We start from the raw sequence: 114,991 nt of genomic DNA, 5'->3' as shown, positions 1-114,991 counted from the left end.
CTGGGCGATTTGTTCTCTGACTTCATCGGCGATGCGTCGCGCCCGTGATTCCGGGCAGTTTTCGATAAACAGGGCAAAAGTGTCTCCGCCCAAGCGTGCGAGTGCGTCACGCTTTCGTACTCGTAGATTCAATGTGCTGGCCAATTCGCGCAGGTAACGGTCGCAGGTGCCCGTGTCGGCGAGCTTGCTAAAGCCGTCAAAATCGTCAATGTCGAGAAACAGCAGGCTGTCGATCAGCTGGCGTTTGTGACGATGGCTGATGGCACGCTCAAGATGAACGCTGAAAGCACGGCGGTTCATAAGCCCCGTGATCGGATCATGCCGCATGCGATGATCGCCGCCGCTGTTTTGCAGAACCCGACTGCTGATGTCTTTGCCGATACGTACGGCACCGAAAACTTCGCCGTTGTCGTTGCGGATTCGTTGAAAATGGAGTTCGAATAAAGATGACGATGCCCCGTCACTGAACAGGGGCATCTCGGCGACGAAGTGATCGCGTTCGAACGCTTTCTGCCACAAGCTTTCCATCAAGCGACGTTCATTGGGAAAATCCTTGAGCAAAGATTTCAAGTTGTCCCCTAACTGCGGCTCCAGGTCGAAGGCGGTTCTGAATTGTTGTTCCCAAGCGGAATTGAAGTGCAGCAAGTTAAAGTTCGTGTCGATCGCCACCACCAAATCAGGAGTAGCGGTTGCTATGGCTTCGAGCAGGCGCTGAGCCTGTTGTTTTTGCTCGTCGTGATGCATGGCAGAGCTATGGTTGACGAGTACCCCGCCTATTCGGTGCACACGCCCGCCACTTTTTAGTGCGCGGCCGGTTAATGTGGCTCGCACCAGCCGTTGCTTATCGGTCATGATGGGCAGCTCAATGCTGAAGGCTTGGCCGGAGCGCATGCACCGGCGAATTAACGCACGTACCCGGTTCTGATGGGACTGGCAGTAAAATAGCGCTTGTTCTGGAGAAAGGTTGGCGCTTACGCGCAGTTCAAGTAACCGGTACATGGCCTCAGACCAAAACACGTCATTGGAAGCCACGTCGAGTTCCCAAAAGCCGAAGTTTGCGCTGCGCTCAGCCAGCGAGAGCAAGCGGCTGTCCACTTTTTTGCTGTCTATCTGCGAAATGGCGGCGCGGGTTTCAGGATTGCTTGGCAGCGTTTCGAGCCTCAAGCCAAGTGATGCCGTGAAGAAGAAGCCCTCTTTGTGCTTGAAGGTGACCAATACCGTCTGACCATCGGCCAAGCGATGGCGGTGGGCCGGAGCGAAAGGGTCATCCTGGCGGGAGGCCAGAATGTGTTGCACGGACAGGCGCGAGAGTTCACTGGCATCGTATCCGAACATGGCTTCTGCATGTCTGTCTGCATGAGTAATGCGACCGTCAACGGCCACTCGGAGCAGCGTCGGGTGGATAGCGGGCCCGGAAGGGTCGGGGCGATAGCGTTGGATCAGGAACTCTTTCAAAGCGCAGATGCCTCGTGATGATCTGGCGGTGCCGGAATCCGCCCGGAACCGAGTGTTCTTATGATAGTTCGGCTGAGTTACGACAAACGTCTCATCATACTGGCTATCCCGATGAAAAAAACCTCTTGCTCAAAGCATTGTTTTGATAAGGCTGTGACCTCGCGGTACGGGACGGGACTCGGGTATACTTCGTCTATTATTCACGCAAGGGTAGATGTATGCAGACGATGAAAGCGCTTCGGTTGGGCTATGCGGCATTGTGGCTGCTAGCCATATTCGCCGTGAGTGGCTGCGGACAGAAAGGCCCGCTGTACCGGGAAACACCGGTGGCGGTGGACGTTTCTGACACCGCCTCGAAAGAGCCGGCAATAGACTCGGATGCCCGCGACACTCAGCAAAAGTCGCGCTGACATTTACCTCACCTAACGAGTTCAGGAAAAGAATGGATTATTTTAATTACCGCGATGGCGAACTCCACGCCGAAGATCTTCCGGTTGCTCGGATTGCCGAGCAGTTCGGTACTCCGGCTTACGTGTATTCACGTGCAACTCTGGAACGGCACTACCGCGCCTACGACGACGCGTTGAGCAATCGCCCGCATCTGGTGTGCTATGCCGTAAAAGCCAATAGCAATCTGGCCGTGCTGAACGTATTGGCTCGGCTTGGTGCCGGTTTTGACATTGTCTCGGCCGGTGAGTTGGAACGAGTGCTCCGGGCCGGTGGCGATGCCAGCAAAGTGGTGTTCTCGGGTGTGGGTAAACAAGAGTGGGAAATGAAGCGGGCGCTGGAAGCCGGTGTTCGTTGCTTTAACGTAGAGTCTGATACCGAACTGGATCGCTTGAATGCGGTGGCCGGTGAACTGGGCGTGAAAGCGCCGGTTTCCTTGCGGGTGAACCCGGATGTGGATGCTGGAACCCACCCCTACATTTCCACCGGATTGAAAGAAAACAAGTTCGGCATTGATATCGCCGAAGCTCCGAAGGTCTACGCTCGTGCGGCGACTTTGCCGAACCTGGATATCAAAGGGGTGGATTGTCACATTGGATCACAGCTGACCACCGTCGCTCCGTTTCTGGATGCACTGGACCGGGTGTTGGCGTTGGTGGATGCCCTGGCGGAGCAAGGCATCAACATTCGTCACCTCGACATGGGTGGTGGGCTGGGCGTGACCTACGATCAGGAAACACCGCCTGAGCCCTCCGAATACGTGAAAGCCTTGTCTGAGCGTATGGGTGACCGTGAACTGGAACTGATTCTGGAGCCCGGTCGTTCGATTGCGGCGAATGCCGGTATTCTGGTGACCAAAGTGGAATTCCTTAAGTGCACCGAACATCGCAACTTTGCGATTATCGATGCGGCTATGAACGATCTGATTCGTCCGGCACTCTACAGCGCCTGGCAGGCCATCGTTCCGGTGAAGCCCCACAACGACGGCGAAGAAAAGATTTGGGATCTGGTGGGACCGGTTTGCGAAACCGGCGATTTCCTTGGAAAAGATCGCCCGTTGACCCTAAAGGCGAACGATTTGCTGGCGGTTCGGTCAGCCGGTGCCTACGGATTTGTGATGGCTTCTAACTACAACACGCGCAACCGTCCGCCAGAGTTGATGGTTGATGGTGATCAGGTGCACGTGGTGCGTCGCCGGGAAACGCTGGATGACCAGTTGGCCCCGGAAAGTTGCTTGCCAGAATGAGTGGGGAGGCCGAGATGACGCAGCAAAGGCGGGGCCAAGGCCCGTTGCTTCGGTTCACCAAAATGCACGGGTTGGGTAATGACTTCATGGTGGTGGATGCCATCAGTCAGCAGTTTCGCCTGAATCCGGAGATGATTCGCGAACTGGCTAACCGGAATTTCGGCATTGGTTTCGATCAGTTGTTGGTGGTTGAGCCACCGGGGCTGCCGGACGTTGATTTCCGTTATCGTATTTTTAACGCGGACGGCTCGGAAGTCGAACAGTGTGGCAATGGAGCGCGGTGTTTTGCCCGCTTCGTCCGGGATCAACGGCTGACCAACAAACGCGTGATTCGGGTACAGACCGCGAAGGGCATCATTGAGCTACGAATCAGCAAAGACGGCCAGGTGCTGGTGAATATGGGCGTGCCGGAGTTGAATCCGCCGGCTATTCCTTTTGCGGCCAATTCTGAGAAGACAGTGTATACCGTTGATGTTGAGGCGCAGACGGTGGAGCTTTCAGCAGTGTCCATGGGCAACCCCCATGGGGTTCTGGTGGTCGAAGATGTCGATACCGCGCCAGTATCAACCTTGGGACCCTTGCTGGAAAAACACCCGCGCTTCCCGGCCAGGGCCAACATTGGTTTCCTGCAGATTATTGATCGCGGTCATGCCCGTTTGAGGGTGTTTGAACGTGGTTCAGGTGAAACTCTGGCCTGTGGCAGCGGCGCCTGCGCCGCCGTGGTAGCCGGCCGATTGCGCGGTTTGCTTGATGAGCGGGTGACAGTGGAGCTGAGAGGTGGCCCTCTGGTGATTGAATGGCAGGGTGAAGGGAGCCCTGTTATGATGGAAGGCCCTGCCACAACAGTCTTTGACGGCCAGTTGCGGCTGCCGGGCGACACCCCGCCCCGCCGACGGAAAAGCTCAAGAACGTATAAAAACAGGGCCTGACGGTTCAGGAGAACGTGATGACAGAACAAACGGCCCGCCAGAAGGCCGGCGAACTTACCTCGGAGCAGGTTGCGGAGTACCTTCGCGCCAACCCTGATTTCTTTCTCGATCAGGATGAACTGCTGCGCAGTTTAACCTTGCCCCACGACAGTGGTCGCGCGATTTCGTTGGTTGAGCGTCAGGTTCACCTGTTCCGGGAACAGCGAGATACCTTGCGCAGCGAAATGATGGAGTTGGTATCCATCGCTCGCCACAACGACCGATTGTTCGAAAAGAGCAAGAGGTTGCTGATGCAGGTAATAGAGGCCAAGAACCTGCAAGACATGGCTTCGGCCATCGATGACAGCATTCGAGGTGATTTCGGCTTAGATGCGGCATCAATTCTCTTGTTCGGTGATGTAAATAAACTGGGCCAGTCCCATGGCGCGCTGCACATTGTGGGTAAAAGTCAGGCGGAACAAAGGTTGGGCGCATTGTTGGATGGTGACCGGGCGGTGTGCGGCCAGTTCCGGGAGACTGAGCGGGCTTTCCTGTTTCCGGATCGTGATGAGCCCATCGCTTCAGTGGCTTTGGTGCCGCTCCGTTACGAAGGGTTGGTGGGTGTTTTTGCGGTCGGTAGCTGTGAATCCGGGTATTTTGACCAGAACATGGGCTCGCTGTTTTTGAGCTACATCAGCGACACGCTCAGCCGTTTGCTGCCGCCGGTATTGAAACGCCACGGTTCCGATGCGGCAAAAGTGGCCGAGCTGACAGTGGAAAGTGGCCAAGGGTGACCAGCACCGGGTCCGAAGATCGAATGCCAGAGGCGCTTTCTGTGCCGCTGGCAGATTTTGCAACTCATTTATCCTCCGAAAAACGCCATTCCCCGCGCACCTGCGAACATTATCTCCGGGACTTACACCGGTTTTGTGCCTGGTTGACCTCGGTCGATATTGACCAATGGGCGGCGGTGACAAGTCACGATGTGCGCCGGTACGTCGCCAACCTGAGCAAAGAAGGACTGGGTGGGCGAAGCATTGCCCGACACCTCTCTTCTATTCGCCGTTTTTACCAGTTTTTGCTTCGGGAAGGGCTGGCAAAAGACAATCCCGCGCTGGACATCCGTGCTCCCAAAAGCGGTCGCCGTTTGCCCAAGGTGGCCGATGTGGATCAACTGAACCGGTTGCTTGAGGTTAATCCGGATGACCCACTCGAAGTGCGAGATTTGGCCATGTTTGAGTTGATGTATTCCTCCGGTTTGCGGCTATCCGAATTGGCCGGCCTCAATTTGGGGGCTTTGGACTTGGCCGGTGGAGAGGTCAAGGTCTTGGGTAAGGGCAGTAAAGAAAGGGTATTGCCGGTGGGCGCGAAAGCCGCCGCTGCCGTCCGCCGGTGGCTTAAATGCCGTGCAGAGTTCGTTGCAGGTAGCGAGCCCGCCATGTTTGTCAGCCAGCGGGGCGGGCGTTTAAGTCAGCGCAGTATTCAGGCGCGGTTGGCACGTTGGGGACGGCTACAAGGGGCTGATCAGCGTATGCATCCCCATATGCTACGCCATTCTTTTGCCAGTCATATGCTCGAGTCCAGTGGCGATTTGCGAGCGGTGCAAGAATTGTTGGGGCATGCGGACATAGCCACGACTCAGGTCTATACTCACTTGGACTTTCAACATCTTGCCCGGGTTTATGACCAAAGCCACCCCCGGGCACGTCGGCGTTCGGGTGCCAGTACGCCCGACTCTGCCGGCAGCGATTCAGCTAGCCAATAATGGAGCACGGCATGGCATCGGAGCAATCCTGGAAGAACAAATACCAACAGGTTTTGAAAGAAGCAGAACAGCAAGAGCAGCGATGCAAGGAACAGCGTGACCTGCTAGAACGTATGCTGGTACGAACCAGTGTCGCCTCCGAGGGCCAGCGGCCTGAATTAGATCGACTGTTAAATCAACTGAGAGCCGATCTTCGCCGAAAAACGCTGAATACCGAGAAGTGGCTCCACTTGCAGGACCAGATCGATCGCCAGATCGCTTTGTTGGATGAACAGGCACCGGCACCTTTTGAAAAGGCGCCGGTTGAGCCGTGTCCAGCTGCTGAAACTGATGATGGTATTGATATTGCGGATCAGGATCACCGCCTATTGATTGCCCGCCGGGTGGGGCAACTGCTCAGCCAAGTGTTGGCGCAGGTCACTCTCGAGCCAGAGGCGGAAACTAAAGCTAAAGAGCTGCAGCAAACGTTGCTTTCCAGTATTGATTGGAGCACGTTACGTGAAAGCCTTGAATCCGTTTCAGAGTTGCTGATTCTGGCAATTACCCGAAACCAACGGGAACTCGAGGCTTTTTTAACGCGCCTCAATGATCGTCTTGAAACCCTGCGAGAGCATTTTTCGTATCAGACGGAGTCTAATTCGTCACGTAAAGATGATACCGAGGTTCTCGACCAGGAAATCCGCCACGAGATTGATTTGGTTAGTGACGACATCAGAAGCAGCGACGATCTGGATAGTTTGAAACGTTCTGTAGGGCAGCGATTGGATCAGATTGGCAGTGCTTTGGGGCGTTTCAAAGCAAAAGAAAGTCAACGGGAACGAATGATGGCGGAGCAACTTGAGTCCATGCAGCAGAAAATGGCGGCGATGGAGGCAAGTTCCGCACGCATGCAGGAGCAAATCCGGCGAGAACGAGCCCGAGCTATGACCGACCTGCTAACTCAACTGCCAAACCGTGAGGCGTGGCAAGAACGGCTGCATTTCGAATACAGCCGTTGGCAGCGTTATGGCCATCCCTTAACCGTATCGGTTGTCGATATCGATTTGTTTAAACGGATTAACGATACCTACGGTCACAAAGCGGGTGATCGTGTGCTGCAATTGGTTGCCCGTGAGCTTCAGGGGCGCTTGCGCGCCACAGATTTCATTGCCCGTATTGGTGGTGAAGAGTTCGCGCTTCTGTTACCGGAAACCAGCATGAACGAAGCAGTTTCGGTGTTGAATAAACTGAGAGGCTATGTCGAGAAACTGCCATTTCATTTTGGCGGCAATCCGGTCAGCATTACGTTTTCTTCCGGACTGGCGCAGTTTGGCCAGGGTGATAGCGAGGAACAAGCCTTTGACCGTGCTGACCGGGCGTTATACCGAGCCAAAGCGACGGGGCGGAATCGGGTCGTAGCAAATTAATGAGCCGCAAGGGTGGCTCCATGAGGGTGTGCAGTGACGTTTTTTCTCCAGTTTGTGTTGTTCCTGTTGGTAAGCTTCTCGACCGCAGCGGCGCAAGCTGACCCACCACAAGAGTCCCCCGCGCCCGTATTGGGCCTTGAAGACTTGATGTGGCTCGGGGAGCTCGACACCCTTCGAGTCGGCGTCCGGCAAACGCAGATGCCGCTGATTTTCGAAAGCGGGGACGGTCAGCTAGTCGGTTTGTTGGCGGATTATCTGGATCTTCTTTCCCGAAAACTGGACCTTCCGGTTGAACCCTTTCTGCTGGATGGGCAGGAACAGCCTGCCGATCTGATGCTTACCACGCGTGTGCCGGGCGCACCCGTAATACCAGGGTTGCGGCACACCACACCGATCATGAGCCTCACTTACGGCGTGTTTGTGAATGCGGGCGATGCGGGTTTCCGGACATTGACGGATCTGGAATCGGCTAATGTTGCGATCATCGGGGATGATCCCAATCAGTTTCCTTTGCTTGATCCCGTTGATAATTTTACCCCTGTTCCGGTGGATAATCTGGGCGAAGCCATCAGTCAGGTGCTGGCGGGTAACGCGGATGCTTTTTTGGCACCGGTGCCGGTTGTATCCGACTACCTTGAATCAACAATGGTCAATGGAATCGGGCTGGCTGTTCTGCTGGACAATCGGCCGGTGGAAGTGGTGCTTCAAGTGCCGACCGATGAGCATCAGTTATTTCGAGTCGCCGATAGAGCGGTCTTATCGATTAGCCATACAGAGCATCGCGAAATCCGGCAGGCCTGGTTGCAAAGCGATTTGCCGATGCTGGAAGGCCGGGGTGTGGCCTTGACCGCGGCGGAAAAAAGTTGGCTGGAGAAAAATCAGGGTCTGGAAGTGGGGTTGCGCCGGGATTGGCCGCCGTTTGAGTTTCAACAAGATGGCCGGCCGGCGGGCCTGGTTGCCGACTTGATCGGGCGGCTGGAAGAAAATTTAGGCGTTCGGTTCAACAAGAAAATCATGGATACCCGGGCGTCTGCAGAAGACGAATTGAAGGCGGGTACCGTGGATATTCTGCCCGGGTTGTCCCGAACACCCCGCACGGAGCAGGAATATCTGTTTACCCGTGCCTACGTAACCGTACCCATTGCCCTGGCCATTCGTGACAGCGGGCGTTTTATCGGCGATCTGCGTGAACTGCGTGACGAAAAAGTGGGTGTTGTTAACCGGCAGGCCAGCCATGATTATTTACTGATTAACCACCCGGACCTTGATCTGTACCCACAGGCCACCGTGGCCGATGGGTTGTTGGCGTTATCCAATGGTGATCTTGATGTGATGGTGACACACATCCCCGCGGTCAGTTATACGGTTGCACGGTTAGGGTTGTCGAACCTCAGGATCACCAGTATCACGCCGTATCAGTACGATTTGCGTTTAGCGGTACGCAAGGACAGCCCGGAGCTGCATCGAATTTTGAATAAGGCGTTAGGCAGTTTGCCGGAGTCTGAGGGTGAGGCCGTCTACAACCGCTGGATTCATTTGGATATCGAGCAGGAAACCGATTACACGGTTGTCCGGCGGATCATTCTGATAGCGATCGTGGTTGTGCTGATCTTCTTGTACTGGAACCGCAAGCTGTCGCTGGAAGTGGATGAACGTATCCGCTCGGAAAACGCGCTGCGGCGGAGTGAAGACGAACTGCGGGCCGCCAAGCTGGAAGCCGAACGATTGGCCAGAGAAGCCGAGATGGCGAACCGGGCGAAAAGCGAGTTTCTTGCCAACATGTCCCACGAGATCCGAACACCGATGAATGCGGTGATCGGCTACAGTGACCTCCTGTATAACTCTGTGACCGACCCGCAGCAGCGAAATTATCTTAATGCCATTCGTGCCGGCAGTCGCAGCCTGCTTATGCTAATCAATGACATACTGGATTTGTCCAGGATAGAGGCCGGCAAAATGCGATTGGATTTTGCGCCCGTTTCTGTACGCCGCTTGTTGAGCGATGTTCGTCATATTTTCGACCTTAGGGCAACCGAGCAGGGCATAGCTCTGGAGGTTAGTGTCGGCGCGGGCTTGCCATCGGCGATGATGCTCGATGAAACGCGGCTGCGACAGGTGCTGTTCAATTTGGTGGGCAATGCCATCAAATTTACCCACGAAGGCGAAGTCACCGTGCGTGTGGTGGCCGAACTGCTGGAAGACCATGACGAGAGCGATGGCGATGCCCGGTATTACCGAATGGTTGTGACCGTAAAGGATACCGGCATCGGCATTGCCCCTGATCAGCAGAGTCGCATCTTTGATGCCTTCGAACAGCACGAAGGTCAAAGTTCCAGACGATACGGCGGAACGGGCTTAGGGCTTGCGATCAGTCGCAAATTGGTGGAAATGATGGGTGGCGAGTTAACGCTCGAGAGCGAGGCCGGTGTTGGTTCAACGTTTACCATTGTGTTGCCGCGGGTTGAAGCCACCGGGGAAGAAGCGGAAGACGAAGGTACACCGGAAGAATCGGAGCGTTTGCTGGCTCAGACCATGAGTATGCAAGAACGAGGTTGGTTACGGGAAAGCCTCGCAAGAGATTTTGGCAACGAATGGCAAGACGTTCGGGAGAGCGGCGACCCGGAGCAAATGAAGGACTTTGCCCTGAGAATTATTGATTGGGGACAACGCCATCGCTCACTCTCCGTTACCCGTTACGGAGAAAAACTGTTGGCAGATGTGGAAGCCTTCAATCTGGATGCAGTGAACACTGCGTTGGAGGCATTTCCCCGTATACTGGGGCAAAACTAGAGTTGTTACAGACAATCGAACTGAGATTGCCGATCAAAAGCCACAGACACCATGTCGTATCCGGAATCTGACAGCGATCGCATCAGTTGCTGGTCCTTGAACATGGTCATGCATACTTGGTGTACTTTAGCTTGTAGCTTCTCTGTCGACGGAAGGCTGCCTTTAAAGCGAAAGTCCACGACCAGGTATTTTCGGTCGACATCTGCGCTCGCGGGAATGTCCTCGCGCTCTATGCTTTCATAGCCGATGTAGGTGACTTCCGTGCTCGGGAAGACCTGTTGCATGAGAACGTCCAGATTTCCGGCTTGTGCATAGGAGCTTGTCGCACCGGATAGGAGTGCCCAAGACAAGGTGAGGGTTCGAATTCGCATAGGCGTATCTCAAAGGACGTTTAAAACGACACCGTAACCAAGTGTAAACTTTAGTTACAATTAATTATTGCAGAGAGCGCCGGTTTTTTCTGCTTAAAGCGGTGGTATTTTTCAATTGTTTGCAATGCTGACACAATTTGAGCTTGCAGGCCGTGTGCAATGCATTGAGCGTGTCTCCTGCAGCAGTGTTTTCAGCTATGATGAAACCGAGCACCCTGAAAAGAAAAATGAGGTAACGTCATGTTCCAGCTCGTATTCAAGGGCGAATGCACGTCAGGTACAGATGTGCAGACCGCCCGTGCCAACGCCAAAGCGTTGTTCAAGGCCAGTGTTGAGCAGCTGGACCGCATGTTCAGTGGTCAGGCGGTGGTGATCCGGAACAAGCTGGATCAGGAGCAAGCCGAGAAATACCAAGCGGTACTCAAGAAGCATGGCATGGTAGTGCACGTTCAGCCGATGGCAGTGGCCGGCCGACCGGCATCGGCCCCGTCCGGCCAAGTTGCGGCAGCAAACAAGGCTGAAAGCGCAGGTTCAGCGCCACAAGGTAAAGCTCCGGCGCCAAAAACCAAGTCAGGGAAGGCTCCAGACGTCGAGCCGGGTGACCGTCTGCCCGTCGCTGGCGAAAAAGTGGATGACATTCTGGCTGGCTCGGACCTGAGCCTCGATCCGGTCGGGGTGACGCTGGTTGAGCATCAGGAAGTTGAAGCACCGATGTTTGAGCATTTGGATGAGTGGAGTATAGCGCCGCCGGGCTCTGATCTTGGCGTGAAACGCGAAACACCGCCCCCCATCGTTCCGGATACCTCCCACATATCGTTGGCCGACGATGACAAATCCAGCTAATGCGAACTGACCTATTTTGAACCTATCATCAAGAACGCTCGTTCTGTTTGCTTCCGTGCTGGTGTTTTCTGCGCTGCCAGTGCTGGGTGCTGTCCAGGAGGAACCCCGCCCGAAAGTGGGATTGGTGTTGAGTGGTGGCGGAGCCAAAGGCATGGCCCATGTGGGTGTGCTCAGGGTTCTGGAAGAAATGAAGGTGCCGGTGGATATGGTTGTTGGTACCAGCGCAGGCTCCGCGGTTGCAGCTTTGTATGCGTCTGGCATGTCGGTGGATGAAATCGAACAGCGCTTCATTGACCTGGACTGGTTGTCCAGTTTCAGGGATGACCCGGGTCGTGCTTACAAGCCGGTTCGTCGCAAACAATCGGATTGGCGCTTACCCATTTCGCCAGGAATCGGAGTCGACACAGAGGGTGTCCACGTCGGTGGGGGGTTGGTCACCGGTCAAAATCTCGGTCTGATTCTGAACGAACTCACCAGGGATGCTGCGTTGGTGGACGATTTTGATCAACTCCCCATTCCGTTCCGAGCGATAGCGACGGATCTGGAAACCGGCGTCGAAGTGATCATTGGTAGCGGCAATCTGGCGGAAGCCATTCGTGCCAGCATGAGCATTCCAGGCGTATACGCGCCGGTTGAGCGTGGCGGCCGTTTATTGGTGGATGGTGGTGTGGCCAATAATTTGCCCGTTAGTGTAGCCCGAGATATGGGGGCCGACATTATTATCGCGGTGGACATCACCGACCCGTTGCTGAAGACCGATGAATTAAAAGAAGCATTTTCCGTCGTTGGCCAGCTAACAACACTGCTGACCCGCCGGAATACGGAAGATCAGCTCGCCTTGATAACAGATAACGACGTACTGATTCGGCCCGCGCTGGAAGGGTATGGCTCGGCGGATTTTTATGATGGCCCGGTGCTTTTTGAGCTGGGGGCTACCGCAGCCCGGGAACATGCCGTGGAGCTTAATCGCTTAACTGTCTCGGCGGAGGAGTGGCAGGCTTTTCGAGATGGTTTGGAGCAACCTGCGGAGTCTGTCGGGCAGAAGGTGGCGCGAATCCAGTTCAAAGCGGGTCGCAGATTGTCGACCGAGTTTCTCAAGGAACGGATACGTCAGAAAGAGGGCGAGGTACTGGACATCGAGCAACTCGAGTCTGACCTGAAACGAATCTATGGGTTGGGGTATTACGAAACCGTGTCCTGGTCTTTGCGGCCCTCGGAAGATGGGGCAATTCTGGACATTCAGGCCCGCGAGAAACGCTGGGGCCCGAACTACCTCTCTTTTGGCTTGAACTACGAAGACAATTTCAACGGCGGCACGCAGTTTAACCTCGCGTCAGGGCTCCGCATGACGGAACTTAATCGTCTGGGGGCGGAGTGGCATACCGGTGTGCAGCTAGGCACAGAGCCGTGGGTGCGCACCCAGTGGTATCAGCCTCTGGACTTTGGTTACGAGCGCTTTGCGGTGATCGGTTTAGAACACAACAGGGACGAGTACAGTGTCTACGAGAACGGTACCCGTATTTCTGAAATTGATGTCACCCGGACACAGGTAGATGCCGCAATAGGCATGGAGCTGGGCGGCGATGGCGAAATCCGTGTCGGTTATGTTCGAGGCTCTGCGAGAGTGGAGGATTCGGTGGGTGAAAAAGTGGCACCATCGGGCCGGATTAACCAGGGCTACGCTAAAGTGCAGTTGGTGCACGACTCGCTCAGTGATTCCTTTTACCCGAAATCGGGTGCTTTTGCGGGAATCCGCGCCCGTTTCGAGCGGCCTGGATTAGGTTCAGATCGGGATTTTGACTCCGTGACCAGCATGTTGCTGGGAACCACCAGCTGGCAGCGTTTCAATATCACCGGGTTGTTGTTCACGGAGCAAGTCGTGAGTGGTGAGTCGGGTATTGAGAACGCAGCTCGTTTAGGCGGTTTCAGGAGATTGTCGGCCTATGCGGCAGGCGAGCTGAGTGGCAATGATGCGGCATTGGCCGCGGCCTATGCTCGACGGGAGTTTGGTGGCCCGTTTATGCCCTGGTTTGCAGGCGTTGGGTTTGAAACGGGTAATGCATGGGACAGCATCGACGATGCGCGTTGGAATAATTTAGTGCGTTCGTGGAGCCTGTTTGCAGGCGTCGATACCTTTGTTGGACCGGTCCAGTTCTCTGTTGCCTACAACAACGAAGATGACTGGACCGCCTACATGAACATTGGCTTCTCGTTCACCCAGTTGTTCTACTGAGTCAACGCCGTCAGCACCTGCTGGCACTGTTGCAGAGCATAGCGGTGAAGAATCTCCACCAGAGCTTCTTCGTCCCGGGCTTTGATCGCTTGTATGGATTGATCCATATGGGCCAAGTTATCTTCAATTACTTGCCTGCCACCGTGGCGGAAGGCCACAAACGCACATCGCTTTGCGGAAGGCCATAAATCGTCGATGGCAGAAACGATGAAGTAGTTGTCTGCGTAAACCAGCGATGCCTGGGTGTATTCGATACCTAGTTCCAGAAACGCCAACAAGTCGTTTTGCTCGTAGCACCGTTGCATCTTTTCGCGCAGTGATTCCAGCCGTTCCATGTCCTCGGGCTGCCACTGCCGAACTAGTTTCCGGCCGGTATGGGTGAGGTAAAGCTCCAGCGTTTCATACAAACTGTGCACGAAATGCTCATCCAGGGTGGTTACGAAGGCACCTTTGCGCGGAACGTTTTTCACCAGATGCCGCTTTTCCAGCAACAACAGACCTTCCCTTACGGAGCCCAGACTGACGTTAAGCTCCTTGGCCATAGCGCTTTCGTAAATGCGTTCGCCGGAGCGCAGCTGCCCGAAGGCAATCAGGTTCTCAACGTGGCGCGCGACTTGTTCGGTCAGGGTTTCTTTCGGCTTGAATGCGTTCATGGGCGTTATGTGGCTACTTCGACAGTTGTCAGGAACGCCATATTCGCACAAGCCCAAACTGAGAACCAGTTCAAAGCAAGGGTGCGAGCAGGCGAACGGTGCGACACCATAATCGGAACAGCAGTGAACGATCTTCGTAATCACTTTCGGTCATCAATCGGCAGTGTTTCAGATCGTCTTCCAGCATCTCTGTCACTTCCTGAATGAAATGAGGGCTGGTATTGATGGCCATAATTTCAAAGTTCAGGCGCATGGAACGGTTATCGAGATTCGCGGTGCCAATCGACGCATAGCGGTCGTCTACCAAAACGACTTTCTGATGCATGAAGCCGGGTTGGTAGCGGTAGATTCCGATACCGGCCTGACGTGCCTGAATGAGATAAGAGTACGCCGCGACTCGGATCAGCAGACTGTCAGACTTTTCGGGAATCAGTATGCGGACATCAACCCCGCGCAGAGCTGCCAGCTGAAGGGCGTTGATGATCTGCACGTCCGGCACAAAATAAGGGGAGGCAATCCAGACACGGGTTCGGGCGTTATTGATGCTGTTGAGGAAAAACAGCGCACAGGTTTCCCAGGTATCCGCCGGGCCGGTCGGCAACACCAGAACTTTGTCCTCCCCGGGCGAGGTAAAGCTCGGCGACCAATCCAGCTCAGGTTTGGTGTCACTGGCCCAGTTCCAGTCCTCCAGCCAGGCCAGTTGCAAACCGGTGACAGCCGGCCCCTCGATTCGGCAATGAGTGTCGCGCCAAGGTTCTTGATCCATGGCGGTGCCCAGGTACTCATCGCCGAGATTAATGCCCCCCACGAAGCCAGTCTTGCCATCACAGACCAGCAGTTTTCGATGATTTCGGAAGTTGATCTGAAAGCGGCGGCGGCGAATGTTGCCTTTGCCAAAGGAAGCGACTTTGGCGCCGGCCTCTTCCAACTCCTTGAGCCAACGGCGTGACAGCGAAAGACTACCGATATCATCGTAAAGCAGCCACACCGCGACGCCTTCGGCCAGTTTGCGTTCCAGAATCGCTTTGATGCGTTGGCCAACGCGGTCGGAGCGGACAATGTAGAACTCAAGCAGGATGTAGTGTTCAGCGTCTTCCATAGCCTGAAAGAGCGCATCGAAGGTGGCTTCGCCATCTTTTAGCAGGGCCACGTTATTGCCGTTGGTAAAGGGCTGGCGGCTTAATTTACACAAAACCTGCAGCTCATCGCCGAATTCTTCCTGATTCGGCTCCGGTATTGAGGTGGTCTGGCATTCAAACTCTTCGAGAAGACCGCTGAGAGCTTTGTTACCCGAGCGCCGGGCCTTCATGTAGCCGCCAAAACGATAGCGGCCGAAGAGGATAAATAATGGCACGGTTACATAGGGCAAGGCGATCAGCGTAGTGATCCAGGCAATTGCGCCTTGCGTGGTACGGTAGGTCAGCAGAATGCGATAAATGCAGGCCAGCGCGGCCAGGTAGAGCAGCCCAAATGGTATTGCCAGTAGGGTGAATGTGTCCTCGGTCATGATGGGCTGTCCTTGTGTTCGGCGCGAAATTGGGCCGGTGCAACGCCAGTCCAGCGCTTGAATGCGCGGCTGAAAGCACTAAGTTCCGAAAAACCAAGCAGAAAAGCAATCTCGCCCAGTGCGTACTGATCGTTGGCGACGTACCGGAGTGCTTTGTCCCGGCGAACCTTCTCAACCAAATCCTGAAAGCTTAACCCCTCTTTCTTCAAACGGCGATAAAGGGTTTGCCGGCTCATGTGACATTGACGGGCCAAGGTATCGGCGTCGATTTTGTCAGTCGCCATCTGTCGGGATATGAGCCTACGGACCTTGCGGCTGAACGAGCGCCGGGTCTGGAGTTTGGCCAGCACGGCATTCACTTGCTTCAATACTGCGGAATACACATAAGGATTTCGGTTTGGAATGGGATGATCCAAATGCTCACTGGAAAAGGCGAGGCGGGTAATGCCACAGCCGAAGACAACGGGGCTGCCAGATAGTTTTTGATATTCCTTCGCATAGGACGGTTCCGGGTGCGCGATTTCGAGCCAATCTGCCGTGATGCCTTTGTGAATGAAGTGTCGGGTTCGGCAAATAGCCGCTGCCAGCGTGCGATCCATATCCAGGCGAGAGTAATAATCCGGGTTGTCAGGCTGCCAGGTCAGGATTGCTTGAGTGGGTGTTTGCTCGAAACTGAGAGTGACCGACTCATTAATCAAGCGGTACAAGCGAACATACTGGATGACAGCCTCGCCTAAGGTGTCGCAATTAAAAAACACATGCCCGACCAGCCCCATCCGCTCGGGATCGATAATCCGGCCAGTATCAAGACCGATAGCCGGGTTTCCGGTTAACTTTTCGGCCCGCTCCCAAAGCCGGTAGTGGATGGTGGCGGGAATGCGAAGGTCGGGGTCTTTCAGCTTATCGAGTTCCAGACCGGTTTCACGCTCGAATTCGGCACGGTCGAGTAGCCCTCGAGTATCCAGATAGTGCACCAGCGCGAGCGTGCTGGAAGCGGCAACTTGCGGAATATCGGCATTGTCTGGGCGGACATCAGTCATGCGAGTGCCTGAAATGTGTGGGTTCAGTAAAGAATGTTACAAAATGTCAAGTGAATGGCACGGCGCGTCAACGGCCAATCACTGTTAAGACGATAGCATGTGTGGCATCAGGTTGAAGTAACCGAAAGGTCATATTGGAGGTATCGCATGGAACAGGAAATCTTTGTACCGCACAGTCAGAGTGAACGCGAAAACGTTATGGCTCTTGCAGAGTACCTTGGTGGTATTTACTACTGCTAAGCAATCAGGCGTACGGACGACATGGTTAGAGCCGGGCTACATGCCCGGCTTTTTTGTGGCCGCTAACCTGCTGAAATTTGTTCTTGCTCCGATATCTGGCGATGGTAGTGTAGTTGGCTACATTCTATGAGCCGGAGACTGCCCCACTATGAGTGTTGAACTGAATCACCGGATATCCGGGCAAGGCGAACCGTTAATCCTGCTGCACGGGTTGTTTGGTTCTCTGGAAAATCTGGGTGGTGTTGCCCGACGACTGGAAGACGGATGGCATATCCATGGCCTGGACCAGCGCAATCATGGCAGCTCTCCCCACACGGATGAAATGACTTATCCTGCTATGGCTTCCGACGTGGTGGCTTACATGGATGCCCAAGGCATCGATAAAGCGCATCTGCTTGGCCACTCCATGGGAGGTAAAGTTGCGATGCAGGTGGCGTTAAGTTACCCGGAGAGGGTGCTAGGGATCATCGTTGCGGATATTTCCCCCGTTAGCTACCAGCCACGTCACGACGCCATTCTTGAAGGTATGAAGAATTTGGACCTTCGGGGCGTAAAATCGCGAACGGAAGCGGATTCCCGCCTGGCCGAGTATGTTGAGACGCCCGGTGTACGTCAGTTTCTGCTGAAAAATCTTGAGCGCATTCCCAAAGACGAAATCGAGCAGGACGACCTTCTGTTTCGGTGGCGCTTGAACCTGCCTGTGATCGATGCCAGTTATTCGAACCTTTCAGCTGCACCCGAAGGTGACGGCCCATACGATGGAGCGGTTCTGTTTATCAAAGGGGCAGACTCCGCTTATATCCAGACAAAGCACCAAGACACGATTCAAACCTTGTTCCCTAACGCCGAACTCAAAATAATCGAGGGCACCGGGCATTGGTTGCATGCGGAAAAAGCGGATACTTTTGCGACCTTGTGTCGGCAATTTCTGGAGCAGTAACCGCTCACCGTCCCGAGACCTTCTTGAGGTTTGCTAAGGTTAGGGAGTCCTGATCCGTATTAGCGACGCTTAAGGAAGAACAATGACAAGAATAAAGAGTTGTGCACCATGAAGTGGTTGTTGATTGCCTTGCTGGCATTGTTTCTGTTGTTTGGCGGCTTTTTATTGACCCCGTCTCCTGTGGATAGCAAAGCCTGGCAGGCGCCCAAACCACCGCCAATGACCGGTGCTTACGTCCCGAACGGGTACTTGCGCCAAGCCGAGTTGTTGGCGAAAGGGCAAGTGTATGGCCCCGAAGATACCACAGTGGGAACTGACGGAGTGCTGTACGCCGGAACCCAGGATGGCAAGATCATTCGCGTGTTCCCGGACGGCAGGGTGGATGACTGGCTTGAAACCGGTGGCCGACCATTGGGTATGGTGATGGATCAACAGGGCAACCTGCTGGTGGCAGACTCCGGCAAGGGATTGTTGTCGATTACACCGGAAGGCGAAATCAATGTACTGAGTCGGGAAGCAGCAGGCACGCCGTTCCGGTTTACCGATGACGTGATCATTGCACCCGATGGGCGGGTCTACTTCACCGATGCCAGCTCCCGTTTTGGCCAGCACGACTACCTGTTGGATTTGTTAGAAATGCGCCCGCATGGCCGCTTGCTTCGGTACAACCCGAGAACCCGAAAAACCGAAGTGCTGCTGGCTAATTTGTATTTCCCAAACGGTGTCGCCGTTTCCCCTGAAGGCGATTACGTTCTGGTTAACGAAACCTGGAAATACCGAATTCTGAAATATTGGATTGCAGGCCCGAAAGCAGGTCGAACCGAAGTGTTTGCCGATAACCTGCCGGGGTTCCCGGACAATCTGGCCATCGACCATGAGGGCCGATACTGGGTCGCTTTTCCTACGCTGCGCAACGCCCAAATTGATGCCATGCACACCAAGCCTTGGTTGAAGGATCTGGTGGCAAAACTGCCGGACAGTTTAAAGCCCAAGCCTCAAGAATACGGTCTTGTGGTTGCCTTTGATGCAACCGGCAAGGCACTGCTCAGCCTACATGACACCAAGGGCACGCACTTACAGGAAATTACCTCGGTGAATCCTCACAATGGCTATTTATATTTTGGCTCGTTGCACAACGACCGAATCGGCAAACTGTCGTTACAGGCCATTCCCGGTATTGGTGGCAACCATGACTGATCTGAAAACGCGCCGGGTAGAAATTCTGCTAGGCTGAACTTGAACCCGAGCGCCTTTGTAGGCATCTGATGCGAACCCGTCTGGAGAAACCGATGGCCCCCACTGAATTAACGGAAGTCGAAACGATGCGCCAAGTGGTTTACGACCGATTTGGCGACAGCGGTGTGCTGCAGGTGGTTAATGCCCCGATTCCGGAGCCCGGAGAGGGCGAAGTGTTGATTCGTGTTCACGGTGCCGGGCTCAACCCGATTGATTGGAAAACCCGTCTAGGCATGGGCTTTGTCGCTACCCAAATTGAAAACGATCTGCCGTGGGTGCCGGGTTACGATGCCGCTGGAGAAGTGGTAGCGGTGGCCGACGATGTCACCACCCTTGCCAAAGGCGACCGGGTGATGGGCATGATTGGCTTCCCTGTGGCGGGCGGTGCCTATGCGCAGTTTGCCGTTGCACGCGCCGATGAGTTGGCCATCGTGCCAGAAGAACTGGATTTGGTAACGGCGGCAGGCGTGCCTTTGGCGGCGCTTACAGCCTGGCAGGGTTTGTTTGAGTTTGCCCGTTTAGAGCCGAATCAAAAGGTGCTGATACATGCGGGTGCTGGTGGGGTTGGTCACTTTGCAGTGCAGTTTGCATTGGCTCGGGATGCCCACGTCATTGCCACCGCGTCTGCTGGTAATCGGGACTTCTTGGCGGAATTTGGCGTTCACGAAGTGATTGATTACCAAACTATGGATGTTGCCGATCAGTGTTTCGGGCTGGATGTGGTTTTGGATCTGGTCGGGGGCGAGGCAGGTAAGCGCTCACTGCACACGCTAGGCACGTCCGGTGTTTTGGTCACCATCCCGACGGTGACCGCTGATGAGGTTGTCAGTGCGGCAGAAGCGATGGGCGTTCGGGCCCACGGAATGCGTGTGCGCCCTGATGTGTTTCATCTTGAAGAAATTGCCGAGCTTATTGAAGATGGAGACGTGCGGGTGCACATTGATAAAGTGTTCGCCATGGAGCAGGTGCGTGAAGCCCATGACCTTCTGGCAGAAGGTCATGTTCGCGGTAAGCTCGTGCTCGATTGTCGCTAATCTCCGCCTGCCTGCGGTATTAATCGTCAGGCTGCTCGTCCGGGTTCTGGTTGCCGTTGTTGTCCCGCTCCTTTTGGGGCTGCGGGGGAACAAGGCTGATCAAAACCCAATCATCCTCGGGTTCCAGTGATTCCATGTCTTTCACCGGATGAATGTGCTCTTTGCTGTCGATGATAAACAGTACCAGAGCCTGCTGCTGATATTGCTCCAGGAACTGCTGGTAGCTGAATTCTTCGCTGAGCTGGGTGGTTTTAACGTTGTATCCCTGGCTGACCAGGCTGGCGAGCTTGGCGTAGCTCACTCCGTCAAAAATCCCTCGGGTACGTTGTACCTTACCAGCCGTTTGCAGCCGGGCTTTCTGATCTTGGTCGCCCTCGGTTAAACCGAACACCGAGGTGTCGCCGAACCAATCCATGAAGTGGTAAGTGGCCAGGCTGTTCATCTGTTTGTAGGGTGAAAGAATCAGCAGATTACCGATACCGGTCAGGTCCATATGGGTTGCGGCGTGCTCCGAAGCCGGGTTGCCAAAGTAAACCGGCAAATTTTCCATTCTGGACTGGCGCACGTTCTCCCAGTTGGTGTCTGACAGCATCACCGGAATCTCGTGTTTCTTCAGCGATTGTGCAATCAGCCGGGCAATGGGGTTGGCACCAAGAATCAGGAAACCGTGCGCCGGCGGTTCTTTTACACCGAGAAGCTTGGCGATCGGGCGGGCTGTCAGGCTTTGCAGGGTGACGGTGGTGATGATCAGCATGAACACCAGTGGCACCAGAGTTTCCGCACCGTCATAGCCGAGCCGTTCGAGTTGGAAGGCGAACAGGGCAGAGACAGCAGCCGCAACAATACCTCGGGGAGCAATCCAGCTCAGGTACAGCTTTTCACGTAAGTTCAGTGACGTGCCGATAGACGAAAGGAAAATACTGATCGGGCGTGCGATGAACATCAGGCAGGCGAGAACCGCTACCAGTCCCCAGCCCAGATTCAAAATGGCAGAAAACTCGACCCGAGCAGCCAGAATGATAAACAGCGCCGAGATCAGCAGGACGCTCAGGGATTCTTTGAACTCCAGAATGCTGTCGATTGGCACCCGCTTCATGTTCGCCATCCAGATGCCCATCACGGTCACCGTCAGCAGGCCGGATTCATGAGCCATTTCATTGGAAATGGCGTAAACACCCAGCATAAACGTGAGTGTGCCGGCATTGTGCAGGTACTGCGGCAACCAGTGCTTTCTCAAGGCCTGACCGTTCAGATAGCCGGCGATGGCACCAATGATGAAGCCGACAACCAGGGTTTTGCCGAAGATATAGAGAGAATGGCCGAATACATTGCCCTGGCCCCAGGACACAATACCCTCAAACACCAGAACCGCCAGTAGTGCGCCTACCGGATCAATAATGATGCCTTCCCAGCGCAGAATGTTGGAGAGCTTGGCGGTGGGGCGCACGGCCCGCAGTAACGGTGCAATCACGGTGGGGCCCGTGACCACGGAAATAGCGCCGAACAAAAGCGAAACTTCCCACGACACGTCCAGAATCCAGCGTGCCGCCAGTGTACCGATGGCGCAGGTCACAATGGAGCCCACGGGCACAAGGTTGCGTACCATCTTGCCGTGACCTTTGATCTCGTCGTAGCGGAGCGTCAGGCTGCCTTCAAACAGAATGATGGCGACCGCAAGCGAAATCACAGGGAACAGAAGATCGCCGAAGACTTCTTCGGGTTGGAGGAACCCCAGTACCGGCCCGGCAATAATACCGCCAGCTAAGAGAAAAAGAATGGCGGGCATGCGAACCCGCCAGGCAAACCATTGGCAAAGCAGAGAGCTGATACCGATACCGGCAAGAATCAGAGCAGTACTAGCGGCCATAAGGGGTTCCGGTTGAAAAGTTTATTGGTTGGCTCGGCGAGCAATCCGGTTCAGGAGTCTGGAGGCTGCAAAAAAACCGAAGCTCGCGGTGACCGGGCTGGCGGCACCAAAACCTGAGGCACAATCCAGTCGGACCGGGCCTTCCGTTGCGGGCTTCTGGTGACAGACTTCGCCATCGGGAGCCGGATACGTCAGCTGTTCCAGTGAGTATACGGCCTCTACGCCAAAACGGCGCTTTGGGTTGCGAGAAAAATTATATTCACGGCGCAGCAGATTGCGAACTTTTGCCAATAAGGGGTCTTGGGTGGTTTTGCTGAGGTCCGCGACCTGAATTTGAGTCGGGTCCATTTGCCCCCCGGCCCCACCGGCAACGACCACGGGTATCTTCCTCCGATGGCAATGAGCAATCAGGCTGGCCTTGGATTTTACGCTGTCGATGGCATCCACCACGCCGGTGATGTCGTCGGTGATCAGCTCTTGCACGTTTTTTGTGGTCAAAAAGCCAAAATGCACCCGAATATCCGCCATAGGGTTAATCGCCCGCAGGCGTTCTGCCATAGCCTCGGTTTTAGTTTGGCCGTACTGGCCTTGCAGGGCATGTAACTGGCGATTGGTGTTGGACACGCAAATGTCGTCCATATCAATCAGCGTAAGCGTGCCAATACCGCTGCGAGCCAATGATTCGGCAGCCCAGGAGCCCACGCCGCCCAGACCAACAACAACGATGTGGGCTTGCCTGAACGCACTCAGGGCTTGTCGACCATAGAGTCGTTCAATGCCGCCAAAGCGAAAGTTGTAGTCGTCAGGCAGGGAAGATGAAGAGTTCATTAGGGGCCTGTGGTTTTTGGTTGAGCGTGTGGTGCGTTTATGAGGGGCAGATTGTAACGCAGGGGTTGTGGCAGGGGCTATTCGGTGTGAGTAACGAAAACGGCGAACCTAAACAAGATTCGCCGTTTTGTTTTCTCGCAGTGAGGAGGTGGCTATTTAGGAGTTACATCCACCAACACTGCCAACCCAAGTTCGTTGTAGTCTACGGCATCCTTTTCGAGGTAGCCGGTTGTGAAGACTCCGAAACTGGCGTCAGCGTTGAAGAAACCTTCGAATTTGGTTGCGCCTTCGTCAGTGTCGGGAATGGTTATGGTTGTACCTCCACTGCTGCCAATTTCGATGTTGAAAGCAAGATCGGACTCTTGATGAACTGTTGCTTCAATGTTGTCGCCAAGGCCCTGTTCTTTGCGGATCTCAGAGAAGTTACCGCTTACTTTACCGGCGCTATTGCTGTCCATAGTCAGGAATGTGTTGAATTGGCTGGCGAACATGGCAATGGATGAAGATGCGCCGCCCTCAAGATGTGAACTGACCATCATGAGTCGGTATTTCTTTCCACTGACGCTTGGAGCAGAGTCACCTAACTTAACGAGCATGGTCTTGTCGAACTCTGCGAAACCAGCCGTATTGTCTCCGGCACTTTCGGAGAAATCGACATACCCGGCATCTTCGCTGACAAAGCCAATCGCACCCCCATCAGGGCCTTCCGTGATTGTGCCATCAGCCATGACGGTCAATGTGAATGATTCTGAGGGCGTGGACTGGTCGCCGTAGGAGGCGGCGCCACTGCTATCTACGATGATTTCACGCTCAATGCCTGCGCTAACGGTGCCATTGAAGCCAGATGAAAAGGTTACCGTGTTGTTGGCGCTGAGTAGCTCGATACGCCCGGAACTGAGTCTAGAGCCGAAGTACACCCGTCCGTATTCGCCCGTCATCGCGGTGTCCGATAGATTAGCAGGTTTTCGAGCGAATACTTCAAGTGTTCGGAACACCTCATCGCCGTGTTTGTCGTTAGGATCGATAGCATCGTAAGTGCCATCGTTATCAGAATCGATAGTGCCGTAACGAACACCGGCTTCGTGGGTGAGGCCGAAGAAGAGGCCTGTATCCGCGACTTGCTGGAAAGCATAGGTCATGGCAGGAAAACGCCAGCCGTAAGGCTCATTCCCGTCAATATCTTCTTCAAATTCACCTTGTACAGCCAGAATCCCCCGGGTATTGAGTGAGCCATCAAATGTTTCCTGGCTGCCGCCGTCATCTAGCTCGGCGCTATAGTAAACCGAGCTGTTTTCGATAGCTGCTCCTGACAGGTTGGCCCAAGCGCTGTCTTCAGATAGAAAGGTGATGTTGACGGTGCCTGTGCCGCCGTCAGCGAACGTAAAATCGCTTAGCCACATGTCATGGGCAAAGGTACCGTTGCTCCTGTCGTCGTTATCGTGCAGAGAGAAAGCAAAGGCCGCATTGTTGTAGTCACCAACGATGTTGCTGACATCGGCACCGTTCGCGGAAACCGAAGCGACTTCTGTTTCAACAAACGCACCGACTTCTTGTTCAAGCACATCAAACATTTGTTCGAGATTTGCGCCCGCCGTGAGGTCGAACTCTTCAACTTTGCCGTTCAATTTGACCACGTCAGTCACAACAAGTTGGTCCAAATCTGCCCCGGATTCGATGAATTTGCGCAGAACGAATTCGGAAACCGGCGAAATATCGACATTTTTCTCGACGACCTGGGCCCTAAGCTGATGATTCGCGCCGGTTATGCGGACAATCAGGTTGCCGGCCAAACTGACACCGGTAGGCAGCGTCAGTGTGTAGTCTCCGGTTATAGAAGTGCTGGTTGTGGCCAGCACGTCGCCTACTTGGTTGCCGTCGTCATCGACGCGAATGAGCTCCACGTCAGCGCCCTTGATCGGTTCCAGTCCAGTTATTGCTGCTGCAACTTCAGGGACAACAAAAGAAAGTGCGATTTCAATTACGCTGGGCTGATTAAGTTTGGCTACTGTTCCGCTCGGGGCGGATGCGTTTCCTGAAACTGTCTCTCCAGAAGCGCTGTCACCACCGCTACTGCCGCTGTTACTGCAGCCTGTGACAGCGAATATGCTGGCGATTGCAGAGGCTAGTGCCAGTTTTTTCACGTTGTGCATAAAGATCTCTCCAAGAAAATAGTCGTCCGTAGTTCTGGAATAGGCCAGAGCGCCGTAAACATGCGGCATACAAGGTATAGGCGATGATTTGGATGCAAACCCCACCCATTCGGGGGGGGATAGAGAGTGATTTGTATGGGAAGTGTAATTGTGAGGTTTTGAATAAGTTCAGAGTGTGAGCTAATTTGTGTAGCCAAGGGTGACGTAAATTCGAGGGAGTCGGGTGGGTAGGAGTCGTTGCAGTTCAGGTAATGATTTGTCTGAGTTGATTGGTTTGATTTACGAGTCAATCTCCAGCGATGCTGGTTTTCAGCCATTTCTAGACGCTTTGGTACAAGTACTGGACTGCCGTGGGGCTTTTATCGCGATGAAGCCGATGGAAGAACCGGTGCTGGCCGCATCTTGGGTTTCCAACATCTCCATGTCGGTCGTTGGTTACTACAGCGATACGTTGAACGTTTCGGGCAGTGAGGGGACGCAATTGCAAACCAGTCCAGGGGTTAGCGAGATCGTTGTTGCTGCTTCAGAGGTAGAGCCACGCCATGCCTGTTTCTTCGGCGTTCAATGTAGAAGAGGCCAAGAGAGTTTTCAGAGCCGTGAACTCGCAGTTATAGAGGTGCTGCTTTCGCACGTTGAACGCGCGGTTGCGATACACGTTAAACTGAGTGAGCATGTTTCCCGAGGTGAAAACGGCCTTAAGCGGTTAACGGAAAAGTTTGGGTTTACTTCTGCGGAAGCTCAGATTGCCTCGCAGCTAATGGCAGGGAAAAGCCTCTCGGATATTGCCAGCATGTCTCGCCGGTCGAGAGAGACCGTCAAATATCATCTCAGAAACATGTTTAGAAAAACGGATACATGCCGCCAAGTAGAGTTGGTCTCTTTGCTCGCTCGGCACTGATTTCCTTCTAGCTTTTCCTCCGTGTGAACGGCAAAAAAAAACCACGCAAAAGCGTGGTTAAAAGAAGATACCTAACTCGTGTGAAGTCAGGCTGGACTAGTTTAGAGACACTAATCAACCTGGCTAGTATTGACTGTCTGACGATCCCATTGAAGGTCAGAAATTGCCAATGATCGGTCATTTTCGGACATAAGCTTTGGCTAGATCGGTAATCTGCCGTTTTATCCCATCCAGTGTTCGTCGTTAAAGGCCATCAGGCTGTCTTTACCTGACACGATATCCGCCAGAAGCCAGTCGATCTCAGGCATCAGTTTTTCGAAGTAGTAGCGGGCGGAGACTTGCTTGCTTTCCAGTAACGACCGATTGCCTTCTCCGGCCTGCAAGTGACTGTTCGCGACGCCCGCCATACGTGACCAGAGATAGCCAATTACCGTGAGAGCCATCACGCGCAGATACGGAGTTGCCGCTGCGCCCGCTTGTTCTGGATCTTTGGGCGCGTTTTGGGCCAGCCACAGGGTCGCTTCTTCCAGCTTTTTGATTCCGTGAGCGAGCTCTTTCCGGTATGGCGCTTCTGGATTGTCTTTCAGGTAGCCCGAAAGCTCTGCGAACAAGCTACGAATCAGTTGGCCGCCCTTGAGTGACAATTTTCGCCCCACCAGATCCATTGCCTGTATGCCGTTGGTGCCTTCGTAAATCCGGGCGATTCGGCCATCGCGTACCAGCTGCTCGAGTGGCCAGTCTTGGGTGAAGCCCGAGCCGCCCAACACTTGTTGGCCCCAGTTGGCGTTGTTGTAGCCTTCATCGGTCAGGAAGGCTTTCACCACCGGCGTTAGCAATTGTACGAGGTCATCGGCATTCTCCCGGATTTGGGCATCGCTGTGAGCAACCGACAAGTCCAGTTGATGTCCGGTAAACAGTGCCAAAGCGCGCATGCCTTCATTCAAGACTTTTTGGCGCATCAACATGCGGCGTACATCGGGATGCACAATGATCGGGTCTGCCGCGCCTTCGGGATTTTTTGCGCCGCTTAGCGATCGGCTTTGCAGACGTTCTTTGGCAAAGGCCAGGCTTTCCTGATAAGCCATTTCAGCCAGACCTAACCCTTGCATACCGACCATCAGCCGCGCTTCGTTCATCATGGTGAACATGGCGCTCATGCCCTTGTTTGGCTCGCCCACCAACCAGCCCTTCGCACCCTCAAAGTTCATCACGCAGGTGGCAGAACCCTTGATGCCCATTTTGTGTTCCAGGCCGCCGCAGAAGGCCGGGTTGCGCTCGCCGGAATCCGGCAGCACTTTTGGCACCACGAACAGAGAAATGCCCTTGGTGGTGTCGGGCGCGCCGGGTAATTTCGCTAATACCAGATGCACTATGTTATCGACCAGATCGTGCTCACCGCCGGTGATCCAGATTTTCGTGCCTTCGATGACGTAGCTGCCGTCGTCATTGGGGGTGGCTTTGGTGCGGATCAGGCCTAGGTCTGTGCCGCACTGGGGTTCGGTCAGGCACATGGTGCCGGTCCATTCGCCGGAGATCAGCTTTTCCAGATAGGTTTGCTTCAGTGCCTCGGAGCCGTGGGCGTAGAGTGCGCTGATGGCACCGTGAGTCAGGCCCGGATACATACCGAGCGATAAATTCGTGGAACATACCATTTCATCCACCACGAATTTCAGGGTGTGCGGCAGGCCCTGACCGCCATATTCAATGGGTGCATCGAGCGCGGTCCAGCCACCCTGCACGAAGGCGGTGTAGGCCTGCTTGAAGCCCTCCGGAGTTTTGACGGTTTTTGTGTTCGGGTCGTAGCTGCAGCCTTGTCGGTCGCCGATCTGATTGGTGGGCTGGATGACCTCGCTCGCCAGTTTGCCGGCCTCTTCGATGACCGCTGAAATCAGGTCGGGGGTGGCATCGGCGTACTTCTCGAGTTCGTGTAGTTTGTCTGCTCCTAAAACATCAAACAGTAAGAAGCGAAGATCATTCGCAGGCGCCTGATATTGCATGGACACTCTCCTGTTGTTACGAAATCGGCACAGTTTGCCGTGGGTATTGCGCTTTACTGACAGCAAGCGCGAAACATAGGTGTCTGGGTTCATACGTGCGTTTGAATAAACTGGCTCACCAGAAATCAACCTGATGTGAGTCTGCGTGCGTATTAGCCATAGACACGACCATGATTTATTCAGGAGGCAGCACCATGACCGTTGTTATTGCCGGAATTTCGGGTGCCATTGGCAGCGCGCTCGCAGAGCGGTTTCTTGCCGAGCGGCCAAGCGAGCCACTGATCGGCCTGGCCAGGCATATTAATGCAGTGAATACGGGCCTTCGGGAGCATCCAGCCGTGCATCTGATCGAATGGCAGGCAGGGCGCCCTCTGGACTTGCCTCGACACTCCGAAGCCCGGGAGGTGCTGGAATCCGCGAAGGGTGGGGTGTCGCTGATCTATGCCGCAGGGTTGTTGCACGATGACGGGGTCGCGCCCGAAAAACGGGTAGACGATATTAACGAAGCCAGCATGATCCGGACGTTTCAAGTGAATTGTGTAGGTTTTGGTGTGTTGGTCCAGGAGCTTGCCCCTTGGTTTCGGGGTAAACAGCTGGCCCGTATTGCAGCCGTTTCGGCGAAGGTGGGCTCAATCGAGGATAACCGGCTCGGTGGGTGGTATGCCTACCGGTGTTCGAAAGCGGCGTTGAACATGATGGTAAAGAACCTTTCGGTGGAATTGCCTCGGAGGTATTCACCTATCGCTTGCGTGGCTCTTCACCCCGGCACCACTCGCTCCAATCTGAGCGCTCCGTTCAGCCAGTCGCTGGCAAAGTTGACGGTCCATGAGCCTGGTGCGACCGCAGAGAATGTATTTCGAATTTTAGCGGGATTGTCAGAGCAGGATAATGGCCGTTTTATCAGCTGGGACGGTCAGGATTTGCCCTGGTGAATGCCCCGCAGGCTTCCAGCCGCCTGCGGGAGTAGGGGAGTCGTATTAGCGGATAAACGGATTCAGAAGCCGGCCAAATGGGCCTGTCAACTTCAGCGGTGCACTGAGAATTGACAGCGTGATGCAGTCTTCATGGCCGATGGCGACGGGTTTGTGCACATCCTTATCGGTCAGTACAACAAAGTCCCATTGGTTAAAGACTCCCTTGGCATCCGAGAAAGCACCTTGAAGCACGATGGTTGTTTCCGTGCCGCGGTGGGTGTGTGCCGGGGCTTTACCACCTGCTGCCAGCTTCTGGAGAATGACGCGTTCGGTCTGCCCCGGAAATTTATCACTGATATCGACCACACTGACATCTGGCAATTGCCGTTTCCAGGGCAGGTTGTTCATGTCATCACCGAGCAGCTTCTGAAGAGGGCTCAGTCGCGGTAAATCCGGTTCTGGGGAGGCGTCTGGTAGTTCTTCAATGCGCATCAGTAATTGTTCAAAACTGGTATCAGATACGGACACGTCAGGTTGCTGTTCCATCATGACCGCCCCGAGGCTGTTCAATGTATCAACCCGGCTGCGGCAATGACTGCATTGGTCCAGATGCAAACGGATGCAAAGTGCATGGGGTTCACTCAGGTTGCCTGCGCTGTATTCCATCAGGCTCAGACTGTCTGGATGATGTCGTGTCATACGTTCTGGTCCTGCAAAATCACTTTCAGTTTGTTCAGTGCCAAGCGAACCCGGCTTTTAACCGTGCCCAGTGGCAAGTCCAGCTCATCGGCCACCGTCTGATGTGATTTATGCTCCATATACACTTTAGAAATGACCGTCACTTGCTCTAAAGGCAGCTGGCTCAGTGAGTCGCGAATTCTGCGTTCTGAGGTCAGTCTGTGCAATGAAGTCACGGGGTCATCGTCGTTTTCGCCCGGAATTTGCCAGAGATCTTCTGTCTCTATGGCCATCTCTGCGCTTCGACGCTGCATCTTGCGCAGCATGTCAATGCGCTGGTTTCGGGCAATGGTAAATATCCAGGTAGACGCGGCGGCCTTGCGCCAATCATAAAGGCTGGAGCGTCGCCATATTGCGACAAAAACCTCTTGGACGAGCTCCTCGGCATGACTGGCGATGCCATTCGAGATGGCGTAATACTTGATTTGTGGTGCGAAGTGTTCGAACAGCGCGTGATAGGCGGCTTTGTCTTGATGCCGACCCACTTTCTCCAAAAGAGCGCCCCAAGGGTCTTTTCGGCCCTCGCTTTTCGCTGGTTGCTGCCCCAGTGTCGTCACTGGACGCTCCTTGACTGTCGCTTGATTTATTTTGGCTACGGTCATGATTCTATGCACTCACCACGTGTTTGTCAGTGACTCATTTACGCTCAAAGCGGCTAACTGGATCGTTGGAGTGCAAAGATTTTCAAGACTGGCTGGCCGGAGTCGCAGGCCCGGTGTCAGGAAAGTAATTGTTGGTTGCCCGCGATGGGGCTAGGCTTTCAGCAAATAACCCGTTACGGACGTCACAAAAACAAACGAAAATCATGCCATGAACCTCACATTTAACCCGAGTGCAGTGCCGGTTATACGAGCGCATTACGTTGATATTTAGTGTGATTTGGCTGAAGAGAAGGGTGTTCGGCGCACTGATTTGCTTGCCGCATCGGGCATTCGCAACGCTCAGTTGAGTCACCCGGAGAATCTCGTTACGGGGGATCAGTTTGCCGAGTTGTGCCGGCAGGCACTGTCTCGTACCGGGGATCCGGGCTTGGGGCTTGAGTTCGGGTTGCGGCTGAAATTTACCACGCACGGTGCCATGTCCCAGGCCGCCGTCAGTTGTGACACCTTGGGCCAGGCGATCCAGGTGTTGATGAAGTACCTGCACATTCGTTTCGCTTTTTTGTCCATGGAATTGTCCATAGAGGATGACGAAGCCGTCGTTGACTTGGATATCTTGCACGATATGCCGGAGCTGTATCGCTTTAACCTGGAAGTGTTTCTGGCGGCGTTACTGGATGTCAGTAATCTGTTAGTCGGGCCCCGTCTTTTCGAGGGTTCAAGCTGTCGAGTGAAGTATTCCAGACCGGAGGGCGTGGCGTTATACACCACGCTCTTTGGCGAAGATATTTTCTTTAATTCGGGAGTGAACCAGCTGCGATTCCACAAAAGTTGTCTGGAGTTGCCCATGCTGCTGGCGAATCCGGTTGCCCGGAGGGTAGCCGAGGCCGAATGTGAGGAACAATCACGCAAGTTGCGCGCCTCGTCGTCGGTGGCTCAGCAGGTGCTGCAGTTGCTGGAATCGATCCGCGATGGCCGTTTGATGGGGCTGGAAGAGGTGGCAGCGAAACTGCGTGTATCTTCACGAACCCTGCGTCGCCAGCTGGCGACAGAGGGCGCACGATTTCAGGATTTGCAAGACAAGGTACGCCATCACCGCGCTTTGGACCTGATGCGCGATAATGGCCAAATGAGTATCGACGAAATCGCGGAGCGATTGGGCTACAGCGACCCATCGAATTTCAGCCGCGCGTTTAAAAAATGGGAGGGTGTTTCACCGTCGGCTTGGCGCAACCTACATGTAGACCCTCCCGTTTAAACCTACTCTTCCAGATAGGTGTAACCGTCGAGCCCTGCCTCCAGCTCGGCCAATAGCATTTTCTGCAATTTCGGCTCAAGATGGCTTTCCTTAAACTTGCGTTGATAGGTTTGCAGTATGCTGCCTGGCTCGAAGTTAACGTACCTCAGCACCTTAGCCACGCTGTCCCCGGTGATGGGCTCGCTGATGACATAATCACCTTGTTCGTTCAGGCGCACATCCACGGAATGTGTGTCGCCAAACAGGTTGTGCATGTCGCCCAAAATTTCCTGGTAGGCGCCGGTCATAAAAAAGCCGATCAACAAAGGTTCTTCCGGGTTGTGCTCGGGTAACGGCAACGTCGTCTCGATGCCTTGGCCATCAACGTATTGGTCGATTCGGCCGTCTGAGTCACAGGTAATATCCTGGACCACTGCGCGGCGGTTCAATGGTCGGTTTAAACCGTTGATGGGCATAACCGGGAAAATCTGATCAATGCCCCAAACATCCGGCAGCGACTGGAACAGGGAGAAGTTCACGAACAGTTTTTCAGCCAGCTTTTCGTTCAGCTCGTCGATGATTTCCCGGTGTGCCCGGTTGGCGCTATCAAGCTGACCCCGGATCAAGCGGCAGCAGCGGGTGTACAACGTTTCGGCCTGTGCGCGTTCGGTCAAAGACAGCAGGCCGTGAGCGAACTGGGCGTGAACATCGGTCATGGCATGCAGCACGTCGTGGTAAATTTCAGCCAAGGAGCGAGGGCATTGATCGTCTTGCAGGCTGCGCAGATCACGCCACAGGTCCTGTAACGGAGCCGGCGCGGTGATCGCGGGCTCCGATACTTCACGATGAATGGGGGTTTCCCGGTCAATCACGTTGGTGATCAGCACCGAATGGTGCGCCGTCAGGGCCCGGCCGGATTCGCTGATCAGATCCGGGTGAGGTAGGCCCAAACGATCGCACTCAGCTTGTAGCACGTGCACCACATTGTAAGCGTACTCGAAGACGGAGTAATTCATTGAGCAACTGCTACGGGAACGGGTGCCTTCGTAATCCACACCCAAACCGCCCCCGATATCGACCGTGCCGATAGGTGCGCCGAGGTGACGCAACTCGCTGTAAAATCGAGCGCATTCTTTAAGACCGGTTTGAATGTCCCGGATGTTGGCAATCTGAGAGCCCAAGTGGAAATGCAGCAGCTGCAAGGTGTCCAGCGCGCCTGCTTGTTTCAGGGTTTCGATCACTTCCAGTATCTGGCTGGCGGACAGTCCGAACTTCGATTTCTCACCGCCGGTGTTTTGCCAGTTACCTTTGCCAATGGTGGCCAGGCGGGCTCGCACGCCAATCAAGGGCGAAACCTCGAGCTTTTTGGCTTCGTCCAGAATCAGCGGCAATTCTGACTGCTTTTCTACAACAATAAACACCCGGTGGCCCAGTTTTTGGCCAATCAGCGCAAGCCGGATGTATTCGCGGTCTTTGTAGCCATTGCAGACAATTACCGAACCGGTCTTACGGGCGAGGGACAGCACGGCGAGGAGTTCCGGCTTGCTGCCGGCTTCCAGGCCAATTTGGTTGTTTGAAGCTGCAGGTTCAGCCGCCACCAGCTCTTCGACAACCCGCCGCTGCTGGTTTACCTTGATCGGGTAAACCGCCGTGTACCGGCCTTGGTAGCTTTGTTCTTGGGTGACCTTGTTGAACGCGCCGCAGAGTTTGTTAACCCGGTCGTGCAGGATATCGGTGAATCGGACCAGCACTGGCAACGCCAGGCCGGCTTCGGTCAGCGACTGCGTCAGCTTGGGCAAGTTAATGTGAGCTGCGCTACGACCGCGATCCGGGCAGATCTCCACTTCGCCTTCGGTATTGACGGAAATATAGCCGTCACTCCAGTGGGCTATGTTGTAAACCTTGTGTGCCGGTGATGAGCTAGATTCTGCCATTGTTGCTATCCTGTCAGGAAACCCGAGTCGGCGGAAAACCGTTGAAGGCTGCATTGTAGGAGCTGACTGCTGCGCCTACAATACGCCACTTTCGAGATGCCCGGGCGCGGTGCGGCGGCATACAGTTGGAGAATGATATGACAGCATTGAATGAAGGCTGGTTTACCGAGATATTTCAGGATCAGGGCACGGCTTTTTCCTTACAGGTGAAGAACAAACTGCACGAGGAGCAGACACCGTTCCAGAAGCTGGAGATCTATGAAACCGAGACCTTCGGCAATCTGATGGTGCTGGACGGCTGCGTGATGCTGACCACTCGCGACAACTTTCTGTACCACGAGATGATGACGCACCCCGCCCTGTTTACCCACAAAGACCCGAAGAAGGTGGTGATTGTCGGGGGCGGCGACTGCGGCACGCTGAAAGAAGTATTGAAGCACCCGGGCGTGGAAGAGGCCTGGCAGGTGGAAATTGACGAGCGGGTAACCCGCATGTCAGAAAAATATTTCCCGGAATTGTGCGAAGCTAATGGCGACCCACGGGCCAATTTCTTTTTTGGTGACGGCGTGAAGTGGATGCGCGAGGTAGAGCCGAACAGCATCGACCTGCTGATTATCGACAGCACCGATCCCGTTGGCCCGGCTGAGGGTTTGTTTGCACTGGATTTCTATCGCGATGCGATGGTGGCGCTGAAGGATGGTGGCATTGTGGTTCAGCAAAGCGAATCGCCGTTGCTGCATACCGAATCGATCATTAAAGATATTCACACCGACATGCGTAAGGCTGGCTTCAGCCATGTGCAAACCTTGCCATTCCCGCAGCCGGTATACCCCACAGGCTGGTGGAGCTGCACCATGGGTAGCAAAGACAACCCGTTGAAGTATTTCCGTGAAGCCGACGTGAACGATCGTCCGTTCGTCACCCGTTATTACAACGCGGGTATCCACCACGGAGCGTTGGCCATGCCGCAATTCATGATTGATGCTTTGGAAGATCAGGTGCGGCCGGAAGAGGGCTGACGACCGGGTCGAGATTAGTCGGCCATACAGACAAAAAGGGCGCCTGAGGGCGCCCTTTTTGGTTTGATTGACAGCGTTACTGCTTGTTGCTGCCGAACTCGGGGTAGGCTTCCAGGCCACATTCGGCAATGTCGACACCTTCATATTCTTCTTCGGCGCTGACACGAATGCCCATGACCGCTTTCAGAATGCTCCAGACAATCAGGCTGGCGATGAACACCCAAACGAAGATGGTCAGGGCGCCGATCAACTGGCCGCTGAAGGTCACGTCACCGTTCGTGAAAGGCACCAGCATCAGGCCAAGGAAACCACACACACCGTGAGCAGAGATGGCACCAACCGGGTCATCAATGCGCAGCTTATCGAGCGCAACGATGCTCAGCACTACCAGGCCACCGCCCAACGCGCCCCAAAAGGTAGCGGTCAGAGCGCTAGGTGTTGACGGTTCGGCGGTAATTACCACAAGACCGGCAATGGCACCGTTCAACAGCATGGTCAGATCGGCTTTACCGAACATCAACCGCGCAACGGCCAAGGCGGTGATCGCACCACCGGCTGCGGCGGCATTGGTGTTCAGGAAGACCATGGCAACCGAGTTTGCGCTAGCGATGTCGCCGAGTTTCAATACGGAACCGCCGTTAAAGCCGAACCAGCCCATCCACAAAATCAAGGTGCCCAAAGCTGCCAGAGGCATGTTGGCACCGGGAATGGCGCGGATTTCTCCGTTCGGGCCGTACTTGCCTTTACGGGCGCCCAACAAGAGTACGCCGGCTAGCGCAGCGGCAGCACCCGCCATGTGTACGATGCCGGAGCCGGCAAAGTCGCTGAAGCCCAAGTCGCCCAGGTTATACAGGCCGAACACGTCTTTGCCGCCCCAGGTCCAGGCACCTTCCAGCGGATAGATGACGCCGGTCATGACCGCTGCAAAGGCCAGGAAGGCCCAAAGCTTCATGCGCTCAGCAACGGCGCCAGAGACGATCGACATGGCGGTGGCTACGAACACCACCTGGAAGAAGAAGTCAGAGGCGCCAGAGTAGATCGAGCCGCCCTCAAAACCATCTTCACGGCTGGCAAATTCGCCAAGTACCGCGTCCACATCGACATCGGCGATGCCGGAGAGGAACAGATTGCCGCCATACATGATGGCGTAGCCGCACACCATATACATGGTGCTGGCAATCGCGAACAAAGCCACGTTTTTAGTGAGAATTTCAGTGGTGTTCTTGGAGCGCACCAAGCCGGCTTCTAGCATGGCAAAGCCAGCGGCCATCCACATAACTAATGCGCCGCAAATTACAAAATAAAAGGTATCTATAGCATACTGCAGGTGAAAGATATTGCTTTCCATAGGAAGCCCTCCGCACAAGGCCCGTCAGGTATTTAGTTTTTTTGCGTTGGCTGAATCCGGGGTCAGGCCGGTATCAGACCGCCTCTTCGCCCGTCTCGCCGGTCCGGATTCGGATCGCTTGCTGCAGTTCGGTCACGAAAATCTTACCGTCACCGATCTTGCCGGTATTGGCCGCCTTGGTAATGGACTCGATCACCTGATCCAGCAGGTTGTCGCCAATAGCGATCTCAACTTTTACTTTTGGCAGGAAATCCACGACGTATTCTGCGCCGCGGTAGAGTTCGGTATGGCCCTTCTGGCGACCGAAACCTTTCACTTCCGTTACGGTTACGCCTTGCACGCCTATTTCGGATAGTGCCTCTCGGACATCATCCAATTTGAAAGGCTTAATGATCGCTGTCACAAGTTTCATTGCTTTCTCCTTGGTAAAGCCATCTCAACTGTCTTTGTGGTTGAGTTCGTTATGCTGCCACCTCGCACATCAATTGTGCGGATCGTGTACAAGGTTTAGCATCAGGTATGCCAACGCAAAAATTTATAATAAAAACAATGCTTTGTATATTTTGTGGTCCGAGATGAGGCAGATGTGTGCACCAAATCGGGGCGTCGCGCCCCACTCTGATTCAGGGTTGAACCACCAGTGGGCAAGACTTGGCTCCATTATACTTCGCAGCGTGTACAGTATGGCAGGGGTAGCGGTGTGATACACTCTCGACTAGATGAGTATTCGACGGGTAATTGGCCTGATCGAGCATAAAGATTGAATTCACGAGGTATCACATGAAAGGCCCCCAAGATTTCTTTGCCCAGCTTCAAGGCCAGTTTGGCCAGTTTGTTCCGGATATGGCGCGGGCCGCCCGGGAAGATTTTGAAACTCAGGCCAGAGCCACGGTGATGTCTGTGCTGTCCAAGCTGGAACTGGTTACTCGCGAAGAATTTGAAGGCCAGCAAGCCGTATTGATGAAAACCCGTGAGAAAGTGGAAGCCTTGGAAAAGCGGGTTGCCGAACTGGAGCAGAAAGCTCAGTCGTGATTTGCTTTTGATGCGGGCGCAGGACGCGCCCGGTAAATACCCGTCCACCATGGAAGGTGATCATGTTAGCCATTGTCCACTCGCGCGCCAGCATTGGTGTGTCTGCCCCTGAAGTAACGGTCGAAGTACACTTGTCGGGCGGTTTACCGGCTCTCTCTATCGTCGGTTTGCCTGAAACCGGTGTACGCGAAAGTAAGGACCGTGTTCGTAGCGCCTTGCTTAATGCAGGCTTCGAATTCCCCGCTCGCCGGATAACGATCAATCTTGCCCCTGCGGATTTACCGAAAGAAGGCGGTCGCTTCGACCTGCCCATCGCGCTTGGAATTTTGGCGGCTTCGGGGCAGATTCCGCCCGACAGCCTCAAAACCTTAGAGTTCATGGGCGAGCTATCTCTCGACGGTGCCTTGCGGCCACTAAAAGGTATATTGCCTGCGGTGCTGGCGGCCAGAGAGGCAGGGCGTTCTCTGCTGATTCCTCAAGCCAATGCCGAAGAAGCCGCGCTTGCAAGCCAGGGCGATGTGTTGGCGGCAAGCCACATACTGACGGTGTGTGAGCATTTGACGCACAGAGCGAAATTGGTGCCCGTGCCAAAGCCGGACGTCGATGCTGCCCAAGCCGCTGGCGCGGAGGGGGCAGCCGATCTTGCTGATGTTCGGGGCCAGCAAGTGCCTCGCCGGGCTTTGGAGGTGGCGGCAGCGGGTGGTCACAATTTACTGTTTTTTGGTCCTCCGGGGACGGGGAAAAGTATGTTGGCCAGTCGTCTGCCGGGCATTCTGCCCGCGTTAGACGATGCCTCTGCTATGGAAGTGGCCAGTGTCCACTCCGTAGCGGGCCACCCGCTTCAACCCGGTGGGTGGCGCCAACCGCCCTTTCGGTCGCCTCATCACACGGCTTCCGCGGTGGCCTTGGTTGGTGGTGGTAGCAGCCCGAGGCCGGGCGAAATCTCATTGGCGCACCGCGGCGTGCTGTTCTTGGATGAGCTGCCCGAGTTCGAACGGCGGGTGTTAGAAGTGCTTCGTGAGCCTATGGAAACCGGAGAGATTTCGATCAGCCGTGCCGCTCGGCAAGTCACCTTTCCCGCAAAGTTCCAGGTTGTTGCTGCAATGAATCCGTGCCCATGCGGTTACAGCGGTCATCCGAACATTGAATGCCAGTGTACGCCGAGTCAGGTAATGCGTTATCGATCCAAAATATCCGGCCCCTTATTGGACCGGTTCGATCTGCACGTTGAAGTGCCGGTGCAGGCTGGGGATGTGTTGCTGCGACACGGCGAAGCCGGCGAGAGCAGCGCCAGTGTGAAACAGAGAGTGCTGCAAGCCAGAAACCTTCAACGTGAGCGCGGCAGTTTGAACGCGTCACTTGCAGGCAGGGCTCTGGATCAGGCGTGCCGGATAGATGCCAGCAGCGAAAAGCTTTTGGCCCAGGCCATGGAACGATTGGGATTGTCAGCCCGGGCGCTGCATCGGATTCTGCGAGTGGCGAGAACTTTGGCCGATCTGGATGGGCAGGAAAATTTGTCAAAACAGCATTTGATCGAGGCGCTGGGGTACCGGCAATTAGACCGCCAACAAGGGCAAAGTGCTTTGGTTTCCGCTTGAAGCCTCTGACTCTGTTAAACTGTCGGGTAAATTTCAGCAATCAGATCCGCAGTGGCGGTTGAGGACAGCAAATGGCCGACCAGAACGACTCGCAAGATTCCAAAGGTGAAAACCCGATTACCACTCGCCGTGGTGTTCGCAGCTTTGTATTACGCCAAGGCCGGATGACCGAAGGTCAGAAAAAAGCCTTCGAGCGGAACTGGCCGAAGTACGGACTGGCGCGGGAAGACGGCGTGATCGATCCCCGGGAAGTGTTTGGCCGTGACAGCATGCTGAATCTGGAAATCGGTTTCGGCATGGGCCGGTCACTGGCGGATATGGCAGAAGCCGCGCCAGAGCAGGATTTCATCGGAGTGGAAGTACATCTGCCAGGTGTAGGCGCGTTGCTCAAAGAGGTTGATGACCGCGGTCTCGAGAACGTGCGGGTGTATAACATCGATGCCAACGATGTGATCGACCTGTGCCTGCCGGATGCCTCTTTGGATCGTGTGATGGTGTTCTTCCCAGACCCCTGGCACAAAAAGAAGCATCATAAGCGCCGGCTGGTCCAGCAGGAATTCGTGCAGCGAATTCGTCACAAACTGCGCGTGGGCGGGGTTTTGCATCTGGCCACCGATTGGGAGAATTACGCCGAGCACATGTTGGAAGTGATGGACGCGTCGCAGGGATTTGCCAACGTGCAGGAGCAGGGCGGCTTTTCTCCGCGCCCGGACGACCGTCCGATTACCAAGTTTGAGCAACGTGGCGAGAAGCTTGGGCACGGGGTTTGGGACTTGCTCTACCACCGCACCAACTGAAGTGCTGCATGAACCCCGGCTTTAGGAAGCCGGGGTTAACGGTTGCCTGCGGGCAGCTCGAATAATGATAAGCCCCGCCAAGCCGAGTAGTAACCCCGTGAATTTAAGCAGTGAGAAGATGCTGGCCGCTATGCTCAGGCTGTTATCAGGGGGATTGAAGTTGTTGAGCAGGGCAATGTTCTCGATAACATCACTGGTGCCGGCCACGATAAACAGCGTGCGCACCCACTTGGCGATGATTCGTTCCCTCACACCCGGACGGTCCTGCGAGAATCTGCGGGTCAGCTGCAGCAACATGGCCAGATACGCCGCAATGAAGGCAAAATCGACCCATAGTGACGCTCGGGCCGTCGACACGCCTTCTGGTTTCCAGCTGGCGATAATCGCTTGAGCCTGCTGTGCGGTACCTGCCAGCTGAAAACTGATCATGCCTTGCGGTGCGCTGGCGGTTTTTAGAGGCTGGTTCATCACCAGAAGTGCAATAAATATTGCTGCACTGAGTACCAACGAAGCCACCAAGGTTAATCCAAGTGGCCGCTTTGGGAGGTGCCGGGCGTGGTCCATCAGAGAAATTGCTCCAACAAGCTGTTGAGATACCGCTGGCCCTGTTCGGTGGTTTGTATTCTATGACCGACCAGCAGATTTTTCTTCCGCAACTGCTCAAGTTGTACCTCAACCGGGCTCAGGGGTAAACCTGTACGTTCGGTGAACAGTTTTTCTTCGACACCTTGTTTAAGCCGCAACACGTTCATCATGAACTCCAGCGATCGTTCCTTCGGCTCAATCTCTTCGCTGCCAGCCGTACGAGAACCTATGCGGTTCAAATAAGCCTCCGGTTGGCGGGTTTTCCAGTATCGGATGATCCGGCCATCGGCCAGGCTGACTTTGCCATGCCCGCCGGCCCCAATCGCCAGATAATCCCCAAACTCCCAATAGTTAAGGTTATGGCGGCTTTCGCGATTGGGAAGGCTCCAGGCTGATACCTCGTAATCATCGAAGTTGTGAGCGCGCAGATACTCTGAACCCTGTCGATAGATCTCCCAAAGGCGGTCGTCGTCTGGTAAATCCGGTGGGCGGGAGAAAAACTCGGTGTTGGGCTCAATGGTCAGCTGATACCAGGACAAGTGTGAGGGTTGATGGTCCAGCGCTTGCCGCAGGTCGTCCAATGCTTGTTCCGGTGTTTGCTCCGGCAAACCGTGCATCAAATCCACATTGAAATTGCTGAAACCCGCCGCTTTCGCAGTCTCAATCGCGCGATGAGCGGCGTTGGCGTCGTGAATGCGCCCCAGTGTTTTAAGGTGCTCTTGATGAAAGCTCTGCACCCCGATCGAAAGCCGGTTAATGCCCGCTTGGCGGAAACCTTCGTAACGGCCTTCTTCCAAAGTACCGGGATTGGCTTCGAGTGTGACTTCGGCGTCGGGCGCGAAGCTCAGACGCTGGCGAAGCCCTTCGAACAAGCGCTGATAGAAGTCGCTGGTCATGAGCGATGGCGTGCCGCCGCCGATGAACACGCTCTCAATCGGGCGGTCGCGAACAAAGCCTAGGTCGTGCTCAAGATCTTCCAGCAAGGCAGTAAGGTAGGCCGCCTCCGGTATGTCACCCCGAATCGCATGGGAGTTGAAGTCGCAATACGGGCACTTGCGCACGCACCAAGGCACGTGGATATACAGCGATAGCGGCGGACAGACCGCAACAGCAGAGGAAGAGGGCACGTTTAATGAGTGCTCTTGAGTTGGTCTAGCAGGCTCGCCAGGGCGCGCCCGCGATGGCTGATGCGGCCTTTTTGTTCGCGGGTCAGTTCAGCGGCGCTGCAATCGTGTTCGGGCGCGTAGAAGACCGGGTCGTAGCCAAAACCACCTTCACCCTTTGGCGCGAAAAGAATGCGGCCCGGCCAGCGGCCGTGGCAAATAATCGGTGTAGGGTCGTCCGCGTGGCGCAGATAAACCAGAACGCAATGAAACTGAGCGCCACGCTCTTGTTCGGGCACATTTTTCAAGGCTTCTAATAGCGCTTCAACATTGTCTGCGTCTGTTGCTGCCGCACCGGCATAGCGGGCAGAGCGCACGCCGGGTTGGCCGCCGAGGGCGTCTACTGCCAGACCACTGTCGTCCGCTAAGGCCGGCAATCCAGTCTCCCGGGCTGCGTGGCGGGCTTTCAAAATAGCGTTTTCAACAAAGGTAACGGCCGGCTCTTCGGCTTCGCTAACGCCCAGTTCGCCCTGAGCAATCGGGCTTAACCCCAAAGGACTTAGCAGGTCGGTGAGTTCGGCAATTTTGCCTTTGTTGTTACTGGCAATAACGAGTTTCTGAGACATGGTTTTAGTCGTTAAACAAGGAGTGGGCGAAGCGCACCTTCAGGCCTTGTGGGTAGCCTGTGGGTCGTGCCGTAATATTGAAGGTCATCAATTCCGCCGGGCGATATTGATACTGGGCGATGAAGTAAACCGCATCGCCTTCCTGAATGCGGCGGAAGGCCAGAAATTTGACCTGTTGGATGTCGTTGGCAACCTGGCCTTCCACCTGCCCGCCTACCGGTTGAGGCTGACCGTGTTCGTTGTCGGTCATGATGGAAATGTTCACCACGCCGATGCTTTTGCTGCGCTGAAGGTTGTTGGCTTTGGCAACTTCCGGAGTCAGCATGGTGCTGGGGAAAACGCTCCAGTGCAGCTGGTAGTCGCCAAAATCTTTTTCGCCGGCCTGACTCTGGCTGGCCAATAAAAGCAGGCCAAAGGCTAGGGCCATAAAGCGGGTAACAGAACGAATGATCATCAGGTGTTCTCCCGTGTGATTCGGTAAATCGCAATCTCGCCCAGCAGGTTTGGCCACGCTCGGGCCAGCCAGCTGTTTTGATGTTGGCCGTCGACGACCCGGCGGCTTTTGATTTTTATCCCTTTTTGCCGGCACAACGCCTCAAAGTCTTTGAAGGTGCACAGGCGGATGTTCGGGGTGTTGTACCATTTGTACGGTAAAGCGTCTGATTCCGGCATGCGGCCACTCAGAGCCAAGCCCCAGCGCAGGCGCCAATGTGCAAAATTAGGGAAGGTGACAATGCCTTCACGGCCAAGGCGCAACATTTCGTCGATGACTTTGTCGGGCCTGCGCACGGCTTGCAAGGCTTGGGTCATCAGCACAATATCGAACATGCCGTCACCGAAGTTGTCCAGGCCTTGAGTGTCCAGATTTTGCTCGATCACTGACACGCCTTTGCCCATGCACGTGGTGATGTGGTCAGGGTTGATTTCCAGGCCGAAACCCGTGGCGTTGCGCTCTTGCTGCAGATAATGGAGCAGAGTGCCGTCGCCGCAACCGAGGTCGAGTACGTGGTGACCGGGTTCAACCCACTGTTGAATGATTTCCAAGTCGGCTCTCATGCGCCTACCTCCCGTGCTACCCGGTCCATGTAAGCGGTGAACGCGTTGGTGTATCGGGGGGTTGGAATCAGGAACGCATCGTGGCCCCAAGGTGCATCGATTTCGGCGTAACAGACTTTCTTGCGAGCGGAGATCATCGCATTCACCATTTCTTCAGAGCGGGCCGGCGAGAAGCGCCAGTCTGTGCTGAAAGAAAGCACCAGATATTCACATTGGGCCGGTGCCAGTGCTTTGGACAGATCACCGCCAAATTCGTAGGCGGGGTCAAAATAGTCCAGAGCGCGGGTCATCAGCAGGTACGTGTTTGCGTCGAAGGTTTCGGAGAAGCGCTCACCCTGATAGCGCAGGTAACTTTCAACCTGAAATTCGGCGTCGTAACCGAATTTGAAGGCTTCTTCACGCAATTCACGACCAAATTTTTCGCCCATCGCAGCGTCTGACAGGTAGGTGATGTGCCCCACCATCCGCGCCAGCATCAAGCCTCGCCGTGGCAGGGTACTGGCATCGTCATACCGGCCTTCATGAAACTCGGTGTCGGACGTGATGGCCTGGCGAGCGACTTCGTTGAAGGCGATGTTCTGCGCGGTTAGTCGAGGCGTTGAGGCAATAATCACCGAGTGCCGAAGGCGATCGGGATAATCGAGACTCCACTGAAGCGCCTGCATGCCACCGAGTGAGCCGCCAACAACGGCTGCCCACTGTTGAATGCCGAGACGGTCTGCTAACCGAGCTTGGCTCTTCACCCAGTCGGCCACGGTGATGACCGGGAAATCCGGGCCGTAAAGCTTGCCGGTGGTTGGATTGATCGAGTTGGGGCCGCTGCTGCCGTGGCAACCACCCAGGTTATTCAGGCAGACCACGAAAAAACGGTTGGTATCTATCGGTTTTCCCGGGCCAATACAGCTGTCCCACCATCCGGGCTTTTTATCATCATACGAATGATAGCCTGCGGCATGGTGATGGCCGCTGAGGGCGTGGCAAATGAGAACCGCGTTGCTGGCGTCGGCATTCAAGGTGCCGTAGGTTTCCACGACCAGATCATAACTGTCCAGAGATTGGCCACAGGCCAATTCGATCGGGGTGTCGAAATGAATGGTTTGCGGGCTAACGAGGCCCACGGAATCCGTAGGCAGGGAGTCGGGCATGAGCGTGTTGATATCCTGATCCAGTCCACATGAGTCAGGCAATATGCCTGCGGTGGCGCAGAAGCTGGCGCCGATAGAGCAGTTTAAAGGCGGGGGGTGGTTGCTGCAACCGGCGCGTGCCGCCTGCAGCAACTTGGGTTCAGGCTGAGCCGTAAATGTTAACGACTTTCTGCTGGATCATGGTTGGTGCCGGCTTGCGAATGTGGCGCACCATGTTGTCGGCCAGTTCGAGCTGTTTGCGCAAGTCGGCGATGGCGTGCTGCAGGCGCGCCCTCTCGGCACGACTGTCGCGGTCGTTTCGTACCAGATCTCTTAACCGGCTGATTTGATGCTCCAACAGCTGCTTTTGCTCCATCGAGTACTGGATAATCGGCAGCAAGGCTTCCTGCGGCCAGCGCCCAACGTCGGACCTTGCCCTGCTGTGTAGCGTGCGGGCTTCGCTAACCATCACATTAAAGAACCGGCGAATTAACAACGATTGTTCCGACATCAGGTTCTTGGGGCTGATGCGGAAACGTCGCGCTTTTTTTCGCAGTTCGCGGATGGCGATGACATGGCGCCCAGCCCTGAGCGGGATAGGCTCCAAGTGTCTGGCGCGGGAATCTTCGTTATAACGTCGGTAAATCGAACCGACCATTTTCTCGGCCAATTGGCCCTCGGCGAGCAGGTTGCTCAGGTCAATTTCCAGTAACTCGAAGAAGTGATCCATCGCGCGAACCATGCCGGCGGTAGACCAACTTTTCATCATGATCTCTCGCACTTTCTCGGCGTGGGCTTCGAAGCGTTTTTCGCTGACCAGGTTGTTCAGAATTTCACCTTGCGAGTCCATCAGGCGGCGAGACGAGCGCAAGGTGATCAGCTTTTTGTAATAGAAGTCGTAGTCTTTCTGCGCCCGTTCTGCGAGCCGTGCGAGTGCCGGCTTATCCAGTGCGGAGCCGGAGCAGGCCGCGTGCTCTTCTTCCAACGATTTAAGTCGGTACTGCATTGCAGCCTGGCTGTTTTGCAGCATGCCCAAAAGGTCGCTGATGAGGTGCTGCGTAATGAGTTGCTCTTTGTGGGTCAGGATGCGCTGAACAATCAGCTTTTCCAGCAACCCGAGATTCGAACGTTTGAACAGTTCTGAATCGTTTCGCACCCTCGCCAGCAAACCTTGTTTGGCTGACAGTGGAAGTACGTCGTGCTGATTCATGCCGAGGTGTTCGGCGGTGTAAGTGCGCACGCGTTCGATGGAGTCGTCGGTGTGGGTTTCGCCTTGAATGTCGTCCCACAGCACATCAACTTTATTCAGCACGGCAAAGCGGCCGGCGCGATGGTCAGCGTGGTCTGTGTTGATGTGCTCTTTCCAGATGGTCATGTCACTGGCAGTAACGCCGGTGTCGGCACCCAAAACGAAAATCACCGCGTGAGCACGGGGAAGCATGCTCATGGTCAGTTCAGGTTCTGAGCCCAAAGCGTTCAGGCCCGGTGTGTCGAGGATGCGCAGGCCACGTTCGAACAGGGGGTGGCGAATACTGATTTGGGCGTTTCGCCAGGCCGGTACCAGTACGTTGCCGGGAAGCCGCGGATCGGTTTCCAGCATGTCTTCATCAAATCCGAGTTTTCGCGCTTCACCGATAGAGACACTTTTAACCCGGGCGACTTCGGAGAGTACTTCACGCATGACCGTCGGGTTGTCTTCGGCCAATTCGTGCCGAACCCAATTTTCAGGCCGTTTGCGCTGTTGCTGCAGAGACAGATCGCCGGTACGGGTTTCGATCGGAAGCAACATGAGATAACTCTTGTTGTTGGTGCGATCGAAGAACAGTTCGGTGGGGCACATGGTGGTACGGCCAGCCTCGGAGGGCAGCATCCGTTGCCCGTAACTGGCAAAGAACAGCGCGTTAATCAGCTCGGTTTTGCCGCGAGAATACTCACCGACGAACGCGATGGTCAGTTCATCCTCAATCAGAAGCTCCAGCCCGTGACGTATGCGGGTGCTGATATCTTCTGAAAAAAGATTGTTGTCCTGAAGCCACAACCGGTATCGGCCGATCTGGCGTATCAGATCTTTTTTCCAGTCGTGGTAGGCTTCCACCTGCTGCGACAGTGTTCCCTGCTGGCTCATGAGGTAATCCTTTGGCGCGACGTTCGGGAGGTAGATCGTCCCAAATTAAATGTCGGCAATAATAGCCCGATTATCCAGCTGAGGTATGGGCGCGTTTAACAGTTCTGACGGGCAGGCGTTAAATGACGGGCAAAAAAGGCCGACGTATCAATGGTTTGATAGGTCGGCCTTGAGATGTTTAAAGTCTTGGTATTATGTAACGATATGTATATTTGTGATGCAGGTTACATGCCGGCGCCGAGAAAACCCATTCCGGCGGCAATCTTCATATGATTCAACACGACATCCAGCACGTTGAGAATCAGGAACACGATAATTGGTGATAAATCGAGCCCGCCCATCGACGGCATGATATTCCGGACAGGGCGCATCACCGGTTCGGTGATTTGGGCTACCAGTTGTATCGCCGGATGCCCGCTTTGAGGTGCGATCCAGCTCACCACCACGACCGCGATGACCGACCAGAAGTAAATCTTTACGATCAGGCTGAGAACATTCAGTGCGCCCCATACCAGAAGGGTCAGCGGGTTGAACGAAGGCATGCCGGAGTTGTAAATCAACAGCATAAAAAAGAAGGTGATGGCTTGAATCAAGATAGCCAGTACCAATGCCGCACCATCGATACCGCCCCAGCCCGGGATGATTTTGCGCAGTGGCCGTAACGGCGGATTAGTGGCTTTTACTACGAACTGGGAAATCGGGTTGTAGAAATCGGCCCGTGCCAGTTGCAGAAGGAATCTCAGCAGCACCACCGACATGTAAAAGGTGGATGCAATCATCAGGATCGTGATCAGAATATCTGCCAGCATGTAGCTGTGTCTCCGTAACGGTTACTGTTTGTCTGCCAGTTCTTTTGCCATCTCTTCAGAGCGTGTGAAAGCGGCATCATAAGCCTTTTTCACCAGTTCTCGCATGCCACCGTCTTCAAACGTGTTGATCGCCTGCTCGGTGGTGCCGCCCGGAGACATAACGTTGCGCTTCAGTTGAGCGGGATCGTGCTCGCTGTTGGCCGCCATTTCGGCCGCGCCCGCCATGGTTTGAATGGCCAGCTTTCTGGCCGTGGCAGGCTCTACGCCGGCCTCCGTCGCGGCACTTTCCAACGCTTCCAGCATCAGGAAGAAATAGGCCGGGCCACTGCCGGAAAGGGCGGTTACCCCGTGGAGCAGGTTTTCGTCCTCGACCCAAAGCGCAGTACCGATGCTTTCGAATACCGTTTGTACCATGGATTTTTGTTCTTCCGACACCTTAGCGTTGGCAAACAAGCCTGCCGCGCCTTTTCCGACCAGTGACGGCGTGTTCGGCATAACCCGAACCAGCGGCAATCCGCCACCGAGCCATTGGTCGATCGTTTCGGCGGTCAGGCCTGCCGCAATGGAAACAATCAGGGGGCGGGTATTTTGCACAACCGGTGCAATGTCCCGGCACACGTCGGCCATTACCTGGGGCTTTACCGCCAGAACAACGATGTCGGCTTGTTCCACGCAGTAGCGGTTGTTGGTGCTGACGCTTACGCCAAACTGGCTTCGAACAGTTTGCAAGTGGCCGTCATCGGGCGCACTAACCCACACATTTTCGGCTTCGAAGCGGTTGTTCAGCATGCCTCCAATAATAGCGCTGGCCATATTGCCGGCGCCGATGAACGAGATGACGGGTGATTTGCTCAAGGTTCGCTCCAAGTGCTTGCTCAGTAAATGGTATGTGCCTGATGATAACAGGAACGCATAGATTCAGCTTAGGCGCTATTTGGCCGGACGAGCTCCGAACAGGGCGGAGCCAACCCGTACCCAGGTTGCACCTTCTTCGATAGCCGGTTCCAGGTCGCTCGACATGCCCATCGATAGCGTGTCGAGTTGTATCGCGCCCGGTAATGACTGTTTTAGCTGGGCTAAAGCGTGGGCCAGCTTTTGAAAACTTTGTTTCAGGTCTGCCTCGCTCTGGTTTGGATCAGGAATTGCCATCAGCCCTCTCAAGGTCAGGTTGGGCAGCTCGCTGACGGCCGTCGCCAGTTCGGGTAGTTCGGTTAACGAACAGCCGGATTTTCTCTCTTCATCGTTCACGTTCACTTGCAGGCAGATATTTAGCGGGCCGAGTTCATCCGGGCGCTGTTCGCTGAGCCTGCGAGCAATTTTCAGGCGATCGACGCTGTGTACCCATAAAAAAGATTCGGCGATTTGTCGGGTTTTGTTGGACTGAATTGGGCCAATGAAATGCCACTCAAGATCCGGGAGGTCTTTCAGTGCCTCGATTTTGTCCAACGCTTCCTGCAGGTAATTCTCACCGAAAGCGGTTTGGCCAATTTGCGCCGCCGCCCGGATATCTTCCGGCGGGCGAGTCTTGCTAACTGCCAACAACCGCACACTGTCGGGCTTGCGGCCGGCTTGCTGTGTTGCTTTTTGTATGCGTCGGGTTACGCTTCTGATGTTGTCTGCTATGCTGCTCATAGTGTGAGTTTGCCGCGTCTGTATTAAAAGAAAAAGCCTTCCGAGGATCCCTATGGATATTACTGAACTGCTTGCCTTTTCGGCCAAACAAGGTGCGTCGGATTTGCACCTGTCAGCAGGCCTTCCCCCCATGATTCGTGTAGACGGCGATGTACGCCGAATCAACCTCCCCCCGATGGAGCACAAAGAGGTGCACGGGCTGATTTACGACATCATGAACGACAAGCAGCGCAAGGACTACGAAGAATTTCTGGAAACTGACTTCTCGTTCGAAGTCCCGGGGGTTGCTCGGTTCCGTGTGAATGCTTTTAACCAGAACCGTGGTGCCGGTGCTGTATTCCGGACCATCCCTTCGAAAGTACTGACCATGGAAGATTTGGGCATGGGTCAGGTTTTCAAGGACATCGCCTCTGTGCCGCGGGGTTTGGTGTTGGTGACCGGGCCAACCGGTTCGGGTAAGTCGACCACGCTGGCCGCGATGATGGACTACATCAACGATACCCGCTACGAGCACGTTCTGACTATTGAAGACCCCATCGAATTCGTGCACGAATCCAAGAAATGTCTCGTGAACCAGCGGGAAGTCCACCGGGATACCCTCGGGTTTAACGAAGCTCTGCGCTCCGCTTTGCGGGAAGACCCCGACATCATTCTGGTGGGTGAGCTTCGGGACCTTGAAACCATTCGTCTTGCGCTGACCGCTGCAGAAACCGGACACTTGGTTTTTGGTACTTTGCATACCACTTCCGCCGCCAAGACCATCGACCGGGTTGTTGACGTGTTCCCGGCCGAAGAGAAGTCCATGGTGCGGTCGATGCTCTCGGAATCTCTGCAAGCGGTTGTCTCCCAGACCTTGATGAAAAAGATGGGCGGAGGCCGAATTGCGGCTCATGAAATCATGATTGGCACCCCGGCCATCCGGAACCTGATCCGTGAAGACAAAATTGCGCAAATGTATTCGTCTATCCAGACCGGTGGCTCCCTTGGCATGCAAACACTGGATCAGTGTCTGGAAGGCCTGCTCAGAAAAGGCCTGATTTCCCGTGAAGATGCGCGCATGAAAGCGAAGATTCCGGATAATTTTTAAGCATTAGCCATGATTTTGAAACACATAGGTACAAAAAATGGAATTTGAAAAGCTGTTGCGGCTAATGGTGGAAAAAGGCGGTTCGGACCTTTTTATCACCGCAGGTGTTCCGCCAAGCATGAAGGTGAATGGCAAGGTGTTGCCCGTCACTAAAAATGCGTTAACGCCGGAACAGACTCGAGAGTTTGTCTACGGCGCGATGAATGACAAACAGCGCGCCGAGTTCGACGAAAGCCACGAGTGTAACTTTGCCATCAGCGCCCGAGGCATCGGGCGATTCCGTGTGAGCGCGTTTTTTCAGCGCAACCTGTGCGGCATGGTCTTGCGGCGCATTGAAGTGAAAATCCCGCAAATTGACGAACTTTCCTTGCCGGAAGTGATTAAAGACCTGGCCATGACCAAGCGGGGCTTGATCATGTTTGTGGGCGCTACCGGTACCGGTAAGTCTACTTCGTTGGCCGCTATGCTCGGGCACCGTAACCGGAATAGCCGGGGGCATATCATCTCTATCGAAGACCCCATCGAATTCATACACCAGCATCAAGGCTGTATCGTCACTCAGCGTGAAGTGGGTATAGATACTGAAAGTTTCGACGTGGCGCTGAAGAATACCCTGCGGCAGGCTCCGGATGTGATCCTGATTGGTGAGGTGCGTACCCGCCAGACAATGGAGTATTCGGTTCAGTTCGCGGAAACCGGGCACCTTTGTTTGGCGACGTTGCACGCGAACAACGCGAACCAGGCGCTGGACCGGATTATCCAGTTCTTCCCGCCGGAACAGCACAACCAGATTTGGATGGACTTGTCGCTGAACCTGAAAGCCATCGTCGCCCAGCAGTTGGTGCCGACACCGGACGGTAAAGGCCGAAAAGCGGTTATTGAGGTGTTGATCAATACGCCTCTGGTGGCCGACATGATTCGCAAAGGCGAAGTGCACAAACTGAAAGAACTGATGTCGAAATCGAACGAAAGCGGCATGCAGACGTTCGATCAGGCGTTGTACAAGCTTTATTCCGAAGGTTCGATCACCTATGAAGATGCCTTGGCCCACGCGGACTCGGCCAACGATCTGCGTTTGATGATTAAGCTGGGAAGCGACGCAAAGGGCGCAGACAGCTTGTCGTCGTCGGTCGATAAACTGTCCATTCAAGACGATTGATTCTCTCTGGCAAAAAGCCCCCAGTTGGGGGCTTTTTGCGTTTTAAATGCGGCAGAAACGATTAGCTTTGCAAATAAGTAGTTTTGGCATTTGAGGCCATAACCCACTGCTGCGTATACTCCGCGCAAACTAATAAGGAGACACCATGCATAAGAATACCAACGTACTCGTGAAAGCCATTCGTTTTGCCACTTTGGCCGCTGTTGCTGCCCCTGCAACCGTTATGGCCGGTGGCTTTTCATTGAACGAGCAAAGCGCTAGCCAGATGGGCGTAGCCAACGCCGGCGCCGCTGCCAACCCTGAAAACGCAACCACTGTGTTCTTTAACCCGGCCGGTATGAGTCAGCTGTCTGGTACCAACATTTCTTTTGGTGCGGCGGTTTTGGATATTGATGCTGAGGCGAAGCATGCCGAAGCGCGCCGGAATGTTCCAGGTGTTAACGTACCGGTAAATGGTAATCATGGCGGTGATATTGCTGACCTGGCGGTGCTGCCTAACTTCTATTTAACCCATGAAGTTAACGAGTCTATCGACGTTGGTTTTGGTATTCATGCTCCTTATGGGCTTGCGGCCGATTATGACGATAATTTTGAAGGTCGTTACTTTGCCGATAAGACTGAACTGAAAGCTATTGCATTCACTCCGTCCCTGTCTGTGAACAATGGTAAAGGTCTGTCCATGGGCGTTGGGCTGAACATCATGTATGCCGAGGGGCGCCTGACTAAGTTTCAAGATGTGTCTGCCGTTGCTTTCCGGCAAGGAGCCCAAGCGGGCGCGCAGCAAGCTGTCACGCAGCTTCTAACTGCAAATCCAAATGCTACGCCACAGCAAATTGCTGCAGCCCAACAGGCTGGTGCACAAGCAGGATCACAGCAGGCTCTGAACAATCTGCCGGCAGACCCATACGCCGACATAGAAGGTGATGATATCGGTGTTACCTTCCGGGTTGGTTTTCTTTATGAGTTGGACGAACGTACGCAATTTGGCTTGAGTGCCCAGACGGGTACGGAATTGAAGTTAAAGGGTGATGCTGAAATCAGTAACTTCCCTGTTCCAGGCAACCCTGGTGCAACCACAACCTTGACTGAAAAAGTTGAAGTTCCTCTGGCGATTCCAGAGGCGATCACATTCGGCGTTCGTCACCACCTGACTGATGAAGTAACCCTGCTAGCGGGCGCTACTTATGCGCGTTGGGGACGGTTTGAAGAACTTGACATCAATAGTCGTGAAGGCGATTCCGGTCAGATCAGCCAAGTAACTGGTAGAACTGGCGATGAGCCCGTTACCCATATTACGGAAAAGTGGAAAAATACTTGGCAGGTGAATGTGGGTGGTATCTGGCAAGCAACGCCAGAATGGGCCTTCAAAGCCGGTTATGCTTGGGATGAATCTCCTGTGGACCAGTACTTAACTGCCCGTATCCCGTCTAGCGATCGTCATTGGCTGACACTAGGTACGCAGTGGAAAGATGCGCAAAGTGGCTGGGCTGTTGACGTAGCGGTAGGAACTCTGCTGTTCAAAGACGATCCAAAGTTCACTGAGCGTAACTACCAGCACAGTAACCCTGATCAGGTCGCCGAGCTTGCGCCAGGGATTGAAGATCCGAGCTACTACACAGCTGAATACGAACTCAGCGCCTGGAGCGCCGCGATCGAGGTCAGCAAAGCGTTCTAATAAGCCGCTTAGCTAACCGCAAAAAAAACGCCCGGTTGAGGAAGCTCACCGGGCGTTTTGCGTTAGTGGGCTTGGTCCCAGTTGTCACCGACACCCGCTTCCACGAGCAGTGGCACGTCGAGTTTGGCGGCGGCGGACATGCGCTTTACCAGCCCCTCTCGAACTTTTTCCACAGCTTCTTCGCGAACTTCGATGATCAATTCATCGTGCACCTGCATGGTCATCACGGCATCGTCAGCGTGGTTTTCATACAGCCATTGGTCCACGTCGATCATCGCGCGCTTGATGATGTCTGCCGCGGTGCCTTGCATCGGTGCGTTGATGGCGGTGCGTTCGGCGGCCTGTTGCAGCTGCTTGTTACGGGCGTTGATCTCCGGCAGGTAAAGGCGGCGGCCGTACAGGGTTTCCACATAGCCGTCTTCGTGGGCCTGCTTGCGGATGTTGTCCATGTAGCGCAGTACGCCCGGGTAACGATCGAAGTATCTATCAATGTATTCCTGAGCCACTTTCCGTTCTACACCCAGCTGGCGGGCCAATCCAAAGGCCGACATGCCGTAAATCAGGCCGAAGTTAATGGCCTTGGCGCTGCGGCGCTGGTCGGAAGACACTTCAATCAGGCTTACACCGAACACTTCCGCCGCCGTCGCCTTGTGGATATCTTCGCCGTGCTCGAAGGCTTTCAGTAAGCCTTTGTCGCCCGACAAATGGGCCATAATGCGCAGTTCGATCTGGGAGTAGTCCGCCGCCAGCAGTTTGTAGCCTTCCGGCGCAATAAACGCCTGACGGATGCGGCGGCCTTCCTGTGTTCGAATCGGGATGTTCTGCAGGTTGGGCTCAGAGGATGAGAGTCGCCCCGTGGCGGTCACCGCTTGGTGGTAAGACGTATGCACCCGGCCCGTTCGATGGTGGATCAACTCTGGCAAAGTGTCGGTGTAAGTTGATTTGAGCTTGCTCAGGCTGCGATGTTCCACGATCAGCCGGGGCAGTTCGTGTTCGTGGGCAAGTTCCTGTAACACGGGTTCCGCGGTAGACGGTGCGCCTTTTGGCGTCTTCTTGATGACCCTCAGGCCGAACTTGTCGTAAAGAATGGCTTGTAGCTGTTTGGGAGAGCCCAGATTAAAGGCTTCACCGGCCACTTCGTGCGCTTCTTTCTCAAGCTCGGCCATGCGCTCGGCCAGTTCCTGGCTGTGCTGTCGTAACGTGCTGGCGCTGATCAATGTTCCGCGCTGTTCCATACGGGACAGTACCGGCACCAGCGGCAAGTCGATGTCCCTGTACACCGATTCCAGCTTGCCGATTTCTTTTAGTTTGGGGCTCAAGGCGTGGTGCAGGCGCAGCGTGATGTCTGCGTCTTCGGCCGCGTAGGGGCCAGCTTTTTCCAGATCGATCTGGTTGAAGGTCAGCTGCTTGGCACCTTTGCCAGCGATGGACTCGAAACTAACGGTTTCCTCATCCAGATAGGTTTTGGCGAGGCTGTCCATGTCGTGGCGAGTGGCCACAGAGTTGAGCACGTAAGACTCCACCATGGTGTCGTCGCTGATACCTTCCAAATGAATGCCGTGGTTGGCGAGTACGTTCTTGTCGTACTTCAGGTTCTGGCCGATTTTTGCTTGCTTCGGGTTTTCCAGCAGCGGCTTGAGCTGGGCCAGTACCTTGTCACGATCCAGTTGTTCTGGCGCGCCCATGTAGTCGTGGCCAACGGGCACGTAAGCCGCTTCGCCGGGTTCGATAGCGAAGGAGACGCCGACTATTTCGGCATCCATATAGCGCAAGCTGGTGGTTTCGGTGTCGAAGGCAAACTGATCTGCGGCTTCCAAGCGTTTTAGCCAAGCATCGAACTCGCTTTGCTCGGTGATGACGGTGTAAGTCCTTTCGATGGCTTGCTTGGGTTCTTCAGCGGCAGCGACAGTTTCTGGCGTTTCGGTATCGCGGTTCTCCAGTTGGGAAATCCAACCCCGAAACTCATACTCTTTGAACAGTTCCAGCAGCGCCTCGTCGTTCTGCTCCCGCTCGGTCAGATCTTCCAGACCGAATTCCAGGTCTACATCCAAGCGAATGGTGGCCAAATCTCGGCTCAGGGGCAGGGTGTCGATGGCTTCGCGTAGGTATTCGCCAATCTTGCCTTTGATTTCTCCGGCGTGCTCGATCAGGTTGTCGAGATCGTTATACGCCTGAAGCCATTTAACCGCGGTTTTCGGGCCGCATTTGTTCACGCCGGGAATGTTGTCCACTTTGTCGCCGACCAGCGCAAGATAATCGATGATCTGCTCCGGCGTTACGCCGAATTTCTCGATCACGCCGTCTCGGTCCATGGCGGTTTCGGTCATGGTGTTGATCAGTGTGACATGGTCGCTCACCAGTTGCGCCATGTCTTTGTCGCCGGTAGACACCACCACATCGATGCCTTTATGGGTGGCTTCATTGGCCAGCGTGCCAATCACATCGTCGGCCTCGACACCGGGCACAATCAAAAGCGGCAGCCCCATTGCCTTCACAATCTCGTGGATGGGTTCAATCTGGATGGCCAGGTCTTCCGGCATGGGTGGGCGATTGGCTTTGTACTCTTCGTACATCTCGTGACGGAAGGTTTTGCCCTTGGCATCAAACACCACCACGACCTTGGATTCCGGAAAGTCCTGATCCAGTCGGCGTAACATGCTGACTACGCCTTTGATGGCGCCGGTCGGATGGTTCTTGCTGGTGGTCAGTGGCGGCAGCGCGTGGTAGGCACGGAACAAATAGGACGAACCGTCTACCAGAACCACGGGGGGAGTCTTTTTCTCAGTCATGTCGATGCAAATCCGGATTCTGATTGAAGCGTGGGTTGGCTTGTGCAACTCTTAACTTAGAGTGTTATTCAAAGCCTGAATGATGAGTCAGAGGGTACCATGAAAATGAAACGAATCGCCTGTTCCGCCCTGTTGTTGGGCTGTTTCTCTGTGCCGCTGATGGCTCAGGACAACGGGGCTTTGGATGCGACTCCGGTGGAGACACCGAAAGAGCCGCTGGTGATTACCGACTACCAGCCGCCAGCGGGTGGTACCGAGATTGTGATTCGCCCGGGTGACGGCGAAGTGTTCTATGAATACCGGGTAAACGGGCAGCTTATGGAAATCAAAGTGGTGCCCGAAGTGGGGCCAGAGTACTACCTGGTGCCTGCCGACGGGGGTGGTTGGGTGCAGGACACGGATTCGGACCTCCTTGTCCCCAGCTGGGTGTTGTTTCGCTGGTAAAGATTCCTTTCTCTATACGCCGCTTATATCAGGTTGATTTCAACCGACTCTGAGCGGCGGCTTTCCAAGCCCTCAGCGTCTACAGTGGTTATGGAGAACTCGTAGGCGCCGGGGGGCAGGCCTGTCAGCGGATATTTGGTGTTGCTGGTGTCGGTAATCGGGATCACGCTGAAACGGTCTTTGTACTTCAGACGGTAGTAAATTCTGTATTCGGCTATTTGCCCTATCGCCAGAGATGATCCGTCCTCTCGTGTAAGTGGAGCGCTCCACACGAGTGTTTTGGGTGTTTCGAGAGTCTGGTTTGCAGGTGAGCGTTTGGAAAACGAGTCAGCAGTATTCGTTAATGGGCCGCTGGTATTGCCTTGGAACCTTTTCGTTTGGTTGTGTTCTGTGGTTTCTGTGTGCTGAATGTTTGCCGTGTTCGATGTGCCTGCGCCGTCTTGGCAGCCAGTCAGGAACAGCGTTGAAATTGCAAATAGGGCAGTAAGCGGCACGCGCGGCCGACCGCCTGGCCGGTGAGATCGAAGATTGTTCATGGTTTACTCGCATACGGGGTCTACTTGGAAATGCCCCTTTAAGTTCGTATGGAGCCTGAATACAACAGGGAGACGGGCCAGAAAAAACAGGTGGCAATTATGCCTTCGGTGCAAAAGTGATCAAGTGACAATTTGGTAAAGGCTAGGCAATCATTTTTAGTGTGAACATTCTAATTTTTACCCGTAACTTAGGTGTTGAAATCTACTAAAGGCCACCGGGAGTTCCGGTTTCAGGGCTGAAAGAGACTAAACCAAGGAGAAATACTATGGGTAAACTTAAATCTTACCAAGAGCAGCTGCAGGACATCGTTGAAAAGGGCATCACTACTGCTGAAGAGCAGCAGAAGAAGCTGGCAGCCAAGCCTTTCGATTTCGCTGAGAAGCTGGAAGCTGAAGTTCGTGAATACACCGTTCAGACTCTGCGTGAGCGCTACAACGGTTACTCCGACACTTTGTTCAATCAGCTGCGTAGCCTGAACACCCGTTTCGGTGATTTCGCTGCCGAGTTGGTTGCCAAGCTTGAGAAAGAAGCTGCTGAAGGCGCAGAAGCCGTAGCTGAAGCTGCTGAAGACGTAGCTGAAGCCGCTGAAGATGCGAAGAAGGCTGTTGAAGGCAAGAAGCCTGCAAAGAAGACTGCCGCTAAGAAGAAAGCCGCTGCTTCTGCCTAATGTTTTAGGTTGTTGCAGTAGCGAAAAAGGCGCTCCATGTTGAGCGCCTTTTTTGTGTTTCCTGCCCCGACGAACTTCAGGTGAGCACTACTCGGAACTGGCTGATTCGGAATCCGTCAGAGGCAAGGTGCGTTCTGAATCGGTGATTTCTTCCAGCCGTTCGATGTCGGAAATAAAGCGTTTGGCAACTGCATCAATTTCCAGACGCTGAGCCGCGATTTCACGTTCGATATCGCGAACCTGACCTTCCAGCCGATAGATCTTTTTGAGCGTGGCGTCGGGGACGTTTCTTCCGGCCCTTTCCATCTCGGCGGCTCGGCGTTGTTCGTTGTCGAGTTGGCTGGTTAATACGGAAATGTTGCCCCGCTTCAAGGCAATAAGGCCTTCCAGTTCCTGCACTTTTCGATGCATGGCCCGAACAGCCTGATCCGGATGGCTAAAGCGTTTCAGGAGTAGCCGGTCTTGTTCTAGTTGAGCTTCCTGCTGCTGCTTGCGCTCTTTTTCAGCTTCTCGGGCGGCGAGTTCTTCGGCGGTGGGGGCGGGGGCTATCGTTTCAATGACCCGCCCGCTGTCGCTGATGATCTGGTAGCCGCGTTTGGTGGCTTCCTGAGGGATGGTGTTGCTGATGACCAGCTGGCCGTTAGCGTCTGTGTAGCGATACATGCCCGCCTGCACGACTGCAGAGGTTAGCAGCCCCAAGGAGATGAGGCCGGCAAGAACCGGAGCTTTGGTGAGGCGGTGCTGCATGTATCAGACTCCGTAACGATCCCGGTAGCTGGCTACGTTTTCTGCGTGTCCGGCAAACTCGGGGTTAGACTTTAAGTAGTCTAGTACTTGTTCCAAGCGAATGATGCTAACCACCGGGATGCCGAATTCTTGTTCGACTTCCTGTATGGCGGAGAGTTCGCCGTTGCCCTTTTCCTGGCGGTCCAGAGCAATTAATACTCCGGCAGGTTCTGCACCAGCGGCCCGGATGATGTCGATGGATTCCCGTATGGCGGTGCCGGCGGTAATTACATCATCAACGATCAATACTTTACCTTGTAGTGGCGCGCCTACAATATTGCCACCTTCTCCGTGATCTTTCTTTTCTTTGCGGTTAAACGCAAAAGGTTTGCTGTTACCGTCTGTAGCCAGGGCCATAGCCGTAACGGTGGCCAACGGAATGCCCTTATAGGCGGGTCCGAAAATGATGTCATAATCCAAGCCGCTGCGCTCAATGGCGGCGGCGTAGGCCTTGCTCAATTGCAGCAGGTCGTCTCCGGTGTTGAACAGTCCGGCATTGAAAAAGTAAGGGCTGGTGCGTCCGGATTTGAGAGTGAATTCTCCAAAACGAAGAACATTTCGCTGAATGGCAAACTCGATAAAATTTTTCTGATAGTCGTGCATGGCAAGGCTTCTGGCGGGGTTTGACTTTAAATAAGGCGTAAAACCGGTATCATACACAGAAACCGAATCAGGGAACACGTATGCGCGTAGTATCCATTAGCGTCAACGGTCTGGAGCAGGCTGTTGAGAAAGGCTTTTTTGACTGGCTGGCAGAGCAGGACGCCGATGTGGTGTGTGTTCAGGACCACCGCATGCGTGCCTATGAAGTCGAAGATAAAAATCTGATTCCTGAGGGCTATGAGGCTTACTTTATTGATGGTGAGCTGAATGAGCACGGCGGAGTTGGCATTTATACCCGTCATTTCCCGAAGGCGATAATGTACGGATTTGCCAATGAGCAGGCAGACCGTGAAGGTCGTTTTATTCAGGCGGATTTCGATAAAGTTTCTGTAGCTTGTGTGCTGGCGCCGTGTGCGCTGGGGCGTGAGGAAGAGCTGATTGGCGATGATGATCTGACGGTTCTGGATCACAAAGATGAGTTTCTGGATGCGTTCGGTGTGCATATGCAGAAGACGCTGCGCAAGCGCCGTCAGTTTATTTTCTGTGCGAACTTGCAGTCTGCTCATCATGTGACGGATGCCAGCCCGCTTTATCACAAGACGGATTTTTCCGGGTTTTTGCCCCATGAGCGGGCCTGGTTGGATCGTTTGTTTGATGAGATGGGCTGTATTGATGCGTTCCGTGAGATCAATAAGCAGAGTAATCAGTTTACCTGGTGGCCGGAGCAGACCGAGGGTTCGCGCAAGAAGGCGGGCATTCGGGTGGATTATCAGTTGCTGACACCGGGTATTCGCAAGACCATCAGTGATGGTTGGATTGATGGCAGTACGCGTTTTTCGGACCACGCTCCGGTGGTGATGGATTACGATATTGAGATTGGTTTTTGAGCTAATCGGTCTCGCTTCGGGGGAGGGTGCCGTTTCGGTATACCTTCCCCAGAACCGCTACTAGCACATCCATGTGCGCTTCTCTTCGGCCATCCTTGGCCTACGAAATTCTGGGGAAGGTATACCGAAACGCCACCCCCAGACTTCTGATTTAGCCTTCCAGTGCTTCTTTCTGAATTTCAAACAGCTGATTGATAGCCGTGCGTGCCAAGCCAAGCATGCTGTCCAGTTCTGTCTGTTCGAAAGGTGCGCCTTCGGCTGTGCCCTGAATCTCGATGAAGCCGCCTTTGTCGGTCATGATGACGTTCATGTCGGTTTCGGCTTCGGAATCTTCTGGGTAGTCCAGGTCGGCAACCGGTGTGCCTTTGTAAACACCCACGGAGATAGCTGCAATCATTTGCTTCAGTGGTGATTTCTTCAAGCGCTTGGTTTCTACCAGGTGGTTCAGGGCATCTACCAGTGCTACGCAGCCGCCGGTGATGGCTGCGGTGCGGGTTCCGCCGTCGGCCTGGATCACGTCGCAGTCGATGGTGATGGTGTGCTCACCCAGAGCTTCCATGTCTACCGCGGCGCGCAGGCTGCGGCCGATCAGGCGTTGGATTTCTACGGTGCGGCCACCTTGTTTGCCTCGGGCGGCTTCACGGCCCATGCGGCTGCCGGTGGAGCGGGGCAGCATGCCGTATTCGGCGGTAATCCAGCCTTTGCCTTCGCCGCGCAGGAAGGGCGGCACTTTGTTTTCTACAGAGGCGGTGCAGATCACTTTGGTGTCTCCGAACTCAACCAGCACAGAGCCTTCGGCGTGGCGGGTGTAGTTGCGGGTGATCCGGACGTCTCTGGGTTGCTCGGGCGTTCTGCCACTTGGTCGCATAGTGTGTCCTGTTTTCTGAAGATGAATGTCCGGCGTGCGGCCGGTCGGTGTTTTGAAGGGGCGGCGAGTATAGCACGGCGGGGCGCAGGATCGGGTGAGTGGTGTCCGCTATTGGTATGGGTCGCCGCTTGCGGCAGTTGCCTGTTAAACTCGAATGATCATCGATTGGTATTGGAGCCTTTATGATTCGCAGCATGACTGCTTTTGCCCGTAAGGATGCCCGTGGTGACTGGGGCACGCTCACGTGTGAGATTCGCACGGTGAATCACCGTTATCTGGAGCCTTCGTTTCGGTTGCCAGAAGCGTTTCGTGAGCTGGAGAGCCGGTTTCGTGAGGAATTGCGCAAGGGGTTGAAGCGGGGCAAGGTGGATGTCTCCATGCGCCTGCAATCGGCTGAAAACGAGGTGCAGAGCTTCGAGATCAATGACGAAATCGCCAGTGCGGTGAATGAGGCGGCAAATCACATTAATCGAATGCTGGATAACCCCGCACACATCAGCGCTCTGGATATCTTGCGTTGGCCCGGGGTGATGTCGGTGCCCGAACAGGATTACAGTGCCGCTCAAACCGCGGCGGCTGAGCTGTTCGCAGAGACGGTGGCTGAGCTGGTGAGTGTTCGCGAGCGCGAAGGTGAGCGGTTGCGGCCGTTATTTGAGGATCGCTTGGCCACTATCAGCGAACTTGTAGCCGAGGTGCGTGAGCGTATGCCGGAATTGCTGGCGGCTCAGGAGCAAACGCTGCGGGATCGCTTTGAAAAAGCCAAGGTTGAGCTGGAGCCGGAGCGGGTTGCTCAGGAGATGGTGATGCTGGCCCAGAAGAGCGATGTTGCAGAAGAGCTGGATCGGCTGGATGCCCATGTCAGTGAGGTTCGGGAAACCTTGCAGGGCGACCAGGCGATTGGTCGCCGTTTGGATTTCCTTATGCAAGAGTTGAATCGTGAGGCCAACACGCTCAGCAGCAAGAGTTTTGATGCCGCCGTTACACGTGCTGCTGTTGATCTGAAGGTGTTGATCGAACAGATGCGCGAGCAGGTGCAAAACCTGGAGTGATTTTGGCGGCGGGGAGGCTGGCCCCGCACGTCTTTGAGGCCGGCTATTCTGCCGGCTTAACCGCTACCAGATCCGTTCGTAGATGTGTGAGTACTTTTTCGGCTGTGTTGCCGATGACTCGTGCGGCGAGCCCGGTTTTTCCTGTTGTGCCCATCACCACCATGTCTGCTTTGATTTTGTTGGCGACGCTGGGGATGACTTTCTGCGCCGGCCCGGACACGATGTGAACCTGCTCTGGCGTCAGGTGCCAGGTGTGACACAAATGCTCGATTTTTGGTGTGAGCGCTTCCTGGCGTTTCCGCTCGTGGGCGGCGGTGTCGATGATTTCCAGATCAGCTAACAATACCGATGTGTGCAGAGCGTGTACCAAGTGCAGTTCGCTGCCCATTGCTTTGGCTAAGTGCCAAGCCTGATCGATGATTCGGTTGTTTAACGCCTTTTTAACGGGTTTCTCTGTGCCGAGATCCACCGCAGCAAGAATCGGGTGGGCCTTGTTCCATTTGAGTTCGGCCAGCAGCATGACGGGTACCGGGCATGCCCGAATCAAATGCCAATCGGTTGGGGTGTATAAAAGCGTTTCTGATCGGTTTTCGGTTTTGATCACAGCGCTTACGCGTTCTTGCTGGCAATAATCAATAATCCACTGATGGATTTGCTTCTCCCACACGACACGCACATTAACCTTCAGGTCGGTGCAATCGGTAAGAGCCAGCATTTGCTCCAGCCATTTTTCCCGCATCTCAATTAAGGCCTTCTTGGCTCTTTCCTGAACCACCGGGTCGTTGGGCAGGGCATCAAGGTATTCATGCACAAACGCCACGATGTCTACGCTGGCACCCGTTGCCCGCGCGAGTTCCACGCCTCGAGAGAGTGCAATCTGGTGTTTGTGCTGAGGGTCCATGACGATCAGGAGTTTATCCATGCGCTTTATCCATCCTTTGTAAGAGAATTGAATCCATAGTATCAGCTGCCAATGGGGTGGGGTGCGGAGGTAAGTCAAACCTCGTATAATTGCGCGCTTTCTGGCCGTTTCAAAGGCCGCCAATTGATGTGCAGGAGAGGTTGAACCATGAGTCAGGCCGGTGGGCAGGGAACCCTGTTTGTGATTTCGGCGCCCTCGGGGGCAGGTAAAACCAGTCTGGTGGCGGAAATGCTCCGTGCAGATTCACTGCTGGGTGTGTCTGTGTCGCACACCACTCGCCCGATGCGTGAAGGCGAGCAGGATGGCGTGAACTATCACTTTGTCAGTCGTGAACAGTTCGAAGAAATGATCGGTCGGGGTGACTTCCTTGAGCATGCCGATGTGTTTGGAAACTATTACGGCACGTCTCAGGTGTGGGTGCGCGAAACGCTGGCTAAAGGCCAGGATGTAATTCTCGAAATCGATCAGCAGGGCGCAGCGCAGGTTCGGCGTTTGGTACCGGAGTGCGTCAGTATTTTTATTGTCCCGCCATCAGCGGAAGTCCTGCGTCAGCGCTTGGTTGGCCGAGGCACCGATGCGCCGGAAGTGATCGAGCGCCGTTTGGACGAAGCGGAAGCCGAGTGCAGTCATGCGGTCGAATTTGATTATTTGGTGGTGAACGACGATTTCGATGTGGCGCTGGACGATTTGTTGGCGATCACCCGCAGTTGCCGATTGAAAATGTCTGTTCAGCAAGCGCGCTTTGCTGATTTGCTGACAGGGCTCACCGGGGCAAACCAGTAGCCGCTGAAAGATGCACAGATAACGGTTTGCCGCTGTATACAAATTGAACCGGCAGCAGTAAACTACGCGGTCTAGTTAAAGTACTTGTTATTTTCGGGGAACATAATGGCACGAGTTACCGTTGAAGATTGTCTGGAACATGTAGATAACCGCTTCCAGCTGGTTATGCTGGCTAGCAAGCGCGCCCGCCAGATCGCCACCAAGGGTTCTGAGCCAATGGTGCCGGAAGAAAACGACAAGCCAACGGTTATCGCCTTGCGCGAAATCGCCGAAGGAAAAGTTTCTCGCAGTCTGCTTACCGAAACAGAAGAAGACTAAGCTCTAACTTCGCAGGTATACGAAGAATTACCTGTTGGAGCGCGAGAAGCATTGAAATCTGTCTCTGCGGTTTTATAGTGTAACTATAGAAGCCAGCGGGAAAGACAAGGAAGAGCCCGGATGTTCGCATTCGGGCTTTTTTGTCCCTGGCATAAAGAACTCAGTGGAGGCGCGGTGTCGGTAGAGGCAACGGTTGAAGAACTGGCTACAGAGCTCAGTTCCTATTTAGATACCAGTCGCATCAATCAGGTGCGAAGGGCCTACTATTACGCTGAGCAAGCCCACGAAGGGCAGATGCGCAAAAGTGGTGACCGCTACATTACTCACCCGCTGGCGGTCGCTCATATCCTTGCTGAACTGCGGCTGGACCATCAAAGCCTGATGGCTGCGATGCTGCACGATGTTATCGAAGATACCGGAATCCCCAAAGACGCGCTGGCGGACCAGTTTGGCGAAGATGTCGCCGAACTGGTAGACGGCGTCTCCAAACTCACCCAAATTGAGTTTCGTTCCCGGGCCGAGGCGCAAGCCGAGAATTTCCAGAAAATGACGTTGGCGATGGCTAAAGACATTCGCGTCATTCTGGTGAAGCTCGCCGACCGCTTGCACAACATGCGCACGCTCGGCCCCATGCCTTTTGAAAAACGCCAGCGTATTGCTACCGAAACACTTGATATCTACGCGCCGATTGCCAACCGCCTGGGTATGCACTCGATCTCCACCGAGTTGGAGGATTTGGGCTTTTCCTCGCTGTACCCCATGCGCTCCAAATACATCTCCAAGGCCATACAAAAGCTGCGCGGTAATCACCGGGAAATCATTGAAGATATCCGGGGTAAATTGCAGGAAAAGTTGGAAGAGCGCGGGCTGCCGGGCCGCATCATGGGCCGCGAGAAGCATTTGAACTCCATCTACAGCAAGATGAAGCTCAAACAGAAGTCGTTCCATGAAATTATGGACGTGTATGCGTTCCGTATCATCACCGACAACGAAGACGACTGCTATCGTATTCTGGGTGCCGTACACAGCCTCTACAAACCACTTCCCGGTCGATTCAAAGATTACATTGCGATGCCGAAAGCCAACGGCTATCAGTCGTTGCACACCACGCTGTTCGGCATGCACGTGAACATCGAGATTCAGATCCGCACCGAAGAGATGGAGCATATTGCTAATAACGGCATTGCGGCTCATTGGATGTACAAAACTGAAGAGCCGGGCGTGGGGAAGGTCAACCAGATGCGTGTTGATCGTTGGGTGAAAGGTTTGATGGAGATGCGGGAGCGGGCTGATGACTCCATGGAGTTTATCGAGAACGTGAAAGTGGATCTGTTCCCGGATGAGATCTACGTATTCACGCCCAAAGGGCGCATCATGGAATTGCCGCAAGGCGCCACGCCAGTGGATTTCGCTTACGCCATCCATACGGATATTGGTAATGCCACCGTTGCTTGCCGCGTGAATCGCAACCTGGCATCACTCAGTCAGCCCCTGCAAAGCGGGCAGACCTTGGAAATTATCACCGCACCCGGCGCCCGCCCGAACCCGGCGTGGCTTAGCTTTGTGACCACCGGTAAAGCGCGCAGTAGCATTCGCCACGCCTTGAAAACACGCAAGCGGGCAGAGTCTATGGCGCTGGGTAAAACGCTTCTTAAAAAGTCTTTGAATGGTTTTGATACCAAGTTGTCGGACATCACTGACGCACAGAAACAAGCGGTGGTGAATCACAATCAGGTGAACAGCTTTGACGACCTGATCAGCGATATCGGCTTGGGCAACCGCATGGCCTATCTGGTGGCTCGACAATTGGTTGCAGGCTATGAAGAGCCAGAGAAAGAGAAAATCTCCGAAGCGAAGCAAATCGAGGCCTCCGGGCCCGTGATGATTCGCGGTGCAGAAGGCATTCTGCTGAAGTTTGCGGCTTGCTGTAAGCCGATTCCAGGTGATCCCGTGGTGGGCATTATGGATTCGGGCAATGGCATGGTGATCCACACCGACACTTGTTCACGATTGCCGGAAGACGACGAGGGTCGGGCGCGGTTAACCCACCTGAAATGGGCGAAAGACATTACCGACGAGTTCTCGGTTGAACTGCGGGTTGAGCTGGAGCGCCAGCGCGGTGTGATTGCCGAAATCGCCAATGCCGTAGCCATGGCTGACGGGAACATCGAACGCATCAACGTGGAAGACCAGAATGCCCGGTTCGGCATTGTCAGTTTGGTTGTCCATGTGAACGGCCGCCGTCACCTTGCGCGGGTGATGCGACGGGTGCGCAACATCCGAGCGGTTACCCATATCAGCCGGGTGCGCTACTGATCAAGACCTTTGGCGTAGTTGACAGGCGCTACGCAGAAGGGTGACGATGGTCGTTTTTCTTCAGAGGAAACAGAAGGTCATGACGAACAAATCTGTCATTCAGACCGAGAACGCTCCAAAGGCGATCGGTACCTATTCTCAGGCAGTGAAAGCGGGCGATACCGTGTACCTGTCGGGCCAGATTCCGCTCGATCCAAATACGATGGAAGTAGTAGCCGGTGATTTCGCGGCCCAGACCCGTCAAGTGTTCGAAAACCTCAAGGCCGTGTGCGAAGCGGCCGGTGGCGAGTTGAAAGACATCGTCAAACTGAACATTTACATGACGGATCTGGCCAACTTCGCCACCGTCAACGAAGTGATGGCAACCTACTTCCAGCAGCCTTATCCGGCTCGCGCCGCTGTCGGTGTTGCAGCGCTGCCGAAGGGTGTGCCTGTAGAAATGGAAGCAGTGATGGTGCTCAGCTAAGGCTGTTGATCATCTCCCGGTACCCTGCCCGAAAATCGGGGTACCGGAATTCAAACCCGCTATCCAGCAACCGCTGGTTACTGCATCGCTTACTTCCTGCCCTGCCGCCTTTGCGTGCGTCTTCTACCGGTTCTTTACACGGTATCTGCTGCTGAACCCACGCTACGACTTCGTCCAGCCTGACCGGTTCGCAGTCTGTGACGATGTAAACATCTTCCAGGTCTTTGCCCGATAGTGCCAACTCGCTCATGTGGGTCACTGCCCGCACGGCATCTTGTTCGTGAATGCGGTTGCTGTAGGGTGCTGGCGGTTGCGGGTTCATCCGGCCCTCAAGAACTTCTTCTAAAAAGCGCTGGCGAGTGGGCCCGTAAATACCGCTGAAGCGGACAACGGTAGCGGGGTGAATGCTCTTCAAAGCGGTTTGTTCACCGTGAAGAATGTGTTTGCCGGTGAAGCGGATGGGGGCTGTGGTGCTGGATTCATCTACCCAGCCATCGTCGTTCTGGGCATAAACACTGGTGCTACTGATAAAAAACAGCCGGGTGAGAGGCTGGTCGCCAATGGCATTCAGCAAGTTTGTCAATCCGGTAACGTAGGCATCGTGGTAACCCTGTTCGTCGTACGATGACGGTGTCAGGCAATAAATAACGATGTCCAGATCTTCGGGAATCTTGCCTTCCAGAGTTTCGGGTTTGGTCAGGTCGGCGCCGATACCGGTGATGCCAGCCGGAACTTTCTCGGGGCTCCGGCGAAGACCGAAGACCTGCGCGTTGTTATCAGCCAGTGCCAGAGCCATGTCGCCGCCGAGCTTGCCGCAGCCGGCCACCAGAATTCGTGATAATTGCTTATGATTCGTCATTGCCATAGACAATTTCAATCCTTATCCTTTGGTTGATAAAGTAAGTGCAACTTCGACCTGAACAATCCGACCGGAGCCGACGATGACCCTCACCGAGTTACGATACGTTGTTACGCTTGCCCGGGAAAGGCATTTTGGCCGCGCGGCTGAGCGTTGTCACGTGAGCCAGCCCACCTTGAGCGTGGCCGTGAAGAAGCTGGAAGAAGAACTCGGTATCTCGTTATTCGAGCGCAGCAAAAGCAGCATTCGGGTGACCGAGGTCGGGCAACGGATTATTGATCAGGCCCAAAAGGTTCTGGACCAGGTGGGTGTGATCAAAGATTTGGCCCAAGATGGCAAAAATCAGCTTAATTCGCCTCTGAAAGTGGGCGCGATCTACACCATTGGCCCCTACCTGTTCCCGCATTTATTACCGGAACTGCGAAGGGCTGCGCCAGAAATGCCGCTGTTCATCGAGGAAAACTACACCGCAAATCTGCGCCAGAAACTCCGGCATTCCGAACTCGATGCCATCATCATCGCGCTGCCGTTCGATGAGCCGGAGGTGGTCACACTGCCGTTGTACGACGAGCCCTTTGTGGTGCTGCTGCCCGCCGATCATCCTCTGACAGAGAAAAGCGAGATCACCGCCGAAGAAATGGCCGAAGAACAGCTTCTGTTGCTTGGTCCCGGCCACTGTTTCCGCGATCAGGTGCTGGAATCTTGCCCGCCGTTGGTGGATGCCATAACCCGCCGGGCCGGTGAGAGTCAGCCGGGTCTGGTGACAGAAGGCAGTTCACTGGAAACGATTCGACACATGGTGGCCTCGGGCTTGGGTATTACAGTGTTGCCGTTGTCGGCAGCCACTGCAATCAAGTATCAGGAAGATATTTTGGCGGTGCGCCCGTTTGCTGCGCCGGTACCCTTCCGCACCGTGGCGTTGGCATGGCGGGTAACCTTCCCTCGGCCGAAGGCCATCGACATGCTGTCGCTGGCGGCCAGCCAGTGCCGGGTGATTGAACGGGCCAAAGCGGAAACACCCGCAGCAGTACCTAAAAACTGAGGTAAGCCATGGCGTCACTGGATGACATCTCCGTTACCGAGATCAAGGGCGTAGGAAACGCCCTGGCCGAGAAATTGGCCAAGCTGGGCATCCAGTCCATGCAAGACCTGCTGTTCCATTTGCCGCATCGCTATGAAGACCGCACAAGGGTAGTGCCGATGGGTAGCCTGCGGGTAGGCGATGTAGCCGTGGTGGAAGGGGAGGTGATGAAAACCGACCTGGTGATGGGCCGGCGCCGCAGCCTGCAGGTTACCTTGAAGGATGGCAGCGGCTTTCTGGTGCTGCGTTTCTTTCACTTCAATGCCGCCCAGAAGAACCAGCTCGGCGAAGGAACCCGGGTGCGCTGTTTTGGTGAAGTTCGCCCCGGCCGCGCGGGTTACGAGTTTTACCATCCCGAATACCAGACCAACCCGCCACCCATGCCTGACGCCAGCCAGGCCACGCTCACGCCGGTTTATCCGTTAACCGAAGGCATCCAGCAGCCCCGGGTTCGCAGCCTGTGTCAGCAAGCCCTCAAATACCTTGAACGGCACCCGATCAAAGACTGGCTGCCGGCCGAGTTGCTGGCGGATTATCAGTTACCCTGCATCACCGAAGCGGTGAAGCTGGTGCATTCGCCCCCCGCCGGCGCGCCGGTGCATCTTTTGGTGGAGGGCCGCCACCCTGCTCAGCAGCGATTGGTGATGGAAGAGTTGTTGGCGCATCAGCTCAGCTTGCTGCAAGTGCGGGAACAGATTCAGGCGAGAGAAGCTTTGCCTTTGTTGCCGACGGGCGACCTGACTGAACGCTTTCTGGAAGAACTGCCGTTCAAGCTCACCGGCGCTCAGCGCCAGGTCATGAGCGAAATCCGCCAAGACCTGAGCCAGCCGGTACCCATGCTTCGGTTGGTGCAGGGTGATGTTGGCTCGGGTAAGACTGTGGTGGCGGCACTGGCGGCCTTGCAGACACTTGGCGCGGGGGCTCAGGTTGCCTTGATGGCACCCACCGAAATACTCGCCGAACAGCACTACACGAATTTCAAAGGTTGGCTGGAACCCTTGGGTATTCCTATTGCGTGGTTGTCCGGCAAGGTCAAAGGCAAAGCGCGCCAACAGGCATTGGAAGCTGTTGCCAGTGGAGAGGCCCGGGTTGCCATAGGCACACACGCGTTGTTTCAGGACGAGGTTGCTTTTAATCGCCTGGCGCTCGTGATTGTGGATGAGCAACATCGTTTCGGCGTTCATCAGCGCCTGGCCTTGAGAGAGAAAGGGGTGGGTGGTTCACTCGCCCCGCACCAGCTGATCATGACCGCAACCCCAATACCGCGAACGCTGGCTATGAGCGCCTATGCCGACCTAGATACCTCCATCATCGATGAACTGCCGCCGGGCCGAAAGCCGATCGAAACCGTGGTGGTGCCAGACAGCCGGCGTGAAGATATCATCGAGCGGGTGCGCAGTGCCTGTCGCGAGGGCCGGCAGGCCTATTGGGTGTGCACCTTGATTGAAGAATCGGAAGCCCTGCAGTGCCAGGCCGCAGAAGTCACAGCTCAGGAACTTACAGAGCGCTTGTCGGATCTGAAAGTCGGCTTGGTACACGGCCGCCTGAAAGCTCAGGAAAAAGCGGACGTTATGGCGCAATTCAAAGACGGCGAGCTGGACCTGCTCGTTGCCACAACGGTGATTGAGGTCGGGGTGGATGTGCCTAATGCCTCGTTGATTATCATCGAAAACCCGGAACGGTTGGGGTTGGCCCAACTACACCAGCTTCGTGGCCGGGTGGGGCGCGGTGAACAGGCCAGTTTTTGTGTGTTGATGTACCACCCTCCGTTGTCGATGAATGGTAAGGCCCGACTGCAAGCGCTGAGAGACAGCCAGGATGGTTTCGTGATCGCCGAGAAAGATCTTGAGATTCGCGGTCCTGGTGAAGTACTGGGCACCCGCCAAACAGGCTTGATGCAGTTCCGTTTGGCAAACTTCGAGCGGGATAAAGGCTGGATAGAACCGATCAAAGAAATGGCGCCGAGCCTGATGAAGCAACCCAGAGTGGTAGACGCGCTGATTCGGCGGTGGTTAGGTGAAAAGATTCGTTATGGTGACGTTTGATAAGTCAGGGCTTAATAACAAGCGGCTCATGCTGTTAACAATAAAGGCCTGTTAATAAAAACGCATTAGTTGCAGAATGAATGTATAAGGATTTCTAAGTTCATGAGGAGATATTGATGGAGCTCCCGGGAGTAGTTCAGCAGGCGCTAGGAGAGAGCGCCGTGGATGTGTCGTTGCACAGTGTGGGGCCGGTAAAACCCAAGCACATGCTGCGGATGGTTCTTTTGACGGACAGTGAAGGGAACCTGCAAGCAATTCTTCGGCGCGACGACATGCTTGATCTGGAGACGCTGAACAAGATTCTGGGCCGTGACTTGAAGTTAATGCAGCGCACAGAGCAAGTGCGGGTGCGCCAGAGAGCAGGCTTGCAGGAGTTGCCCGCACTACCATCACTGACCGGCTGGCCTACGATATTGGATCGCAGGGTAGATGACCTGGAATCCATTGCTCTTGAACTGGTAGAGCAGAACCTGGCGGTCACTATGCCCTTGGAGGACTTTCAGAAACTCACGGCCAAGGCCGACCGAAACAGTTTCGCTCTCGATGCTCAATCGATATCCGTTAACCTCAACAACGGCCAAAACGACCGGGACGAGCTGCACAACGCCCTGAAAAAATTCACGGGCCGCAGAATTCAGCAGCGCCTTGAAGACACACTGGAACTCCCTCCGCTACCTGAAACCGCCCAGCGCATTATTCACTTGCGGGTGAACCCCAATGCCGTGATGGGGGATTTGGTGGATATCGTTGAAAGCGATCCCAGCCTAGCCGCACAAGTAGTGAGTTGGGCGTCATCGTCGTTCTATGCGGCCGCGGGGCAGGTGCGCTCGGTTCACGATGCTGTGTCGCGCGTGCTGGGTTTCGATTTGGTGATGAACCTTGCCATGGGCTTATCGCTCGGGCGCGCACTCAACGAACCGCAAGACCACCCGGATGGCTACGTAGACTACTGGCAGCAGGCTATATGGCAGGCCCAGTCGGCGGGCATTTTGGCAAGCATGATGCCTAGGGGCCAGCGGCCTCTGTTCGGGTTGGCTTACCTCTCTGGTTTACTGCACAACTTTGGCCACTTGGTGTTAGCACAAGTGTTCCCGCCGCATTTCAAACTGGTGTGCCGTTCGCTGGAGGTGAACCCGAATATCGATTCCAGTGTCATCGAACACCATTTGCTGGGTATTACCCGCGAACAGATTGCCGCGACCTTAATGGAAAACTGGGGTATGCCGGAAGAAGTGGTCATGGGCATTCGGTACCAGAAAAATCCGGGCTACGACGGCGAACATCATGTATACGCTCGCTTGCTTTGGTTGGGGCGCCAGCTTTTAACCGCGCGGGGCGTTGCTCTCGGGGCGGGTGAGCCGTTAAGTGATGAAGTGTTTGACGAGCTGGGATTGGACCGTGAAAAAGTTGAAAGCCGGTTTGATGAGCTGATCGAGAACAAAGACAGCGTGATGGCAATGGCGGGAATGATGTCGCCTAACTGAATAAAAAAGCCGGCCCGCAGGGGCCGGCAATGTTGTCCGCAAATTGCAGAGTCCGTCTCACTAATCAGGAGAAAACAAGGACAGGGCCTCGAGCGAAGTGACAAATTCCGTGGCCCTGCTTTAAAGTTAGCCAAAGCTGGGTAAAAGGAAAGGCGTGGCCGCGGAAAATAGAATGTGACGCAATTCTCATTTTTGTTGTTTGCTTGAAGGTGTTGAATTGCATACCTAAACCCCCAGCAACCTCCCGCGACTGGTTACAAATCATTACAAAGCCAGCGGGTCATTCGAAACGAACGTGACGAATAGCGCTCGCCGCTTGGCGAATTTGCTCCGCATACTCCTTCTCTATGGCAAACCGTTCAACATCCATCTGTTGCACCATTTCGGTGTCTGCAGCCTTTCGTGCTCGGTGCGTGGGCATGTGTTCCAGTTTTTCATGCACCACTTGAAACACGTTGTAGGGCTCCTGTGACAGCAGTTCCGGCGCAACGTATTCGAGTAACCCCTTCAAGCGCAAACAAGCCTCGGAGTACTCAACCTGCTCTTCCTCCACGGCAACGGCAATAATCCGGATGCTCTCCACCATTTCTTCCTTACGCTTGGCCTGAAATTCTTCGGCTTTTTTCTGACGCAAGCGCTCTTCATTGAGCAAACGCGACTGTCGCCAGATATAAAACAACAGCAGCCCGATAACCACCAAGCCGATAACAATGAACGTTAACTGAAGCCCTCTGGGCATTTGCGATCTCCCTGGTACATAGGATGTTGTCTGAGTTGTTCAGACTTATTTTAAGTAGAGGGTAGTTTGCCAGAGATTGGGGCAGGGTGCTTGCGAGGTTGTGGAAGGGAAAATAAAAAGGCCAGCCCGGGTGGGCTGGCCTGATAAGAATAGGACCTAAATTACTGCTGAGCGGGTAGGTCCTTTACTGGGTTAGTTATGAAGTTTAGATAGGTTCCGCCAACCGGAATCTGTAACGGAAGATTGATGGTAACCAAGCCTGCGCCCTCAACCCCAAGAGCATTGGCTTTGACGTTAATATCCACGAGGTTGCTGTTGTATTGTTCGATCTGCATCCGGCCATCGTCAAAGAACGTTACATCACCTTCTAGTTCAAAGAAGAACGGCTTGGCATAAAGATCATGAGTGCCACCCAAGGGAATCTCCATGTCTGGCCCATCCAGCATTAGCTCGGCTTTCGTTTTAAATACTGGTTGTCCGTTTTCTCCCTCAACAATTACACCGCGTATCAGCTGGTTGCGACTGCAATTAGCTGATCCCGCGCAGCTTGGATCTTCCGAGTAACGCATTCTGATAACTTGCGTATTCGTAATAGACTCTTCCATAAGAGGGATGAACCCTAAAGCTTTGAGTTCGACGAACACACTTACTGAAGTCGTGGCAAGCATGGTGGGGTAGAGGTCTACCAAAATGCCTTCCTCGCCAGTTGGCTCATAGACTCCAGGACCTATTACTTCCGTATTTAGCGCGTATGTCTGGTAGATGAACTTGTTTTTAGGGCAACGTTGATCTGTTTCACAGCCTACGCGGGCGTCAGCTTTGCTCGCAACCAGTCCCGGGGTGGCGGACGCCTGATTGTTTCTAACTTGTAGCTTTGTTGTGTTGGCCGCCGGAGCCCAGCCTTCTGTATCACTTCCCTCATGATTGAAAGGTTCAAGGCAGTTAGCATCATCGTTAGAGCTACAATCAATGCGGAAGTTTGCATTTGTGTCTCGAATCGGTAGGTTGCGAAGCGCAGTAAATACCGAAGTCTGTGACTTAACGCCTTCGAAGTAAATTTTTAGTGACTGATCGTGTTGCTCTCCATTACCCCAGCCAGAGTTCAGACCTTCTAACAGATCGGCTTTTAGTGGGTATCCGTTCTCTCCGCATATGGATTCAGGTTTCTCAGCGTCACAATATAGAGAGTATGCAGAATCTTCGGTTGAATCTGCGCCTCTCTTGGACACCATTGTGTACTGATAAAATGCGTTCGCTTTCCAGGGCTGGTCGGGATAGAAACGGATTCGTTGGTTATTTTTCTCTAAACGCCCCGTTACAGCACTAATTTTTTCCCCATCAGTATCGACCTCTTCAACAATAAATGTTTCGTTCAGGCGAATTGAGTTCAAATCCATGGGTTGTGAAAACACAACCGTAATTGGACGATCTTCGGGCAATTTGCTGACGGGAAGGACATCCCCAGCGTTGTCTTTTGCGGTCCAACATTTCCCTAACACCCCATTTTCAAGGTCCATCTGAGAGAAATCTGTCTCACAAGGGAAGCCTGGATAAGTTGTCAGCGCCAAAGGCGGTGCACTCGTCAGAGCTCCACGCTCGCCATCAAGGCTGAATGACAGGTCATCTTCGACACTTGCGTAAGTATTGCCCGCTAGGTCCGTCAAGGCCGTTGCGGATACTTTATATTGAACGCCGGCCTTTAAACCTCCATCTGGGTTTAATGTTAATGCCGTTCCATCGAGCGCTGTGTTGAGTTTCCCATTGGCAGGGCTTAGTTCTTGGCCATCTGCGTAGAGCTTCACACCGTTTGCGATTGAATCTGGATCCAGAGGCTCATCAAAAAACAGAATCACTGGGTCGCCGGGGCGCTGCATCGACTGGCGCGTAGATGGGTTGGCATTCTCTGCGCCAGGCATCCAGCTCAGCAATTGAGGCGGAGTGTTGTCTATCTCACGTAACACTTCAGCATCCAGCACCGAATCTACATCTGTGGCAGCTTGCAGATGGAACGCGATAGTGGAATCGGTGACTTCTTGACCGAGTAGGTTGGGCTCAACCATGCCGATCGCATCGATTGTCAGAACACCGTCCTGAACAAGTGCAATGCCGCGCAGTTCCACGCCCATTAGGTCCTGAGACAGGCCAGCGTTCGGCATGGCTTCTGCGGTGTTCATGGATACGTCCATAAACAGAGTGATGTGCCGCGGTGCGTTGATGTCGTCGGTATAAGCATTTGGGCTCATGTAACCGGAAGCATCAGATAGCATGGTCACTTTGATCGTGCCTGTTTCCTGATTGCTGGCATCATCAATGTTCAGTACTTGTACTTTGCCGCCAACCTTAATGTTGAGGCTGGTGCTTTCCAGTACGCTGCCCTTGGGGATACGCAGGGGCAGAGCTTCGTCGGCTTTAAACGAAGGAGCATACGCCAGTTCAGCAAACAATGATCCAGTCTGCTGAGAAGTGTCGGTAACGCCCTGCAACACAGAGTTCAGTACAACGCCATTAATGGCTTGACCGTTCAACACTGAGGTAAGGTTGCCGCCATTAGAATCTACCGCTTGCTGTTCCAGCAGCACCGTCGGGCCAGTGGCGCGAGGAGTGAAGTTGAACGACTTGCTCAAGCGAGCACCGTCCGGGCCGTTGGTCAGGCTGGCTAGGTTGTTCAGCTTGAGCGTGTATTCTTGGCCGGCATTCAGGATGTCGTCTTTGCTGCCGCAGGCCTTCGGGTCTTCGGTGACGCAGGGGTCAACGGTGACGCGGTTGCCCTTCACCAACACGGTGGCGGGGACAGCAGTGCCGTTTTTGTCCAGAAGCTCAATGGAGCCACCGTGCTTTTGCCACTCCGGGTGAACCGGGTGTGTCAAAGCAAGACGGAAAGTAGAGAAGTTCGCTGCTTCGAAGGCAGTGCCGTTGGCCGGTACTTGCCAGGCTACAGCGAAGTCGTCAGAGGTTTGCGCCAACTTAGCAACGCCGCTGAATTCGCCGCGAGTATCGAATTGGATACCCGGTTCGCCTACCGCGTTTGGCGTGTCGATTTCACGACCGCCTTCAGTCAACAGAGGCTCGTTGAAGGTGATTGAGTATGTCTCGCGGCTGGCAAGCGTTTGCCCTTCGGCAATCTCGAGCTTGAGGCTTTTTCCGCCATCAATCTTGGTGACGGTAAACGCCGGGCTGCCAGCGCTCGATTCGACCTGAATCTTTTGAGCAAGCGTTGCATCATCATCCGCAATGGCATGGGAAAAGCGGAGTACGATATCCGCTTTCGGGCTTACATCCGCCTGGCCGTCCATCGGGTAGGAATACACCAGCGACACGGACTGATTGCTATCCTTGACGCTCTGCTTGATGTCTTGCTCATCACTGCCGCCACATGCTGCAAGCAGCATGGCGGGAATCAGTGCTAACGTTTTAAATTGTTTCATGACCTGCTTCTCCTCAGAACTTCAGGGTGATGGAGCCGCTGATTACATGGATATCACCGTCGGCAGTAACGTTGGTTTCGTTACCGTCATAGTCGACCAAGGTGAAGTCCCGCTCTTGTAGTTGTTGGTACTGGTAGCCGAGATCCAGGCGTACCGGGAAGGCTAGCAGTCGTGTGCGGTTGTAAGTGGCGCTCACACCCAAGCCAACGATGATCTTGTCGGTGTCCAGGTAGTTGAGTTCCGGGTTTCGGGTGGTCTTAAGGGGAGACTCTTCGTATGCAATACCACCGCGAACCGCAAAGTTCTCGTTCAGCTGGTACTCAGCACCCACGCGAGGTACGAGGATGTCGTCGAAACCGATGCGGTTGCCAGCCGAGACTGACTCTTGGTCTTTGATGCTATCTCTTGAAAACTCGTCTTCTAGCTCAGACCAATTCTGCTGTTCGATGCTGCCGCCTACACGCCATCCGTCGCCCGCATATTGAGTGCCGAGCACAATGGTTTCAGGCTGGAATGAGTCGATGGTGGCTACGGTCAGGCTGAGGCCGGGGTCCGGAATGGTCTGGGTAACAATGATGTTGGAACCGACAGACGTTTTCGCTGAAGACTTGGTGCGGTAAGTCAGCGCTGCTTCCCAGCCGTCCAGGAAGCAATCATCTTTACTGCAGAAAGTGCTGCCAAAGTCGATGTTGGTGCCGAGAATAGTTTTCAGAGTTGGCTCAGCATTAACAGCCAATCTCTCGCGACTGGTTTCGCCGCCCAAGGTGGACACTGCATCCAGCTGTGCTGCCGCTTCCAGTGTGATTCGTACCGAGGCACCGGCAGAAATACCACGCCAAATCGGAGTCGCACCGCCAACGTTCAGGAACAGCGGCTCTTTACCGTTTTGAAGGTACTGTCCTGTTTCTGAGGTTTCTGATTTAAAGGCCAGCATTTCCTTGCCGTACTTTTCCACACCCGCGATGAAGCCCAGATAAATAGGGTGCTTGAAACGGGTCAGTGAACCCAAGTTGGTCTTCATGCCGATCAGCACGTGCTGGCTTGGCGAGCTGGAAACCACATCTCCATTGGCATTGGGGTTGTCTGAGCGAAGTTCCTGCTCGGCGTGCAGGATACCGGAGGTCAGTTCGCCACGGGAGTCTCGAGTAAGAGATGCCGGGTTGTAGTAAGTCGCCGAAACTTGGTCGTTAAACATGGACAGTGATTGAGCGGTGGCAACGTCAATCGGCATCACGCCGTAGGTGGTGCCAAGGTTGCCCATGCTCGCAGTCGCTGACATGGAAAGGGTGGCGGATACAGCTGCAACAGCAAGGGTCGTTGCCCGTACGGAAAATCGGGAAGGAAGAACCATTAATACACTCCGTTCGCTCTTTGTTGTTGTGTACAGCCCCGGCGAGTGCGCAAGGATACTGGTACGATTGGTCAAGGCGCAGTGTAGGACACTTGTCACTTTAGGACGTTGGCATTTTTGACAGTGTGTTATGTCTGTAATACCACGTATGAACAGTATGCGGCGTAACCAGTACGACTAATAGGTAGGAAAGGAGACAGAGTGTGTTGTTTTTGTTGCAGAATGTTGCAAGCGGGGGAAGCCCAGAAACAACAAAACCCGCAGCGAGGCGGGTTAAGTCATTAAATCTTATGGTGGGCCCACCTGGACTCGAACCAGGGACCAAAGGATTATGAGTCCTCTGCTCTAACCAACTGAGCTATAGGCCCGATAACAAAAGCGGGCGCCATTATACCCGTGAGGGTTGGCGCCCGCTACTGTGTTTTCGGTTTTATGCGTTGCCTTGGTCGTCAATAAAGCCGCGCAGGTGATCGGAGCGGGAAGGGTGGCGCAGTTTGCGCAGAGCCTTGGCTTCGATCTGTCGGATACGTTCACGGGTTACGTCGAACTGTTTACCAACTTCCTCTAGGGTATGGTCGGTGTTCATTTCGATACCGAAACGCATGCGCAGTACTTTTGATTCACGAGCCGTCAGGCCGGATAGCACTGAGCGAGTGGCTTCACGCAGGCCTTCAGCGGTGGCGGAATCCACCGGTGACAGGGCCTGAATGTCTTCGATGAAATCGCCCAAATGGCTGTCTTCATCATCCCCGATCGGTGTTTCCATGGAGATCGGCTCTTTGGCGATCTTCAGGACCTTACGGATCTTCTCTTCCGGCATTTCCATGCGCTCGCCCAGCTCTTCAGGCGTAGGCTCGCGGCCCATTTCCTGCAGCATCTGGCGGGAAATACGGTTCAGCTTGTTGATGGTTTCGATCATGTGCACCGGAATACGGATGGTGCGTGCCTGGTCCGCGATGGAGCGGGTGATGGCCTGGCGAATCCACCAGGTGGCGTAGGTCGAGAACTTGTAGCCACGACGGTATTCAAACTTATCAACCGCTTTCATCAAACCGATGTTGCCTTCCTGGATCAGGTCGAGGAACTGCAAGCCACGGTTGGTGTACTTCTTGGCGATGGAGATAACCAGTCGCAAGTTGGCTTCCACCATTTCTTTCTTGGCGCGGCGGGCTTTCGCTTCACCGATAGAAACGCGACGGTTGATCTCTTTGATATCGACAACGTCCAGGTCCACTTCCGTTTGTACGTTGTGGATGCGCTTCTGCAGACGAACGATTTCGTCCAGACGCTCAGCGATGGCTGCTGCGTAAGGCTTCTTGCTCTTGGCAATCTTCGGAGCCCAGTCGAGGTTTACTTCGTTGCCCGGGAACTCTTTGATGAAGTCTTTGCGCGGCATTTTGCATTCGCGAATGCAGATTTGCATGATGGTACGTTCGTTCTCGCGCACCATGTCGTTGGTGGAGCGAACAACGTTAACCAGCTCATCGAATGCTTTGTTGCCCAGCTTGAACGGAGCAAACACGGCGCCCAGCTCGTTCAGCGCTTCCTGGGTTTTCTTGTGGCTGCGGCCATGCTTGGCTAGTGCTTCATTAGCCGCTTCCAGTTTCTCTTTCAGAAGCTCAAAGCGCAGGCGAGTCTCTTCTGGATCCGGGCCGCTTTCCTTTTCCTCTTCTTCGCCGTCGTCCTCGTCTTCAGCTTCGTTGCTTTCAGCTGTGGTTTCTTCGACGACTTCTTCGCCCATGAACGGTTCTGCGTCGTCAGGGTCCAGGAAACCGGTGACGATGTCGCTGATGCGGCCTTCGTTTTCGATGATGCGATCGTAAGCCTGGATAACGGTGCCGGCGGTACCCGGGAAGTGGGCAACCGCGGCCATTACGTCGCGAATACCTTCTTCGATGCGCTTGGCGATGACGATTTCGCCTTCGCGGGTCAGCAGCTCAACGGTACCCATTTCACGCATGTACATGCGAACGGGGTCGGTGGTGCGGCCAGCGTCAGTTTCTACAGCAGCCAGAGCGGCAGCGGCTTCAGCGGCCGCAGCTTCGTCGGCGGTGGAGTCACCTTCGGTCATCAACAAGGTATCGGCATCGGGTGTTTCTTCGCACACCTGGATACCCATGTCGTTGATCATCCGGATAATATCTTCAACCTGATCCGGGTCTGCAATGTCTTCCGGCAGGTGGTCGTTTACCTCGGCGTAAGTCAGGTAACCTTGTTCCTTGCCTCGAGCGATGAGGTCTTTTAAACGTGATTTCTGCGAATTGCCTGACATAGACACCCTGTGAACTCGCTTTTAAAGAGGAAAAAAGTTAAACAGCCATTATAGCTGTCGCTTATCTGGTCTGCCAATGAACGGTTAGATGGTGATCAATGGCATTAGTTTCAAGTGCTCAATGCTCCGCTTTCGGGTTTAACGTACCCGCGCTGAGCGTTCGTAGCTCTTCCCGTTGTTCCGGGGTGAGCTTGGCCAGGTTCCGGAGCAGTGTTGCCAGTCTTTGCTGGCGCGCGGCTTCTTCGTTCGGGCTTAATAGCTCTCTGGCTGCTGCCAGTGTGCTTTCCCGTGCCGGGATGTGCTCCAGTCCGTCGAACAGGTTGTAGAACCTGTCGCGGGCCTGCTTATCTGTTGCTAACTCCGCAATCAGTGCTTTGCGGGTTTGAATGTTTTTGTCCAGGAGCCAGCGGGCAAATCGCCCCGCTTGGTCCAGTTGCCGGGTGCTGTCGGCTTGTGCCTTGATTTCCGTGGCCAGCTCCGGCGCTTCCAGCAAGGCAAGGCACAGTGTGCTGTCTTTGCTGAGTTTTACGTCCACCCGCTCTTCGGTCGGGCGGTGCTGGCGTTCTCCCCGCCAGCCTTTCGCTTTGTAATTTTTGCTGTTTTGCTGACGACTCTGCCACTGGTTGCGGCCGCCGCATAAGCGCAGCATTTCCTGCCACATCGCGTCCCGCAGCGTGCAGCGGGGCATTTTGTTCAGTAATTGTTCGGCTCTGGCTCTGAGTTCGCCCCGGTGCTCCGGGAGTTCGAGATCCAGACCTTCGCTCTGGCGATCAAACAAAAAGCGCGAGAGCGGTGTTGCACCTTCAATGCGTTTTTGGAACGCTTCTGCGCCTTCCTTTCGGACAAGTGTGTCCGGATCTTCGCCTTCGGGTAGCATCAGAAACTGAAGATGCAGGCCGTCGGCAATCAGTTCCAATGCGTTTTCCATGGCTCGATCAGCGGCTCGAAAACCCGCCTGATCGCCGTCAAAGCAAAATACAATGTGCCGCACTTGCCGAAGCAGGGCGGTCAAACTGTCTTGATTGGTCGCTGTGCCCAGTGTTGCAACGGCGTAATCGATGCCGTGCTGGGCCAGTGCGATGACATCCATGTAGCCTTCTACTACCAGCAGCTTATCCAGCTGGCGTGTGGCTTGCCGGGCTTCGTGCAGGCCGTAAATCTCGCGGCTTTTATGGAATACGTCAGATTCCGGCGAGTTAATGTACTTGGCTTTGTCGTCGCCCAGTGTGCGGCCGCCAAACGCGATCGTTTTGCCGCGCGTGTTCCGGATCGGGAACATCACCCGGTTGCGGAACAAATCCCTTGGTTTGCCGTATTTGTCGGAGACCGTTTTGGTTTCCAGCAAGGGCTTTTTCAGATCTCTCGGTGCTGCATCGTACAAGGCGGTGCCGGATCCCGGTGCAAAGCCGATCTGATAACGTGCGATGATGTCATCGTCCAGACCGCGTTGTTTCAGGTAATCCTGTGCGTAAGCGCCTTGTTGGCTGGTGAGCGCCGAGTGATAAAATTTGCTCGCGAAATCCAGCGCGTCCGTCAACGTCCGGGCTTGCTGCATTTCTTGTTTGGCGACTTTGTCGTACGGCACTTCCATGCCGGCACGTTTCGCCAGTTCCTCTACCGCTTCTGTAAAGCCCAGGCCTTCGAATTCGCGGATAAAGCTGATGGCATCGCCATGAGCGCCGCAGCCAAAGCAGTGGTAGAAGCCTTTGTCCGGCCGAACGTTGAACGAGGGCGTTTTCTCGTCATGAAATGGGCAGCAGGCTTTGTAATTACCGCCAGCCTTTTTGAGAGTGATGCGTGATCCAATCAGTTCTCCCAGATCAATTCGATCCAGAAGGTCTTCAACAAAGCGTTGAGGGATCAGTCCGCTCATGGTGGCTCCACTTCATCCGGGGCGCCGGATACAAACGTTATTCACCATAGCCAAAAATGCCGCCGAAGCCAGGCCTCGGCGGCATTTTCAGTTTGCCAGAGAGGGCGAAACGCCGTTCCGGCAATCAGTCTTGCTGTCGAAGCGGTCTGAACTCAGTACAGACGCTCGAACTTACGCTGTTCACGCTGAAGCTTCTTGAGATGACGCTTAACGGCAGCAGCAGCTTTGCGCTTACGAACAGCCGTCGGCTTTTCGTAGTGCTCACGACGACGTACTTCAGAAAGTACACCGGCTTTTTCGCATGAACGCTTGAAGCGACGCAGTGCTACGTCAAACGGTTCGTTCTCTTTCAGTTTAACAGCTGGCATTCGACAATCACCTACCTGATAGATTCGGTTTCAAATTGTTCCGCTGAAATAGATTCTCGCGGCTCGATCCCTGGTCAGATTGGTTATAACTCGACCAGTGCATAATTAAGGGCGGCAATGATAACGGCTGGGACACGTCAGGTCAATCATTGTTCAACGAAAGTGACGGGGGCGGTCGGGTTTCTGATAAAATTATCGTCAATCATTCCAACCCCGCGGACACGGCCCCGATTTATGCTGATTCTTGGTATTGAAACTTCTTGCGATGAGACGGGCGTTGCCCTGTTGGACGACGAGCAGGGCCTGCTGGCCCACGCCCTGTTTAGCCAGGTAGAGGTGCATGCCGACTATGGCGGTGTGGTGCCAGAGCTGGCCTCCCGGGATCATGTTCGAAAGCTGTTGCCCCTGTGCGATCAGGTGTTGGCGGATGCCGGTAAGGCTCGAACCGACATAGAGGGAATTGCTTACACCGCGGGTCCCGGTCTTGTGGGTGCATTGATGGTGGGCGGCTCGGTGGCCCACGCTTTGGGGTACGCGCTGGATATCCCAGTGCTGGGTGTGCACCACATGGAAGGGCATTTGCTGGCCCCTATGCTGGAAGACAACCCGCCGGCGTTTCCTTTTGTCGCCCTGTTGGTGTCGGGTGGCCATACGCAGTTAGTCCGAGTCGATGGCATTGGTGAGTACGAGATGCTGGGCGAGTCGGTGGATGATGCGGCCGGTGAAGCCTTCGACAAGGCTGCAAAAATGTTGGGACTGGATTACCCCGGTGGCCCCAGAGTGGCCGCCTTGGCGGAAAAAGGGCGGGAAGGGCGTTACCGCTTCCCCCGCCCGATGACGGATCGCCCGGGCCTGGATTTCAGCTTTAGTGGCTTGAAAACCTTTACCCTCAATACCGTTAACGCGGCAAAGGATGCCGGAGAGTTTGATGAGCAGGTAAAGGCGGACATTGCCTTGGCCTTTGAGGCGGCGGTGGTGGATACGTTAACCATCAAATGTCGCCGGGCCTTGGAGCAGACAGGCTGCAAACGCTTGGTGATTGCCGGTGGTGTGAGTGCAAACAAACGCTTGCGCGCCGGCCTTGAGAAAATGACCGCAAAACTTGGCGGTTCGGTGTTCTACGCACGCCCTGAATTCTGCACCGACAACGGCGCGATGATTGCGTATGCCGGTGCACAGCGTTTGAGAAAAGGGCAGAAAGATGGCGAGCGGATTGTTTCCGTGCCGCGCTGGCCGATGGATACCCTGCCGTCGGTGAACGAGCCGCGCGCCAATGGGTTGGTGGACTAAATCCGTTAAAGCCCCGTTTCTCTGCCTTGGGCCAGCCGAATCAGGTTGTTGCGGTGGCGAACCACGATAAGCAGGGTGAGCAGGCCAAAGAGTGGCAGTGTGTCCGGCTCCAGAATCGCGCTGATGATGGGGCCGGAGCCAATGGCGATGATCGACGCCAGTGCACTGATTCGTGAACGCCAAATCACGACAAGCCAGACAGCTGCCATCAGCAGTGTGGTGAGCGGCGCGAGCGCTAAACCTGCACCAAGCGCTGTGGCGACACCTTTCCCGCCTTTGAATCGGAAAAAAATCGGAATCATGTGGCCGGTCACGGCGCTCAAGGCGACGATGGCCTGCACCATAATCGACATGTCGGCCTGATTGGCCAGCCAGACCGGTAGCCAGCCTTTTAGCGCATCAAGAGCAAGAGTCGTGAGTGCCGGTTGCCAGCCTCCTGCACGAAACACATTGGTCGCCCCTGGGTTACCGGAGCCTTGAGCTCGAGGGTCTGGAAGCCGCCAGGCCCGGCAAACCGGGATGGCAAACAGCACCGACCCGGCGAGATAAGCTCCAAAACAGAGCAGAACAATTAAGATCGGTTGGCTAGCGGTTTCCATAGGTGTTTCACAAGGCGCGCAGACGGCATCCGGTATTCTGTGAGAAAATAGCTGCCCCAAATTCAGGCGAGCAGGCGAACGGCCACAGTATCGCTTGTCTGTATAATATTCAATCAGCCAAGAGTGTAAGCCTAGGGAGTCTGGTTTGGCAGATGTGGTGTTAGTGGAAGGTTTGGCAGTAGAAACCGTTATTGGTGTTTATGACTGGGAGCGGGAGATCACCCAGCGGCTGCTGGTGGACCTTGAAATGGCTTGGGACAACCGGGTGCCGGCAGCGAGTGACGATGTCGCCGATGCCCTCGACTATGCGGCCGTGAGTGAGCGGGTCAGCCAATGCATTCAAGCGTTGCAGCCGCAGTTAATCGAGACCGCGGCGGAAGCGGTTGCCACTATGTTGCAGCAGGATTTTGGCGTGAGCTGGCTGCGCATTACCGTTAACAAGCCCGGTGCGGTTCCGGCGGCTACCTCTGTGGGCGTGCGGATTGAGCGAGGTCAGCGCTGATGGCGAGGGTGCTTCTTGGCATAGGCAGTAATGTTGAGCGCTACCGGCATGTCGGGCTCGCTCTGGATGCCTTGCAGAACGCGTTTGGTGAGCTGTCGGTGTCGCCGGTGTACGAGAGTGAGCCCGTCGGCTTTTCCGGTTCAAACTTTTTGAATCTGGCGGTGGGTTTTCATACCGAGTTACAGGTGGCCGAATTATCGCGACTGTTGAAGCAGATGGAGCTGGATTTTGGTCGGCGTCCGGATGCCCCCCGATTCAGCCCGCGGACTTTGGATTTGGATATTCTCACATACGGCGATGAAGTAGGCCTTGTGGCCGGGGTGGAGCTGCCGCGAGGTGAAATCCTGAAGAATGCGTTTGTACTAAAGCCCCTGGCCGATATTGCGCCAGAGACGAAACACCCCGTTAACGGGAAGAGTTATTCTGAGTTGTGGCAGTATTACGCCGCCGACCAGAAGCTCTGGCCGGTCGATTTCATCTGGCAGGAGCGCCAGATTTCAGCGGCGATTGGCTGAGCGGAACAGGGCGACCAGATTATCGGTTGCGCTATCCCCGGCGCTGCCGACTTCTTCATTGTCGATCAGGCGCGGCAGGATTTCATTGCCCATCTGCTTGCCGAGCTCGACGCCCCATTGGTCAAAACAGTCCACATCCCAAATCACGCTTTGCACGAAGGTCCGGTGCTCATAAAGCGCCACCAGTGCGCCTAGCGTTTCCGGCGTTATCTTCGCCATCAACAGAATATTGCTAGGTTTATTGCCGGGAATGGCTTTGTGTGGAGCGAGTTCGGCAGCGGCATTTTGATCCAGGCCACTTGCGATCAATTCTTGCAGAGCCTCTGCCTCTGTTTTTCCAGCCATCATGGCGCGGGCCTGGCTCAGGCAGTTGGCGAACAGGGTGGCATGGTGGTGGCCCACCGGATTGTGGGATGTCAGCGGAATCACAAAGTCGGCGGGCACCAAACGTGTGCCTTGGTGAATCAGCTGATGATAGGCATGCTGGCCGTTCGCGCCAACGCCGCCCCAGAGAATCGGGCCGGTTTCGTAATCCACTGGAGCACCGTCTTGGGTCACCTTCTTACCGTTACTTTCCATGTCCAGTTGTTGCAGGTGCTCGGGCAAGTGCTTCAGGTATTCGTCGTAGGGCAGCACAGCGTGGCTTTGGGCGCTCCAGAAGTTGTTGTACCAAACACTTAGTAACGCCATAACGACCGGCAGGTTCTGCTCGGTTGGTGCTTCTTTGAAATGGCAGTCCATGGCGTGCGCGCCGGCCAGCAGTGCGCGGAAGTTGTCCATGCCGACCATCAGCGCGATGGGCAAGCCAATAGCCGACCAGAGCGAGTACCGGCCGCCCACCCAGTCCCACATCGGGAAGATGTTGTCCGGGTGAATGCCAAACCGCACCGCCTCATCAGTGTTGGCGGTCACGGCCATAAAGTGATGGGCGACGGCGTCTTGGTTGCCGCCGTTAGTGAGGAACCACTCTCGGGCGATCAGGCTGTTATCGAGGGTTTCCTGTGTGCGGAACGATTTTGATTGCACCAGAAACAAGGTAGTTTCGGGGTTAAGCGACTTCAGCGTTTCAGCGATATCCGTACCATCGATGTTGGCAACAAAATGGCACCTCAGATTACCTTGCCAGAAGGGGGTGAGCGCTTCTACGGCGAGTTTAGGGCCAAGGAAGGAGCCGCCGATGCCGATGCTGACAATATCGGTGAAAGCACGACCGGTGTGGCCGGTTTTGGTGCCGCTCTGAATGGCTTGATCAAGTTGTTCCATGCGGGCTTGCGTGGCATGGATTTCGGGAATGATGTCTTTGCCGTCAACCCAGACTGAGTCACCGGCCGGCTGGCGCAGGGCGGTATGCAGCGCGGGCCGGTTTTCTGTGCGGTTAACCTTGGCGCCGGTGACTAGGTCGGTAATGCGTTGTGGCAGATTGCACGCCCTTGCCAGATCAGAAAGAGCCGTAAGCGTTTCGTCGGTCAGACGGTTGCGTGAGAAATCAAGCGTCAGCCCCGCACCTTTAATTAGATATCGGTCTGCACGTTTGGGGTCTGTTTGAAACAGGTCGCGCATAAGCACGCTCTCCAGTTGCTGCTTTTGCTGGAGAAGCGCGTGCCATTCGGGTTTTTCAGTCAGAGGTGCCGAAGCGGGTGGCATCAGAGTGTCCTTTCTGTTCGCTGCCGCGCGCACACGCGACAGCGAGTCCGGTGTTTAGCGAGTAACAGAGAGATTGTCGATCAGCCGTGTGGTGCCTAGAAAGGCCGCCACCAGCAGGGTCAGCTCTTTGTCGGCTTCGGAAGCCGGCTTGAGCGTCAGGCTGTTCACAATATTAAAGTAATCGGGGCGTAAGCCGGCGTTTGTCAGAGTATCACGAGCCTCTTGTTCCAGAGCGGCGAAATCACCGTTGCCTGCTTCGAGCTGCTGTGCGGCATGTGTCAGTGTTTTGTAGACGACCGGTGCAATGGCTCTTTCTTCTTCAGACAAGTAGCCGTTGCGTGAGCTTTTTGCCAAACCGTCTTCTTCGCGCACGGTAGGTGCGCCGATGATTTCGATGGGCATCATCAGGTCGCGAGTCATCTTGCGAATCACCGCGAGTTGCTGGAAGTCTTTCTCGCCGAAAAACGCCATGTCCGGCTGGATCATGTTAAACAACATGGTGACCACGGTGGCCACACCTTCGAAGTGACCCGGGCGGCTCGCACCGCAGTGGCCCTCGCTGACTTCCGGCACCACTACCTTGGTTTGGTTGGCAAGGCCTTCCGGGTAAATTTCGGAAACCGGCGGCGCGAAAATCAGGGTGTTGCCAGCCGGAGCCAGTTTGTCCTGATCTTCGGCCAGCGTACGCGGGTACGAATCCAGATCTTCGTTAGCGCCAAACTGCATGGGGTTCACGAAAATGCTGGTGACAACAATGTCTGCGGCTTCGGAGGCTTTACGCACCAAGGAAATGTGGCCTTCGTGAAGGTTGCCCATGGTGGGCACCAGCGCGATGGTTTTGCCCTGTTGGCGGTAGGCTTTCAGGATGCTGCGAAGTTCTTTGAGTGAATGTACGGTTCTCATGCCTTGAACGTATGCTCCTCGGCGGGGAAAGTGCGTTCTTTAACAGCCTTGGCATAGGCTGCGATGGCTTCCGGAATGGAAGCGGTGTCTGCCAGGAAGTTCTTTACGAACCGGGGCTTTCGGCCCGGGGTTACGCCCAGCATGTCGTGCAGTACCAGTACTTGGCCGTCGGTGTCTGAGCCGGCGCCAATGCCGATAACCGGCGCTTTAACAGCCTGGGTTATACGGGCAGCAAGGGGCGCGGGGACGCATTCAAGCAAGATGATGTCTGCCCCGGCCGCTTCCAGCTGGCAAGCGTGCTCGATCATGGCTTCCGCGGCTTTGTCGTCGCGACCCTGGACTTTGTAGCCGCCGAATTTGTTGACGAACTGGGGTGTTAGCCCCAGGTGGGCACACACAGGTACGCCCCGTTCGCTCAAGGCTTCGATGGTGTCTCTCATCCAGTCGGTGCCTTCGAGTTTGACCATGTGGGCACCGGCACGCATGAGTTCCGCGGCGTTGTCCAGCGCGTCGGCGACGGTGCCGTAAGACATAAAGGGCATGTCGGCCATGATCAGCGAGCCTTTGTTGCCTTTAGCCACGCAGCTGGTGTGGTAGATCATGTGTTCCATGGTTACGGGCAAAGTGCTGTCGTTGCCTTGCAGTACCATGCCGAGTGAGTCACCAATCAGGATTACATCCACGCCCGCTTCGCTGACCACCTGTGCAAAGGTGGAGTCGTAGGAGGTAAGCGCTGAGAAGGCTTCGCCTTTCTGCTTGAGTTCCCGCAGGGTATTAATGGTAACTGCCATAAGATCCTTGCCTTTTGGGTGGATGGGCCAGTAATGATCCGGGGTCTTCCGGTGCTCAGAGAAGTATAAGATTAATGCCGAGGTGTGTCAGCCACAAGGGTAGCATGGAGTTCCTGCCCTTGGGTTAGTCTGATTCGGCCATTGGTGGCAGCTTGCGTAGCTGATTGTCCGGGCACTGCGCCCGTAACTCATCAACACGGCGGCCATCGGGTAATGTCAGTTCCGGATTCAGGTCCAGCAGGGGCTGAAGCGCGAAATCCCGGTTTGCCAGCTCGGCGTGGGGAACGGTCAGGCGTTCATCGCTGACGGTTTCGGTGCCAAAAAGAAGTACGTCCAGATCCAGTGTGCGCGGCCCCCAGTGTTGCAGTCTTTCCCGCCCGTGGGCCTGCTCGATGGCCTGTAAATGGTCCAGCAGTTGATGGGGTGTCAGGCTTGTTGCCAGCTCCACCGCTCCATTGACGAAGTCGGGCTGATCTTGCGGCCCGACCGGCCGGCTGGCATAAAACGGCGACTGAGCCTGCAAGCGGGTCTGCGGCAAGCGCGACAACTCCATCACCGCACGGGCCAGTTGGGCAGCGGGGTTTTCCAGATTGCTACCCAGGCCTACGTAAACGACAGTGGTCATGACTGAGGTGGTTTTTTATTGGGGCTACGTTTGCGGCCACGTTTTCGGGGGCCTGCTGCCGAGCCTACCTGGGACAGCATCTTTTCCTGCCCGCGTTCGTCGGCTCTTTGGAAGTCCGTCCACCAAGCGCCAAGGCCGGGTTCCAGCTCGCCGGCCGATTCACGCACCAGCAAGAAATCGTACGCGGCGCGGAAGCGGGGGTGGCTAAGCGTGGCAAGTGCCCGCTTGCCCTGGCGACGGGGAAGTCGAGTCTGAAGTTCCCAGATTTCCTTCATTGGGCCAGAGAAACGCTTGGGAATTGAGGTGGCTTGAACCTGACGGCCAATTACCTTGCCGATAGCTCCATGGAGAGCAGGCTGAACCGGGTCGCCGTTATCCTGTCGCACGCGCCATTCGGCTTGCAGTGCCGGCCATAACATGGCGGCAAACAGGAAGTACGGTGTGACTGATTTGCCTTGAGCTATACGGGCGTCGGTGTTGCGTAAGGCCTGGCGGATGAGTTCGTCGGATTCTCCGTTATTAAGGGCGCGAACGGTTTCCGGGAACAGCATTTCAAGCAAGCCGTAATCTTTGAGTAGTTCATAAGTGGCTTCACCGTAACCGGCAGAAAGCAGCTTAAGTACTTCGTCAAACAAGCGTGCTGGTGGAATGTGGCCCAGAAGAGGGGCCAATTCACGAATAGGGGCTTCGGTTTCTGGTTCGATCTCGAAACCAAGCTTCGCCGCGAAACGGATAGCGCGCAACATGCGAACCGGGTCTTCACGGTATCGGGTTGCCGGGTCTCCAATCAGTCGTATCTGCTGGTTTTCGAGGTCCTGCATGCCGTTGGCGAAATCGATGATGCTGAAGTCACGAATGCAGTAGTAAAGAGCGTTGATGGTGAAGTCGCGTCGCAGAGCATCGTCTTCCAGGCTGCCGTAAACGTTGTCTCGCAGCAGAAGGCCGTGTTCGCTGGTTTTGTGTTCGTGGTCAGAGTGATCTTCATTAGAGGCCTCAGCGTTGCCGCGGAAGGTGGTGACCTCGATGATTTCACGCCCGAAGACCACATGCACGATACGGAAGCGCCGGCCAATTAGCCGGGAGTTGCGGAACAGGTCGTGTACTTCTTCAGGTGTTGCGTTGGTGGCGATGTCGAAGTCTTTGGGCCGGCCGCCCAGAACGATGTCTCGCACACCGCCGCCCACCAGATAGGCCTCATAGCCGGACTTGTTCAGTCGGTTGAGTACCTTCTTCGCCGGTTCGCTGATCATCGAGCGAGAGACATTGTGCTGGTCCCGCGGGATCTCTTGGCGCTGGTAATGTTTGGCTTTCTTTTTCCCGTTGCCGGGCATGAAAGAACGCAGTTTATCTACAAGTCTTTTAGGCATGGAATTCCGTGTTTGCGCAGAGCAAAAACGTGGATTTTAACGGTTTGCGCAGGAATTGCACATGTTTGGGTGATATTAGGCTGGAAATGATGAGTGTTTGTCTGATTTGGAGGCGGAGAGTTTTCGTTGAGGCTAATAATCAAAAGGCGGATCCGTTTTCACGAATCCGCCCTGAAAGCTTCGACGATCTGCAATTATTTTTGTTTTGTGTCGGGATTCTTTTTAATGTTTTGCCCCACTGCGTGCCCAACGTTCGGGCTCAATAATATGCAAGCGGAAAGCTTTGAATACATGGTGTAGTCAATTGCATGGAGCGGGCTTTAACGCAGGCGTGGTGTCGTCTGGAAGACGATTCTTCTCCACATCTACAACTCGCGCATGCTGAGGGACCACAAAAAAACCTAGCACCCAAAACACTCAGTTCGCTTACGCCCTATTTTTGTTTTTGTTACCGGGCGTTTTCTTTGCAGCTTTTTGTTTTTGTTGTTGCCGCTGCGATGTCACATTTTGTTTTTGTTGTTGTGCGCTCTTAATAGTGCAGAGGCCGTGCCACAATTTGAAAATTGTTTGTTAACAGTGGGTTACGGATAGTCGAGAAATAAGTGTTACCCCGTATTCCGGGAAAGTGTTACCTGGGTCACAAAAAATGGTGGGGGAAGTGTTACCGAGGGGAACGCCCGGTAACAAATGAGTCTGGGTTCATTTGTTACCGGGCAGGTGTTCAGGTGCTGCTGGATTTTTTGCGGGGAATGCCCAAGCGTTGTCTGCGCTCCCAAAGAGATTTCCGGCTGATGCCCAGTTTTTGAGCCAACTCGGTTTCGCTCATACGATCCTGGTTCTCGATAACGAAGTGCTGAAAGTAGTCTTCCAGAGACAAGTCGTTGGCTGAATCCGTTTCTCGGGTGGGGGTACTCTCGTTATTCCCCTCCACCAGGGTTTCAGGAATGTATTCGTCACCCGAATCGCTGTCGAGGTCCAGCACGGAGGGTGTGATGGTGTCGCCGTCCACAAGAATAGAGGCTCGTTCTATGGCGTTTTCCAATTCCCGAACGTTGCCCGGCCAGCGGTAACGCTGCAGAGCCTGCATGGCTTCAGGGCTCAGGTGCAGGTCCGGCCGCTCAAGCCTTTGCGCTTGCTGCTTCAGGAAACGCCCGGCTAGGCCAAGGATATCTGCGCGACGCTCTCGCAGCGGCGGTAGCCGGATTTGCATGACGTTCAATCGGTAATAGAGGTCTTCCCGAAACTCGCCGGTACGAGTCATGGCTTTGAGGTTTCGGTGTGTGGCCGCAATCATGCGGACATCCACTTTCCGGCTCTGAGTGGCACCTACCTTGCGAATTTCGCTTTCCTGAAGCACCCGAAGTAATCGAGCCTGGGCTTCTGCGGGCAATTCACCGATTTCGTCGAGAAACAGGCTACCCCCGTCGGCGGCTTCGATCAGACCGGTGCGAGCCGATACCGCTCCGGTAAACGAGCCTTTCTCGTGACCGAACAGTTCGGATTCAATCAGGCTCTCTGGAATAGCCGCGCAGTTGACCGAAATCAGAGGTTTGGAGGCGCGAGGGCTCAGAAGGTGCAGCGCTCGGGCGGCCAACTCTTTACCGGTACCGGATTCACCGTTGATCAAAACCGTGGTCTGGGTGGGGGCCACTTTTCGAATGAGTGTGAACACCTTTTCCATCGGTTCACACTGACCAAACATAATGTTGGATGGGTCGGGTACTTCCGCTCCGGAAGCGTCGGTGTCTTCGTTGCTGGCAGGCAGTGCGTCTTTGCGCGCCAAAATGCCTTCGACGGCTGCCAGCATTTCATCGTGGTCAAACGGTTTGGCGATGTAATCCACCGCCCCCATTTTCATGGAGTCTACGGCCGAGCGTAGGCTGGCGTAGCTGGTCATGATCAGCACCGGGGTATTGGGTGCCCGGTTGATCATTTCCGTGCCGGCGGCACCGGGCAAGCGAAGATCGGTAATGACCAGGTCGAAGGTATCGGGTTCCAGTTCCTCCGCCGCTTCGACCGAAATGGCATCGGCCACCTCGTAGCCAGCATGCTGGAGCAGTTTGCGGACTGCAGATCGTATAATGTCTTCGTCTTCAACAATCAGAATGCGGGGCATAGTACGTTCACGACCTTTCGTTCAGGCGACTGTCGGCATCGGTGTCGGGTTCGTAAGCTGGCAGGCGAAGCCTCATGCAAGTGCCTTTGCCGCTCATGGTCTGCACGGGGCTCTCTACCTGGATATTGCCATAGTGCTCTTCAACAATACTGTACACGAGGGATAGGCCAAGCCCTGTGCCTTTATTAGATGCCTTGGTAGTAAAAAAGGGTTCAAATACATGGTCCTGTTGGTCCGAAGGTATCCCTGTACCTTCGTCAACCACTTCGATGATAGCGGAGTAGCTATCGCGCTTGCCAGTCACCTGTATGGTGCCACCCTCTGGAGAGGCATCCCGGGCATTGGCCAGCAGGTTGACGAACACCTGCACTAAACGCTGCTCGTCGCCGAGGATTTGCAGATCCGTCGGGCAGGCGTTTTCGTAATGAATGCCTTTGCGGTTTTCGCCCAGTGATAGCAGATTGATCGATTCCTCCACACACCGATGAAGGCTGACAGGTTCATAGCGTGTGGCATGGGCATGGTTGCCCGTGCGAGAGAAGTTCATCAGCGATTGCAAAATCGTGGAAATGCGCCGGGTTTGCTGCTGGATCTGGTTGGCTGTGTCCAGAATCTCCGGGTTATCGGTTTCCAGTTTGAGGTTCTGGGCCAATGACGAAATGCCCGTCACGGGGTTGCCAATTTCATGGGCGACACCGGCCGCTAGCCGGCCCACGGAAGCTAAACGCTCACTGTGCATGAGTTCGTCTTCAAGCAGTCTGGTTTCGGTTTGGTCTTCGACCAGAATGATCGAACCGCCTTCCGGATGATCGGGGCCATTCAGTGCCGCTTTGTGCAGGTTCAGCCAGTGAGGTTTGCCGCGCAAATCCAGCCGGTGTTTGTATCGGTGAAGGTCGCTGCCGCTATTAAAATCATCCAGTAGCGCGTGCCAATGCTCCGGTAGCGCCATGAGTTTGGCGCCGACCACTTCATCGGCCGAGATGCCGGTGAGCGTCTCCATGGCATGGTTCCACATCAATATTTCACCATCGTCGCCAATGGAGCTGGCAGGAATCGGCAGGTTTTGCAGGGTTTGCCGATAATGGCGCCGCAAGTTGTCCAGCTCGCCCGCCAGCCCCGTGAGCTGGTTTTGGTAATCGCCGAGCGCTCTTTCGACATAACGAATGTCTTGTCCGGTGCCGCTGTGCGCCATGGGCTTAAAACCCAGATGGCGTTTCACCATGTCTCTGGCGATGGAGGGGCCAAGCAGTCCGGATAAATTGGCCTCAATCTGGTCCCGTAGTCGCCGCAACTGATACGGGCGGAATTCCGACGACGGCAGTTTTAGTTGTGCCAGTGCCTGGTGTACTTCACGGCGCGCAACGTTAATGCCCAAAGGCTCGGCCAGATGGTGAATAAAATCGGCCGATGAAGAGGCAAACAGTTCACGACGCTGGGGGCGTGAGAGGGCTCCCATGGAGCAGGCCTGGGCGGCACTGGCTTCTTCGGGGGTCGCAGGGCTCAGGATCGAAACTACGGCGAACATGGCCACATTGGCTGTCAGGCTGATGAACGTTACCACGTGCCAGTTTACGTAGCCTGAAGTAACGGGCATGCCTATCAACGACAGTAGGTCAAACGTATAGGAAAAAGGAAGGACGAGAGTGAGGCTCCAGATCGCCAGCCCTGTCACTAACCCTGCGATCAATCCGCGACGATTGCCTTCGGGCCAGTAAATAACCCCCAGCACACCAGGAAGCAGTTGCAGTGTGCCTGCGAGTGAAATAGCGCCCAGAATAGAGAGGTCGAGGCGTTGGCCGACAACTTCGTGAAAAAGCAAAGCCATGAATAAGATGGCCGCGATCAGCAATCGCTTAACCCACTGTAGCCAGCGGTAAATGTCACCCTGATCTTTTGGTGTTTTTAAGGGGAGCACGACATGGTTGAGCACCATGCCAGCCAGTGCCAGCGTGCTGACAATCATAAGCCCACTGGCCGCGGAAAGGCCGGCGATATACATCAGAAGTGTCAGTATTGGGCTTTCCAGTGCCTGAGCAACACCAATACTGAAGAAGGCCGGTGGCCCCGTTACCCCGAGCGCTTGGCCACCCCAGACAATCAGTGGCACAGGCACGCTCAGCAGCAACAGATACAGAGGCAGGCCCCAACTGGCTTTCCCGAGTGCTCGTGGCGACGGATTTTCGCTGAAGGTCATGTGGTACATGTGGGGTAACACCAAAGTGGCTGCAAATGACATCAGCAACAACGCGCGCCAGGTACCGTCGTTCACGTTCATGGCCATCGGAGATTCCAGCCTCGACGTATCGGCCAGCCAGTGTTCCAGGCCTGCGCTTCCGTTAAATACGCCGAATAGAATCACGCCACCGAGCACCAGTAAGGCCCCCAGTTTAACCAGCGAGTCGAACGCGATCGCCAGCACCAAGCCCTGATGGTGGCTGGATGACTGGTGCCGGCGTGCGCCGAATAGGACAGCGAACAGCACAACAATCAAGCAGAACAGCGTGCTGATAAATTTTGGGGATGTATCGGGTGCGAGCAAACTGGCAGAGACCGAAACTGCCTGAATCTGCATGCTGAGCAAGGCCATGATCGCTGCCGCCGAGCAGAGTGTGACGAGGGTACCCGCCCATTGGCTCCGGTAGCGGTATGCGAACAGATCGGCCAGCGATGTAAGCTGGTAAGCCCTGCTGATTCGCAAAATCGGGCTGAGCAGAACGGGTGCCAGCAAGAATGCCCCGCTGATCCCTAAATAGTACGCCAGATACCCGAACCCTGATTCTGCTGCGAATCCGATGGCACCGTAAACCGCCCATATGCCGGCGTATACGCCGAGGCTGAGCGTATAGGTCAGCGGGTGGCGTACCCACTGGCGAAGCAGCGTGCCGCGTTCGGTTGCCCAGGCAATGCCGAACAGGAGGCTTAGATAAAGCAAGCTGGCCAGTAGCAGCCCCGGTGCGCTAAAACTCATTGGGATCTCGCCGCCATTCCAGCCAGAAACCGATCACAATCAGGCCGCCCCAAAAAATGAACGGGGTGTACCAGGCATTACCAGGGCCGGTCCACCAACTCAGGATGTTTGGTGAAAAAATATAGATAGCCAGCACCAGTAGAAAAACCAGGCGGTAGATATACATCAGGTTAGTGGTCCAAGTGCGATTGTGTACTTGGGGTTATACCACGGGCTTGCTGGGATGTCAGGGGAATGGCGGTACGTTGCCAGTGTGCCCGGGCCCAGGCCAGAACCTCATCTACGGTGGCACTGAAGAGTAATTCAGGCGGGTGTTGGCCGAGAGCCGCGAGCGCGTGTACCAGATTCGCTGCCGGTTTCGAGTCATCAAGGGCCGGCGCGTGATTCTGTTTGCTCAGTTTCTGGTTCTGATCGTTGAGAATAACCGGGATGTGCAGCCATTGAGGAGCCGCAGCGCCCAAGGCCTGGAATATTTGCTGTTGCTGGGCCGTCATATCCAGCAAATCAGACCCCCGTACCACGTGGGTGATGCCTTGATCGATATCGTCCACAGCGACCGCTAATTGGTAAGCATAAAAGCCTTCTTTCCGCTGCAGAACAGGGTCGTCCAGTTCGGCTTGAACGGTTTGCTGTTGCGGCCCGAGTAACAGATCCATCCATTGGCAACGCTCGTCGATGAGGGCAAAACGAATGGCATGAGGAGAACCTCCGGAGACGGCTTTGAGAGTTCTGCATTGATGCGGATGGCGCCCGCCATGAGCTTGTAACTGTTTGCGGGAACAGCTACACCGGTATGCTTTTCCGTTTCCCAGTAGATGATCGATAGCGTCTTGGTAAGCCGGGTGCCGCCGGGACTGGAAGCGTATAGGCTCGTCAGAATGTAATCCGTGAACGTCGAGAGAATGCAGGATTTGATCGGTGGCTTCCGGGGGTTCCCTGAGGGGGTCAAGGTCTTCGATGCGAACTAACCAGTCACCATTAGCCGCTCGGGCTTCCAGCCATGTGGCAACAGCGGTGACCAAGGAGCCAAAATGCAGTGGGCCTGTGGGGGACGGCGCAAAGCGCCCGCGATATCGGGTGTGCTCCATAAGATCTCTGGAAGCTGGCGGTCAGACCGCCAGCTTACCGGTAAGGGGCAGGTCAGATGCCGGTCTGGCGTTCGCGGATTTCTGCCAACGTTTTGCAGTCGATGCAAAGCGTTGCAGTTGGGCGAGCTTCCAGTCGGCGAATGCCGATCTCTACGCCGCACTGATCACAGAAACCGTAATCGTCTTTGTCGATACGATCGATGGTCTTGTCGATTTTCTTGATCAGTTTGCGTTCACGATCCCGGGTACGCAATTCCAGGCTGAACTCTTCTTCCTGGGTTGCGCGGTCGCTGGGATCCGCGTAGTTTGCAGCGTCTTCCTGCATGTGGTGCATGGTGCGGTCGACTTCTTCCATCAGTTCCTGCTTCCAATCCAATAGCAGGTCCTTGAAGTGCTGCAGCATCTCTGCACTCATGTAGTCTTCACCCTTCTTGATCTCGTAAGGGGTGAAGCCGGTAAAGGTTTCGCTTGGTGCTTGCGCAGTCTTCTTTGCCATTGAGCCCTGGCCTCTTGTTTGTACTTCTACTCGGGCGCTTTGTTATCCGTACCAGCACCGGTGCCGCACGGTTTTACCCAGACGCCCTGTAATGGGAATTTGCGGAAAATAGCAGATAAGTCTCAGGGGTGCCAGCTCTGTGACTTCGGCTTATAGTGGAGAGCATATGAAGTTTTTAGAACCATTGATAGAGGGGCGCTTGATTCGGCGCTATAAACGCTTCTTGGCGGACGTGCGCTTGCCGGATGGGAAAGAGGTGGTTGCTCACTGTCCAAACACCGGCTCCATGCGCAATTGTCAGCCGGAAAATGCGCGAGTGTGGTTGAGCGAAAGCAATAACTCCAAGCGTAAGCTGAAATACACTTGGGAACTGGTGGAGGCCAGGCCGGGTGCGCTTGCGTGTGTGAACACTGCGCGCCCGAATGCACAGGCCAAACATGCGATTGAAGCGGGCGTGATCCCTGAGCTTGGGGGTTACAGCCAATGCCGAAGTGAGGTGCGGTACGGCGAAGAAAAAAGCCGTATTGATCTGCTGCTTTCGGGTCATGACAGTGAGCCAGATGCGTGGGTAGAGGTGAAAAACGTGACACTCGCGGAGGGCGCGCAGGGTTATTTTCCGGATGCCGTGACCGAGCGCGGGCAAAAGCATCTGCGCGAGCTGATCGCACAAGTCGCCAATGGCGATCGGGCAGTGTTGTTGTTTGTGGTGAATCACACAGGTATTGAAGAAGTGCAGCCTGCGGACCACATTGACCCGAAATACGGCCAATTACTGCGACAAGCCGTTGAAGCCGGAGTGGAGGTGATTGCTTATAAAGCTGCTTTGATGGGGGTTGACGGAAACCCGAGCGCGCGGCTTGATTTGATTGATGCCGTGCCGGTCAATCTTGAAGCCTGACTTCGATAAGGCCCTCGCGCTCGCGCACATCCAGCTCTGTTAAGGCATCGCCCTGGCAAGGCCCGGCTATACACTCACCGGTGCCAGGTTTAAACAGCGCGCCGTGGGTGGAGCATTGAATGAACAAATTGTCGGCATCCATAAAGCGGCCGGGCATCCAGTTCAGCTCAATGCCCAGATGTGGGCACACGTTGAGGTAAGCCCGGGGTGTGCCGTTGTCCAGAAACACAAAACCGGTTAGTGGCATCCCTTCGGGCTCAACCGCTTTTTCTTTCAGGCGAAATTCCACGAACTTGCCCGGCACCAGATCGTGTGCCGGGCAAGCTGTTTGCCATTGGGATTGAATCGATTGCATCAGTGGCCGGATCGAGGGCTGAGGCCAAGGTGCTGGCGGATTCTGTCCGCTACCGCTTCAGCCACATGCTCCTGATCGGTGTGCAAATGAATGGTGTGGGTTTTTTCTTCGGCCGTCAGGGGCTCGAACCACGTCTGTTGAGCGTCCAACATCTCTTCGGTGGCCTCAGACGCATCGCCTTTGCGCTTGCGTACCCAGTCGCGGCGCAGTTCTTCTGGCGCTTCGGTGTGCAGCAGTGCAAAGGGCACGCCTTGATTCTCGGCGACTTGAGCAAACAGTGCCCGCTCGCTTTCTTTCAGGCTGGCGGCATCCACAATGACGGATAACCCGGAAGACAGCAGTTGATCCGCCAATGTCGCCAAGTGCTTGTAGGTTTTCTCAGTGGCTTCCGGGCTGTAAAGATCTGTACCCAAACCGGATTTGCTGTCATCCAGCGGGGCCAGCCCGTGCAAGCGTTTGCGTTCCACATCGGAACGCAAACGAACCAGGCCTAATTCGGCCGACATGGCGGCGCTGACGCAGGTTTTCCCAGAGGCCGACAAGCCGGTGGTTGCCAGCAAATAATGATTCGGAATGGCGCCGTAATCTTCGGCGAGTTGCGTGTAATCGCGGTACACCTGCCACAAACTTTCAATGTCGCTGTCGGTCAGGCTCGGGTTGCCCATGCTGAACAGGGCGATTTTAGCCCGCACCATCGCCCGGTAGGCCTTATAGAGCGGCAATAGCTCCAAGCCTTCGAAATCACCCCGGTATTCGAGGTAGGTGTTGAGGACCAAGTTTGCCAGTTCATGCTCTTGACGTGATTCAAGGTCCATCAGCAGGAACGCCAAATCGTTGATCACATCAATCCAGCGGAACGGTTCATTGAACTCAATGCAGTCGAACACCGTTACCTGACCGTCGAATACGGCGATGTTGGCGAGGTGAAGATCGCCGTGACATTCGCGGACCATACCTTTGGCGCGACGGGCGACCACCAGCTCCCGGTTCCGTTCGAAAGTGGTCTTTGTCCACTCTTCCAGAGCGTCCAATTGCGTGAGAAGTGCTGTATCGCTCAGTAGCGGGCGGATCTGGTCGAAGTTTTCCTGCATGGCGGCATACACCGCTTCGGCAGTGCCCAGAGGCTTATCGTCGGCTATCGGTGTAAGGCTGTCGTGGAACAGAGCAACCTGGCGTGCCGTGCTGCCAAGCAAGTCCGGTGTCAGATCGCCACTTGCCTGAAGGCGGTCGAACTGCTGACTCTGATCAAACTGGCGCATACGGATGGCGTATTCGAACGGCTCTCCTTCGCCACCGAGGATAGGCTGTTCGGGGCTGCCGGTAATGGGTAGAACGTCAAGGTAGAGTTCAGGTGCCAAACGACGATTCAGGCGAAGCTCTTCTTCACAGAAATGCTTGCGGCGTTCCAGAGTCGAGAAGTTGAGAAAGCCGAAATCCATGGGCTTCTTGATCTTGTAGGCGTAGTCGCCGGTCAGAAGAACCTGAGATATATGGGTCTCGATCACCTGAAAACCGTTGACGGGGTGGTCGTACAACTCTGGGTTCTGCAGTGCTTTAACCAGTGTGTCGGGGGCGCGTTCGCTCACATTTTGCTCCTGGGTTCCCTGAACTCGTTGATTTTGTTTGTTCTATGATAGACGGCAGATTACAGAAATAACACATAACAGGCCTGCCAGTCGCCTCCTTGGCTTCGTTATAATCACGGTATGAGTAAATCAACGAAATCCCGTAAAAAATCGCCTAAAAGTCAGCCAAAGAAGCGCCAGTCCGGGCTTTGGCGGTTACTGTTCCGATTCACACTGGTGGGGCTGGTGGTGCTGGCCGGCTGGATGGTGTACCTGGATGCGGTGGTGACATCCCGCTTTGAGGGCCGCCGTTTTGAGGTGCCTTCCCGTGTGTATGCCCGCCCCTTGGAATTGTATGACGGTGCCAGTGTCAGTGCATCAGGGCTGGCGCGCGAGCTCGAACTGGCCGGTTATCGAGCCGGTGATGGTTCGAAACTGGGCACCTATCGGCGTACCGGTGGCCGTTTTGTCATCAGCGCTCGTGGCTTCGTATTTCCGGATGGCGAGGAGCCCCGCCGCCGCCTCTCTCTGGTTGTGAGTGGCGACAAAGTTCAATCGTTTTCTGTGATCTCTGGGCCTAAGTCGCCGATCGTTCGGCTTGAGCCCGCCCAAATTGGCGGTATCTATCCTGCCCACCGCGAAGACCGGGTTTTGGTGCAGCTCGAAGAGGTGCCCGAACTGCTCCCAAGCACTTTGATGGCAGTGGAAGATCGCGAGTTTTACAGTCACTTTGGCTTGGCGCCTTTGTCGATTGCCCGGGCTATGTTGGCAAACATCAAAGCCGGCAGGGTGGTGCAGGGCGGCAGTACACTGACCCAACAGTTGGTGAAAAACTTCTTCCTGACGCGCGATCAGACGCTGGTACGCAAAGGCAACGAAGCCTTGATGTCGATCCTGCTAGAGCTGCATTACGAAAAAGACGACATTCTGGAAACTTACCTGAATGAGGTGTATCTCGGCCAAGCCGGTGTGCGCAGCATTCACGGCTTTGGTTTGGCCAGTCAGTTTTACTTTGGTGAGCGCCTGAAAGATTTGGCTCCGCACCAAATGGCCCTGCTGGTGGGGATGGTGAAAGGCCCGAGTTACTACAACCCGAGGCGCCACCCTAAACGCGCGACCGCGCGCCGCAATCTGGTGTTGGATGAAATGGCCGAAGCCGGGCTGCTGACCGAACAAGAGGCGAAGGCTGCGAAGGCCAAGCCTTTGGGCGTCAGTGCCAAGCCTTCGTTCACCGACAATCGTTACCCGGCCTACATTGATCTGGTTCGCCGGCACCTGGCCCGGGACTATCAAGAGGAAGACCTGCAAAGCGAAGGCTTGCGCATCTTCACAACGCTGGACCCTGCGATTCAGCACGCCTCTGAGGCTGCGGTCAGTAAAACCTTGCCCAAGCTGCCGGGCGCGGATGCCCTGGAAGCGGCCTTAGTGGTCACGGCGAAAGACACCGGTGAAGTGCTTGCTCTGGTGGGCGGTAAGAATCCCAGTTTTGCCGGCTTCAACCGGGCCGTGGACGCCAAGCGCCCGATGGGTTCTCTGATCAAGCCGTTTGTGTATCTGGCCGCCCTCGAGCAAGCCGACCGGTACACGTTGATTACACCGGTTAAAGATCAGGCGTTCACGCTGGAGTTCGATGACGGTAAATTGTGGCAGCCAAAGAACTTCGACAAGCAGGAACGGGGCGAAGTGCCTTTGCACCGCGCACTGTCGAAATCTTACAACCTGCCGGCGGTTCGAGTGGGGCTGGATGTTGGTATTTCGGAAGTTCAGGAAAAACTGAGAGCGTTTGGTATCACCGGCCCCATATCGGACTATCCATCTATGTTGCTGGGCTCCGTGAATTTGGCGCCAGTGGACGTGGCCCAGTTGTATCAAGGCTTGGCCACATCAGGCTTCAACACGCCCTTGCGGACCATTCGTGAGGTAACGGATGCCGACAACGAGCCGCTTTCACGCTACAACCTGAAAGTGGATCAAGTGGCCGACCCAGCGGCCGTGCATTTGGTGCAATACGCCATGCAGGAAACCATGCAAGAAGGTACGGGACGCTCGGCTTATTACACGCTGCCGGATCAGTTAACGCTGGCGGGCAAAACCGGCACCACCGACGACGGCCGGGACGCCTGGTTTGCCGGCTTCAGCGGTGATTTGCTGGCGGTTGCTTGGGTCGGCCGTGACGATAACGGCCCGACCTCGCTCACTGGGGCATCGGGTGCCTTGCCGATTTGGTCCACAATGATGGCGCAGATTCCCCAGCACGGGTTTTCACCGGTTATGCCGGACGGTGTGCAGTACCATTGGGTGGATACTGAAGCCAACGCCTTGACGGGTGAGGGGTGCCAGAATGCACGCCTGATTCCTTTCGTGACCGGCAGTGAACCCGATAGGCACACCGGTTGTAACGGCGATTTTGGTGGGCAAATACGCAGTTGGTTTGAAGGATTGTTTCGATGAAAAAAGTAACGATGACGCACGCGGCCAGCTTAGCGCTGATACTTGGCTTGGCCGGATGTTCAGCGCCGGGCGGGGGTTCGATTTATGTGCCGATGGGCGGTGGCGATCAGTCTAGAGCGCCTGAACCGCCCAGAACGTCTGAGCCGGAAAGATCTGAGCCCCAAGTGTGGCGCAAGAGTGAACAGCCCGAAGTCAGCGAGCCTGCTCCTGAGCCTGAGCAACCTACCCGTTCGCCCAGTTATCGCGAGTCCGGTGATGAACTGCCTGCGGCAGCCGTCGCTCTGATTCGCGATGCTGACCAGCGGCTACAGCAAGGTGACTCGGCAGGCGCGATTGCACGCTTGGAAAGAGCCCAGCGGGTAGCGCCACGTTCGGCGGAGGTGTACTTCAAGTTGGCGGAAGCCTATGTGGCCGGGAACAACCTGGGAGCGGCTGAACAGTTCACCTTGAAGGGCTTGTCGCTGGCGGGTAATGATTACCGCATGCAACGGTCAGGCTGGTTGCTGCTGGCGGATATTCGCCGAGCGAGGGGTAATGTTGCGGGGGCTTCTCAGGCGGAGGATAGGGCCCGGGCGCTGTAAGGCTGGGAAGGGCTGCCTATTGCGGCAGCCCCTTGCTAGTTCAGAAATTTACAGTCGATGTCTCGTTCGCAGTTACTGTAGTGTTTTTACCTTCGGTGAAGGTCAGATTATCGTCCGATGGGTGTCCATCCGCATCTTCAACCAGGTCACTGTCGCAGGTGTAGCTGACGGTGTAGTCGCCCGCCGGAATGAAGCTTGCCTGATAGCTGTAATTATCGTCGAATTCAACGGGGACAACGACCAGTGGTTCGTTGCCACTTCCGATATCGTCTGGTTGCTGATTCGCTCCTGAATGCACATAAACATTGCCGACGAAGTCTACGGTGTCCACGCCCCCACAAGCTTTAGTAATCAACTCTGCAGGTATAGTCCCGGTGATGCTGCCAACCTGTGAGTTGTCGACCAGTCTCAGGACTGGTTTCAGCTTATAAGCGTTCGGATCGTTCTGGGGATTAACAATGGACTTCCGCACGTCAAAGTCGATCGTGATTGCCACTTCGCCACCTGCAGGCACCGTGAACCCGCTGGTTTGCAGACCCCGTTTAGAGGGGGTAGTTAGAGTGTATTCCGCCCCATCGATAACGATGTTGTTATTGTCACCGATTTCCAGCCTCACCCACTGGTACTCTCCGGCTTCTAGTTCCTTGCTATCCAGCAGGGCTTTTACCTGACCATTCTGGTAGTCGAGGAGGTTTACAGGCTCTGGAATATCAAGCTCATACCGAACCGGCGAACCGCTTTGGTGCTTGAGGACGAGTGCTGTAATTTCAATGTTAACGGCTTCAGCCTGGTCAACTGGCGCATCGGTCAGCCCCACCGATACCGTCCCAGTCTGTGCCGAATCGCTACTGCTACCGCCACCACCACAGGCTGCCAGGGCGCCGGTGAGGGCGGAAATTGCAAATAGTTTGGTCGAGGACTTCATAAAACCTCCTGATAGAAATCTTGTAGGTTCGACTACGAGGTAAAACGACTTCACGGCCAAGCGCGATGAAGGGTTCCTGCCTAAACCTTAGCAAAAGCATCTAAAAAGGCGGAATACGAAATGGTAAGAGAATCGGGCTGGCAGGCGTGCATTAAAGGATAAAGGGGGGAGGAGGTAGCATGCGGTGACTCAGTCGAACCTGAGTCACCGAGCGGTCCGGCTTAAAGCGTCGCCATTACCTTGCGGGCAGCAGCCAACGTGAACTCAATGTCATCGTCTGAGAGCGCATCGCACACAAAGCTTGCTTCGAATGCCGATGGCGCCAGGTATACGCCTTCGGCCAGCATGCCTTGGAAAAACTTCTTGAAGCGCTCTACATCGCACTCCATCACCTGATCAAAACGGGCCACGGACGGTGCGTCGGTAAAGAAGAAACCGAACATGGCGCCGGCAGATTGCACCGCCAGAGGAATGCCGGCTTCGTCAGCCGCGGCCTTGAAACCGTCCCGTACCTTGTTTGTTTTTTCTGTCAGACGATCGTGGAAACCGGGCTCTGAAATGGCATTCAAGCTGGTCAGGCCGGCGGCCATCGCCAGCGGGTTGCCGCTCAAGGTGCCTGCCTGGTAAACCGGGCCAAGCGGTGAAATGTGTTCCATGATTTCACGCTTGCCGCCAAATGCACCCACTGGCAAACCGCCACCGATGACTTTGCCCAGCGCGGTCAGGTCAGGCGTTATGCCGTAGAAGCCCTGAGCGCCACCCAGTGAAACCCGGAAACCAGTCATCACTTCGTCAAAAATCAGCACAGTACCGTGTTCGTCGCACACTTCGCGCAGGCCTTCCAGGAACCCCGGAACCGGCGGAATGCAGTTCATGTTGCCGGCCACTGGCTCCACGATGATGGCGGCAATCTGGTCGCCAATCTTCTTGAAGGTTTCGCGCACACCGTCGATGTCGTTGAAATCCAGGGTGATGGTATGCTCTGCCAAGCTGGCGGGAATGCCCGGAGAGTTAGGCTCGCCCAAGGTCAGTGCGCCGGAACCCGCTTTCACCAGCAGGGAGTCCACGTGGCCGTGGTAACAGCCTTCGAACTTCACGATTTTGTCCCGGCCGGTGTAACCGCGTGCCAGACGAATCGCGCTCATAGTGGCTTCGGTACCGGAGTTAACCATGCGCACCATTTCGATGGATGGCACCAGCTCGCAAACTTTCTTCGCCATGTCCGTTTCGATGGCGGTGGGGGCCCCGTAACCAACGCCCAGATCTACCTGAGCGTGCAGGGCTGCTTTGATGCGTGGGTCGGAATGGCCAAGAATCATCGGGCCCCAAGAGCCGATGAAATCGATGTAGCGCTTGTTGTCTTCGTCATACAGATAGGCGCCTTCGGCGTGTTTGAAAAACACCGGGGTGCCGCCCACGCCGCGAAATGCTCGAACCGGGGAGTTTACACCGCCGGGGATGTATTTTTGTGCCTGTTCGAACAGTTCTTCAGAGTGACTCATGGTTAACTCCTGTCAGTTGGAATGTGTCGATAGCGGGTGGTGCAAAGCGATCAGTTGGCTGAACTGTTTGGCTTTGGCTTCTATGTCTTCGGGACTGCCCCCGAACAATCCGCCCACTACGGCAATAAGATCGGCGCCGGCGCGAACCAGCGGTTCTGCGTTATCGGTGGTAATGCCGCCAATGGCGGCCACCGGGCGCGCCAGTCGGGAGGCTTCTGTTAACACCTGTGCATCCGCTCGGGGGGCTCCGGGTTTGGTGCCAGACTGATAAAAACGGCCAAAGGCCAAATAGTCCGCCCCTCCGGCCTTGGCTGTTTCGGCCAGGTCTATGCGGTGGTGACAGGTAATGCCAATGATGGCGTCTTGCCCCAGCAGCTTTCTGGCATCGGCCAAATCCCAGTCGTCCTGGCCCAAATGTACGCCATCGGCACCCACTCGGTGCGCCAGTTCTGGGTCGTCGTTAATGAGCAAGGGCACGCCCGCGCTACGGCATAAACGGGTGAGGTCTGTTGCTTGGCGCAGCCGTTCCGCAGTCGATGAAAGCTTATCTCGATATTGGACTAACACCGCGCCGCCTGCTAGCGCGGCTTCTACGGACTCCAGCAGCCGGTCAGGCGGAGTAAGTCGGTTGTCGGTGATGGCATACAGGCCGCGTTGGATAGGCAGCTTTAACGTTCCCACGGAATACCCCGGTTTGGTACTCGTTGCCCTTGGCCAATAGTTAAGGCGCTCAGTAGCGTGCGGCTCACGTAATTCTGGGCTTGGGATATGGCGGCTCGGGCGGACAGACCGCTGGCAATGCCGGCTGAAATGGCCGCGGCCAGCGTGCATCCGGTACCGTGGTATTCGTTGGCGCCAATCCGTTCAAGCTCCCAGTGCATAGGTTCGTGCTCAGTGCTGTACAAGGTGTTGATGATGTGTGGCCCGGTTCCGTGCCCGCCGGTGGCCAGTACCGATTTGCAGCCAGCCGAGAGCAGTTTGTCGGCGGCTTGGCTTTCGCTGTCACTGTCACAGTCACCGAGCTGAAGGAGTTCAACGCCGTTCGGAGTGATCATTTCTGCCCGAGCGAACAGGGAGCTTCTCATGGCGTCAACCAGTTCGTTATCGGCCAGGTCACCGCCGCCGGCGGCTTTGATGACTGGGTCAACAATCAGCGGCAGGTCTGGGCGGCTTTCGAGAAACTCCATCAGCACGTTGACCACCGCCGCGTTGCCCATGGCGCCGGTTTTCACGGCGTGCAAAGGAATGTCTTTCGCGAGGCATTCCAGTTGTTGGCGGATGGTCTCAGGATTAATGGCTTCAGCGCCATACACATTGTTGGTGTCTTGCACGGTCAGGCACGTGAGCACGGGCAACGGGTGCCCGCCGAGCGAGGTGATAGCCTGAATGTCGGCCTGAATGCCGGCTCCGCCGGAAGGGTCCAGCCCGGACAGCACCAGAACATGGGGACGGGTGTAGCTATTGATGATGAACCTCCTTAAAAAGGCTTAACAACGGCAAGAATGACAACCGCGAGCAGTATGAATACGGGCAGTTCGTTGAACCAGCGGTAAAACACGTGGCTTCGGGTGTTGTTGTCGTCCCGGAACACTTTTACCAGGTGTCCGCAATAGAAGTGATACACAATAAGCAGGACAACCAGAGTCAATTTTGCGTGCAGCCAGCCTTGGCTAAAGTAGCCGGGAACATTGTAGCTGAGTAACCACACGCCAAAAATCACGGTTGCGATCATCGAGGGTGTGGTAATGCCTCGGTACAGTTTGCGCTCCATGATCTTGAAGCGCTCCTGTCCCGGTTTGTCTTCACAGGCCGCATGGTAAACGAACAGTCGCGGCAAGTAGAAAATGCCGGCAAACCAGCACACCATTGAAATAATGTGAAACGCTTTAACCCATAGCATGTGTTAGCTCCGGCGGTATTGATAGTAACTTTCGATATCGGATTGCAGCACGACACCATAGATCCTCTGGATCATCGGGGCGACATGGCGCTGCACGTAGAGTGCCTCTGCTTTGGTTTGGTCAAATTCGTTGAGAGCCTGCTCCAAAGTGGCTTGGTATTGTACGGGCGCAACGTCTCGACGATTGGCCGGAATTTGCATTAAATCCAGGCTGTCGGGCTGTTCAGACGCATCGTCGGAGTTTACCTCGTTAAGCTCTTCAAGATACCGGGCCAGATCAACCGCAGGTAGCAATGAGGTGGGGCCGTTGTTGCCGTCCACCAAGAGCCATTTGGGTTCGGACGAAAGTGCTTTGCGGGCTTCCTCGAGGGTGAGCTGGCGCTCGATGCGCAGGATGTTTCTGTCCATAATCGCGCCAACGGAAACTCGCCTCAGAGCTTGGGTAACCGGGGAATTCTGATAGCTCAGCCCTTGGCTTTTCAGTACGGTGATGAACAACGATTTCTTGCCGAACGCTTCACTCGTCACCAGGCTCGCGGTGGTAATGATCAGCATGCCGGGCAAAATGATGTTGGGGTTATGGGTGAGTTCCAAAAGTGCCATTAGCGCTGCCAAAGGAGCGTGCAAGACCGCGCCCATCATCGCACCCATGCCGAGCATGGCGTAAAAACCGACAGACGATGCTACGTCCGGTGCAAAGGCTGCGCCGATCAGGCCCATGGCTCCGCCGAGGGTTGCGCCAATAAACAAAGTGGGGCCAATCACCCCGCTTGGCATACCTAGGCCGATGGAGGTTCCGGTAATCAGCAGTTTTGCGCAGCCGGCCCCCAACAAAAGCCAGAAGCCAAGCTCGCCGTTGATGGTATTACCAACGGTATCGTAGCCGATGCCCATGGTTTCAGGCACAAAGATCGCGAAGGGCACCATGAGCAGGCCGGCCACAAAAATGCGCAGTAATACGGGGCGGTGATGATAGCGCCCGAGACTGTCGACCAAGTGAATGAAACCGGCCGCAGCGATACCGATAAGCACGGCAATGGCCAGTATCCAGGGGATTTCCAGCATGGAGTTCATGGTGAGCGCCGGCACACTAAATGCCGGTTCGGTACCGTATACCACTTGGGTGACGATGGCGGCGCTCACGGCAGACAATATGATTGGGGTAAAGCCGGCGATGGTGTATTCCATCATCACCACTTCCATGGCGAAAATGACACCGGAAATCGGGGTGTTGAACGAGGCCGAGATGGCCGCCGCGCAGCCGCAGGCAACGAGTGTCCGAATGCTGTTGTTGGGCAGATGCATCCGTTGCCCCAGAATGCTAGAGAAAGCCGCGCCGAGATGAACTGCGGGCCCCTCTCGGCCGGCGGATTGGCCGCTGACCACGGTGGTAACGCCGGCGATGAATTGAACGATAGCGCTCTTGAGTGAGATGTAGCCCTGATGGTAATTCAGGCGTTCCATAACGTGGGCAATCCCTACCTTGCGGTCATGGATGCTCAGTTTGTGGAAAAAAAGCCCCAACGCAACCGCGCCGGCAAGCGGTAAAATGCCGCGGGTGAGAATGTCGAGATCTTCGAAATTTTCTGAACCGCTGCCCGGGAAGAAATAGTCCAGCGGCCATTCAATAGCAAAACGGAACAGCAGGATTACGGCACCGGTGACAATGCCGGAAAGCAAACCAAGGACGGCCAGCTGGGGAAGGGCATCTACGCCGGCAAGTCTTCCTCGGAAAACGTGTATCAGGTTTTCCGTAACCTGTTGCCTGATGTTACGCATGCGGGCTGAATTCCGATTGATTGAACAAGTCGTTCAGAAGGATTGAGGCACCATTGTAGCTTTGGGTGTGCTGGCTGCAATAAGTCCTTGGTTTATCATGTTAGACTAACGCTAAATTCTGACCAGATTACGTTGGAGAAGAGAGTGATTAAAATAGGCATCGTTGGTGGTACCGGGTACACGGGTGTGGAGCTGTTAAGGATCCTTGCCGTCCATCCTGAAGTTGAAGTGAAGTGCATCACTTCACGCTCCGAGGCAGGTATGCCGGTGGCGGATATGTACCCCAATTTGCGAGGCCACTTTGATCTAGCGTTCTCCGAGCCGGACCCTGAACAACTGGCGGAGTGTGATCTGGTGTTTTTTGCAACGCCTCACGGTGTGGCGGCGCGCATGGTGCCGGAGCTTATGAAGGCGGGCACTCGGGTAGTGGACCTCTCCGCAGACTTCCGTCTCAAAGACCTCGATGTATGGGCGAAGTGGTACGGAATGCCTCACGAAAGTCCCGAGTGGGCTGCAAAAGCCGTCTATGGGTTGCCGGAGGTGGCTCGTGATGAAATTCGCAAGGCGCAACTGGTTGCGAACCCCGGTTGCTACCCAACCGCCGTGCAACTGGGTTTCTTGCCACTGCTTGAAAATGGGTTAGTGGACCCTTCGCGGCTGATTGCAGACGCCAAGTCCGGTGCCAGCGGTGCCGGACGCCAAGCCAGTACCGGCATGCTGCACGGTGAAATTGGCGAGAGCTTTAAAACCTACGGTGCCTCTGGCCACCGCCACTTGCCCGAGATTCGTCAGGGGTTGGGCCAAGCCGCAGGCACTGGGGTGGGTGTTACCTTTGTTCCCCATTTGTTGCCGATGATCCGGGGTATCGAAGCAACGCTCTACGCAGAGCTGAACGACACCGCAGATTTCGAACGCTTGCAGGCTCTGTTTGAAGAGCGTTATCGGGATGAACCCTTCGTGGACGTTATGCCGTTTGGCAGCCACCCGGAAACCCGGAGTGTTCGTGGAGCGAACCACTGCCGTATGGCGCTGCACCGTCAGGAGCAGAGCAACGTGGTGATCGTCACCTCGGTGATTGATAACTTGGTGAAGGGCGCAGCGGGGCAGGCGGTTCAAAATATGAATATCATGTTTGGGCTGGACGAGCGGCTGGGGCTGAATGCGCCAGCGATGTTGCCCTGAGGTTGATGAGTGAGCGAAACACCTAAACCCTCCGAAGAATACGTTGTTATCCGGCACCGGCGGGGGTATCGCCTGCGCCGGACGTTGATCCTGCTCGGATTTACGATTGTAGCGGCCATTTCCGGCTACATGGCCGGGATGGCGCAGGGTGGATTTCGTTTTACATCGGCGGAAGAAACCAAGGATATGCTGGTCAACGAGGTTGATGGCCTGCGCGAGCAGTACCGTTCCGCGCGCCAGAACATGATCAATCTGGAGCGAGGGCGTGCCATTGACGAGCAGGCTTTGCGGGATGCAAGGAATGCGATTGTCGAGTTGGAAACGCGGATTTCCGAACTTGAGGCGGATCTGACCTTTTACCGCAACATTATGGCACCGACGGAAGTCAGCAAAGGTTTGCAGGTGGATAGCTTCACGCTTGTGCCCGGCCGGGATGACGGTAGCTACAGTTTTAAAATTGTGCTGACTCAGGTTGGCAACAATAATCGCTATCTGTCGGGGCTTGTGGCGGTGAACGTCATTGGTCATATAGACGGCGAGAAGCAGGTTATTGCTCTGCGGGATTTGTCAGAGGAGATTGACGATCTCGGGGTTAAGTTCAAGTTCCGCTATTTTCAGGATATTGAAGGTAGCTTGAGCTTGCCGGAAAAGTTTGAACCATTGGAAATACAGGTTGTTGCCCAGGCAGGAGGCCGTAAAGCGGCACAGGCAGAAAGTACATTCGACTGGGAACAATTAACAGGAAACTGAAATGTTTAATAAGAAAAAGCCGGTGCGGCATCGTTCGACTAACCGTTTTGATACCTTGATTTCGGCACGCACGACCATTGAAGGTGATGTTCGCTTTTCAGGCGGGTTGCACGTGGATGGTAAAATCAAGGGGCGCGTGATCGCTGAGGAAGGTAGCGACGCAGTTATCCGTTTGTCCGAGGTGGGGCAGATTACCGGAGACGTGATTGCGCCGCATATCATCATCAATGGCACGGTTCACGGGGATGTTCATTCGTCCAGCCATTTGGAACTGGCTGAAAAATCCAGTGTCAATGGAAGTGTCTATTACCAGTTGATCGAAATGGCGATGGGCGCCGCGGTGAACGGCAACCTGATTCGCCAGACCGAGACGAGCGGACTCCTTTCTCACGAACGGGCAGAAACGGCCGAGCCTGAGCTTGAGAGTGAGGGAAAGTTCGAATAGTTGACTGTTTTAGTCAGGAATACCATAATCGTGCAAATATCCACTAGTGCCGGAGGCAACCCTTGAGTGTAGTTCAGCAACAAATGGCCACACCGCTGTTTTTCAGTGACAGTGCCGTTGCCAAGGTGCGCGAGTTGATCGAAGAAGAGGAAAACCCGGAGCTGAAACTGCGGGTTTTCGTCACCGGTGGCGGCTGTTCCGGCTTCCAGTACGGTTTTTCTTTTGACGAAAATCAGGAAGAAGACGACACCGTCATCGAGCGTGATGGCATCAAGCTGCTGGTAGATTCGATGAGTTATCAGTACTTGGTCGGCGCAACCGTGGTCTATCAAGAGGGGCTTCAGGGCTCCCAGTTTGTGGTTCAGAACCCCAACGCCAGCTCAACCTGTGGCTGTGGTAGCTCCTTCTCTATCTGACGATCAAGCGGGGTAGATTGCCCCGAGTACTCGTTCCCCTGAAGCGCCGGTTACGTCCGGTACATTGCCAGGCAGGCCTTTCAAGGTCTGCCTAGCGAGCCAGGCAAACGCTACTGGTTCTACCCATTGTGAATCCAGCCCGAGTTCTGCGGTTGTCGCTAGAGCAACCGAGCCGAGCCCCATCCGCAATTCGTTCATAAGCAGCGTGTTGAACGTTCCACCGCCACAGGCGTAAACCGCCATGTTTGCCGTTTCCTGCGGAAGCTGTTGCAGAATGGTGGTGACGGTCAGCTGCAGGAGAGTACGTTGAACGTCTTCCGGAGCTAAATCGGGGAAGCGTTGGAGGTGGGTGCGAATCCACTCGAGGTTAAAACGTTCTTTGCCGGTACTTTTTGGCGGTGGCTTGCTGAAATACGCATCCGACAGCATGCTGGCCAGAAGTTCTTGGTGCGTGGCACCTTCGCTGGCCAAGTGGCCACCCTCATCGTAATGGCGTCCGGTTTGATGCAGGCACCAGGCATCGAGCAGCGCGTTTGCAGGGCCGGTATCAAACCCCACGATAGGCTTTCGGTTGCCTGCAGGCAGCCAAGTGATGTTGGCGATACCGCCCAGATTCAGGATGCAGCGATCCTGTTCTTCGGATTCGAATAGCCATTTATGAAATGCCGGTACTAAAGGAGCGCCTTGCCCGCCGGCTGCGATGTCTCTGCTGCGGAAATCGGATACCGTGGTCACTCCGGTTGCCTCAGCAATTAATGCCGGACAGCCTATTTGCATAGAAAAAGGAGCAGAACCGGAGGGTTGATGCCGGATAGTTTGGCCGTGGCTGCCAATCCCTGAAATTTCGCTGGCGGCTATGCCTGCTTGTTCGATCAGCTCCGACGCAGTGCGTGCGAAATACTGCCCAACCAGGGTGTCTAGCTCGCCCAGTTCGTCGGGTGTGCCGTGATCTCGCGTTGCTGCGATCAGGCGCTGTCGAAGGCTATCCGGATAACTAAGGGAGTGCGTGGCGTGAATGGACAGGCCTTGGGATCCGAAAGACACCAGCACGGCATCGACTGCATCCATGCTGGTGCCTGACATAAGGCCAAGCCAGTAGCTCATTGTCAGTTATCCGTGGCAAGAGCCAGCTGGTTTTGGCTCTCGAGGAAAACGTTAAGTTGCGCCAGGCTTTGACTGGTTACCTGCTTGAATCGGGCCAGTTCAGATTTCGGAATAGGTTGAGCATCCGGCAGTTTGATGGTGCGTGAATTCTTCGCAACACCGTTAACACGGAACTCATAATGCAAGTGGGGCCCGGTTACCATGCCCGATGAGCCTACGTGACCAATGGTCTGTCCTTGCTTGACGCGAGTGCCGGTTTTGATGCCTTTGCCGAGGCGGCTCATGTGTGCGTACAGCGTTGTTATGTTGTCGCCATGCTGTAGAACCACCGTGCGGCCGTAGCCACCTTTCCAGCCGGCAAACTTAACCCGGCCATTGCCGGCGGCTTTGATTGGTGTGCCCGGAGGCGCTGCATAGTCGGTGCCTTCGTGCGGTCGCACGATATCCAGTACCGGGTGTCGGCGCTGCAGATTAAACGGTGACGAAAGCCGAGCGTTAATGGGAACGCGCAAGAACGCCTTGCGCATGCTCTGCCCTTCGGGTGTGTAGTAGTCGCTCTCGCCGTTGGAGTCGGTGTATAGCAGCGCAATGTTCTCTTCGCCACGGTTGGTGAACTTGGCGGACAGAATGCGGCCGGTGCTGAATTCTTCGCCGTCAATGTACAGTTGTTCGTAAACCACCTCGAAGCGGTCGCCTTTGCGAACGTCGTAAACGAAGTCGATGTCCCAGCCGAAGATGCCTGCGAGTTCCATGGTAAGCCGGTCGTCCATGCCCGCTTCACGTGCGGCGAGGTACAGAGATCCATCAATCACGCCGGCCGCGAAGGCCGGACGGATTTCGGGTTCCCGAACTTCGGTTTCTCCCGCATAACCGTCTTCGGTCTTCTCGATTTTTAGGGACTCGAGCCGGCTACGCTGTAGTTCTATGGCGGCCAAGTTACCTTCACCGTCGAGTCCGAAGCGGATGTCTTCGCCAGCATAAAGACGCTGGAGTTTGTCGGCCTCGCCCTCGCCGTGAATAACCGACAGCATAACGCCATCATTGAAGCCGGCTTTTTGGAAGAGTGAAGACAGTGTATCGCCGGACTTAATGCGGAACTCTTTCCACTGAAGTTTTGGCGCCTCAGGGGCAGCGATGGCGACAGGTACAGGTGGTGTTTTGGTAGCCGCAAGCGCTTGTTCGACTGAGCTGGTTGGCTCTGCTGCTACAGCGACATTTTCCGCAGTATTTTGGGTTGTTGGAGCAGAAACAACCGGTGCGCCGGACCCGGATACGGTGCCTTGGTTAAGGTCAACCGGGTAGGACATACGCTTAGCTTCAACGTCTGCGCTGGGACTCATAAGCACGGCCGCCGTAACGACAACAGTTGCTGCTGCGGCGAGCGTTAAATGTGATTTGGGGAAAGTTTTAAGCACGGTGCTCACCCATTATGATCGAAATTCCGGGTAGTTGTGTCGGCTAATTAAAGCGCCTGATCAAGTATAGACCACCAGATTACCGCATATAAAAGAATCAGGACAGTGTCGAACATTACCGTTACCACGGTGGGCGTTCGTACAAAACGCGTCGCCGCTGATATAATGTCGGCCCTGATATGCAGGGGTTGGTCAAAAACTAATCACGCACACTTTACCAAGTGGCGCCCGTAATTCGCACCTTTCTTTTGTAGAACTGTGTAACTGGCAGCTACTACTGTTTTGCAGCCAAAACTGGGGATATAGGGTTCATGGCATCACTAGATGAAGCATTAGCCATCATAAAGCGCGGAATTGATGAGCTGATTCCAGAAGAAGATCTGATCGCAAAGTTAAAAGAAGGACGTCCTTTAAGGGTAAAGGCGGGCTTTGATCCTACAGCTCCGGATCTCCACCTGGGGCATACGGTTCTTATTAATAAGTTGCGGCAGTTTCAGGATCTGGGGCATGAGGTCATTTTCCTGATAGGCGACTTTACCGGAATGATTGGCGACCCAAGCGGAAAGAGTGCGACTCGCCCCCCTCTCAGTGAGGAGCAGGTCATGCAGAATGCCATTACCTATAAAGAGCAGGTGTTCAAGATTCTGGACCCGGCTAAAACGCGCGTGGTGTTCAACTCTGAGTGGATGGGCAAGCTGAGTGCCTCTGAAATGATCAAGCTTGCAGGGCAGTACACTGTTGCCCGCATGCTAGAGCGCGATGATTTCACGAAGCGTTTCCGTGCAGAGCAGTCTATAGCGATCCACGAATTCCTCTATCCCTTAATACAGGGGTACGATTCGGTAGCGTTGGAAGCCGACGTTGAGTTGGGTGGAACAGATCAGAAGTTTAATTTGCTTATGGGGCGTGTGCTTCAGAAGCATTATGGTCAGAAGCCGCAGGCAGTTTTGACGGTTCCGATCCTTGAAGGGTTGGACGGTGTGCAGAAGATGTCCAAGTCTTTGGGTAACTATGTTGGTGTTAATGACGCACCGGGCGAAATGTACACGAAGCTATTGTCGGTGCCTGATGAGTTGCTGTGGCGATATTTTGAATTGCTGAGCTTCCGCCCGCTGTCTGAAGTTGAGGAATATCGCGCTGCTGTACAAGCTGGGGCGAATCCGCAGGACTATAAGAAGATATTGGCTGAAGAGCTGATTACACGTTTCCACGATGAAGAGGCGGCCAGGTCTGCTCATAAATCGGCGGGCAATCGTGTTGCGCTTGGCGAGATACCTGAAAACGTGCCGACTGTAGAGGTGTCATTGGAGGGGCAGGCGGAAATGCCCATGGCGTCGGTGCTTCGATTGGCGGGCCTGGTAAAGAATGGTGCAGCGGCTCGAGATGTATTGGGGCGTGGTGCTGTATATCTGGATGGGCAGCAATTTGAAGGTGACCGCATGTTTGTGAAAGGTGACGACTGCATCATCCAGGCTGGCAAGAAGAAGATAGCGCGGGTAGTAGTTGTCGCGTGATTTGCGCCTTAAAACGACCAATTTGAACTTTTTTCAAATTGGTCGTTGACACCTCCAGCGAGGTCTGTAGAATGCGCATCTCGCTTGAGGGGCTAGCCGCTGAACACGGCCTNACGTTTTAAAGATTCTTCAAAAAGCAGTTGACAAGGTGGCGGTTCAGTGTAGAATGCGCACCACGATTTAGCAGTAACGCCGGTGAGTTTTTCGGCCGTTTTCGGAGACGAAAGCAGCAGTTAAAATTAACGGTTGACAAGGTGGCGGGACGATGTATAATTCGCGGCCTTGATTGAGCAGCAGCTCAAACGCTCTTTAAAAAGTTGAC

The 114,991-nt window shown here is 55.0% G+C and carries 102 protein-coding genes and 1 tRNA gene (1 of these 103 cut by a window edge); 44 read left to right on the top strand and 59 right to left on the bottom strand.

Translation table 11 applies throughout. The features are described 5' to 3' along the window. Positions 1-1,455 carry the 5' portion of an EAL domain-containing protein gene (locus tag DOQ08_RS10280; RefSeq protein WP_114334843.1) on the bottom strand. The gene continues 990 nt to the left of window position 1, outside the view, so 1,455 of the gene's 2,445 nt are visible here — the first part of the coding sequence; the start codon lies at positions 1,453-1,455; its stop codon lies off the left edge, out of view. Between the two features lie 218 nt (positions 1,456-1,673). On the opposite strand from DOQ08_RS10280, the gene lptM reads away from it, so the two are divergent. The 7 genes from lptM to DOQ08_RS10245 all read left to right on the top strand — a co-directional run bounded on the left by lptM (position 1,674) and on the right by DOQ08_RS10245 (position 10,017). Then, a complete protein-coding gene (gene lptM, locus DOQ08_RS10275; RefSeq protein ID WP_227537597.1) occupies positions 1,674-1,865 on the top strand; it encodes an LPS translocon maturation chaperone LptM in 192 nt (63 codons plus the stop codon). A 32-nt stretch (positions 1,866-1,897) separates the two neighbouring features. Beyond that, a complete protein-coding gene (gene lysA, locus DOQ08_RS10270; protein WP_114334842.1) occupies positions 1,898-3,148 on the top strand; it encodes a diaminopimelate decarboxylase in 1,251 nt (416 codons plus the stop codon). A gap of 14 nt (positions 3,149-3,162) precedes the next feature. Beyond that, the gene (dapF, locus tag DOQ08_RS10265; protein WP_114335473.1) at positions 3,163-4,077 is read left to right on the top strand and encodes a diaminopimelate epimerase; all 915 of its coding nucleotides are present in this window, start codon (positions 3,163-3,165) and stop codon (positions 4,075-4,077) included. A 17-nt stretch (positions 4,078-4,094) separates the two neighbouring features. Next, positions 4,095-4,850 (top strand): DUF484 family protein, encoded by a 756-nt coding sequence (locus DOQ08_RS10260; protein ID WP_114334841.1) that lies wholly within the window; start codon positions 4,095-4,097, stop codon positions 4,848-4,850. Positions 4,851-4,873: 23 nt separating this feature from the next. Next, positions 4,874-5,821 carry a tyrosine recombinase XerC gene (gene xerC / locus DOQ08_RS10255; RefSeq protein ID WP_114335472.1) on the top strand — a complete coding sequence of 316 codons (948 nt, stop codon included), beginning with the start codon at positions 4,874-4,876 and terminating at the stop codon, positions 5,819-5,821. A gap of 11 nt (positions 5,822-5,832) precedes the next feature. Next, entirely contained in the window at positions 5,833-7,227 is a 1,395-nt protein-coding gene (locus tag DOQ08_RS10250; RefSeq protein WP_114334840.1) for a GGDEF domain-containing protein, read from the top strand. Between the two features lie 147 nt (positions 7,228-7,374). Then, a complete protein-coding gene (locus DOQ08_RS10245; protein ID WP_114335471.1) occupies positions 7,375-10,017 on the top strand; it encodes an ATP-binding protein in 2,643 nt (880 codons plus the stop codon). A 5-nt stretch (positions 10,018-10,022) separates the two neighbouring features. Here the strand turns inward: DOQ08_RS10245 and DOQ08_RS10240 are convergent, their stop codons facing one another. Further along, complete coding sequence (locus tag DOQ08_RS10240; protein ID WP_114334839.1) at positions 10,023-10,388, bottom strand: hypothetical protein; 366 nt, start codon at positions 10,386-10,388, stop codon at positions 10,023-10,025. A 240-nt stretch (positions 10,389-10,628) separates the two neighbouring features. On the opposite strand from DOQ08_RS10240, the gene DOQ08_RS10235 reads away from it, so the two are divergent. Together DOQ08_RS10235 and DOQ08_RS10230 are read left to right on the top strand one after the other, a co-directional pair. Continuing rightward, complete coding sequence (locus DOQ08_RS10235; RefSeq protein ID WP_114334838.1) at positions 10,629-11,231, top strand: hypothetical protein; 603 nt, start codon at positions 10,629-10,631, stop codon at positions 11,229-11,231. 151 nt (positions 11,232-11,382) lie between these two features. Continuing rightward, a complete protein-coding gene (locus DOQ08_RS10230) occupies positions 11,383-13,464 on the top strand; it encodes a patatin-like phospholipase family protein (protein ID WP_114335470.1) in 2,082 nt (693 codons plus the stop codon). On the opposite strand, the gene DOQ08_RS10225 is transcribed toward DOQ08_RS10230, so the two are convergent. From DOQ08_RS10225 to DOQ08_RS10215, 3 genes are all read right to left on the bottom strand, one after another. Continuing rightward, positions 13,458-14,117, bottom strand: a complete 660-nt coding sequence (locus DOQ08_RS10225) for a GntR family transcriptional regulator (protein WP_114334837.1) — start codon at positions 14,115-14,117, stop codon at positions 13,458-13,460. The genes DOQ08_RS10230 and DOQ08_RS10225 overlap by 7 nt on opposite strands. A 70-nt stretch (positions 14,118-14,187) precedes the next feature. Then, entirely contained in the window at positions 14,188-15,624 is a 1,437-nt protein-coding gene (cls, locus tag DOQ08_RS10220; RefSeq protein WP_114334836.1) for a cardiolipin synthase, read from the bottom strand. Then, positions 15,621-16,664 (bottom strand): AraC family transcriptional regulator, encoded by a 1,044-nt coding sequence (locus tag DOQ08_RS10215; protein ID WP_114334835.1) that lies wholly within the window; start codon positions 16,662-16,664, stop codon positions 15,621-15,623. Before DOQ08_RS10215 ends, cls begins: the two co-directional genes overlap by 4 nt. A 388-nt stretch (positions 16,665-17,052) precedes the next feature. On the opposite strand from DOQ08_RS10215, the gene DOQ08_RS10210 reads away from it, so the two are divergent. The 3 genes from DOQ08_RS10210 to DOQ08_RS10200 all read left to right on the top strand — a co-directional run bounded on the left by DOQ08_RS10210 (position 17,053) and on the right by DOQ08_RS10200 (position 20,114). Next, positions 17,053-17,844 (top strand): alpha/beta fold hydrolase, encoded by a 792-nt coding sequence (locus tag DOQ08_RS10210; protein ID WP_114334834.1) that lies wholly within the window; start codon positions 17,053-17,055, stop codon positions 17,842-17,844. 108 nt (positions 17,845-17,952) lie between these two features. Continuing rightward, positions 17,953-19,041 carry an SMP-30/gluconolactonase/LRE family protein gene (locus tag DOQ08_RS10205; protein ID WP_114334833.1) on the top strand — a complete coding sequence of 363 codons (1,089 nt, stop codon included), beginning with the start codon at positions 17,953-17,955 and terminating at the stop codon, positions 19,039-19,041. Between the two features lie 92 nt (positions 19,042-19,133). Then, on the top strand, positions 19,134-20,114 hold the full coding sequence (locus DOQ08_RS10200) for an NADP-dependent oxidoreductase (protein ID WP_114334832.1): 981 nt from the start codon (positions 19,134-19,136) through the stop codon (positions 20,112-20,114). 19 nt (positions 20,115-20,133) lie between these two features. Here DOQ08_RS10200 and DOQ08_RS10195 read toward each other — a convergent pair whose 3' ends face one another. The 3 genes from DOQ08_RS10195 to DOQ08_RS10185 all read right to left on the bottom strand — a co-directional run bounded on the left by DOQ08_RS10195 (position 20,134) and on the right by DOQ08_RS10185 (position 24,959). Continuing rightward, positions 20,134-21,981 carry a cation:proton antiporter gene (locus DOQ08_RS10195; protein ID WP_114334831.1) on the bottom strand — a complete coding sequence of 616 codons (1,848 nt, stop codon included), beginning with the start codon at positions 21,979-21,981 and terminating at the stop codon, positions 20,134-20,136. A 21-nt stretch (positions 21,982-22,002) separates the two neighbouring features. Beyond that, positions 22,003-22,809 carry a tRNA cyclic N6-threonylcarbamoyladenosine(37) synthase TcdA gene (gene tcdA, locus DOQ08_RS10190; RefSeq protein WP_114334830.1) on the bottom strand — a complete coding sequence of 269 codons (807 nt, stop codon included), beginning with the start codon at positions 22,807-22,809 and terminating at the stop codon, positions 22,003-22,005. 152 nt (positions 22,810-22,961) lie between these two features. Next, positions 22,962-24,959 carry a hypothetical protein gene (locus DOQ08_RS10185; protein WP_114334829.1) on the bottom strand — a complete coding sequence of 666 codons (1,998 nt, stop codon included), beginning with the start codon at positions 24,957-24,959 and terminating at the stop codon, positions 22,962-22,964. A 256-nt stretch (positions 24,960-25,215) separates the two neighbouring features. Between DOQ08_RS10185 and DOQ08_RS10180 the strand changes: the two genes are divergently transcribed. Further along, entirely contained in the window at positions 25,216-25,857 is a 642-nt protein-coding gene (locus DOQ08_RS10180) for a helix-turn-helix transcriptional regulator (RefSeq protein ID WP_227537594.1), read from the top strand. 221 nt (positions 25,858-26,078) lie between these two features. Here the strand turns inward: DOQ08_RS10180 and DOQ08_RS10175 are convergent, their stop codons facing one another. Next, the gene (locus tag DOQ08_RS10175; RefSeq protein WP_114334828.1) at positions 26,079-27,854 is read right to left on the bottom strand and encodes an acyl-CoA dehydrogenase C-terminal domain-containing protein; all 1,776 of its coding nucleotides are present in this window, start codon (positions 27,852-27,854) and stop codon (positions 26,079-26,081) included. 194 nt (positions 27,855-28,048) lie between these two features. Between DOQ08_RS10175 and DOQ08_RS10170 the strand changes: the two genes are divergently transcribed. Next, complete coding sequence (locus DOQ08_RS10170) at positions 28,049-28,786, top strand: SDR family NAD(P)-dependent oxidoreductase (protein ID WP_114334827.1); 738 nt, start codon at positions 28,049-28,051, stop codon at positions 28,784-28,786. Positions 28,787-28,831: 45 nt separating this feature from the next. Here DOQ08_RS10170 and DOQ08_RS10165 read toward each other — a convergent pair whose 3' ends face one another. Continuing rightward, complete coding sequence (locus DOQ08_RS10165) at positions 28,832-29,467, bottom strand: ChrR family anti-sigma-E factor (protein ID WP_114334826.1); 636 nt, start codon at positions 29,465-29,467, stop codon at positions 28,832-28,834. Beyond that, on the bottom strand, positions 29,464-30,063 hold the full coding sequence (locus tag DOQ08_RS10160) for a sigma-70 family RNA polymerase sigma factor (RefSeq protein ID WP_114334825.1): 600 nt from the start codon (positions 30,061-30,063) through the stop codon (positions 29,464-29,466). The genes DOQ08_RS10165 and DOQ08_RS10160 overlap by 4 nt, the downstream gene beginning before the upstream one ends. Before the next feature lie 322 nt (positions 30,064-30,385). On the opposite strand from DOQ08_RS10160, the gene DOQ08_RS10155 reads away from it, so the two are divergent. Beyond that, complete coding sequence (locus DOQ08_RS10155) at positions 30,386-31,363, top strand: AraC family transcriptional regulator (protein WP_227537593.1); 978 nt, start codon at positions 30,386-30,388, stop codon at positions 31,361-31,363. Positions 31,364-31,365: 2 nt separating this feature from the next. On the opposite strand, the gene speA is transcribed toward DOQ08_RS10155, so the two are convergent. Further along, positions 31,366-33,276: a biosynthetic arginine decarboxylase gene (gene speA / locus DOQ08_RS10150; RefSeq protein WP_114334824.1), complete on the bottom strand. Its 1,911-nt coding sequence runs from the start codon at positions 33,274-33,276 to the stop codon at positions 31,366-31,368. 137 nt (positions 33,277-33,413) lie between these two features. Between speA and speE the strand changes: the two genes are divergently transcribed. After that, positions 33,414-34,295 (top strand): polyamine aminopropyltransferase, encoded by an 882-nt coding sequence (gene speE, locus DOQ08_RS10145; protein WP_114334823.1) that lies wholly within the window; start codon positions 33,414-33,416, stop codon positions 34,293-34,295. A 76-nt stretch (positions 34,296-34,371) separates the two neighbouring features. On the opposite strand, the gene DOQ08_RS10140 is transcribed toward speE, so the two are convergent. Then, positions 34,372-35,643, bottom strand: a complete 1,272-nt coding sequence (locus DOQ08_RS10140; protein ID WP_114334822.1) for an ammonium transporter — start codon at positions 35,641-35,643, stop codon at positions 34,372-34,374. A 73-nt stretch (positions 35,644-35,716) separates the two neighbouring features. Then, positions 35,717-36,055 carry a P-II family nitrogen regulator gene (gene glnK, locus DOQ08_RS10135; protein ID WP_091997389.1) on the bottom strand — a complete coding sequence of 113 codons (339 nt, stop codon included), beginning with the start codon at positions 36,053-36,055 and terminating at the stop codon, positions 35,717-35,719. A gap of 368 nt (positions 36,056-36,423) precedes the next feature. Between glnK and DOQ08_RS10130 the strand changes: the two genes are divergently transcribed. The 3 genes from DOQ08_RS10130 (at position 36,424) to trmB (ending at position 39,070) form a co-directional block, all read left to right on the top strand. Further along, complete coding sequence (locus tag DOQ08_RS10130; RefSeq protein ID WP_114334821.1) at positions 36,424-36,675, top strand: accessory factor UbiK family protein; 252 nt, start codon at positions 36,424-36,426, stop codon at positions 36,673-36,675. A 62-nt stretch (positions 36,676-36,737) separates the two neighbouring features. After that, a complete protein-coding gene (locus DOQ08_RS10125) occupies positions 36,738-38,273 on the top strand; it encodes a YifB family Mg chelatase-like AAA ATPase (protein ID WP_114334820.1) in 1,536 nt (511 codons plus the stop codon). Positions 38,274-38,344: 71 nt separating this feature from the next. Further along, positions 38,345-39,070 carry a tRNA (guanosine(46)-N7)-methyltransferase TrmB gene (gene trmB, locus DOQ08_RS10120; RefSeq protein WP_114334819.1) on the top strand — a complete coding sequence of 242 codons (726 nt, stop codon included), beginning with the start codon at positions 38,345-38,347 and terminating at the stop codon, positions 39,068-39,070. A gap of 21 nt (positions 39,071-39,091) precedes the next feature. Here trmB and DOQ08_RS10115 read toward each other — a convergent pair whose 3' ends face one another. The 10 genes from DOQ08_RS10115 to DOQ08_RS10070 all read right to left on the bottom strand — a co-directional run bounded on the left by DOQ08_RS10115 (position 39,092) and on the right by DOQ08_RS10070 (position 48,130). Continuing rightward, positions 39,092-39,634 carry a hypothetical protein gene (locus tag DOQ08_RS10115; protein WP_114334818.1) on the bottom strand — a complete coding sequence of 181 codons (543 nt, stop codon included), beginning with the start codon at positions 39,632-39,634 and terminating at the stop codon, positions 39,092-39,094. After that, the gene (hemW, locus tag DOQ08_RS10110; protein WP_114334817.1) at positions 39,634-40,782 is read right to left on the bottom strand and encodes a radical SAM family heme chaperone HemW; all 1,149 of its coding nucleotides are present in this window, start codon (positions 40,780-40,782) and stop codon (positions 39,634-39,636) included. Before hemW ends, DOQ08_RS10115 begins: the two co-directional genes overlap by 1 nt. A 2-nt stretch (positions 40,783-40,784) precedes the next feature. After that, positions 40,785-41,384 (bottom strand): RdgB/HAM1 family non-canonical purine NTP pyrophosphatase, encoded by a 600-nt coding sequence (gene rdgB / locus DOQ08_RS10105; protein WP_114334816.1) that lies wholly within the window; start codon positions 41,382-41,384, stop codon positions 40,785-40,787. A gap of 4 nt (positions 41,385-41,388) precedes the next feature. Beyond that, positions 41,389-41,838 (bottom strand): DUF4426 domain-containing protein, encoded by a 450-nt coding sequence (locus DOQ08_RS10100; RefSeq protein WP_114334815.1) that lies wholly within the window; start codon positions 41,836-41,838, stop codon positions 41,389-41,391. Further along, positions 41,838-42,440: a methionine biosynthesis protein MetW gene (metW, locus tag DOQ08_RS10095; RefSeq protein ID WP_114334814.1), complete on the bottom strand. Its 603-nt coding sequence runs from the start codon at positions 42,438-42,440 to the stop codon at positions 41,838-41,840. The genes DOQ08_RS10100 and metW overlap by 1 nt, the downstream gene beginning before the upstream one ends. Then, positions 42,437-43,585: a homoserine O-succinyltransferase MetX gene (metX, locus tag DOQ08_RS10090; RefSeq protein WP_114334813.1), complete on the bottom strand. Its 1,149-nt coding sequence runs from the start codon at positions 43,583-43,585 to the stop codon at positions 42,437-42,439. The genes metW and metX overlap by 4 nt, the downstream gene beginning before the upstream one ends. A 139-nt stretch (positions 43,586-43,724) precedes the next feature. Then, positions 43,725-45,689 (bottom strand): dynamin family protein, encoded by a 1,965-nt coding sequence (locus DOQ08_RS10085; RefSeq protein WP_114334812.1) that lies wholly within the window; start codon positions 45,687-45,689, stop codon positions 43,725-43,727. A gap of 224 nt (positions 45,690-45,913) precedes the next feature. Beyond that, positions 45,914-46,498 carry a YggT family protein gene (locus DOQ08_RS10080; RefSeq protein ID WP_114334811.1) on the bottom strand — a complete coding sequence of 195 codons (585 nt, stop codon included), beginning with the start codon at positions 46,496-46,498 and terminating at the stop codon, positions 45,914-45,916. Between the two features lie 21 nt (positions 46,499-46,519). Then, positions 46,520-47,353 carry a pyrroline-5-carboxylate reductase gene (gene proC, locus DOQ08_RS10075; RefSeq protein ID WP_114334810.1) on the bottom strand — a complete coding sequence of 278 codons (834 nt, stop codon included), beginning with the start codon at positions 47,351-47,353 and terminating at the stop codon, positions 46,520-46,522. A 75-nt stretch (positions 47,354-47,428) separates the two neighbouring features. Then, positions 47,429-48,130, bottom strand: coding sequence for a YggS family pyridoxal phosphate-dependent enzyme (locus DOQ08_RS10070; RefSeq protein WP_114334809.1), 702 nt, complete (start codon positions 48,128-48,130; stop codon positions 47,429-47,431). A gap of 52 nt (positions 48,131-48,182) precedes the next feature. Here DOQ08_RS10070 and DOQ08_RS10065 point away from each other — a divergent pair, with 52 nt between their 5' ends. The 3 genes from DOQ08_RS10065 to DOQ08_RS10055 all read left to right on the top strand — a co-directional run bounded on the left by DOQ08_RS10065 (position 48,183) and on the right by DOQ08_RS10055 (position 52,051). After that, complete coding sequence (locus tag DOQ08_RS10065) at positions 48,183-49,217, top strand: type IV pilus twitching motility protein PilT (RefSeq protein ID WP_114334808.1); 1,035 nt, start codon at positions 48,183-48,185, stop codon at positions 49,215-49,217. Positions 49,218-49,254: 37 nt separating this feature from the next. Next, positions 49,255-50,376, top strand: coding sequence for a PilT/PilU family type 4a pilus ATPase (locus DOQ08_RS10060; protein WP_114334807.1), 1,122 nt, complete (start codon positions 49,255-49,257; stop codon positions 50,374-50,376). 145 nt (positions 50,377-50,521) lie between these two features. Beyond that, a complete protein-coding gene (locus tag DOQ08_RS10055; protein ID WP_114334806.1) occupies positions 50,522-52,051 on the top strand; it encodes an OmpP1/FadL family transporter in 1,530 nt (509 codons plus the stop codon). A 62-nt stretch (positions 52,052-52,113) separates the two neighbouring features. On the opposite strand, the gene polA is transcribed toward DOQ08_RS10055, so the two are convergent. Continuing rightward, positions 52,114-54,840, bottom strand: a complete 2,727-nt coding sequence (gene polA / locus DOQ08_RS10050; protein ID WP_114334805.1) for a DNA polymerase I — start codon at positions 54,838-54,840, stop codon at positions 52,114-52,116. 105 nt (positions 54,841-54,945) lie between these two features. Here polA and DOQ08_RS10045 point away from each other — a divergent pair, with 105 nt between their 5' ends. Further along, complete coding sequence (locus DOQ08_RS10045; protein WP_114335468.1) at positions 54,946-55,284, top strand: DUF2782 domain-containing protein; 339 nt, start codon at positions 54,946-54,948, stop codon at positions 55,282-55,284. 23 nt (positions 55,285-55,307) lie between these two features. Here DOQ08_RS10045 and DOQ08_RS10040 read toward each other — a convergent pair whose 3' ends face one another. Then, the gene (locus DOQ08_RS10040) at positions 55,308-55,820 is read right to left on the bottom strand and encodes a fibronectin type III domain-containing protein (protein ID WP_114334804.1); all 513 of its coding nucleotides are present in this window, start codon (positions 55,818-55,820) and stop codon (positions 55,308-55,310) included. Between the two features lie 266 nt (positions 55,821-56,086). On the opposite strand from DOQ08_RS10040, the gene DOQ08_RS10035 reads away from it, so the two are divergent. Continuing rightward, positions 56,087-56,488, top strand: coding sequence for a hypothetical protein (locus DOQ08_RS10035; RefSeq protein ID WP_114334803.1), 402 nt, complete (start codon positions 56,087-56,089; stop codon positions 56,486-56,488). Positions 56,489-56,575: 87 nt separating this feature from the next. Here DOQ08_RS10035 and DOQ08_RS10030 read toward each other — a convergent pair whose 3' ends face one another. Further along, entirely contained in the window at positions 56,576-57,235 is a 660-nt protein-coding gene (locus DOQ08_RS10030) for a DUF4124 domain-containing protein (protein WP_114334802.1), read from the bottom strand. 3 nt (positions 57,236-57,238) lie between these two features. Further along, positions 57,239-57,877, bottom strand: coding sequence for an orotate phosphoribosyltransferase (gene pyrE / locus DOQ08_RS10025; RefSeq protein ID WP_114334801.1), 639 nt, complete (start codon positions 57,875-57,877; stop codon positions 57,239-57,241). A gap of 80 nt (positions 57,878-57,957) precedes the next feature. On the opposite strand from pyrE, the gene DOQ08_RS10020 reads away from it, so the two are divergent. Beyond that, positions 57,958-58,764, top strand: a complete 807-nt coding sequence (locus DOQ08_RS10020; protein WP_114334800.1) for an exodeoxyribonuclease III — start codon at positions 57,958-57,960, stop codon at positions 58,762-58,764. Positions 58,765-58,915: 151 nt separating this feature from the next. On the opposite strand, the gene rph is transcribed toward DOQ08_RS10020, so the two are convergent. Beyond that, positions 58,916-59,632 carry a ribonuclease PH gene (gene rph, locus DOQ08_RS10015; RefSeq protein ID WP_114334799.1) on the bottom strand — a complete coding sequence of 239 codons (717 nt, stop codon included), beginning with the start codon at positions 59,630-59,632 and terminating at the stop codon, positions 58,916-58,918. A gap of 182 nt (positions 59,633-59,814) precedes the next feature. On the opposite strand from rph, the gene DOQ08_RS10010 reads away from it, so the two are divergent. Further along, positions 59,815-60,681 carry a YicC/YloC family endoribonuclease gene (locus DOQ08_RS10010; RefSeq protein WP_114334798.1) on the top strand — a complete coding sequence of 289 codons (867 nt, stop codon included), beginning with the start codon at positions 59,815-59,817 and terminating at the stop codon, positions 60,679-60,681. A gap of 43 nt (positions 60,682-60,724) precedes the next feature. On the opposite strand, the gene DOQ08_RS10005 is transcribed toward DOQ08_RS10010, so the two are convergent. Continuing rightward, positions 60,725-61,603, bottom strand: a complete 879-nt coding sequence (locus tag DOQ08_RS10005; protein WP_114334797.1) for a universal stress protein — start codon at positions 61,601-61,603, stop codon at positions 60,725-60,727. A gap of 147 nt (positions 61,604-61,750) precedes the next feature. Between DOQ08_RS10005 and gmk the strand changes: the two genes are divergently transcribed. The 4 genes from gmk (at position 61,751) to DOQ08_RS09985 (ending at position 65,486) form a co-directional block, all read left to right on the top strand. Next, complete coding sequence (gene gmk, locus DOQ08_RS10000; protein ID WP_114334796.1) at positions 61,751-62,386, top strand: guanylate kinase; 636 nt, start codon at positions 61,751-61,753, stop codon at positions 62,384-62,386. 105 nt (positions 62,387-62,491) lie between these two features. Beyond that, positions 62,492-62,704 carry a DNA-directed RNA polymerase subunit omega gene (rpoZ, locus tag DOQ08_RS09995; protein WP_114334795.1) on the top strand — a complete coding sequence of 71 codons (213 nt, stop codon included), beginning with the start codon at positions 62,492-62,494 and terminating at the stop codon, positions 62,702-62,704. A gap of 174 nt (positions 62,705-62,878) precedes the next feature. Then, a complete protein-coding gene (locus DOQ08_RS09990) occupies positions 62,879-65,020 on the top strand; it encodes a RelA/SpoT family protein (protein ID WP_114335467.1) in 2,142 nt (713 codons plus the stop codon). Positions 65,021-65,099: 79 nt separating this feature from the next. Beyond that, positions 65,100-65,486, top strand: a complete 387-nt coding sequence (locus DOQ08_RS09985) for a RidA family protein (RefSeq protein ID WP_114334794.1) — start codon at positions 65,100-65,102, stop codon at positions 65,484-65,486. On the opposite strand, the gene DOQ08_RS09980 is transcribed toward DOQ08_RS09985, so the two are convergent. Next, positions 65,479-66,351, bottom strand: coding sequence for an NAD-dependent epimerase/dehydratase family protein (locus DOQ08_RS09980; RefSeq protein ID WP_114334793.1), 873 nt, complete (start codon positions 66,349-66,351; stop codon positions 65,479-65,481). The genes DOQ08_RS09985 and DOQ08_RS09980 overlap by 8 nt on opposite strands. 76 nt (positions 66,352-66,427) lie before the next feature. Between DOQ08_RS09980 and DOQ08_RS09975 the strand changes: the two genes are divergently transcribed. The 3 genes from DOQ08_RS09975 to DOQ08_RS09965 all read left to right on the top strand — a co-directional run bounded on the left by DOQ08_RS09975 (position 66,428) and on the right by DOQ08_RS09965 (position 70,955). Beyond that, complete coding sequence (locus DOQ08_RS09975) at positions 66,428-67,387, top strand: hydrogen peroxide-inducible genes activator (protein ID WP_114334792.1); 960 nt, start codon at positions 66,428-66,430, stop codon at positions 67,385-67,387. A gap of 8 nt (positions 67,388-67,395) precedes the next feature. Further along, the gene (gene recG, locus DOQ08_RS09970; RefSeq protein ID WP_114334791.1) at positions 67,396-69,471 is read left to right on the top strand and encodes an ATP-dependent DNA helicase RecG; all 2,076 of its coding nucleotides are present in this window, start codon (positions 67,396-67,398) and stop codon (positions 69,469-69,471) included. Between the two features lie 116 nt (positions 69,472-69,587). Then, positions 69,588-70,955, top strand: a complete 1,368-nt coding sequence (locus tag DOQ08_RS09965) for an HDOD domain-containing protein (RefSeq protein ID WP_114334790.1) — start codon at positions 69,588-69,590, stop codon at positions 70,953-70,955. A 280-nt stretch (positions 70,956-71,235) separates the two neighbouring features. Here DOQ08_RS09965 and DOQ08_RS09960 read toward each other — a convergent pair whose 3' ends face one another. The 7 genes from DOQ08_RS09960 to rpsU all read right to left on the bottom strand — a co-directional run bounded on the left by DOQ08_RS09960 (position 71,236) and on the right by rpsU (position 80,983). Further along, a complete protein-coding gene (locus tag DOQ08_RS09960; protein ID WP_114334789.1) occupies positions 71,236-71,694 on the bottom strand; it encodes a DUF2489 domain-containing protein in 459 nt (152 codons plus the stop codon). Positions 71,695-71,855: 161 nt separating this feature from the next. Continuing rightward, complete coding sequence (locus tag DOQ08_RS09955; protein ID WP_114334788.1) at positions 71,856-75,119, bottom strand: Ig-like domain-containing protein; 3,264 nt, start codon at positions 75,117-75,119, stop codon at positions 71,856-71,858. A 13-nt stretch (positions 75,120-75,132) separates the two neighbouring features. Next, positions 75,133-76,470, bottom strand: coding sequence for an alkane uptake protein AupA (gene aupA, locus DOQ08_RS09950; protein WP_114334787.1), 1,338 nt, complete (start codon positions 76,468-76,470; stop codon positions 75,133-75,135). A gap of 291 nt (positions 76,471-76,761) precedes the next feature. Further along, positions 76,762-76,838, bottom strand: a tRNA-Ile gene (locus tag DOQ08_RS09945). A 62-nt stretch (positions 76,839-76,900) separates the two neighbouring features. Then, positions 76,901-78,742, bottom strand: a complete 1,842-nt coding sequence (gene rpoD / locus DOQ08_RS09940; protein ID WP_114334786.1) for an RNA polymerase sigma factor RpoD — start codon at positions 78,740-78,742, stop codon at positions 76,901-76,903. 118 nt (positions 78,743-78,860) lie between these two features. Beyond that, complete coding sequence (dnaG, locus tag DOQ08_RS09935; RefSeq protein ID WP_114334785.1) at positions 78,861-80,615, bottom strand: DNA primase; 1,755 nt, start codon at positions 80,613-80,615, stop codon at positions 78,861-78,863. A gap of 152 nt (positions 80,616-80,767) precedes the next feature. After that, entirely contained in the window at positions 80,768-80,983 is a 216-nt protein-coding gene (gene rpsU / locus DOQ08_RS09930; protein WP_096278179.1) for a 30S ribosomal protein S21, read from the bottom strand. 234 nt (positions 80,984-81,217) lie between these two features. Here rpsU and tsaD point away from each other — a divergent pair, with 234 nt between their 5' ends. Then, positions 81,218-82,273: a tRNA (adenosine(37)-N6)-threonylcarbamoyltransferase complex transferase subunit TsaD gene (gene tsaD, locus DOQ08_RS09925; RefSeq protein WP_114334784.1), complete on the top strand. Its 1,056-nt coding sequence runs from the start codon at positions 81,218-81,220 to the stop codon at positions 82,271-82,273. A gap of 5 nt (positions 82,274-82,278) precedes the next feature. Here tsaD and plsY read toward each other — a convergent pair whose 3' ends face one another. Next, the gene (gene plsY / locus DOQ08_RS09920) at positions 82,279-82,872 is read right to left on the bottom strand and encodes a glycerol-3-phosphate 1-O-acyltransferase PlsY (RefSeq protein WP_114334783.1); all 594 of its coding nucleotides are present in this window, start codon (positions 82,870-82,872) and stop codon (positions 82,279-82,281) included. Positions 82,873-83,017: 145 nt separating this feature from the next. Between plsY and folB the strand changes: the two genes are divergently transcribed. Together folB and folK (DOQ08_RS09910) are read left to right on the top strand one after the other, a co-directional pair. Next, positions 83,018-83,374 (top strand): dihydroneopterin aldolase, encoded by a 357-nt coding sequence (gene folB / locus DOQ08_RS09915; RefSeq protein ID WP_114334782.1) that lies wholly within the window; start codon positions 83,018-83,020, stop codon positions 83,372-83,374. Beyond that, positions 83,374-83,889: a 2-amino-4-hydroxy-6-hydroxymethyldihydropteridine diphosphokinase gene (folK, locus tag DOQ08_RS09910; RefSeq protein ID WP_114334781.1), complete on the top strand. Its 516-nt coding sequence runs from the start codon at positions 83,374-83,376 to the stop codon at positions 83,887-83,889. Before folB ends, folK (DOQ08_RS09910) begins: the two co-directional genes overlap by 1 nt. Here folK (DOQ08_RS09910) and pgi read toward each other — a convergent pair. The 10 genes from pgi to dksA form a co-directional block, all read right to left on the bottom strand. Beyond that, on the bottom strand, positions 83,872-85,533 hold the full coding sequence (gene pgi / locus DOQ08_RS09905; protein ID WP_114334780.1) for a glucose-6-phosphate isomerase: 1,662 nt from the start codon (positions 85,531-85,533) through the stop codon (positions 83,872-83,874). The two genes, folK (DOQ08_RS09910) and pgi, sit on opposite strands and share 18 nt — an antisense overlap. A gap of 54 nt (positions 85,534-85,587) precedes the next feature. Beyond that, positions 85,588-86,436, bottom strand: a complete 849-nt coding sequence (gene panC / locus DOQ08_RS09900) for a pantoate--beta-alanine ligase (RefSeq protein ID WP_114334779.1) — start codon at positions 86,434-86,436, stop codon at positions 85,588-85,590. Next, positions 86,433-87,227: a 3-methyl-2-oxobutanoate hydroxymethyltransferase gene (gene panB / locus DOQ08_RS09895; RefSeq protein WP_114334778.1), complete on the bottom strand. Its 795-nt coding sequence runs from the start codon at positions 87,225-87,227 to the stop codon at positions 86,433-86,435. The genes panC and panB overlap by 4 nt, the downstream gene beginning before the upstream one ends. Before the next feature lie 124 nt (positions 87,228-87,351). Further along, positions 87,352-87,852, bottom strand: coding sequence for a 2-amino-4-hydroxy-6-hydroxymethyldihydropteridine diphosphokinase (folK, locus tag DOQ08_RS09890; protein ID WP_114334777.1), 501 nt, complete (start codon positions 87,850-87,852; stop codon positions 87,352-87,354). Then, entirely contained in the window at positions 87,849-89,219 is a 1,371-nt protein-coding gene (gene pcnB, locus DOQ08_RS09885) for a polynucleotide adenylyltransferase PcnB (protein WP_114334776.1), read from the bottom strand. The genes folK (DOQ08_RS09890) and pcnB overlap by 4 nt, the downstream gene beginning before the upstream one ends. 721 nt (positions 89,220-89,940) lie before the next feature. Further along, positions 89,941-91,335 (bottom strand): sigma-54-dependent transcriptional regulator, encoded by a 1,395-nt coding sequence (locus DOQ08_RS09875; protein ID WP_114334775.1) that lies wholly within the window; start codon positions 91,333-91,335, stop codon positions 89,941-89,943. A gap of 7 nt (positions 91,336-91,342) precedes the next feature. Continuing rightward, a complete protein-coding gene (locus tag DOQ08_RS09870; protein WP_114334774.1) occupies positions 91,343-94,303 on the bottom strand; it encodes an ATP-binding protein in 2,961 nt (986 codons plus the stop codon). Further along, a complete protein-coding gene (locus tag DOQ08_RS15960) occupies positions 94,293-94,469 on the bottom strand; it encodes a hypothetical protein (protein WP_165823646.1) in 177 nt (58 codons plus the stop codon). The genes DOQ08_RS09870 and DOQ08_RS15960 overlap by 11 nt, the downstream gene beginning before the upstream one ends. A gap of 4 nt (positions 94,470-94,473) precedes the next feature. Then, positions 94,474-95,391, bottom strand: coding sequence for a tRNA glutamyl-Q(34) synthetase GluQRS (gene gluQRS / locus DOQ08_RS09865; protein ID WP_114334773.1), 918 nt, complete (start codon positions 95,389-95,391; stop codon positions 94,474-94,476). 52 nt (positions 95,392-95,443) lie between these two features. Beyond that, positions 95,444-95,887: an RNA polymerase-binding protein DksA gene (dksA, locus tag DOQ08_RS09860; protein WP_114334772.1), complete on the bottom strand. Its 444-nt coding sequence runs from the start codon at positions 95,885-95,887 to the stop codon at positions 95,444-95,446. Positions 95,888-96,053: 166 nt separating this feature from the next. Between dksA and sfsA the strand changes: the two genes are divergently transcribed. Then, positions 96,054-96,785 carry a DNA/RNA nuclease SfsA gene (gene sfsA / locus DOQ08_RS09855; protein ID WP_114334771.1) on the top strand — a complete coding sequence of 244 codons (732 nt, stop codon included), beginning with the start codon at positions 96,054-96,056 and terminating at the stop codon, positions 96,783-96,785. On the opposite strand, the gene DOQ08_RS09850 is transcribed toward sfsA, so the two are convergent. Together DOQ08_RS09850 and DOQ08_RS09845 are read right to left on the bottom strand one after the other, a co-directional pair. Beyond that, positions 96,769-97,140, bottom strand: coding sequence for a Rieske (2Fe-2S) protein (locus DOQ08_RS09850; RefSeq protein ID WP_114334770.1), 372 nt, complete (start codon positions 97,138-97,140; stop codon positions 96,769-96,771). The two genes, sfsA and DOQ08_RS09850, sit on opposite strands and share 17 nt — an antisense overlap. After that, a complete protein-coding gene (locus DOQ08_RS09845; protein ID WP_114334769.1) occupies positions 97,140-98,726 on the bottom strand; it encodes a bifunctional aminoglycoside phosphotransferase/ATP-binding protein in 1,587 nt (528 codons plus the stop codon). Before DOQ08_RS09845 ends, DOQ08_RS09850 begins: the two co-directional genes overlap by 1 nt. 120 nt (positions 98,727-98,846) lie before the next feature. On the opposite strand from DOQ08_RS09845, the gene mrcB reads away from it, so the two are divergent. Next, entirely contained in the window at positions 98,847-101,156 is a 2,310-nt protein-coding gene (gene mrcB, locus DOQ08_RS09840; protein ID WP_114334768.1) for a penicillin-binding protein 1B, read from the top strand. Beyond that, positions 101,153-101,737, top strand: a complete 585-nt coding sequence (locus DOQ08_RS09835) for a tetratricopeptide repeat protein (protein WP_114334767.1) — start codon at positions 101,153-101,155, stop codon at positions 101,735-101,737. The genes mrcB and DOQ08_RS09835 overlap by 4 nt, the downstream gene beginning before the upstream one ends. Positions 101,738-101,777: 40 nt before the next feature. Here DOQ08_RS09835 and DOQ08_RS09830 read toward each other — a convergent pair whose 3' ends face one another. The 6 genes from DOQ08_RS09830 to DOQ08_RS09805 form a co-directional block, all read right to left on the bottom strand. After that, on the bottom strand, positions 101,778-102,662 hold the full coding sequence (locus DOQ08_RS09830; RefSeq protein WP_114334766.1) for a DUF4382 domain-containing protein: 885 nt from the start codon (positions 102,660-102,662) through the stop codon (positions 101,778-101,780). A gap of 221 nt (positions 102,663-102,883) precedes the next feature. Next, the gene (hemL, locus tag DOQ08_RS09825; RefSeq protein ID WP_114334765.1) at positions 102,884-104,164 is read right to left on the bottom strand and encodes a glutamate-1-semialdehyde 2,1-aminomutase; all 1,281 of its coding nucleotides are present in this window, start codon (positions 104,162-104,164) and stop codon (positions 102,884-102,886) included. Between the two features lie 12 nt (positions 104,165-104,176). Further along, a complete protein-coding gene (gene thiE, locus DOQ08_RS09820) occupies positions 104,177-104,845 on the bottom strand; it encodes a thiamine phosphate synthase (protein WP_206074852.1) in 669 nt (222 codons plus the stop codon). Beyond that, complete coding sequence (thiD, locus tag DOQ08_RS16000; protein ID WP_133297165.1) at positions 104,833-105,600, bottom strand: bifunctional hydroxymethylpyrimidine kinase/phosphomethylpyrimidine kinase; 768 nt, start codon at positions 105,598-105,600, stop codon at positions 104,833-104,835. Before thiD ends, thiE begins: the two co-directional genes overlap by 13 nt. 41 nt (positions 105,601-105,641) lie before the next feature. Then, a complete protein-coding gene (gene hemJ / locus DOQ08_RS09810; RefSeq protein ID WP_114334763.1) occupies positions 105,642-106,064 on the bottom strand; it encodes a protoporphyrinogen oxidase HemJ in 423 nt (140 codons plus the stop codon). A gap of 3 nt (positions 106,065-106,067) precedes the next feature. Next, positions 106,068-107,843 (bottom strand): chloride channel protein, encoded by a 1,776-nt coding sequence (locus DOQ08_RS09805; RefSeq protein WP_114334762.1) that lies wholly within the window; start codon positions 107,841-107,843, stop codon positions 106,068-106,070. A gap of 144 nt (positions 107,844-107,987) precedes the next feature. On the opposite strand from DOQ08_RS09805, the gene argC reads away from it, so the two are divergent. From argC to erpA, 4 genes are all read left to right on the top strand, one after another. Then, complete coding sequence (gene argC, locus DOQ08_RS09800; RefSeq protein ID WP_114334761.1) at positions 107,988-109,025, top strand: N-acetyl-gamma-glutamyl-phosphate reductase; 1,038 nt, start codon at positions 107,988-107,990, stop codon at positions 109,023-109,025. 9 nt (positions 109,026-109,034) lie between these two features. Next, positions 109,035-109,775, top strand: a complete 741-nt coding sequence (locus DOQ08_RS09795; protein ID WP_114334760.1) for a DUF6776 family protein — start codon at positions 109,035-109,037, stop codon at positions 109,773-109,775. Position 109,776: 1 nt separating this feature from the next. After that, positions 109,777-110,220 (top strand): bactofilin family protein, encoded by a 444-nt coding sequence (locus tag DOQ08_RS09790; protein WP_114334759.1) that lies wholly within the window; start codon positions 109,777-109,779, stop codon positions 110,218-110,220. 83 nt (positions 110,221-110,303) lie between these two features. Next, positions 110,304-110,636 (top strand): iron-sulfur cluster insertion protein ErpA, encoded by a 333-nt coding sequence (gene erpA / locus DOQ08_RS09785; protein WP_227537679.1) that lies wholly within the window; start codon positions 110,304-110,306, stop codon positions 110,634-110,636. A 3-nt stretch (positions 110,637-110,639) separates the two neighbouring features. Here the strand turns inward: erpA and DOQ08_RS09780 are convergent, their stop codons facing one another. Further along, positions 110,640-111,740, bottom strand: a complete 1,101-nt coding sequence (locus DOQ08_RS09780; RefSeq protein WP_114334757.1) for an anhydro-N-acetylmuramic acid kinase — start codon at positions 111,738-111,740, stop codon at positions 110,640-110,642. A 2-nt stretch (positions 111,741-111,742) separates the two neighbouring features. Next, entirely contained in the window at positions 111,743-113,155 is a 1,413-nt protein-coding gene (locus DOQ08_RS09775) for an OapA family protein (protein WP_114335466.1), read from the bottom strand. Between the two features lie 311 nt (positions 113,156-113,466). Between DOQ08_RS09775 and tyrS the strand changes: the two genes are divergently transcribed. Beyond that, positions 113,467-114,669 (top strand): tyrosine--tRNA ligase, encoded by a 1,203-nt coding sequence (gene tyrS / locus DOQ08_RS09770; RefSeq protein ID WP_114334756.1) that lies wholly within the window; start codon positions 113,467-113,469, stop codon positions 114,667-114,669. Positions 114,670-114,991: the final 322 nt, after the last annotated feature.

It is taken from the genome of Marinobacter litoralis (assembly GCF_003336705.1).
Taxonomy (GTDB): Bacteria; Pseudomonadota; Gammaproteobacteria; order Pseudomonadales; family Oleiphilaceae; genus Marinobacter; species Marinobacter litoralis.
The sequence above is the reverse complement of the archived record's forward strand: the minus strand, read 5'-3'. Positions and strand labels throughout refer to the sequence as shown.

Coding starts and splice junctions, on each gene's coding strand:
- lptM (WP_227537597.1), top strand. CDS start 1,674: ATGCAGACGATGAAAGCGCTTCGGTTGGGCTATGCGGCATTGTGGCTG.
- lysA (WP_114334842.1), top strand. CDS start 1,898: ATGGATTATTTTAATTACCGCGATGGCGAACTCCACGCCGAAGATCTT.
- dapF (WP_114335473.1), top strand. CDS start 3,163: ATGACGCAGCAAAGGCGGGGCCAAGGCCCGTTGCTTCGGTTCACCAAA.
- DOQ08_RS10260 (WP_114334841.1), top strand. CDS start 4,095: ATGACAGAACAAACGGCCCGCCAGAAGGCCGGCGAACTTACCTCGGAG.
- xerC (WP_114335472.1), top strand. CDS start 4,874: ATGCCAGAGGCGCTTTCTGTGCCGCTGGCAGATTTTGCAACTCATTTA.
- DOQ08_RS10250 (WP_114334840.1), top strand. CDS start 5,833: ATGGCATCGGAGCAATCCTGGAAGAACAAATACCAACAGGTTTTGAAA.
- DOQ08_RS10245 (WP_114335471.1), top strand. CDS start 7,375: ATGTGGCTCGGGGAGCTCGACACCCTTCGAGTCGGCGTCCGGCAAACG.
- DOQ08_RS10240 (WP_114334839.1), bottom strand. CDS start 10,388: ATGCGAATTCGAACCCTCACCTTGTCTTGGGCACTCCTATCCGGTGCG.
- DOQ08_RS10235 (WP_114334838.1), top strand. CDS start 10,629: ATGTTCCAGCTCGTATTCAAGGGCGAATGCACGTCAGGTACAGATGTG.
- DOQ08_RS10230 (WP_114335470.1), top strand. CDS start 11,383: ATGGCCCATGTGGGTGTGCTCAGGGTTCTGGAAGAAATGAAGGTGCCG.
- DOQ08_RS10225 (WP_114334837.1), bottom strand. CDS start 14,117: ATGAACGCATTCAAGCCGAAAGAAACCCTGACCGAACAAGTCGCGCGC.
- cls (WP_114334836.1), bottom strand. CDS start 15,624: ATGACCGAGGACACATTCACCCTACTGGCAATACCATTTGGGCTGCTC.
- DOQ08_RS10215 (WP_114334835.1), bottom strand. CDS start 16,664: ATGACTGATGTCCGCCCAGACAATGCCGATATTCCGCAAGTTGCCGCT.
- DOQ08_RS10210 (WP_114334834.1), top strand. CDS start 17,053: ATGAGTGTTGAACTGAATCACCGGATATCCGGGCAAGGCGAACCGTTA.
- DOQ08_RS10205 (WP_114334833.1), top strand. CDS start 17,953: ATGAAGTGGTTGTTGATTGCCTTGCTGGCATTGTTTCTGTTGTTTGGC.
- DOQ08_RS10200 (WP_114334832.1), top strand. CDS start 19,134: ATGGCCCCCACTGAATTAACGGAAGTCGAAACGATGCGCCAAGTGGTT.
- DOQ08_RS10195 (WP_114334831.1), bottom strand. CDS start 21,981: ATGGCCGCTAGTACTGCTCTGATTCTTGCCGGTATCGGTATCAGCTCT.
- tcdA (WP_114334830.1), bottom strand. CDS start 22,809: ATGAACTCTTCATCTTCCCTGCCTGACGACTACAACTTTCGCTTTGGC.
- DOQ08_RS10185 (WP_114334829.1), bottom strand. CDS start 24,959: ATGCACAACGTGAAAAAACTGGCACTAGCCTCTGCAATCGCCAGCATA.
- DOQ08_RS10175 (WP_114334828.1), bottom strand. CDS start 27,854: ATGCAATATCAGGCGCCTGCGAATGATCTTCGCTTCTTACTGTTTGAT.
- DOQ08_RS10170 (WP_114334827.1), top strand. CDS start 28,049: ATGACCGTTGTTATTGCCGGAATTTCGGGTGCCATTGGCAGCGCGCTC.
- DOQ08_RS10165 (WP_114334826.1), bottom strand. CDS start 29,467: ATGACACGACATCATCCAGACAGTCTGAGCCTGATGGAATACAGCGCA.
- speA (WP_114334824.1), bottom strand. CDS start 33,276: ATGGCAGAATCTAGCTCATCACCGGCACACAAGGTTTACAACATAGCC.
- speE (WP_114334823.1), top strand. CDS start 33,414: ATGACAGCATTGAATGAAGGCTGGTTTACCGAGATATTTCAGGATCAG.
- DOQ08_RS10140 (WP_114334822.1), bottom strand. CDS start 35,643: ATGGAAAGCAATATCTTTCACCTGCAGTATGCTATAGATACCTTTTAT.
- glnK (WP_091997389.1), bottom strand. CDS start 36,055: ATGAAACTTGTGACAGCGATCATTAAGCCTTTCAAATTGGATGATGTC.
- DOQ08_RS10130 (WP_114334821.1), top strand. CDS start 36,424: ATGAAAGGCCCCCAAGATTTCTTTGCCCAGCTTCAAGGCCAGTTTGGC.
- DOQ08_RS10125 (WP_114334820.1), top strand. CDS start 36,738: ATGTTAGCCATTGTCCACTCGCGCGCCAGCATTGGTGTGTCTGCCCCT.
- trmB (WP_114334819.1), top strand. CDS start 38,345: ATGGCCGACCAGAACGACTCGCAAGATTCCAAAGGTGAAAACCCGATT.
- DOQ08_RS10115 (WP_114334818.1), bottom strand. CDS start 39,634: ATGGACCACGCCCGGCACCTCCCAAAGCGGCCACTTGGATTAACCTTG.
- rdgB (WP_114334816.1), bottom strand. CDS start 41,384: ATGTCTCAGAAACTCGTTATTGCCAGTAACAACAAAGGCAAAATTGCC.
- DOQ08_RS10100 (WP_114334815.1), bottom strand. CDS start 41,838: ATGATCATTCGTTCTGTTACCCGCTTTATGGCCCTAGCCTTTGGCCTG.
- metW (WP_114334814.1), bottom strand. CDS start 42,440: ATGAGAGCCGACTTGGAAATCATTCAACAGTGGGTTGAACCCGGTCAC.
- metX (WP_114334813.1), bottom strand. CDS start 43,585: ATGCCCGACTCCCTGCCTACGGATTCCGTGGGCCTCGTTAGCCCGCAA.
- DOQ08_RS10085 (WP_114334812.1), bottom strand. CDS start 45,689: ATGAGCCAGCAGGGAACACTGTCGCAGCAGGTGGAAGCCTACCACGAC.
- DOQ08_RS10080 (WP_114334811.1), bottom strand. CDS start 46,498: ATGCTGGCAGATATTCTGATCACGATCCTGATGATTGCATCCACCTTT.
- DOQ08_RS10070 (WP_114334809.1), bottom strand. CDS start 48,130: ATGAGCAGCATAGCAGACAACATCAGAAGCGTAACCCGACGCATACAA.
- DOQ08_RS10065 (WP_114334808.1), top strand. CDS start 48,183: ATGGATATTACTGAACTGCTTGCCTTTTCGGCCAAACAAGGTGCGTCG.
- DOQ08_RS10060 (WP_114334807.1), top strand. CDS start 49,255: ATGGAATTTGAAAAGCTGTTGCGGCTAATGGTGGAAAAAGGCGGTTCG.
- DOQ08_RS10055 (WP_114334806.1), top strand. CDS start 50,522: ATGCATAAGAATACCAACGTACTCGTGAAAGCCATTCGTTTTGCCACT.
- polA (WP_114334805.1), bottom strand. CDS start 54,840: ATGACTGAGAAAAAGACTCCCCCCGTGGTTCTGGTAGACGGTTCGTCC.
- DOQ08_RS10045 (WP_114335468.1), top strand. CDS start 54,946: ATGAAACGAATCGCCTGTTCCGCCCTGTTGTTGGGCTGTTTCTCTGTG.
- DOQ08_RS10040 (WP_114334804.1), bottom strand. CDS start 55,820: ATGAACAATCTTCGATCTCACCGGCCAGGCGGTCGGCCGCGCGTGCCG.
- DOQ08_RS10035 (WP_114334803.1), top strand. CDS start 56,087: ATGGGTAAACTTAAATCTTACCAAGAGCAGCTGCAGGACATCGTTGAA.
- DOQ08_RS10030 (WP_114334802.1), bottom strand. CDS start 57,235: ATGCAGCACCGCCTCACCAAAGCTCCGGTTCTTGCCGGCCTCATCTCC.
- pyrE (WP_114334801.1), bottom strand. CDS start 57,877: ATGCACGACTATCAGAAAAATTTTATCGAGTTTGCCATTCAGCGAAAT.
- DOQ08_RS10020 (WP_114334800.1), top strand. CDS start 57,958: ATGCGCGTAGTATCCATTAGCGTCAACGGTCTGGAGCAGGCTGTTGAG.
- rph (WP_114334799.1), bottom strand. CDS start 59,632: ATGCGACCAAGTGGCAGAACGCCCGAGCAACCCAGAGACGTCCGGATC.
- DOQ08_RS10010 (WP_114334798.1), top strand. CDS start 59,815: ATGATTCGCAGCATGACTGCTTTTGCCCGTAAGGATGCCCGTGGTGAC.
- DOQ08_RS10005 (WP_114334797.1), bottom strand. CDS start 61,603: ATGGATAAACTCCTGATCGTCATGGACCCTCAGCACAAACACCAGATT.
- gmk (WP_114334796.1), top strand. CDS start 61,751: ATGAGTCAGGCCGGTGGGCAGGGAACCCTGTTTGTGATTTCGGCGCCC.
- rpoZ (WP_114334795.1), top strand. CDS start 62,492: ATGGCACGAGTTACCGTTGAAGATTGTCTGGAACATGTAGATAACCGC.
- DOQ08_RS09985 (WP_114334794.1), top strand. CDS start 65,100: ATGACGAACAAATCTGTCATTCAGACCGAGAACGCTCCAAAGGCGATC.
- DOQ08_RS09980 (WP_114334793.1), bottom strand. CDS start 66,351: ATGGCAATGACGAATCATAAGCAATTATCACGAATTCTGGTGGCCGGC.
- DOQ08_RS09975 (WP_114334792.1), top strand. CDS start 66,428: ATGACCCTCACCGAGTTACGATACGTTGTTACGCTTGCCCGGGAAAGG.
- recG (WP_114334791.1), top strand. CDS start 67,396: ATGGCGTCACTGGATGACATCTCCGTTACCGAGATCAAGGGCGTAGGA.
- DOQ08_RS09965 (WP_114334790.1), top strand. CDS start 69,588: ATGGAGCTCCCGGGAGTAGTTCAGCAGGCGCTAGGAGAGAGCGCCGTG.
- DOQ08_RS09960 (WP_114334789.1), bottom strand. CDS start 71,694: ATGCCCAGAGGGCTTCAGTTAACGTTCATTGTTATCGGCTTGGTGGTT.
- DOQ08_RS09955 (WP_114334788.1), bottom strand. CDS start 75,119: ATGAAACAATTTAAAACGTTAGCACTGATTCCCGCCATGCTGCTTGCA.
- aupA (WP_114334787.1), bottom strand. CDS start 76,470: ATGGTTCTTCCTTCCCGATTTTCCGTACGGGCAACGACCCTTGCTGTT.
- rpoD (WP_114334786.1), bottom strand. CDS start 78,742: ATGTCAGGCAATTCGCAGAAATCACGTTTAAAAGACCTCATCGCTCGA.
- dnaG (WP_114334785.1), bottom strand. CDS start 80,615: ATGAGCGGACTGATCCCTCAACGCTTTGTTGAAGACCTTCTGGATCGA.
- rpsU (WP_096278179.1), bottom strand. CDS start 80,983: ATGCCAGCTGTTAAACTGAAAGAGAACGAACCGTTTGACGTAGCACTG.
- tsaD (WP_114334784.1), top strand. CDS start 81,218: ATGCTGATTCTTGGTATTGAAACTTCTTGCGATGAGACGGGCGTTGCC.
- plsY (WP_114334783.1), bottom strand. CDS start 82,872: ATGGAAACCGCTAGCCAACCGATCTTAATTGTTCTGCTCTGTTTTGGA.
- folK (WP_114334781.1), top strand. CDS start 83,374: ATGGCGAGGGTGCTTCTTGGCATAGGCAGTAATGTTGAGCGCTACCGG.
- pgi (WP_114334780.1), bottom strand. CDS start 85,533: ATGCCACCCGCTTCGGCACCTCTGACTGAAAAACCCGAATGGCACGCG.
- panC (WP_114334779.1), bottom strand. CDS start 86,436: ATGAGAACCGTACATTCACTCAAAGAACTTCGCAGCATCCTGAAAGCC.
- panB (WP_114334778.1), bottom strand. CDS start 87,227: ATGGCAGTTACCATTAATACCCTGCGGGAACTCAAGCAGAAAGGCGAA.
- folK (WP_114334777.1), bottom strand. CDS start 87,852: ATGACCACTGTCGTTTACGTAGGCCTGGGTAGCAATCTGGAAAACCCC.
- pcnB (WP_114334776.1), bottom strand. CDS start 89,219: ATGCCTAAAAGACTTGTAGATAAACTGCGTTCTTTCATGCCCGGCAAC.
- DOQ08_RS09875 (WP_114334775.1), bottom strand. CDS start 91,335: ATGCCCCGCATTCTGATTGTTGAAGACGAAGACATTATACGATCTGCA.
- DOQ08_RS09870 (WP_114334774.1), bottom strand. CDS start 94,303: ATGAGTTTTAGCGCACCGGGGCTGCTACTGGCCAGCTTGCTTTATCTA.
- DOQ08_RS15960 (WP_165823646.1), bottom strand. CDS start 94,469: ATGTATATCTACCGCCTGGTTTTTCTACTGGTGCTGGCTATCTATATT.
- gluQRS (WP_114334773.1), bottom strand. CDS start 95,391: ATGGAGCACACCCGATATCGCGGGCGCTTTGCGCCGTCCCCCACAGGC.
- dksA (WP_114334772.1), bottom strand. CDS start 95,887: ATGGCAAAGAAGACTGCGCAAGCACCAAGCGAAACCTTTACCGGCTTC.
- sfsA (WP_114334771.1), top strand. CDS start 96,054: ATGAAGTTTTTAGAACCATTGATAGAGGGGCGCTTGATTCGGCGCTAT.
- DOQ08_RS09850 (WP_114334770.1), bottom strand. CDS start 97,140: ATGCAATCGATTCAATCCCAATGGCAAACAGCTTGCCCGGCACACGAT.
- mrcB (WP_114334768.1), top strand. CDS start 98,847: ATGAGTAAATCAACGAAATCCCGTAAAAAATCGCCTAAAAGTCAGCCA.
- DOQ08_RS09835 (WP_114334767.1), top strand. CDS start 101,153: ATGAAAAAAGTAACGATGACGCACGCGGCCAGCTTAGCGCTGATACTT.
- DOQ08_RS09830 (WP_114334766.1), bottom strand. CDS start 102,662: ATGAAGTCCTCGACCAAACTATTTGCAATTTCCGCCCTCACCGGCGCC.
- hemL (WP_114334765.1), bottom strand. CDS start 104,164: ATGAGTCACTCTGAAGAACTGTTCGAACAGGCACAAAAATACATCCCC.
- hemJ (WP_114334763.1), bottom strand. CDS start 106,064: ATGCTATGGGTTAAAGCGTTTCACATTATTTCAATGGTGTGCTGGTTT.
- DOQ08_RS09805 (WP_114334762.1), bottom strand. CDS start 107,843: ATGCGTAACATCAGGCAACAGGTTACGGAAAACCTGATACACGTTTTC.
- DOQ08_RS09790 (WP_114334759.1), top strand. CDS start 109,777: ATGTTTAATAAGAAAAAGCCGGTGCGGCATCGTTCGACTAACCGTTTT.
- erpA (WP_227537679.1), top strand. CDS start 110,304: ATGGCCACACCGCTGTTTTTCAGTGACAGTGCCGTTGCCAAGGTGCGC.
- DOQ08_RS09780 (WP_114334757.1), bottom strand. CDS start 111,740: ATGAGCTACTGGCTTGGCCTTATGTCAGGCACCAGCATGGATGCAGTC.
- tyrS (WP_114334756.1), top strand. CDS start 113,467: ATGGCATCACTAGATGAAGCATTAGCCATCATAAAGCGCGGAATTGAT.